This is a genomic window from Micrococcales bacterium, from assembly GCA_016703125.1.
Taxonomy (GTDB): domain Bacteria; phylum Actinomycetota; class Actinomycetes; order S36-B12; family UBA10799; genus JADKAV01.
This window is the reverse complement of sequence record JADJCR010000005.1, coordinates 1-115,343: the sequence shown is the minus strand read 5'-3', so window position 1 is coordinate 115,343 and position 115,343 is coordinate 1. Positions and strand designations below refer to the sequence as shown.

Here is a 115,343-nt window from a genome sequence, read left to right as displayed (position 1 = left end):
CACATGGTCGTGATCCCGTAACGGACCTCCGGGTGGTCGACGAAGTCGCGAGCCAGGTACGTCATGAGCCGGATCCCGCTGGAGGCCAGGGGGTGTCCGACGGCGATCGCGCCACCCATCGGGTTGACCCGCGGGTCGTCGTCGGGGATGCCGTAGTGGTCGAGGAACGCTGAGCACCTGCACGGCGAACGCCTCGTTGACCTCGAACAGCCCGATGTCGTCGATGCTCAGACCGGCCTTGGCCAGCGCCTTCTCGGTGCTGGGGACCGGGCCGTAGCCCATGACCTCCGGCTCGACGCCGGCGAAGGCGTAGGAGACGAGGCGCAACTTCTTGGGCAGGCCCAGTTCGTCGGCCACCTCCTCGGCGGCCAGGATAGCGGCGGTCGCGCCGTCGTTGAGCCCGGCTGCGTTGCCCGCGGTGACGCGGCCGTGCGGGCGGAACGGGGTCTTGAGGCCGGCCAGGGACTCCATCGAGGTGCCGGGGCGGGGGGGCTCGTCGGCGGTGGCCAGGCCCCAGCCGTGTTCGGCCGAGCGGATGGCCATCGGGACCAGGTCGGGCTGGATCTTGCCTTCGGCGTAGGCCTTGGCTGTCTTCTCCTGGGAGGCCACGGCGTAAGCGTCGGCCCGCTCCTTCGTCAGGTGCGGCAACCGGTCGTGCAGGTTCTCCGCGGTCTTACCCATCATCAGGGCATCCGGGTCGACGATCCGCTCGGCCAGGAAGCGGGGGTTGGGGTCGACACCCTCACCCATCGGGTGGCGGCCCATGTGCTCGACGCCGGCAGCCAGCGCGATGTCGTAGGCGCCCACTCCGATACCGGAGGCAACCGACGTGGCGGCGGTCATCGCGCCGGCGCACATGCGGTCCACGGAGTAGCCAGGTACGGACTTGGGCAGGCCGGCCAGCATCGCCGCACTGCGACCGATCGTCAGGCCCTGGTCGCCGATCTGTGTCGTGGCCGCGACCGCGACCTCGTCGATGCGCTCGGGTGGCAGGTCGGGGTTCCGGCGCAGGAGTTCGCGCAGTACACGCACGACCATGTCGTCGGCGCGGGTCTCGGCGTAGAGCCCCTTCGGCCCGGACTTGCCGAACGGGGTGCGTACCCCGTCGACGAGGACAACGTTGCGACCAGCCTGTGCCATATGGACCTCCGGGGGTTGGGGATACCCAGTGTTGTCCCTATGTTACTCACGAGTAGCAAAGGACCGGCAGGTGGCCCTGGCGTGGGGCGGGGCAGGCGGGGGCGGGCACCTGGTGGCCCATCTGCGCCGCCGCGGGGGGCCTCAGAACAAGTCGGCCGTGTTCGCCACCTGCCACGGCCGGGCCCCGAGTTCCGCCATCCGCGAGGCGGGGATCCTCCGGCGGCGCCCAGGCGAGGTCAGGCGACGATGTCCGGTGCGAGCAGCGTCTGCGTCCAGACCTGCAACTTCTCGGCACGCTCGACGAGCTTGGCCCGGACGCTCACCCAGCGCGCCGCAGCCTCCGGATCGCGCTGCTCCCAGGCCCGCAGCGAACGCGCGGGCGGGCCATCCACACGCGCGGCGACCGGTTGCGGGTCGGCCAGGCCCTGCTCCACGGCAGCCAGCCATGTGTCCGCGCGGCGCAGCATGGGCCGGGGGAGGTCCGGCACGGCGGCCACGTCGTCAGCCGTGCGCGGAAGCCGGCGCGCGATCTCCACCAGGACCGGGTCGCGAACCACCCGGTGCCATGCGATGTCGCGGCTGCGGGCGGACTCGTCGCGCAGCATCCACAGTGCCCGCAGTGCCCCCCGCTGCGCATCGGTGCGCAGACGTCCGGCGCCCGTGGTTCGGCGCCACCGGGACTGGGCGTCCGCCTCGGCGCGCACCCGTATCTGATGGGTGAACTCCTGCTGGGCCCAGTCGGTCTTCCCGGCGTCGGACAGGGCCTCCGCGAGTGCATCCTGCAGATCGGGCAGTACGCACACATCCAGGGCGGCGTACTCCAGCCAACTGCGCTTCAACGGACGCTGGGACCAGTCGGCCTGGCCATGACTCTTGCGCATCGTGTACCCGAGTTGTGTCTCCACCAGTCCGGCAAGTCCCACCCGCTCCAGCCCCAGCAGTTGTCCGGCCAGCTCCGTGTCGAACAGGGTGATGGGTTGCAGACCGATCTCCGCGAGGCACTCCAGATCGTTGTGGGCGGCCTGCATGATCCATTCGGTCCCGTCGAGCAGAGCCGACAGCCCCGAGAAGTCCTCGATGCGCAGCGGGTCCAGCAAGAGGACCGGGGCGTGCCGCCGGAAGACCTGGACGAGGTAGGCCTTTTGGGAGTAGCGGTAACTGCCCGCCCGCTCGGCGTCGACACCGACCGGTCCCTCAGCGGCGGCGAGTTCGGCAACGGCTGCATCCAGAGACTGCTGATCGGCGACCACCGACGGCAGTTCGGCCGGCAGTTTCAAGACCTCGCCCACGGGAGTCAACCTACGCGGCGACTGGCGCTGGAACGCGGATTTGGCCACCATCGGGGAGGCGACGTCAGCGGATGTACCCCTTGCGGATGGCGGTGGCCACCATGTGCGCACGGTCACCGGAGCCCAGTTTGCGGGCGATGCGGGCCAAATGGGACTTCACGGTCAGGGCGGAGAGGCCCAACTTCTCCCCGACGATGCGATTGGTCTGCCCGTCGGCGACCAGGCGCAGGACCTCCAACTCGCGCTCGCTCAGCGACAACGACCCGGTGGGCCGAGCCACCTGCCGTGGCGAGGCGGTGGCCATCGGCTGCACGACGACGGTGCGTACCCCGGTGAGGGCCGCGGCGTGGACAGCGCGGGCGTCGGCATGCCCGCTGAGCACCGCGATCTTGTGCCAGCCGCGTGCACGCAGCATGCGCATCAGCGGCAGCACCGGGCCGTCGGGCAGCGGCGTCATGATGACACACATCTCAGGAGGGCTGTGCCGGTCGGCGTACTCGCGCACCTGTGCCGCTGTTCCCAGGGTCCGGGTGTCCGCGCCCAGCGCGGCCCCTTCGATCTGTAGGTCTTGAGCGCGCGCGGAGTCTGTGCAGACGACGATCGTGCTGACGCGGGTGGCTACCGATTCCGTTCGGGAACCGGTGGGGATCGCCACCACATGACTCACGAGTGCCTCCTGCACGGCCTGTGACTCATGCATCGGCGGACAGCGGTCACGCCTTGAGCGCCGTGTGCTTCAGCCGGGGATCTCACCTATTCGAGTGACACCCGGATAGTACGGCGGCAGCCCGGCGCACAGTTCCATCAGAGCGACCCAGGCGGCGAAGTGGTCGGGCAGGTCTGGCAAGCCGGCCGGGGACCAGGAGGCCCGGATCTGGATGGTTGTCTCATGCCCGCGGGCCGAGAGGGCCTCGAAGGAGGTTGACCGGACAGCGGTGACGGTGCCGCCCAGGGCGGCGAACGGGACCTCCGCCGCGACCAGACATTCCTGCAGCCAGGTCCAGCCGACATCGGTGAGCAGCTGGTCCTCCGCCATCTCTGCATCGATGTCGGCCTCGACGTACACCACGACGCGGGTGTCGGACTCCCACGCACCCGGTCGCGCGGGATCGTGCAAGAGAACGAAACGCCCGGATCCCACCTCCGGGTCCGTCCCGATCTCGGCGGTCAGGGCATGGCTGTACGGCGCCAACCGCCCTGGGGCCGGTGCGGCGGCCAGCGTGATGTCGGGCCGCACCGAATCGGCCGGCAGGCACGCCACGGCTTCGTCGAACGCGGCCTGGGGGTCGCTCACCCGCCCACTGTAGGTGTGCCGGACCTTTGGCGGCGTGGCGATCGCTTGCGTGTCATGACGTGTCGACCGTGTTGGCCTTGGTGAGCGGTCTCGCCTGGAGTTCGGTCGATTTCCTGGGCGGTCAGGTCTCCAAGCGGTACCCGGCGTTCTTCGTCGTGGGGGTCTCGCAGGCCGTCGGCCTCCCGGGATCTGGGGTTCATGTCGGCGATCGGTGTGCTGTACGTCAGCGCGAACCTGTTCTGCGGATGGCCACCACCGGCAGCCTGTCGCTGGTGTCGGTGCTCGCGTCGTTGTACCCGGGGGTCACCGTGCCGCTCGCCTGGCGTTTCCTCTCCGAGCGCCTGAAGCCGATCCAGTACGTCGGAGTGGCGCTGGCACTGGGAGGGGTGGCACAGATCGTCGCGTAGGCGTGCCACGATCAGTGTGTGAGTCTTAGCCCGGAACACCCTTGGTGGGCCAGTGACACCGCGAACAGCCGTCTCGTCCGCGCCATGCAGGGCCGCCAGGTGGACCGGCCGCCGGTCTGGTTCATGCGGCAGGCGGGCCGCTCGCTGCCGGAGTACCGGCAGGTGCGCGCAGGCATCCCGATGCTGGACGCCTGCCTGGATCCTGCGCTCGCCGCTGAGATCACGCTGCAACCGGTGCGCCGGCACGCAGTGGATGCCGCGATCTTCTTCAGCGACATCGTGGTGCCGGTGAAGTGTGCGGGCGTCGACGTGGTCATCACGCCCGGCGTGGGACCGGTCGTCGCGCAGCCCTTCACGACCGCTGCCGACACCGATCGACTGCCGTCGCCGACAGCGCAGATGTTCGATGCGGTGGCCGCAGGCGTACGCACGGCGGCTGCCGAACTAGGCGCGACGCCGCTGATCGGGTTCGCCGGTGCCCCGTTCACCGTGGGCTCCTATCTGATCGAGGGTGGTCCCTCACGCGACCTGCCGAGGACCAAGGCCATGATCATCAGCGAGCCCGAACTCTTCGCGGCCATCATGAGCAGGCTGGCGGATCTGGCCGCGGCGTTCCTGCGCGTGCAGATCGAGAACGGTGCCAGCGCGGTTCAGGTGTTCGACTCGTGGGTCGGCGCGCTGCCGGCCCGGTTGTACCGCGAACACGTGCTCCCGCACACCCGCCGCGTCTTCGACCATGTGGCGGACCTCGGGGTGCCGCGGGTGCACTTCGCCGTCGGCGCCAACCACCTGGCCGGCGACATGGCCTCGGCGGGCAATGACGTCCTCGGTGTCGACTTCCGCATCGATCTGGACCAGGTCGACCCGGCCATCCGGTCCACCATGGCGTTGCAGGGCAACCTGGACCCCGCGGTGCTGCTCACCGACGAACCCACGATCACCACTGAGGTGCGTCGTGTCCTGCGGTCCGGCCGGGACCTGCGCGGGCACGTCTTCAACCTCGGGCACGGCGTTCTGCCGGACACCCCAGCCGACAACGTGACGGCCGCGGTGCGGGCGGTCCACGAGTTCGGTGAGCCGTTCGAGGGGGTCTCATGAGCGACGTGCCGCACGTCATCGTCGTCGGTGGCGGGATCAGCGGACTGGCAGCCGCGTGGTTCCTGTCCCAGGGGCCGGACGGCCCGCGCGCCACGGTCACCGTGCTGGAAGCCGCATCGGTTCTCGGAGGCAAGCTGGCCACGGACACCGTCGGGGACGTCACCGTGGATGTGGGTGCCGAAGCCATGCTGGCCATGCGCCCCGAGGCGATCAGCCTGTGCCGGGATCTCGGTCTGGAGACGGTCCCTGCGGCCACCACCTCCGCGGCCATCTACAGCCGGGGGCGGATGCGACCGATCCCGCGCGGACTGCTCACCGGGGTGCCGACGGACCTGCGCAAACTGGCCGCCAGCGGCATCGTGTCGTTGCCGGGGCTGTTGCGGATCCCCCTGGACCACCTCCTGCCGCGAACCGTCCTGCACGGTGACGTCTCAGTGGGTGACTACGTGACCACGAGGCTAGGTTCAGAGGTGACCGCCCGGCTGGTGGAACCCATGCTCGGGGGTGTCTACGCGGGGCGCTCTGACTCGCTGAGCCTGCAGATGACTGTGCCCGCCCTGTACCGGGCCGCCACGCAGCGGCGCTCGGCGATCGGGGCGGCCTCCTCCGTTCTGGCCGACGGGCTCAAGACCACGGGTCCCCGCCGGGGGCCGGTGTTCGTGGGCCTCGCCGGCGGAGTCGGGCGCCTGCCAGAGGAGTTGGCGCGGGCCCTTCGCGAGCGAGGAGTGGACGTGCGGACCAAGACCGTCGTCCAGCAGGTGCGCCACCGCGCGCAGCGCTGGGACGTGGTCGTCGGCGACGGCCGTGGCCGTTACCGCACTCACACCGTCGACGCGGTCATCTTCGCGACACCGGCTACGGTCACCGCTCAACTGCTCGCGGACGTCAACGCCGCGGCCGCCGAGGAACTCGCCGGGGTTGACTATGCGGACGTGGCCGTCGTGAGCCTGGCGTACCGACGCGCGGATGCCGCCCACCTGCGGGGTACGGGCAGCGGCTTCCTCGTCCCGCCGGTGGAGGGCAGAGCGGTCAAGGGCGTCACCTATTCGAGCTCCAAATGGGACTGGGTCGGTGACGCCGGCGACGAGCACGGCTTGTTCCTGCTCCGGGCGTCGCTGGGTCGCGCCGGGGACCCGTTGGTCGAGCAGGCAACGGACGCCGAACTGATCCGGTCAGCCGCCGATGACCTCGCCGACTTGATCGGTGTACCCCGGCGGCCCGTGGCCGAACTGGTCACGCGCTGGCCCGCGGGCCTCCCGCAGTACGCCGTCGGCCACCGCACGCGGATCGCGGATGCCCGGGAGTGGCTGGCGAGCACCCCGGGACTGGCAGTGTGCGGGGCGGCGTACGAGGGTGTGGGGATCGCCGCCTGCATCGGGTCGGCACAGGCTGCCGTGAGCGCGGTGCTGCAGCAGGCGGCCCAGAGGAGACAATGGGCTCATGGTTGAGAGCAAGGCTGCCGCCGCCCGGCGCATCAACGACACCCTCCGGTACATGCAGGTCTCCGTGTTCGCCGCCGACCGTCCATTGGAGGGGTTGCGCGCGGAGATCAGCGATGAGGTGCTGCATGAGATCAGCGCCGTGGAAGGGGATCTGGTCACGCGGGGCTGGTACGACGTGGGCGGATTGCGCGGCGACGCGGATGTCATGGTGTGGTGGCACAGCGACACCAGCGAGACCCTGCAGGACGCTTACCACACCCTGCGCAGCACCACCTTCGGACGCGCGCTGCGACCGGTGTGGTCGGTGCAGGCCTTGCACCGCCCGGCGGAGTTCAACAAGTCCCACGTCCCTGCGTTCATGGCTGACGAGAACGCCCAGGACTACGTGTGCGTCTATCCCTTCGTCCGCAGTTACGAGTGGTACCTGCTGACCGACGAGGAGCGCCGGGAACTCCTGGCCGAGCACGGCCGGATGGCCCGCGGGTACCCCGATGTCCGCGCCAACACGGTGGCCTCGTTCGCGCTGTCGGACTATGAGTGGCTCCTGGCGTTCGAAGCCGCTGAACTGCACCGGATCGTCGACCTCATGCGGCACCTGCGCGGATCGCGGGCACGCTTGCACGTGCGCGAGGAGATCCCGTTCTACACCGGCCGGCGGTGGGAACTACCGGAGTTGGTGGAGCGGCTGCCGTAGGTGCGCCCGGGGGCTGTGCCGACGCCTGCCCGGCCGGGCCGGGGCTTTGGGCCGTGCCTGGGAGAGAAACCGCTACCCGGGAGCGAAACTGCGCGGTTGGATCGCTCCCCGATGTCCGTATCGCTCCCCGGTAGGACTGGCGGGGGCGTGGCGCCGCTACCTGGGAGAGAAACCGCCACCTGGGAGAGAAACCGCTGAATGGGAGGAAACTCGCGGCCCCCGGTAGGACTGGCGGGGGCTTGGCACCGGGAGCGAGACTGCGCGGCCGGATCGCTCCCGGGTACACCGTCACTCGGTGCGGTCGAGCCGCAAGGACACGGAGTTAATGCAGTAACGCAGATCGGTGGGGGTGTTGTACCCCTCGCCGGCGAACACATGCCCGAGGTGTGAACCGCACGCGGCGCACCGGACCTCGGTGCGGGCCATGCCCAGCGACCGGTCCTCGATCTCCACGATCCGGTCGCCGGCCAAGGGAGAGAAGAACGAGGGCCAGCCACAGCCGGAATGGAACTTCTCCGTCGATCGGAACAACTCGGCACCACAGGCGCGGCAGGCGTAGACACCAGTGGTCTCTTCGTCGGTGTACTCGCCGGTGAAGGCCCGTTCCGTGCCCGCCTCCCGGAGCACGTGGTACTCCTGCGGGGTGAGTTCGGCGCGCCACTGCTCCTCGGGCTTGCTCGCTGGGTAGGCGCTGGAATCGTCGGCAGGGCTCGAATGCATGGTCCCAGGTTAAGTGCGTCGAGCGGGAGGCACCAGCCACCAGCGCAGCCGTCGAAGGACACCCCCGCGCTTGAGCGCCTCGGCGACCACCTTGTCGGCCATGGTCCAAGCACGCACCGCGTCGGCCTCGGTGAGTTGCTCAGGTGCGTACATCGCGGCCTCGGTGAGAACGGCCAGATCCCGGACCGCCGGTTCAGCCTGCAGGTCCGCAGCATAGGCCGCCGGTGATGCGGTGTCGTCCAAGGGCTGCCCGAGGCGGCGCCGGCCGGCCCGTGCGTACGACCAGGCGCCTGTCACCTGCTCATCGGGCCCGCCGCGGCGCAAACTGGCCTTGCGGCGGCGGCGGCGCCACGCCACGAGCAGCGGCCAGCTGACCAGCACCAGGACGGCCGCCAGCACTGCCAGGACGCCCGTCAAGGAACGCGCCTGGCTCGACGGCTCCGGATCCGGCTCAGGCGAGGGACTCGGTGTCGGACTCGGCTTCGGTGTCGGGGTCGGGCTCGGCTTGGGGGACTTGCCGGGCTTCGGCGCGGTGACTTTGCGAATCACGGGCACACCGCGGGCCAGGTCACGGGGGCCAGGGGCGAAGGGCACCCAACCGACCCTCGTCAGTTCCACCTCGGGGTAGATGATCACGTCCGTGGAGTCGACCGTGCGCGACTGTCCCTTGCCGCTCGTCGAGAACCCGACCACCAACCGTGTCGGGTAGCCCTGGCTGCGCGCCATGAGCGCGAAGGCCGTGGCGAACTGCGCCTCAGTGCCCTTCTTGCTCGTGATCACCAGGTCCTTCAGGGCCGTCACGTCGAGGGAGTTGTCAATGGAGTTGTCCTGCTCCTGGAAGGGCGGCGAGGACAGGGCAGCGGCCAGCGCCTGCAACTGCCCGTAGGGCGTGCTGGCCGTGGACATGGCACTCTGCGCGAAGTAGCGCAGCTCCAGGGGGAAGTCGGATGGCAACTCCCGCAGGGTCCCGTACTCGGGGCGTTGCACCGCACGCACCGTCTCCAGAGGCGCCAGGGATCGCATCGCCAGGGCCCGATAGCCGATCTGATACGTCTTCTGCGCCCCCTTGTCATCGCCGGCCACGACGGTGCCCTCCGGGTCGGCCCGTGCCACCAGCCCCGTGACTGTCGTGGGCCGGAACGACGCCGGCAGCCACGGACCGGGCAGCAACTCCCCGGTCTCGAATCCGGTGCTGCCGTCGGCGGTGAACCTGGGCCAGGGCCCGTCGTACGGGATACCGTCCGGGCCCACTTGGTCGAATGTCGTCAGACTGCTCCAGGCCACCCCGTCGAACTTGGAGTTGATGGCCCAGTTCACCGAGGACGGGATGTCCGGGCCGGTGACACTGAACACTTCGAACGGGTCCTCGCGGCGCAGCGTCTGCCACTTCGTGGCGAGCGACACGACGTCGTCGCCGTCAAGGTCGGTGTCGGGACGGAAGTTGTCCTTCTGGTGCGGGTCGTATGCCGGCCTCATGGCCCCGATCTGGGTTGCGGGACCGAGAGCCGCGGCCACCACCGCGATCAGGATGGCGCCGATGGAGACGGTCACCACCCGCAATGGCCGGCCGGGACGCTTGCCCGTGTCCACGGCCGCGAACTCCGCCCCGTCCTCGATCTGGTTCTGCTGTTTGGCGGCCGGCATGAGGGCCAGCGCCGCGACCACGGCGGCGATGAACACGGCCGCGAACGGGATCGGTGGCAGCACCGACCCCTGCGACAGCATCAGACCGACCACGAAGATCACGGTCGGAGGCACCAGACTGGAGGCCGGGACGAAGGTTGTGACCAGCAGGCAGGCCACCAGCGTGCCGTAGGCAGTCAACAGCATGGCGGCCGTCACGGTCTCTGCATTCACCGGCGCCGGCACCACCGCGCGGATGATGATCCCGAAGCCCTCCACGAGGCCTCCGAAGAAGCTTGAGACACCGACGTTGCCGGCCTCGTTCTCGATCGTCATCGCGCCCAGAACGACACTGGCGATCACGGTGGTGAGCAGCCCCACGAGGGCGCCGAGCCCGCGCTGCACCCGCTGGCCGCCGGCGGTGCCGAGCGCGTATCCGACGCAGCAAAGAATGATCACCGGGAAGAGCCGGGTGAGCACGGGCATGTACCCGAAGAGGCGGATGAACACCGCGGTGGCACCCAGGCACATGATCCCCACCGCCACGGTCCGTCGAACCACGTCCAGACGGGTCATTGCCGGGCCCCGGGCAGAATCGGCCCGACGAGGTCGTCGCACCGCATGGCGTCTCGGAAGACCAGGCCGCGCCGTGGCCGGCTCAGACCGCCGGACTGACCGACCCGCACGACAGTGCCCTCGCCGACCAGCCCCAGTGCCGCGATCGCGCTGGGGATCAGGCCGGTGTGCGGGCCGGTGATGAGGAAGAACGACGTGGACCTGGTGGCCAGCAGAACCTGCCGCAGGGCAGGCGGTGAGACCTTGAGCACACGGGGATCGCTCAGCGCCAGGGCGTCCAGCAAACGGGTGAGGTCGTCGACGCGCAGGATCTCCACGCCGGTGTCCTCACCTGTGGTGCGCAAGGACACCGGCAGCCCCGCGCGCACGATCACACTGCCGATGGAAGCGGCGGCATCGACGGCCTCTTCGAAGTCTTCGGCCCTGCGGTAGGAGCGGATGTCGTTGTCCAGCAGGACCAGCGCCCGCGGCAGCGGGTTGTCCACGAGTTGTTTGACCATGAGTTTGCCGACCCGCGCGGAACTGCGCCAATGGATCTGGCGCAGTTCGTCGCCGATGACGTATTCGCGCAGCGTATGGAACTGGTTGGAGCCGAGGACGTCCCGGTCGGCGGTGCCACCCTCCTGGCCGATACGGTTCCCGGCCAGGGTCACGTCCACCGGCAGGACCCGTGGATGCACCAGGACCGTCAGCTGCGCCGAGGACGTGGCCCGGCGCACGAACAGACCCCAGGGATCGCGTCGTTCCAGGGTCACCGGACCAAGCAGCAGTTCTCCGCGGCGCAGCGGGACGAACCGATACGACACCGTCACCTCACGCCGTGGCGGGACCGGCGGGATGAGGATCTCGACCGGCTGCCCGGCGATGCTGTCGAGGGCCTCCACCACGCCCGTCGGGGTGACCCGATTGTTCACACTGGTGATCAGGGCCGTGGCTGTTTCGCCGCGGGTGAGCTGGGCCGGTTCGACCGCGCGGCGCAGGTTCCCCCCCGGGCGCCGACCGACCATGAACAACCCCATGCCGATGAGCAGCAGAGGGGCGGCCGCGAGGGCCACCACCGCCGGGTAGCCGAGCAGGAAGCCCAGTCCCGCGAGGACCGGCACACTGATGAGCAGGCCCTTGGTGCGGGCGGACACCTCGCGTACGGAGTCAGGCTCGTCCCCGGCACTGACAACGACCGGCTCCTGGGTGGCCGTCATGACTCAGCCCTGCGGTACCGGCACCCCGCGAGTGGCCTCGCTGAGGATCTGGTCGGCGGTTGCCCCGCCGGCGATCGCCTCGGGGGAGAGCACCAGGCGGTGGGCCAGGACGGGTTGGATGAGCGCACCCACGTCCTCAGGGGTGACGTAGTGCCGGGCGCGCGAGGCGGCGCGCACCCGTGCGGTCGCCAGGAGGGCCAGACCGCCGCGGGGGCTGGATCCGAGCCGCACGCCGGGGGAGTTCCGGGTCGCGGTGATGAGGCCGACGATGTAGGTCAGGACACTGTCGGCGATGTGCACGCCGCCCGCGGCCTTGATCATCCCGGTGACCTCCTCAGTGTTCGACACCGCGCGCAGGTCCTCCAGCCGCCGGCCCTCGTGGGCGTTCTTGAGGATCTGCGTCTCCGCCGCGGGGTTGGGATACCCGACCGAGATGCGCATCATGAAGCGGTCGAGCTGGGCTTCCGGCAAGGGATAGGTGCCGTCCATGTCCACCGGGTTCTGCGTGGCGATCACGAGGAACGGGCGGGGGACCTTGTGGCTGCGGCCATCGACGGTCACCGTGCGCTCAGCCATCACCTCGAGCAGTGCAGACTGCGTCTTCGGCGATGCCCGGTTGATCTCATCGGCAAGCACAATGTTCGCGAAGACCGGTCCGGGGTGGAACTCGAACGAGTCCTTGCTCTGATGGAAGACGGTGACGCCCGTCACATCGGAGGGCAGCAGGTCGGGCGTGAACTGGATCCGGCTGCCACTGAGCCCCAGCGACGCGGACAAGGACCGGGCCAGGGACGTCTTGCCCACGCCTGGGACATCCTCCATGAGCAGGTGCCCCTCAGCCAGCAGGGCGATGAGGGCAAGACGGACCACGTCGTCCTTGCCCTGGATGAAACGCTCCACGTTCCCGACGACGGCGTCGAAGCGCTGGGCGAAGTACTGCGCCTGTTCCGGGGTCATGCGTGGAACTCTAGTCGGTGTGCGGCACGGGCTCCTGGGCAGCGATACAGAGTCTTGTGGGGCGTTCCTGAGCGGCGTAGATTGGTGAGCCTCTCCTAACTGAGGAGGCTCCCATGGCTGGAGCAGAAGTTAAGAAGTTCAGTGAACCCGACGAGATCCTCGAATTCCCCCTCGGCCGCGGTGAAGTGGTCGACATCGGTGGTGGGAAAGTTCTCCGCATCACCCTGCAGCCGGGCTGGCGGTGGTCGGAGCATGTGAAACCGACAACCGGAACCGAATGGTGCGAGGCCCCGCACTTCCAGTACGTGATATCCGGGGTGCTGGGCGCACAGATGTCCGACGGCACCGAGTTCGAAGTGCGCGCCGGCGACGTCAACGTGCTGCCGCCCGGGCATGACGGCTGGGTGATCGGTGACGAGCCGGCCGTCGTGATCGACTGGGGCGGCGCGCACGTGTGGGGGCGGGCCTCGGGCTGAGGCCCGCAGACGGCGCGCGAACCGTACCCGGGAGTGACCCGGACACCCGGGAGTGTTCAAACCGCGCGGTTTCGCTCCCAGGTAGCGGTTTCGCTCCCGCCTTGCGCGGAATGGCTTCACGGCGGCGCTCGAATCGCAGCCGGGAGTGACCCGGACACCCGGGAGTGATAAAACCGCGCGGTTTCGCTCCCAGGTAGCGGTTTCACTCCCGCCTTGCGCGGAAACGCCGATGGCGCACCGGACGGGCTGTGCCCACCTGGTGCGCCACCGGCGCGTCAGTGCCTCAGGACAGTTCGAACCGGTCCAGCATCATGACCTTGTCCCACGCCGCGACGAAGTCGTCGACGAACTTCTGTCCGGCATCGTCCATGGCGTAGACCTCGGCCAGTGAGCGCAGGATCGAGTTGGATCCGAACACCAGGTCGGCCCGGGTCGCGGTCCACTTCACCTCGCCGGTGGTGCGGTCACGGCCCTCGAAGACCTCTTCGGTGTCGTTGGCCGGCTGCCACTTGGTGCCCATGTCCAGCAGGTTCACGAAGAAGTCGTTGGACAACACGCCCTTGCGCTGAGTGAGCACACCGAGGTCCGAACCGTCGTACGTCGCACCCAGCGCTCGCAGGCCACCGAGCAGGACCGTCATCTCCGGTGCGGTGAGGTTCAGCAGGTTGGCCTTGTCCACCAGCAACTGCTCGGCCTTCAGCGTCTGCCCCTTGGACAGGTAGTTGCGGAAGCCGTCGGCAGCCGGCTCGAGCACTGAGAACGACTCGGCGTCGGTCATCTCCGGGGTCGCGTCAGTGCGCCCCGGGGTGAACGGCACCTGGACGTCGAAGCCGGCGTCCTTGGCCGCCTTCTCCACCCCTGCACATCCGGCCAGCACGATGAGGTCGCCCATCGACACGTGCTTGCTGCCCTGGTTGAAGTCACGCTGGATGCCCTCGAGGGTGTTCAGCACCGTCGACAGCTCCGCCGGGTTGTTGACCTCCCAGTCGTTCTGCGGCGCCAGGCGGATGCGCGCACCATTGGCGCCGCCCCGCTTGTCCGTGCCACGGAACGTCGAGGCCGACGCCCACGCGGTGGACACCAATTGGCGGGCCGTCAGCCCCGAGGCCAGCACCATGCCCTTGAGAGCGGAGATGTCGGCGTCGCCGATGAGTTCGCCGGCCACCGGCGGCACCGGGTCCTGCCAGATCAGCGGCTCTGCGGGGACCTCCGGCCCGCGGTAGCGGGAGAGGGGGCCCATGTCGCGGTGAGTCAGCTTGTACCAGGCCTTGGCGAACTCCTCGGCGAACTCCTGCGGGTTCTCCAGGAAGCGGCGCGAGATGGGCTCGTAGATCGGGTCCATCCGCAGGGCGAGGTCCGTCGTGAGCATCACGGGGGTGTGCCGCTTGGTCGGGTCGTGCGGGTCGGGGACGGTGCCAGCGGCCGATGGGTCGGTAGGCACCCACTGCCACGCGCCGGCAGGGCTCTTCTCGAGGTCCCAGTCGTAGTTGAACAGCGTCTCGAAGAAGCTGTTGTCCCAGGCCGTGGGGGTGGGTGTCCACGCTCCTTCCAGGCCGCTGGTGATGGTGTCGTCGGCCTTGCCGGTGCCGTAACTGCTCTGCCAGCCCAGGCCCATCTCCTGCAGTGGGGCGGCCTCCGGCTCGGGGCCGACGAGGTCGGCGTCCCCGGCACCGTGGGTCTTGCCGAACGTGTGGCCACCGGCGATCAGGGCCACGGTCTCGACGTCGTTCATGGCCATCCGGGCGAACGTCTCGCGGATGTCACGGGCGGCGGCCAGGGCACTCGGCTGGCCGTTGGGGCCCTCCGGGTTGACGTAGATCAGACCCATCTGCACCGCGGCGAGCGGGTTGGAGAGATCGCGCTCACCGCTGTAGCGCTCGTCGCCGAGCCAGGTGTCCTCGTTGCCCCAGTTGACCTGGGTGGGCTCCCACACGTCGGCGCGGCCGCCACCGAACCCGTAGGTCTCGAAGCCCATGGATTCCAGTGCCACGTTGCCGGCCAGGACGATCAGGTCCGCCCAGGAGAGCTTCTTGCCGTACTTCTTCTTGACCGGCCACAGCACACGGCGGGCCTTGTCGAGGTTGGCGTTGTCCGGCCAGCTGTTCAGGGGGGCGAAACGCTGCTCGCCGTTGCCGGCGCCGCCGCGGCCATCGCTGATGCGGTAGGTACCCGCGCTGTGCCACGCCATGCGAATGAACAGCGGGCCGTAGTGACCGTAGTCAGCCGGCCACCAGTCCTGCGAGGTCGTCATGACCTCATCGATGTCGCGCTTCACCTGCGCGAGGTCCAGGCTGCTGAACTCGGCGGCGTAGTCGAAATCCTCGCCCATCGGGTCGAGCAGGGGGGAGTTCTGGTTGAGGACCGACAGGTCCAGGGACTCCGGCCACCAGTCCCGGTTCGAGACGGGCCGGTTGTGCACGACCGGGCACTTCCCGGTGCTTGCGACGTCTTCAGTCAACGTGATCCTCCTGAGGTTGTTGTGGCGGTGTGCGGAACGCATTCGGGGCAGACGCCCCAGTAGATGACCTCGGCTTCATCGAGGCGGAAGCCGTGGTCGTCGTCGGGGATGAGGCAGGGCATCGCGCCGACAGCGCAGTCGATGTCGACCAGGCGCTGGCACGAGCGGCAGATGAGGTGGTGGTGGTTGTCGCCGACCCGGGTCTCGTAGCGGGCAGGGGACCCGGCGGGCTGGATGCGGCGAACGATCCCATGGTCGACGAGCACGCTGAGCGCGTCGTACACCGACTGCCGGGAGATGGCGCCGAGTTGCGACTTCGCGACCTGGGTGACCGAGTCGGCAGTGATGTGGGGACTGTCGGATACGGCGTGCAGAACAGCGAGGCGTTGGGCCGTCACCTGAACCCCGTGCTGGCGCAGGAGGTCGGCATCGGGCATGACCCGACTCTAGCCGCAGGTGTGGACTATGTCCAGGATTTGATCGAATCCACACATCTAGTCGTTGTCGGAGACCTCGTCGCCGTCGCCGATCATCCGGTTCGGGTTGGTCACCTGCGAGTCGCCGGGGGGTTCGGCGTCGGTCTTGGAGTCATGGCTGTCCTGGGAGCGTGCGCCATCTGTCATGGCCGGGCCCTTCTGTCGCGGTACATCAATTCCTACCCTTTCCGCGCCACAGCAGACATTACACATGTCCGTCATGCTCAAGGACCCGGCTCGCCCTCCACCCAGACCACAAGTGGGCGCGGCGAGGGCTTCTTCGCCCACTTGTGGCACGATTTCGGCCTCTGAATACCCTCAAATATGGGCATATCGCCGCCACAACTGGGCGAATTCGGCTCAGCATCGGCCATCCGCGCCCACTTCTGGCGGAGCGACTGTTTCACCGGGAAGGTGTAAGGGCACCGGCCAGGAACTGCGCGAGCACAGGTCCGGCCCGGTCGAGGGCCTCCACGCTGAAGTGGTCGGCGTCGTCGATGACCCGCAGGGTGGCGTTGGCCGGCGCCAGAGCATGCAGCCGGTAGGCATCAGCGACGGGGACTGTCGTGTCCTGCGCCCCGTGCAGGAGGAGCACCGGTGCGTGGATCCCCGCGATCGTGGCGACCGGGACGATGCAGCTGCCCGCGCATGAACACCCGTGGATCGGCCATGGAGGCAAGGGCGATCACCGCAGCAGTGTCCGGGTCGTCAGACGCTGTGTACAGGCAAGCCCCGGCGCCGACGGAATGTCCAACCAGCACGACGCCCGGCGGGTCGACCTCCGGCCGGGTCCGCAACCACCGCATACCCGCCCGCACGTCGTCGGCAAAGCTCGGCATCGAGGCGACCGCGACATCGTCGCTGCGGCCGTGCCCGCGGGCGTCCAGCAGGAGCACGTGCAGTCCGAGCCGCAAAAGCGGATCGGCGACTGGGATCATGTCGGCCGCGCTGCCTCCCCACCCGTGGATCACAAGCGCCGCGGGTCCGGTAGCGCCGTCGGCGGACCCCAGCCACCAACCCCGCAGCGTCGAGCCGTCAACCGCAGTGAGGCTCACGTCAGCGGCGCCTGTCGGCACCTCGTGCCGGTTGGGCCGGCGGCGTGGCCGGCCGAAACGGCGCTTCGCCGCGCGATCGGCCACCACCAGGCCCGCTGCGCCGGCAGTGGTGCCGGCGATCAACCATCGGCGCACGGCGCGGCGCTCAGGGCAGGTATCCAGACAGCACCTCGAGTAGTTTGGGCCGCTCCCCGAAAGGCAGCGCGATCAGAGTGTCGACGTCGCTGTCGGCATATGCAGCCAGTTGGTTCTCGAGGGTCGCGGGGGTGGCCGCGATGGCAGCCAGGTCGATCACCTCGGGGGTCAGCGTCATCGCGGCAGCCATCCGGTCGCCGGCGAGGAAGGCCTCCTGGCACGCCGTCGCCACGTCTCCGAAGCCGTAGCGGGTGGCCAGTTCGATGTAGAAGTTCTTGTCCTTGGCGCCCATCGCGCCGAAGTACCAGGTCAGGATCGGGCGCAGCAGGTTCTGCGCCTCCTCCCGGGTGTCGGCCAGGGCGATCGGTACCGTGGGCGCGATCATGACGTCGCCGCGCTGCCGGCCCGCGTCGGCGATACCCGCCAGCAGCGGGCTGTTCAACGCCTCCGCATGCTGAGGGTTGTAAAAGGCCGGTAGCCAGCCGTCAGCCATCTGTCCCGCCTGATGAACTGTCTTCTCTCCCATGACCCCGAGGTAGATCGGGATGTGTTCCTGCACGGGCCGGCCGATCATCTTCAGCGCCTTGCCCAGCCCGAGCCCCTCGTCGCGCACGGGGAGTTGCCAGTGCTTGCCCTGGTAGTCGACACTCTCGTGCGCCAGCGCCATCCGCACGATCTCGATGTACTCCCGGGTACGCCCCAAGGGCGACACGAACGGCACTCCGTACCAGCCCTCGGAGACCTGCGGTCCCGACAGGCCCAGACCGAGCATCGCCCGGCCGCCGGAGAGTTGATCGATGGTCGAGATCGCGGACGCCGTGGTCGTCGGCTGTCGCGCCGGGATCTGCATGATCGCGGCTCCCAGTCTGATCTGTTCGGTCGTGGCTGCCAGCGCCGCGAGCACGGCCGTCGCGTCCTGCCCCCACGTCTCGGCGACCCACGCACTGTGGAAGCCGAGCTGATCGGCCTGCCGGCCCAGCCGCAGTTGCTCGTCGAGGGGGATCCAGGGTGCGTAGGCCAAGTAGACAGCGAGGTCCATGCGAGTGCCTCCAGGGCTTCAGGACGGTTGCAGGCGCTTCACAGTCTGGCACCCGGCCGTGCGAGGGCGTCGCTGCACCGCAGGGTTCTCGTCGATGTCCGCCCACCCGCCGGCACGGCGGGCAATGCCTTGCAGCCCTAGGTATAAGATACCTAACAGTCCTAGGCAAGGGGGTGCGCATGCGCATCGACAAAGACCTCGTCGCGGCGTCAGCTACGCCGCTCGTGCTCGGCATTCTCGACGATGGCGAGTCCTACGGGTACGCGATCCTCAAGCGGGTCCGGGAGTTGTCCCAGGGCGAACTCGACTGGACCGACGGCATGCTCTACCCCCTGCTGCACCGCCTCGAGCGACTCGGCTACGTGGCGTCGTCATGGGAGGTGGGTGACAACGGCCGGAGGCGCCGCCACTACAGCATCACCGAGCCGGGCAAGCACACCCTCGCGGAACGCCGGCGGCAGTGGGAGGTCGTCGACGAGGCGCTGCGCCGACTGCAGCCCGGTGCACCGAGATTGTCGCTGTCATGATGGCCGGGGCCGAGGAGCAGATGGGCCTGTGGCGCCAGTACCTGCAGCGGCATCCGGCTGTGAGTGCCGAGGATGTCGATGAACTCGAGGGCCATCTCCGCGATCAGATGGGCGACCTTGAAGCGGCCGGCCTCAGCGAGGAAGAGGCGTTCCTCATCGCGGTACGGCGGATGGGGTCCGTGGACAGCGTCTCTCAGGAGTTCGCCCAGGAGCACTCCGAGCGGCTCTGGAAACAGTTGATCCTCGCCCCGGCGCCCGATTCAGGGCCGGCGCGACCCACCCTCGCGGTCGCGTTGGGCTTGGCCGTAGCAGCAGCCGCAGCCGCGAAACTGCCGTGGTGGCTCGGCGCCTCCGAGGAGTTCTACCTGCTGAACGCGGCCCTGCTCGTGTTGCCCTTCCTGGCGGCGTACTTCCTGTGGGCACGGCGGGCGCGCCCGTCCGCCGTGGCGGCGGTGGTCGGCATGTTCGGGATAGGTGCCTTCGCAGCCAACGCCTACCCGGTCGTCTCCGGTGGCAGCATGCAGGTCCTGCTGGCCATCCACCTGCCGGTCTTCCTGTGGTTCGCGGTCGGCCTTGCCTACGTCGACGGCCGATGGCGGGAGCCGCAGCGGTGTATGGACTTCGTGCGGTTCACGGGGGAGTGGTTCATCTACTACACGCTCATCGCGCTCGGTGGAGGGGTCCTGTTGGTGCTCGCGTTCGCCGGTTTCAGCGCCATCGGGATCGACTTGGCTGATGTCCTCGGCACCTGGGTCGTACCGTGTGGGGCCGCGGGGGCCGTGATCGTCGCCGCGTGGCTGGTGGAGACCAAGCAGAGCGTTATCGAGAACATCGCGCCCGTGCTCACCGCCGTCTTCACGCCACTGACCACGCTGCTGCTTCTCATCTACTTCGTCGCGCTGCTGGCCAGCGGGGACGTGATCCGCGCAGACCGGGATCTGCTGATCCTTGCCGACGTCATCCTCGTACTGGTGCTCGGACTCGTGCTCTACGCATTCTCGGCCCGGGATCCGGCGCTCCCGCCGGGCTGGTTCGAGCGACTGCAACTAGTGATGATCGTGGTCGCCCTCGTCATCGATGTGCTGATGCTGGTGGCCATGTCCGGGCGGATCGCGGAGTTCGGGGCAAGCCCGAACAAGCTCGCGGCACTGGGGCTCAACGTTCTGCTCCTGATCAACCTCGCAGGGTCGGCATGGCTGGCGTTCGCCTTCCTGCGGCGGCGGAGTGGATTCAGCGCGCTGGAACGGTGGCAAATGGCCTACCTGCCCGCCTTCGCGGTGTGGGCGGGAGTTGTCGCGGTGGCGTTCCCTCTGGTGTTCGGCTGGGACTGAGGCCGCGCCGTTGGAGTGCGGGGGCCGGCCGCGCAGTTACGGCTCCTCGGGTTGGCGCCGCACGAACGATGCCATGACGGGAACCGTGTAGGCCACCATGCCGTGGTCCGGGGAGTAGATCAGGCCCTTGCCGATGAGGCCGGCCCGGGTGGGACCAAGCGAGGTCACCTTGCGTCCGAGTCGGGCCGCGACCTCGCCGGTCAAACTGCCCCGGTCGCCGTCGACGGCCATGGCGCGCAAGTAGGCTCGCTCCGAAGGCGTGGCCCGGTCCCATCTGACGCGGAAGAACCCGGTGTCCAAAGACAATTGACCGCGAGCGATGCCGACCTGCGCATCGGTGCCTGTGAGTGGGCTCGCCATCGCCGCGTTCCAGGTGTCCTGTCCGTACTGCTGCAGGAAGTAGGGGTAGCCCTCCGCTTCGGCCAGGATCAGGCTGATCGCATCGTCGTCCCATTCGACGCCCTCGACCTGAGCGGGATCGACCAGTGCCTCCCTGGCGGCTGCGGGGTCCAAGGCGCCCACTTCGTGGAAATCGAACAGGCGCTCGGCGTAGGACTTCGCCTCCGCCAGCCTGCGGGGCAGACTCGGCAGGCCGGCGAGGGCGAGAACGAGCCGGTCCCCGGCCTGATTGGACGCGTGGACGATTGCGCACAAGGCGATGAGTTCTTCCATCGGCAGGTCCTGCGCCTCGTCGATCAGAACCGCGACGCCGACCCCCTCCTCCACGGCCGCCCCCGCGAGGTCGCGCAGCAACTTTCCCAGGTCCGCCTCGAAGCCCCCCGTGTCGGCGCCGCCACCGGGAGCCGCGTCGAGGTCCAGACCGAAGCTCCACGTACCGGTCGAGTCATAAGAGGCTTTGAAACTCAGCGCTGTCTTGAGGGCCTTGAGAACGCGGCGCGCGACCCCCGGCCTGGCGATGTCGATGAGGCTGTCGTGAAAGGCCTCACCCAGAAGGGACCGCACCGAACGACCCGACTTTGCCTCGACCTGTGCCACCAGCCAGTCCCGGTCACGTGCCACCCGGGCCATCCGCGACAGCAACACGGTCTTGCCGACCCCGCGTAGGCCATAGAGCACGATCGACTGAGCATCGCGTCCCGTCTCGATGCGGCGGAGGGCGACGTCCCATGCCCGGAGTTGACTGTCGCGACCGACCAGGGCGGCCGGTGGGCGCCCAGCGCCTGGTGAGTAGGGGTTGGTGACTGCATCCATGCGGGCAACTCTAGTAGTTTATGCTGCCCTATAGCCAATTGCTATGCGATCCTATAAATCGGTGTATATGGTGTGCCCCGCAGCCGGCAGACCGTCGTCCGGGGGTGTGTATGACTGCCAGAAGGTGTCGTACGTCTGTGCGAAGATGAGCCATCGCGGAATCGAGGTGATGATGGCTTTCTTCGAGGTGTCTAAGCAGGTGCGCAGGCGCCTGGAGATCGCCGCTGAGCTACCCACGGATCACCCGGCGGTGCTTGATGAGGTTGAGGCGTTGCTAGCCGCTGTGCCCGACCCGCAGGTGATGTGCGCGGAGGAGAGGGCCGGGACTCTCACGGCACTGGCCCGGCTGCGCAACCAGATCGATGCGCGCATGACACAGGTGGCCGTCGAGGCGGACCGCCAGGCGGACTCCCGGGTGTTGCACGCGGGCACCACGGGGATGTTGGTCGCGGTGGCGACGGGGCAGAACCCGCAGGCCGGTTCGGTGCTGGTCAGTCGAGGGAGGTCGCTGGGTGACCTGCCGGAGGTGAGCCGGTCGTTCCGTGACGGTCGTTGCTCCGCAGCCCATGTTGCGGCCATCGTCGGGGAGGCTCACCGCATCACCGGATTCGCCCGCTTGGAGGCGGAAGTGGTGGCGATCGCAGAGTGCGTGGACCCGGCGGAATTGCGGCGCCTGCTCAAGTTGCTAGCTGATCAGTCCCGCCCGGAGGGCAAGGATCAGGACCACGCAGAACTGCATGGCAGGCGCAGCGTGTCGCTATCAGAGACTGGGGACGGCATGTTCCGGCTGGACGGGTACCTCGATCCGATCGAGGGTGCGAAGCTGCGGGACGCGCTGGCCCCGCTGATGGCGCGCACGGACCGCGGTGACAAGCGAACACCCAAGCAGCGCCGGGCCGACGCGCTGGCCGACCTGACCTCGGCGGCGTTGGCGAACAGGAGCCCGCTGGGGGTGTCGGAGGTTTCCGTGCTCATCGATTTGGAGGACCTGTCCAGCGGTGAAGGCGCCTGCCTGGACGACGACTCACCGCTCGGCTCGCGGTTGTTCGACTCTGATCACCTGCTCCGGCGATTGTCTCGGTGATCCTTGGTACGCAGCGCAAGGGGGTGTTCGTGCCGTTGGCGCTTGCCCGTGGCAAGCGCGGTGCCAGTGCTGGGCAGTGGAAGGCCTTGATCGCCCGTGATCGCGGGTGTATCCGGTGCGGACGGGCGCCGCGGTTCTGCGAAGCCCACCACGTGCATCACTGGCGTCACGGCGGAAAGTCAGATGTCGGCAATCTGGTTCTGCTGTGCCAGCGTTGTCATCACGACCTGCACTTCGGCGAATACACCATCACGATGGACCGGGGCATTCCCCGGATCACACCCAATACCAGCCGGGCACCTCCCCGCTCGGCGTAGGCAGGGTTGGGCCGCACGCTGATCTGACGACGTCATGACTGCCTGGCCGGACGCGCCCTCGGCAGTCCGGCGCCACGGAGAAAGGACCATGCGGCCACCGCCACTCACTTGCCCTTGAACCTGATCGTGGTGATCGGCCCGCGCCCGGCGGGTCCGACCGGGCTGACCTGGAAGCGGTACTTCGGGGGGCGCCCCCCCCCCCCGGCCGGGGGGGCCCCCCCCCCCCTCCCCCCCCCCCGCCCCGGCCCCCCGGCGGGCCCCCCCCCCCCGGGGCGGCCCCGGCCCCCGGGGGGCGGGGGGGCCCCCCCCCCCCGGGGGGGGGGGGGGGACCCGGGCGGGCCGGCGCGGCGCCCCGGCGGGGGGGCGCCCGCCCCGGCCCGGGGGGGGGGGGGGGCCCCCCGGGCGGGCCCGCGCCCCCCCCCCCCCCCCCGGGGCCGGGCCCCGCCCGCCCGGCGGCGGCGCCCCGGCCCCCCCCCCAACGGGAGGTGTCGGACATCCGACCGCCGGGTGCCAGCGCCCCCACCGGCTACATGATCATCGTAAGTCCGCTGCCCACATTGGCGCCCAACGCCGCAGCCATTCCGCACTTGTTCAGGAGGCCGGCGTCACCCTGATCTTGAGCCACGAGGATTCGATCGCGCCACCGTTCTGGGTGACGATCACGCGGATCTTCTGATTACCGGTGGCACTCAGGACAACCCGCATGGTGCAGTTGCCGTTCGAGGAGACCCCGCGCTTGGCGTTGATCGTGGCCCGCTTCTGATCGAGTTGCGCGACGGCACCCGTCCAGTTGACCTTCGGGTTGAGCTTGCACTTGATGCGGAACATCTGGCCCGCGACGACCGTTCCCGGCGCCGAGACCTTCTTGAAGTCCGGATCGCCGGCCGCGTTCGCGGCTCCGGCGCCGGAGACCAGCGCACCCCCCGCTACTGCCACTGTGGCACCCAGCGCCCACACCTTGTGCATGCTCATTGCCGTTCCAATCCGCGAGGTGGTTACGACTCGCTGCGTCGAGTATGCGGCAGTCGGCTGTGCTGTGAACAGCCCCGAACGGCTGAGGCTGCTGTCCCTTGACTGGGAAACGTGACGGCGTGACATGACAGGCTCTCACCTGATGAAGGCACTTGACTCCTGCGCAGCGGTGACGTCGTAGCGTGACCCAGTCCGCTCGACCCAGTCGGCCCGCGATGCGGGCCGAACAGCGGTGGCCGATGGCGCTCGCCGTCATGATCGTCGGGTTCGCTTTCGAACTCCTCCCGGCGGACTGCCCAATCTGTCCTTCGCATGTCCACTGTTCCTCACCGCATTCCTCATTGTGCTGATCGTCGGCGATCCCGGCCGCATCGACCGTCAGCGACGGTGGCTGCGCATCACGACCGGACTCATGATCGCGACGATCACGCTGGTGACCGCGTTCGAGGCAGTTCGGCTGGTCGTGGGGATCCTGACCCAGGCCTCCTTCGACAGTGCGGGTCAACTGTTGGCCATCGGTGGGATCATCTGGCTCTCGAATGTGGTGGCCTATGCCCTCTGGTACTGGGATCTCGACGGTCGCGGTGTCGCCGCCAGAGCCAGCGGCCTGACTTCGGTCACGCCCGCATTCGGCTTCCCGGAGCACTCCTTGAGCGAGTTCGTGCCACCCGCCTGGTACCCCCGCTTCGTGGACTACCTGACCCTGTCGTTCAACACCGCCCTGGCCTTCAGCCCGACGGACGTGTCTCCGATCCGGCCCCCCCCCCCGGCGCTGGGGCCTTGGTGATCGCCTACGCGGTGAACATCCTTTGACCTGCTGCGCTCGCTGTTGATCGAAGTCTGTGGCCCGGGGTGCTGGACGAACAGACATCCGCCGCCGGCGAGTTCTTGGCACGGTCACGGTCCGGGCCTGCCCCTTGGTCCGAGGGCGACCACCTGGAAACCGTACTTCTGGCCTGAGGCCACTTTGGACTTGAATGTGCGCGTGGGTCTCAACCCCGGACCGCAGTAGGCCACCTTGCGTCGTCGACGACACCACAAGTGGGCGGGACAAGCCGGTCGCTGCCCACTTGTGGTGTCTCACGATTACGCGAAACAGGATCAATACGGACATTTCGAACCTACAAGTGGGCGGGAAGGCCCGTGGTGGGCCCATTGGCGCCCACTTGTGGTGAGACGCCTCACTTGCCCTTCTTCTTGTAGCGGCACTCCAGGCCCCCGCGAACACCGCCGCCGGCCCCGCCCGGAACGGTGGCACGCCGGGCTGAACCGGCCCCCCGTTCGCCGCGTAGGGGTCGGCATCGCCCCACGAGATGGTGGAAGCCGCAGCTCTCGATGCTCACGAACATCAGCCATTCACTCTCGGGGTGAGGGCCAGGAAGCTGCCATGGGACTTGCGGCACTTCGCGGTGGTGAACTCGGCGACGATCTGATCCTCTTGGCCGAAGACCGTGACTTTCGGCGTATTGTCCGGTGCCGCACTAACAGGGCTCGCGATGCCTGTGGCGATCAGCGCGAACAGCGCAGTGGACCGGAGACTTCAGCTGGAACATGGCGGTGCGAGGCCCCGGCCATGGCTTTCGATCAGCGGGGAGGCCGCTTTCCGCTCGTAGGGCTTGCGCTGGAAGGCGGTGCAGCCTCGCCCGCCGGGCTGGCCGACGCAGGTTGGCCGAAGGTGGCACCGAGGTCCCGATCCGCACGGTCAAGAACAGTGCGGCCCGCTTGCCGCCGATGAAGTAGCGCGGGTGGCGTTGTGCACCCCCCCCCCCGTAGAGCCCCGGTTGCGGTCCCGATCTCACTCAATGACGGTCGACCGTGCCCGTGTGGTCAGGCGTCGATCACGATGGGGATGATCACGGGGTTGCGGCGATACTTCTTGTAGGTCCAGCGGCTGACGGTGCGGTACACGAGTTGCTCGAGTTGGTGCTGGTCCCCGATGCCCTCTGCAGCGGCCCTGGCCAGAGCCTTCTCGATCTGGGGCACCACGTCGGCGAATGTGCTCGGGTCGTGCACGAAGCCCCGGGCCAGGAAATCCGGCGGTTCGGCCAGCTCACCGGTGTCGGCGTCCACGAGCAGGACGATGGTGACCACTCCTTCCTCCGCGAGGGTGCGGCGGTCCTTCAGCGAAGCGTCGGTGGCCCCGCCGACGGTCATCCCGTCGACGTAGACATAGCCGGCAGGTACCTTCCCGGAGATCCGGGCCCGTCCGGCGACAAGGTCGACGACGACCCCATCGTCGGCCAGGACCACGTTGGATGCCGCGACTCCGGTGCGGATGGCGATACCGGCGTTCGCGGTCAGGTGACGCCACTCGCCGTGCACGGGCATGACGTTGGCCGGTCGCACGATGTTGTAGCAGTAGGCCAGTTCGCCGGCGCTGGCGTGACCGGACACGTGCACCTTGGCGTTGCCCTTGTGCACCACGTTGGCACCCCATCGGGTGAGGGCGTTGATGACCCGGTAGATCGCGTTCTCGTTGCCAGGGATGAGGGAGCTCGCCAGCAGGACGGTGTCTCCTTCGCCGATCCGGATCTCGTGGTCCCGGTTGGCCATGCGCGACAAGGCAGCCATCGGCTCGCCCTGGGACCCGGTGCAGATCAGCGTGATCTTGTCATCCGGCATGGTCCCCAGCTTCTTGAAGTCCACCACCAGCCCCTTCGGGACCTTCAGATATCCCAGATCACGGGCGATGCCCATGTTGCGCACCATGGAACGGCCGACAAAGGCGACCTTCCGACCGTGGTGGTGAGCGGCATCCAGCACTTGTTGTATGCGGTGGACGTGGCTGGCGAAGCTGGACACGATGATGCGTCGTGGTGCAGTGCGGAACACCTCTTCGATCGCGGGGGCCAGATCGCGCTCGGAGGTGGTGAACCCGGGCACCTCGGCGTTGGTGGAGTCCACCAGGAACAGGTCCACGCCTTCCTGTCCCAGCCGGGCGAAGGCGCGCAGATCGGTGATCCGCCGGTCCAAGGGGAACTGGTCCATCTTGAAGTCACCGGTGTGGAGCACCAGCCCGGCCCCGGTGCGGATCGCCACGGCCAGGCCGTCCGGGATGGAGTGGTTCACGGCGATGAACTCGCAGTCGAAGGAGCCGAAGGATCTGCGGTCGCCCTCGGACACCTCGTTGGTGACCGGGGTGATGCGGTGTTCCTTGAGCTTGGCGGTGATGAAAGCCAGCGTCAGCCGGGAGCCGACCAGCGGGATGTCGGGACGCAGACGCAGCAGGTACGGGACCCCGCCGATATGGTCCTCATGGCCGTGTGTCAGCACGATCGCCTCGACCGCATCCAAACGGTCCTGGATCCACGTGAAATCGGGCAGGATCACATCGATGCCGGGCTGGGTGTCCTCGGGGAACAACACGCCGCAGTCCAGAACCAGCAACCGGCCGGCGTGTTCGAACACGGTCATGTTCCTGCCGATCTCACCCAAACCCCCTAGCGCCACGACGCGCAGTCCGGCGTCGGGCAATGCGGGAGGCGGGCCCAGTTCGGGATGGGGTGACTCATGTGCTGATCCTCTCAGGTGGAGTTGGCCGTCAGCCGACTGTGTCCGCCGGGTCGCGAACCTGCGCAACCAAGGGGTCGGGCACGACCTGGAATCCGGCCAGCCCCGGCTGACACATCGCGCCGGCATACGCACGAGTGGGTGCCAGCCATCTCCGTGTGCCCACTGAGTACCCTTCAGCACAGGCGCGTCAAAGACGACTTCGATCGGATGGTGACACTCGTGCGGCAAGTCGGCTCTCTGCTCTTCTGGGGTTTCGTGGTCCTCAGTTCGGCGGTGCTGTTCCCAGTGGCCGTGATCATCTGGCTGGTCAGCCTCCCGTTCGACAGGCAACTGCGCGCGCTGCACATGTTCACGTGCTTCTGGGCATCGCTGTACTCGTGGCTGAATCCGGCCTGGCGTGTCACCATCCATGGCCGCGAGCATGTGCGTCCGGGTGTGACCTACATGTTCGTGGCCAACCACCTGTCACTACTCGATATCCTCGTGCTTTTCCGCCTGTTCTACGACTTCAAATGGGTGTCCAAGGCCGGGATCTTCCGCGTCCCGGTGATCGGGTGGAACATGCGCATGAACGGCTACATCCCGTTGGTGCGCGGTGATCGCGACAGTGTCAAGGAGATGATGGCCACGTGCGAGCGGACCCTGGAGCAGGGCAGTTCGCTGATGATGTTCCCGGAGGGAACGCGGTCGATGACCGGCGCTCTGCAGCCTTTCAAGACGGGGGCTTTCGAACTGGCCGTGAAGGCGCAGGTGCCGATAGTGCCGATCGTGATTCAGGGGACGCATGACGCTTTGCCCAAGCACGGGTTCGTGTTGCGTGGCAGGCACAACATTTCGGTCACCGTTTTGCCGGCGTTCGTCCCGGACGGCTCGGTCGAGCAGATGACTGCACGCGCGCGCACCCTCATCGCGGAGGTCCTGGACTGAGGCGGAAATCGCGGGTTGAACCAGCAGTGCACCGCACGGACTGTCGGTGGTGTCGGCGGGTTTCGTGTCGTCATCCCAGCCCGTGTGCCTACTTGCGCTTCCCCTTGTACCGACACTTCAGTGCCCCGGCGAAGACGACGCCGTCGGTGCCCGCTTGGTTGAACATCGGCTGGAAGCCCACCCCCATGAGCTTGCCCTTCGGGCTTAATCTGACCTGGCCGAAGCCCGGGACTGTGAAGGGTGGCACGAACAAGGTGCTGAACGCGGACTCGCCGTTCAAGGTCATCGAAACATAGGGATCGGCGTTCTGGCCCCGCACGAGGTCGTAGGTGTGGAAGCCGCTGAAGTCCTCAATGCTCACGAACATCCGGTACCCGTTCACTCTCGGGGTGAGGGCCATGAAACTGCCGTGGGACTTGCGGCACTTCGCGGTGGTGAACCCGGCGACGGGTTCATCGCCCTCACTCATCACGATCACCTTCGGAGTGGTGTCCGGCGCGGCATGAGCGAGGCCAGAGACCGGGGTCGCGATGAGGACGAGCAGTGAGATGGACAGCCCCCCCCGGTTGGCCTTCACGCTCTGAAAGTACGCTCCTGCTGAGGCCCTGCCCATGGCCCTTTCGATCAGCGATTCCAGTGCAAGCCGGCTGGCGTGCTGGTGAGCCCATCACCCGGGCCCACTTGACGATCACCCGCTCACGATCGAAACCGTGCCCTTCCAGCGGATGCTCGAGAATCTCGACGGCGAGTTGCTCCGACAGGTCGTCGAAGGTGGCGTGGATGAGGTCGTGGCGGTTGCCGATGTACTGACGGATCAGGTCGAGATGCACGTTCGCCTGCGATGCGATGTCCCGCAAGGAAACCCCGTCGACGCCGCGTTCCGCGAAGAGAGTGGCAGACGCATCCAGGACCGCTCGGCGCACCTCGTCGGGTCCGACGGGTTTGCCTGCCCTCCGCCGCGGTCCGACCTGCTTGGGAGCTCCTGCTCGTCAGATGTCATCTCGAGGGGACTGCAGCAACCCGGCCCGCGACACGATCGAGTCAGGCGGCGGGGCACCACCGTCCTCAGGAAGGACTTGGGCTTCGTCTGGTGCTGGTCACGCTTGGGCCTTCACCCGTCGCTGCGTCGGAACGGTGCCCAGCGCGACGAGATCCTCGGCTCTCGACCGTTTGTGGCCGGGACCATTGCTCGAATCTGCCCGTGGCAGTATCAGATCTGCTACTCGGACCACGATGCGATGAGAGCAGACTCCGTCCCGGGAAGGACCACCTATGCTTGGCTCTCGTGCACTCAGTGCGGCAGTGACGGTCATCACCGTCCTGATTGTTTCAGTAGGCTGCGCCTCGAGTACTCCGGAGAGTCCGCCATCCGTGAGCGCCGCGTCCACCTCGGAGGCATTCACCCCCGAGGTCGAGGCGCGATTGCAGACGGTTCTCGACGGCATCATCGCGAAGTTCGACGCCCCCGGTGTGCAGGCAGGTGTCTGGACCGACGGTGGACAGTGGATCGGCTCGGCGGGAGTGGCGGAGAAGGGCTCAACCCGGGGGATCACCACAGCCGACCACACGCGCATCGGCAGCATCACGAAGACGATGACGGCCACTGTGATCCTTCAACTCATCGAAGAGGGCAAGGTGTCGTTCGACGATGTCATCGACACGTATGTTCCGGGCATGCCCAATGGCGACACGGTGACGATCAAGAACCTGCTTGAGATGCAGAGCGGGATCCCGACGTACACGACCGGCGAGTCATCGGTGGTCGCGAAGTACTCGGCGGATCCGACGTCGTCGTTCAGCGCACAGGAGCTGGTGGACTCGGTCAAGAAGATGCCGCCGATGTTCGCTCCCGGGACCACGTTCTTCTACTCGAACACCAACTACGTCCTGCTCGGCATGGTCATCGAGAAGGTGACCGGCGCGTCGATCGCCGACAATTTCGGTCAGCGACTTCTGGGCCCGCTCGGCATGAGCCAGACCAGCGTGCCCGGTACGGCCACGGAACTGCCGGAGCCGTATCTGTTCGGAATCAGCGAGCAGGCCGATCCGTTGGGCAAAGTCAAAGACGCGACCAACTGGAACCCGTCCTTCGCGGACACCGCGGGCGAGGTCATCTCCACCCTGGATGACCTACGCATATGGGGGGTAGCGCTGGGCACCGGCGAGGGCATCCTCAGACCGGAGACCCAGGAACTGCGCGTCGCATCGGTGAAACAGACTGTGCCCCCGAATACCCCCGATCGGTCGTACGGGATGGGGATCGTCAACACCGCGGGATGGCTTGGCCACACTGGGGAGATCCCTGGGTACAACACCGTGCTGAACTACCAGCCTGACAGTCGCACGACGATCGCCGTCATGGTCAACAGTGACATCCCCGGCGGAACCGACAAGAATCCAGTGGCGCCGGCGGTTGCGGCGTTCGAGGGGCTGGCCGAGGCTATCGCAGCGCCTTAGGCTTGGTAGCGGAGCCGAACCCCTGGTGCGGTGCCCCTTATCGCCGCTTGCCCTTGTAGTAGGTGGCTTGCACGGCGTACGCGGTGTAGCCGGTGGTGGCCGGTGCCGACAGAGTGACCTTGACGCGCAGCTTCTTGTAGCCATACGTCCGGATCGCGACCTTTCCGCTCTTCTTCTTGATGACCTTGTGCGTCTTACTGCCCTTCGGTGAGCGCTTCGGGGTGGCCTTCACCGATGCCCTGATCGGTTGACCGGCGTTTGTCGCCGCCTTGGCCGGGACGATGACCGTTAGTCCTTGGCGCTTGATCCTGGCGGGCAATGCTGCGGACTGGGCTGACGTCTGCTCACGCAGCACTGTCGTGGTCGGATCGTCACCCGTGCCTCCACCCGGGCCAGGTGTCTCCGGACCCGGTACGACAGGCGCAGGTGCCGTGATCCCAGCGCCGTGCACGGCAACGCTGAGGTCCGGGGTGTTGGCGGCATCGGACACGATCTTCAGGTCCGCGCTCTTCGCGCCCGCTGTTGAGGGAGAGAACGTGAGGTTGACCTGGCAGGTGTCGCCGGCGGGGATCTTCGCTGCCGAGCATGTTTCCGATGTGATCGTGAACGATGTGGAGTCGGTCCCGCCGAGTGTCGCCTCGAACACCTCCAAGTCAGCGCCGCCCGTGTTGCTCACTGTGACCGACTTGGCCGCGGAGGTGGAGCCGATCACCTGGTCGGCGAAGTTCACGACTGTGGGATCGACAGCCACCTCCGGCACTGTGCCTGTGGCACTGATCGGAACGGTGTGGGGACTGCCTTGGGCGTCGGATATGACCTCGATCCCGGCTGACTTGCTGCCTGCGGAGAAGGGCGAGAAGACGTACCACACCTCGCAGTTGCCGGACGGCTGCAGTTCGGAGCCCCAGCACGCGTCGTAGATGATCTGGAACTCGCCAGCGTTAGGTCCGACGATGTCATTGGACTGGATCTTCAACGGCACGGCGCCGGTGTTCGCCACCGTCAGGACTTGCTCCGTCGACTGGGTGCCGACCGGTTGAGTGCCAAACACGAGTGGATTCGGAGTCGCGCTCAGTTGTGGGACGGCGCCGGTGCCGCTGAGGGGGATCCTCATGGAGCGGTAGTAGTAGTTGGGAGATGGCGGCGCGTTTCTGCTTTCCACCACCAGGGTCGCGGACTTGGGCCCTGCGCTGCTGGGAGTGAACCGGACGAAGATGTGGCAGTAGTCGAACTTGCCGAAGGCGTCGCTCGTGCAACCGTTCGCGACGATGGAGAAGTCGCCCGCGTCGGGTCCTTCCCACGAGACCGTTGTGAAGTCGATGGGGAACCCGTAGTCGTTGCTCACGGTGAAGTCGACGGAGGTGGAAGGGACACCCACCTTGTGAGTTCCGAAGTCGTGAGTGGCGGGACTCGCCTTGGTGTACGGCGGGGGGTCTACCGCGAAAGCCGGGTGGTCATCGACAGGGCGCCGACCATAATCGCCACCAAGAGCATGCGCATTCTCACCATGACACGGCCTCTCTCCAGGTATGGATGAGATCCAACTCCGCCCTTCGTGGCCGGTCAATCATTCCTTCGGTTGAACGGGGTCAGTCGGGAGTTGACCTGTCGGTACGGGGTCACCCCAACACCGGGGTGGCGGCGTCCTCACAACGACGCGGACTTCGCAGAGCTTCAGGGCCGGCACCACATCCTGCCCGTGAACGGGCGAACCCTGGGTGCGTGCGCCTAGCATCTCGTCCATTGCCCGACACCTCCCGCAGGAAAGTGAGCTCCCGTGAGACTTGGCAGAACATCTGCGGCCGTGACGGCAATCGCGGGGAATGCGCTCTACGGCCCACTGCCGCGCAATGGGCTCTTCCAGGTCGTCCTCGACGCCGGTGCATCGACGGTCAACGGCGGGTCCAAGAGTCGGTTGCAGTGCACTTGGACCATCGCGACCACTCCGGTGACTACCTACGCCGGTCAGCCCTGCGGCACCCCGCTGGACGCAACGCTCCCGGAAGGCACTCTCCCGCTGCAGTTGGCGGTCACAGACACCAAGACCTCGGTGACGAAGACCGTGTCGAGCAGCATCACGGTGCGCAACACGCTGCTGAGCATCCTCGGGGACTCCTACGCATCAGGGGAGGGCTTCCCGCCCTTCCGCAACCCCGACGGGACGATCGACTGGGACGAGCCTGCTTGTGACAGGTCGCGCTGGAGCGGGTTCGTGCGATCCGCGCTCGTCCTGGAGCAGTCGGATCCCCGATCCAACGTGACAGTGGTGGACGTGGCGTGCTCGGGCGGCGAGATTCTCGAGCAGGAGAACAACCCGACGGTCTCCCCGAACGGCGGACTGCTGTCGCCGCAGAAGAAGATCAAGCAGCCCTCGCAGCAGAGCAACACCGGTCCGGGTGACTACATGCCCCCGCAGATCGACCAGTTGGCCGCGATCGCGGCGGGCCAGACCTACGACGCGGGGCTGCTGTCCATCGGCGGCAACGACGCCGGGTTGTCGCCTGTCATCATCAGTTGTGTCGCTAGCGACGTTCTGCCGGTGGTCATCAACGGGTTCCCGGACAGCGGCATCTCAGGATCCCTCAAGTCCCTGATCCAGGGTTTCCCCAACTGTCAGGATGGGGCGCAGGTTTCGGGCACGCTGGACATCGCCAACCTCCAGGACATCGAGTTCACCTGCGAGCCCAACGGACCCAGCGGTTCGTTCAGCGACTTGGGCGGGCTGCTTACTCTGATCGGCGACATGAACCTCATCACGCCCGGTACGGACGGAGGGTACCGCTGCCTCACCTCGGACCCCTCGGCTCCGACTCCGACGCAGGACAACCCTGAACTCGAGGAGGCGGTCTTCACCAACCTTCAGGTCCTGCAACAGGACTATGCGAAGCTCGCGCCCTGCTTCGGTGCCACCGGGGGCGCTGCGCAGTGCCAGACCCAGAAACTGGTCAACGGGGTGCCGCAGTCCGGCTTCACCGCCTCCGAGCCGGTTCGGTACAGCAAGATCGGGAACCTGACCCAGGCCATGTATCCCGACCTCACGCAGAAGGGCACCCCCGGCAACACCGAGTTCTGCAGCGTGCAGGAGGATCCGACCCAGCCGTGGGGAGGGCAGTTGACGCTGAAGAATCCCGCTGGTCTGCCGGAACCGGACAACATCAACTTCCCGACACTGGAGCAGATGCTGACCAACCCGTTGATGTCACCCCTGAACCAGATCGACAACGCCTGGGCGTACAACGTGCTGTACGAGGGGCAGGCCGGCCACGACGTGATCGCGGTTCCGCAGAACACGTCATTCCCGGGTAACGTGCCGGCGCTGAGTCCGGTGGTAACGGGATTCGGGCCGTTCAACCCGGCCACTGATCCGCCGCTGGCGGCACCGAACACCCGCCTGGACAACCGCATCGAGGTACCCGTGAACGGTCTGGTCGCCCAGATCGAGAACAACGGCGCGACCTACGGCTGGAACACCGCCTTCTCGATGTACCGCTCGAGTCACCCGTACGGGATGTGCTCCGCGAACCGGTGGATCACCAACCTGACCGACTACATCATCGACACGATCGCCGCGAAGGACACCGGCGTCGGTTTCCACCCGAACGAGGTGGGTCAGCAGCAGTACGCGAACATGCTGTCGACGACCCTGTTGAGTCAGGTGCCACCGGTCGTGCGGGCGTTCACCACACTTCAGCCGCTCGGCGCGTCCGTCAGTTCGAAGATCCGAGCCAAGTTGGTCGGCCCGGGCACGATCCAGCCGGGCAAACACATCCGGCTCAAGGTCAAGGTCACGACCAAGGGGCCGAAGACCGGCCGGGTCGGCGTGCGGGCTGTGAACACGAACGCGGTGTTGCGCTACACATCAGTGAGCCTGCCCAAGGACGGCACCCGACAGATCTCCTTGCCGAAGAAGTGGTCCAGGGTGGGCCGTGATGGCAAGGTGAAGGTGACGGTCCAGTTCTTGGGCAACATCTCGGTCAAGCCCTCCAACAAGGACAAGGTGACGCAGTTCGTCGGCAAGCCGCGCAAGTAGTAGGCGACGCGCAGACTGATCAGCGTGGGGCGACGCGCGGAACGAAGGTCATGAACGCACCCAGCGCGTAAGGCTCCCTCTGCGTCACGAGGGAGATCCGCTGGCGTTGGATGGCGTTCGTGCGGTTGGGTGGCGTTCGGGTAGTTGGTTGACGCTCAGCGCCTCCTGAACCTCAACCAACTGCACGAGCCCCAACTGACTGCACGAGCATCAACCAACGCGCTCGTCCGAAGCCCAGGGCAGGTCGATGTCGCCGGTGGAGGCGTTGGAGGCGTTGGTGTGGAACGAGCAGGGCGGCAGCGGCCACAGCACGAGCACGTTCTGGGTGAGTGCGAACGCGACCGCGTAGACCACGCCGAGGCCGGTGAGGAAAAGGATCTCTGTGCCGCCCATGCCGTAGCCGATGTGGTACAGCCCGTACAGCGCTGCGGCTCCACCCACTCCGGCGACGGGGCCGAACTGCGCTTGGAGCCGGTTCTGGACGAAGCCGCGGAAGAACACCGACTGGACGCTCGGCGGATCCGGTCCGGAGCATTCACCACCCATCACGCCGTAAGGTGGCGACGACTGAGAGGAGGCGGCGATGGCCGATCCGGTGGGCGAGATCATCGGGGACTATCGGGGGTTCGCGGCACAGCAGGCGGAGCGGCTGCTCGCCCTCGGAATCGATATCCGCCCCTACGGGCTGAGCCACCTCGCCGTTCGGCTGCCGGAATGGGATCAGTACGTGCACGCAAGGACGCTTCTCGAACGCCACGCTGTTGCCAATCTCGAGAACTTCTGGAACGGCCGTCCGATCTCGCTGATTGTCCCGGCTGAGCCACTCGAGGTCCTCGACGGCAAGATCGTCCCGCTCATCGAACTCATTCCGCCGGTGCACCAGCGCGTCTACAAGATGGGGCTGGAGCATCTGGGCGTGGTGATCGGCGACACCTTCGACCGGTTCGTCGCAGCCCATAAACCCGTCCTGACGGGACAGCAATTCCAGGGTCCGAACAGCACACCCGACCCCGTGTACATCCTGTTCCAGGACTTCACTCACGTGAAGTTTTACCGACTCTCGCTGCGAGCGTCGGTGGAGTCCGATGCAGGGCCGTTCGAAGGCTTCCGACACGTCGATGATTGGGTGCCCCAGAGCCTCGTGACCGCGACCGGCCCGAACCCTCTGCCGCGCTGAGCGGAGCCCGGAGGTTGGCATGTACATCGATCGTCATGCTGTGGCGAAGGAGTGCCACGACCCGGATGAGACCCCTCGCCAGGAAGTCGGCCTTATAGTCGGGCAGTGGCGTTCTGGGTGGGCACCTCAGGCTGGAGTTACGACCACTGGGCGGGCGTTCTGTACCCGGAGGGCCTGCCGCCGGTGCGGCGTCTGGAGACGTACGTAACCCACTTCCGGACAGTCGAGCTCAACGCCTCCTTCTACCGCTGGCCCGCGCCCCGCAGCTTCGCCAGATGGCGCAGGCGGTTGCCCGACGGGTTCCGCATGGCCGTGAAGGCGCCACGTGGGCTCATCCACGGCCGGCGGTTGTATGGACCGGAATCGTGGATCGGCCGGATCGCCGCGGGACTGCACGAGCTTCGGGGCAGGCGCGGGCCGCTGCTCGTGCAACTCCCACCTGATTTGGCCCGCGACGACGTCCGACTGGCCTACTTCCTCGACCGCCTGCCGGACTGGATCGAGGTCGCCGTGGAACTGCGGCATCCCAGCTGGCAGGCCGAGCAGGTCTTCGAACTCCTCGCGTCGCGGGGTGCCTCGTACGTGGTCATGTCGGGCGCCACCCTGCCGTGCGTGCTGAGGGCGACCGCCCCATTCGTATACGTGCGACTCCACGGGCCCGACCATGATCATCTCTACGCGGGCTCGTACTCGCAGGCCGACTTGAGCTGGTGGGCCGACCGCTTCCGGGAGTGGGAGTGGCAGAACCGGACCGACATATATGCGTACTTCAACAACGATGGTGGTCGCAATGCAGTGCGCGACGCGTGGGCGCTTCGCCATCTGCTCGGTGACCAATGACCCTTCAGGCATGGCGTGTTGAACGGCGGCAACCTCGGGACGGCTTCACGTTCACCGTTTGGGTGCCGAGACGTGGCGGTCTTCGAATCCTCTGTCGGAGGCCGGGTCAGTTGGCCGGTCAAGCTTGGCGCGAAGGGCGGCTCGCTGTGGGAAGGTGGCCGCTGCAGGCGACAACTCGTGAGGACATTATGCGCACTCAGCTCTTCCGAGACCTCGGTTCTTGTCGCGCTCCTCGCACGCAGTTCCCACCGTGTTCTGGGCACCAGCCGTCGCGACGGACCCGCCCGACGACATCACCGGAGACGACCTGCCACGAGTCAAGTTGGCGTCGGTACGGCTAATCCCGTTGGATGGCGTTCGGGTAGATGGTTGACGTTCGGGCAGCGAGGAATCGCAACCAGCTGCACGCAGCATGACCGCCGTACCCGCGGCGGACCTACGTTCCGACGTGTTCGGCATGGACTGACGGTTCCACCGTCAGTCCGTCAGTCAGTGCCCGGCTCGGCGGCACCCGTCTCGGTTTGCCAGGCATCTTCGGACTGTCGACGGCTTGACGGTGTGCGTTGCGAGGGGAGAGGGGTGCGCTGTGGGACAAAGTATCCCGGCGAGTTCCCTGGCCTACACTTCGACGACGGTGACGATGCCCGCAAGACCCGAGAAGGCCTCAGGGTTCCGCGTGACCAGGGGAATGCCATGTGCCGCAGCCACACCTGCAATGAGCAGGTCGACCGCCCGCGCTCCTCGGGCCTTGCGGCCCTGAGCGATCACAGCCGCGTAGATCAATCCGTAGGCTCGGGCGGCGGCGGTGTCGAACGCGAGGGGATCGAAGGCCGCCTCCGCGCGTTGAAGCCGGTCCTGGCGGCGTGCTCTCTCCGCCGGATCTGTGGTGGCGTGGGGACCGGCCGCGAGTTCTGCCATGGTGATGGCCGTGACTGCGACCTCCACGGGGAGCATCCCCGGATCGATACGTTCCAGGTCGATGACGACGGATGTGTCCAGGATTCCCCTCGCCAGGCGCTGATTAGGCACGAAGATCCAGCCCGGCGTCTGCGACCGCGTCGAGATCTCGCCTGAGGCGATCACGGTCGATGCTCGGCGCACCGTGGAACACGTCAGCCACAAGCTGGGAACTGACAAAAGGCCGCCGTCGAACCGGACCCAACTCACCGACCGGCTTGCCCGCACGCGTGACGACGAACGTCTCTCCTGCCTCGAGGCGCCGCATGATGTCACCGCTGGAGTTGCGCAGTTCTCGCTGGCTGATCGTTGTGGGCATGGTCTCAGTGTCGCACCTGGTGCTACGGCCGTCCAGCCTCATTTTTTTTGGTGGGTCCGGCGCCGGCCTCTCGCGCCCCTGTCGGGCCCCCGTCCCGGTTCGCGGTGTGCCGGTGGGTCATGAGTTGGGCAGGGGCTCGCACGCTGGTGGACGGGGTAGACGGCGCCGAGCCGAGGTTCCGGCGCGAATCGCAGGGGCCGGTCAGGTGAGTCGGTGAGCGCGGACGATCACGTCGCGCAGGTGTGCGGCGTGGCCGCCGGGAGGCACGGTGCGGGTGTTCTCGTAGCCGGTCTCGATTCGCCAGTGCGGGCCGCGGAAGAGATGCGTGATCGTGTCCAGTGTCGCCGTGGCGCTCTCGGGATGGTCATGTGCACCGCGATCCTCTTCGTGGTGGGTGTGAAGATGACCCACGATCAGCAGCGTGCCACCGGGGGACACCCAGGATGACAGACGCTCGTAGAACGCGAGCTGTCCGATGTCGGCGTGGGCGTAGTTGGTGACCACCAGATCCCAGGTCCGTCCGGGTTCCCACCGGGCCAGATCGGCCTCCACCCACTCGATCTCAGCGTCGATCCCGGCTTCGGCGGCGCGGGCCCGCGCCGCCGCCAGCGCTTTCGTGGAGATGTCGGCGGCGGTTACCTGCCAGCCGTTCTCGGCGAGCCAGAGGGCCTCGGCCCCCATCCCACAGCCGGCGTCGAGTGCGGTGCCGATGGGCAGTCGCATGGTCTCGGCCGGCAGGTAGGGATTGGCGGGGAGGCGCCGGACCGACGCCGCGGCGGGCTCCCAGTGGTCTTCCCAGTAGCGTCTGTCGAACTCAGCCATCACACACAAACCAGTTGGTGGTCGGCGCAGGCAGTCCACGCAGCTGTCTCGCACACCTGGTCGGCGTGTCTGGCTCCCACTGCGCACTCCTTCCGCTTGCCGGTGACATCCGAACCAGGATCACCCGCCATCACTCCAAGTGGCAAACTTTGGAGCTTGCCTGATGGCACCCATGACGCCATGGGCACGACTTCGGAGCTTGCCTGATGACTCAGCGGTCGTAGACCTCCCGGCGATGGGCGATTCGGAGGCCGGACCGGCCGGCTTCGCCTATCGCCAGCGCCCGGATAGTTGGTCACACTTATGACTATGACTAGCTTGCCACTCGCGGAAGTGAAGGCCCATCTGTCGGAATTGATCAGTAGGGTCAGCACTCAGCACGAGCGGGTGATCGTGACCGTGCATGGCCACCCGTCAGCAGTGTTGCTGGCGCCCGATGATCTGCAACGACTGGAGGAGACCATCGCGGCACTGGCCGATCCCGACATGATCGCCCAGCTCGTCTCGTCGGATGCCGATCTCGCCGTTGGCAGGGTGGAGTCGGCGGACGACCTGAAAGAGGCGATGGAGCAGCGCCGGATGCACGGGTGACCGCGCGTCTCTACCGACTCGTCAGCACATCCACGGTGCGCCGGCAGTTTGCTGAAAAGTTGCCGGAATCGATCGCTTTCGCGGCGTTCGAGTTCATCACCGGACCACTGCTGGACAACCCACATCGGGTGGGCAAGCAACTCATGCCGCCCCTGGACGACAGACACAGCGCCCGTCGCGGCACCTACCGCATCCTGTACCGAACTGACGATCAGGACATGACGGTCACCGTGCTGGCAGTCGGTCCACGTTCGGACATCTACTGAACCGACTGATGGTTCCGATCTGCGGTCAGTCAGTCCCGCGCCCGGGTTGGCCCACCCGTTTCGGTCCGCCGGGCATCTTCGGAATGCTCACCCGCTGACGGTGTGCGTCACGAGGGGGAGTGTGGTGCGCTGCGCGACAAGTGTTCCGGTGATTCTCTTGGCCGCGTTTGCCTGCTGTGTAGGTGGTGGTGCGGGTGACGGCGGTGTTGCCGGGCATTCGCGGAGGTGAGCACGGCAGACAGCTTGATGCGCTTGGGCAGTTCGCTCTTCCGGTCTGCATATACGCCGCCGTGGTCCCGGATGGAGACACGCCCTAATCGGCTCTCACGCGCCTCGTGTCGTATGCCCACATCGCGATCTCCACGCGGTTGCGCGCGCCGAGCTTGGTCATCAACGATGCGACGTGGGTCTTGACCGTGCTCAGGGCGACGAAGAGTTCGGTGGCGATCTCGGCGTTGGTCCGGCCCCGTGCCACCAGCGCGAGCACCTCCTCCTCGCGTTCGGTGAGCGGGTCGACGGGCTGAACCGCGACCGCTGGCGCCTGATCGGCGAACGTCGCCAGCAGTCGGCGGGTGACGTTCGGGGCGATCAGCGCGTCACCATCAGCCGCCGCGTGGATGGCCTGCACGAGGAGTTCCGGCCCGGCGTCTTTGAGCAGGAAGCCGCGGGCGCCCGCGCGCAGGGCCCCGAGGACGTACTCGTCGAGGTCGAACGTGGTGATGACGACGACCGCCATCGGATCCGTCACGTCTGGCCCGGCCAGGCGCCGCGTCACCTCGACGCCGTCGAGCCCGGGCATTCGGATGTCGACAAGGAGGACATCGGGACGCAGTTGGGTCGCCATTTCGAGCGCTGCGAGCCCGTCTGCTGCTTCCCCCACGACCTCGAGGTCGGGCTGCGCGCCGAGGATCATCACCAGGCCGGTCCGGACCAAGTCCTGGTCGTCGGCGACGACAACACGGATGCTCATGCCAGCGTCTCCACCGGCAGCACGGCCTCGACCACCCAGCCACCCTCGGGCCCCGGTCCGGCGGAGAACGATCCGCCGAGGAGCTGGGCACGTTCGGCCATACCCAGCAGGCCGAACCCAGGCTCCGGGGTCGGCCCCGGCTCGGTCTGTCCGTCGTCGCTCACACGCAGCCTCACGGCGTCGCCCTCCCGGCGAACGTCGATCCCGACGCGGGTCGCGCCATGGGCGTGCCGTACGGCGTTGGTGAGCGACTCCTGCGCGAGCCGGTAGAGCGCGGCGTCCACGGATGGTGCCAGCCTGGTCAACGAACCGTTCAGCGAGACCTCGACGGCGGGCGCCGTGTCGTCGCGCGCCAGAGCAGGCAGGTCCGCGACACCCCGTTGCGGTGCGTAGGCGACGGCGTCCTCCTCACGTAGCACGCGCACCATGGATCTCATCTCCGCCAGGGTTCGCGACGCTTCAGACTCGATCGCGGCCAGGACCTCGGCAGCCTTCTCGGGCTGGGTGCCGGCGACCACACCACCGGCCTGCGCCTGCACCGCGATGGCCGAGACGTGGTGGGCCACGGTGTCGTGCAACTCGCGCGCCAGCGCTACCCGCTCCTCATTGCGGATCTCGCGCTGTTGGCGCTGCCACAGGTCCGCGCGGTACCGGAAAACAGCCGCGAGGGCGACGATCATCAGCAAGAGGGCGCTCGCGCCGAGGACTTCGGCCCAGCCGGCTGAGGCGGCGGACATCCCCAGCGCGACGACGACGGTCACGAAGGCTGTCCCCAGGACCATCTCCCGTCCAGAGCCCCACCGCACCAGGGAGTAGAGCAGGATCAGGACGGCCATCATGGACAGCAGTCCGAGGTCCCCGGTGTTCGCAGTCAGCTGGAGGACCGAGAGCAGCCCGGCGGCACCCCACCCGATCAGGGCAGCCAGCAGGGGGCGGCTCCGCCGCCAGAGCAGGGCCGGTAGTAGCGCGAGGGCGAGCACCATCACAAGGGGTCGCCAGGCCAGGTCCGGCCGAACGATGCCCTCGAGCACGGCGGCGGCCGCGAACACGCCCACCAGCAGCCAGTCGAGACGACCGATGGGTGGAGCGTCTGTAGGCCGTGGCTCATGCCAGATCGAGCGCCGGACAGTGATCACGGGTCCAGCCTAGGGATCGGCCCGCGTCGGCGTACCCACCCAAAGAACGAGACAGAGACCGTGCCATCGGCCAGGCGCACTCCGGCCTCCGGGCGGATACGCCCGGCGCTGGGCCCAGCGATCGTGGAACTACCGATCCTCACGACAGTAACGGAGCCCATGATGAGAACACGTCAACAAGCCACAACACTGGAAGACCAGCCCATGCCGGTGAGAGCGAAACTCGCCGCAGCGTGGACGAGTTTCATGTTCCTGTACGCCTACGTGGACATTCTCAACTTCTACACGCCCGGCACCATCAGCGACATCCTCGACGGCAGGGTGTTCGAGTTCGCCCTCTCCCAGACCTTCTCGACGTCGGCACTGACCCTGATGGCCGTCCCGATCCTGATGATCGTGCTGTCGACGACGCTGCCTGCCCGGGTGAGCCGCAGCGCGAACCTCATCGTGGCCGCGCTCTACGTCCCCGTTACGGTATTCAACCTGGCGAGCGAAACCTGGATCGTCTTCTACGGTCTCGGCGTCGCACTGGAACTGGTCCTGCTCGCCCTCATCCTGCGGTCCGCCTGGACGTGGCCGCGCACCGCACAGTCGGCGACCATGGCGACCAGCCGGGACCGTGAAACCGTTGGTGCCCAGCGGCACGTGTGAACCCAGGGGAGTCCGTCCAGTTCGGAGCCATCTGCCTCCGTGCTGCGGTGTGGGCCTCCTGGCGGTGGGACACCAACTACCGCTGGGAGGCCCACACCGGCAGCCGTGGCAAGGTCGTCGTCCGCGTCCACACCGACCACCCAAGAGGTCCCGGTGTCGTCCCCACACCACCCGTGTCCGGGAATCCGGGTCAGGCTCTTCGTCGCGTTGGATGGGGTTCGGGTAGTTGGATGATACTCAGGCGGCGACGAACCCCATCCAACTGCACGAACCCCACCTGACGCTCCAATCCGCTCGCGGTCAGTCAGTCCTGCGCCCGGCTCGGCTCACCCGTTGCGGTTCGCCGGGCATCTTCGCCAGTGTTCACCCGGAGACGGTGTGCGTCACGAGGGGGAGTGGGGTGCGCTATGCGACAAAATGTTGCGGCGAATTCGCCTCGCCTACGTGCCTTTGAACCGGATGGTTTGTGACCGGTCCCTGCCCGTCGGCGTCAGCAACCGGCACGACCGTGTCCGGAGTCCTTCCACCCGATAGGCTCGCCGGCATGTCCTCCGCAGAAGAGCTTTCCGAGGCGGCTGACATGGAGCCAGCGCGACGCCCGCCGCTGTCGGAGTTCTGGCCTGCGATCGCGCGCCTTGCCTTCATTTCCGTCTACTCTCTGACGATCATCATCACCGGCTTCGGCCACTGGGGCCCTTCGACGGTGCGGATTCTGAACGGCATAGTGGTAGTCCTGTGGATCTTGCTCCTTATCACGTGGATCCGGCAGGTGAGCGGCGAAACTGGTCGACTCGCGTTCGTCCTGCGTCATCCGGCGCTACCGATGCTGCTGATCGCCCCGCTGTTCCTGATCCTCTTCTGGGATCCGATCTGGTTCATCTTGATCGTCGTAGCCTTCATTCTGGAGTTGCGGCAACTGTCTGCGGGCGACGGCTTCACGTTCTCATTCGTCCTGATCGTGTTCGTGGGCGTGATGTCCGCGCTGACGATGGTGGAGTTGGAGAACAATCAGCAGTCCTCCGGCATCCATGGGCCCGGGGACGCCTTCGTTTGGGCTTTCGGCGGTCTGCTGCACGTCGACACTGGGACGGACTTCGCGCCCACCACGGCCGACGGGAAGTTCTTGGGTGTGGTCGTCAGCGTCTGCGGCATCCTGGCTGCCAGTATGTTCACCGCCAAACTCGTCGCCTGGATTCTCGGTGACGACAAGAACAGCCCCGCCGAAGGCTCTGCTCTGACCGCCGAAGATGCGCGGGCCCTGCGCACCGAGGTGGCTGAACTGCGGGAATCGGTGTCGCGGCTCAACCAGACCATCCAGCAGCGAGCTGGTGAATCTAGCACGAACTGACCGTTGGCCACCCTGACTCTCGAAGTCGCGCCGCGTCGGGACCGAAACGCACGAACTCACTGGTGCAGCCAGACTGCACTCAGAGATCGGGTCACCTTCGTGCCGTCGGGTGGCAGGGAACTCGCGTTCATCAGGTACCGACCCAAGACGACACCTCACAACCGGTGGCACAGGTCTACCGTGAGGATATGACGGATGAGAACAACCAGAAGCAGCAGAGCGGCAAGTCCATGTCAGGGGCCGGAGGCAGTCCCGTGTACGGCTTGGGTGTCATCGGCGCATGGGTTTACTTCTGGACGCATTCGGACACCCCGCGCGATCGCGCGGTCGGTCTGCTCAAGGGCACGGTGTGGCCGGCGTTCCTGGTGTACGGGGCCTTTTCGGCTCTGGCCGGCAAGGCCCCCTCACAATCGATCGGCGATTCCGCGAAGGACTGATGTTCGTACGGAACAGCGATGCGGGACCCGTTGTGAGGACACCGCCGTCGCACTGAGTTCCTGACGATCGCTCTCTGACCGGGAGTCGCTTCGGGCATTGGCCCTCGTGCGGATCAAACCCGGTCGACCGGATAGGGGTAGCCGGTCAGCGTCGATGTCCTCCGCGCCTGATCAGTGCCTGAAACGCCATGCACGAAAACCCTGATTCGGCCCAGTAATCGGTCGTGGCCAGCCGGGGATTGAGCAGCGAGGTCCGGTGGTATACGGCCCACTCCCATTCGTACGCGCCATTCGATCGAATCCCTCAGCAGATGCCGATGATGCTGAAGTTCTCGCGGACGCCGGCGTTCGCCCCATCCTGGACCGCGAGCTGCACTACGGTGCCGCCCGACTGGCTCGAATGGCGCACGATCGACGTACCAGCGGCGGCTGAGGTCGTTGCGGTGATCGCGCAATTGGCCATTGACTGCGGGAACCCGATTCTCGGAAATGCCAACGCTCCCTCTCCCTGCGAGCTCACACCGGGGCTCCCCGCGAGGATTACCGGGTTGGCCGCGTTGTACTGCACCTTCGCGAAAAACACCTTGGTCTGGAGCTGAGCGTTGCCGACGCTGTTCGGCGCGAGGTCGTCCTGGGTGATGGTGGCGTTAGCGATCTTGGCCGAGTTGACGGCATTATCCGCGATCTTCGGCGTGGTCACCGAGTTCGCGGCGATCTTGGCCGTCGTGACGGCCTCGTCGGCGATCTTCGTTGTCGTCACCGCGTTGTCCGCGATCTTCGGATCCGGATACTCCCCGGTCAGGTCGCCGCCGGCGGGGCCGTCGGTGCGGCGGTCTTGGCCGACAGCACGGACAGTCCCGGAGCACGGGCCGTGATGGCTTTGTTCGCCTGGTTGCGGGCGATCGTCTTGACCTTCGACTTGGAGACCGCCGCAGTGGTGGCCGGGGCCGGCTCCCTTGGCTCTGGGTTGAGGCGACGGGTGCCCCCAGGCTAGATCCGCATTCTCGCGGGCGGCTAGCCTTACCCCCCCCCCCCCCCCCCCCCCCCCCCCCGGGGGGCCCGCCCCTCGTTTGGTTGGGGGGGGGGGGGTGGTACGAGGTGATCCGTTTCGGCGTGGTGCCGGGCCTGATCCTCAGAGAACCGACTCACCGACTGACTCTGGAGCTCATCGCGATGACCGCTGTTCCCAGTGACCTGCCCGCGGCGGCCCGGCCCCGTCCCTCCTTCCGGCCCCCCCCCCTTCCCTGCCCCGGCCTCCTTCGGGTCCCCCCGGGCGGTTGCCCCCGGGGGAGGGCGCGCTGTGCGACAAGATATTCCGGCGAATCCGCGATCTTGGTTCCCTGATGCCGGAGCACACTGCTTGAAGACTTAACGGATCGTGGTCGGAGCGATTCCCGGCCTATGCTCACGAGGTTCACGGAACGATCTCGCGTACAGCCGGGGAATTGCACATGGCCGTAGACTTGTACCGCTAAACCAAAGGGAGGCTCACATGGCGACGTTGGATCGGATCACCCGTGATCCTGCGGTCATGGGCGGGCGTCCCTGCATCCGCGGGATGAGGGTGACGGTGGGCATGATCGTGGGACAGATCGGTTCGGGAGTGACAATCGACGGTCTGCTGTCCGACTACCCCTACCTTGAGCGTGAAGACGTTCTTCAGGCACTCCGGTACGCCGCCTGGCTGGCCGAGGAGCGGGAGATCGAGCTCGAAACGGCATGAGGTTCATCGTTGACATGAACCTTTCTCCACGGTGGGTTGATTGGCTGCGCGACGCCGGGTTGGATGCCGAGCATTGGTCGGAAATCGGTGAAGCAACGGATGCCGACGTGGTGATCATGCAGACTGCCAGGCACCGCGACGCTGTCGTTCTGACCAATGACCTGGACTTCGGTTCCATGCTGGCCTCATCGGGCGCCGCCGGCCCGAGCGTCGTCCAGCTTCGCGGTGGTGATCTGCGGCCTGAGGCGTTGGCGCCGATGCTGATCTCAACCGTCGCGCAGATGGCCAGCGAGCTGGAATCAGGAGCCTTGATCACGCTAGAGCCGGGTCGACAGCGGGTGCGGGTACTGCCCTTCATCGGAGAGTAGGCAGGGCTGCGGTCGTGCTCCAGTCCGGACGTGGCTGATGACATCACCCAACCCCAGCACCCTTTCGGCGGCGAGTGCCTCCACGTCTCAAGGGGATTTCTCATTTTGCCAAGAGGACGTTTGACGCGGTGAGAAGACCGACCCGAGGGCGATCTCCAAGGGCATCAGGCGCGAGTGACGCAAGATATTCCGGCGAGCTTGCGCTGTGCGTCAATCCTCCCCACGGTCCAGCCCACCCTTCCCGGCGTTCCCCCTGGTCAGGTCGGTATTCCGGCTCGGTTGCACCCGTTTCGGTTCGCCGGGCATCTTCGGATAGTCCGGGGGATAGGCCATTTCCTCCCCGTCGTACAGCTCCAGAGCCGGTGTCAGGTCGAAGGCCTGCCCCCACCGATCTGCATGAACGTCGCCGACCTCAGCCAGGCGGCCGGGCACGGTGGCGATAGTCCAGTCACCGGGATCGGTCTCTGGCACTTCGTTCCAGGTCAGGGGAGTGGACACCGGGGCCAGGGGCCGCGGCCGGACCGAGAAGGCACTGGCGATCGTGCGGTCCCGGGCGTTCTGGTTGTAGTCGAGGAATATCCGCTCGCCGCGGTTCTCCTTCCACCACTCGACGGTGACCAATTCCGGGGCCCGCCGTGCCATCTCGCGGCCGATCCCGATGGCAGCGTGCCGCACATCGATGAAGTCCCAGCGGGGCTCGATCGGTACGAAGACGTGCAGTCCACGTCCACCGGAGGTCTTCGGCCAGCCCTGCATCCCGAGTTCGTCGAGGATGTCGCGAAGTACTGCGGCCGCGGCCACCGCGTCGTGGAAGTCGGTGCCGGGCTGTGGGTCGAGATCGAGCCGCAGCTCATCGGGGTGGTCCACGTCGGGCGCGGTCACGGCCCAGGGATGGAACACGATCGCGCCGAGGTTCGCGCACCATACGATCACCGCCTGCTCGGTCGGGGTGATTTCGTCGGCGGTGCGGCCCGAGGGGAAAGCGATCTCGTGGCTCTTGATCCAGTCGGGAGCGTGCGTCGGCACGCGCTTCTGGTAGAACGCTTCGCCGGGCCCGACGCGCCGTCCGCGCTGCGCCATCTTCACGTCGGGCTGAACGCCGTCGGGCCAGCGCTCCAAAGCTGTGGGCCGGTCCAGCAGGTAGGGGAGCATGAACGGCGCGACGGTGGCGTAATACGAGACCACGTCGAGTTTCGTATACCCAGGCTCAGGGAAGTAGATCTTGTCCGGGTTGGACACGCGCACCTCGCGGCCAGCCACCTCCAGGAACGTCTCCTTGGCCGCCATCAGCGCACCTCGCCGGCCAGGACCGCCGAAACGTCAAAGCGCACCGGTTGTTCGAGTTGCTCGTACGTGCAACTGCTCGGCTCACGGTCCGGCCGCCAGCGCACGAACGACGCCACGTGCCGGAAGCGATCACCCTGCATGTGGTCGTACTTCACCTCCGCGACCAGCACCGGCTTGAGCGGGTGGAAGCCCATGTCCTTCTTGCCCGTCCACCGCGACTGCATCCCGGGGACCCGCTGGCCGTCGCCGGCCCAGCGCCACGGGTGGTCGTCGTCGGGGCCCACTTCGATCGACGCAAGTTCCTTGGCCAGCGCGATGCGGTTGTCCCGGGTGAAGGATCCGGCCGCGCCGACGTTGTGCAGTACGCCGTCATCGTCGTAGAGCCCGAGCAGCAGCGCCCCCAGCATCTCGGAGCCGTCCGGCGCGGTGTTCTTGTAGGGCCGCCAGCCGGCGACCACCACGTCCGCGGTGCGTATGTGCTTCACCTTGAGCATGGTCCGTTTGCCGGGGGTGTATGGCGCATCGGCGGGTTTGCACACCACCCCGTCCAGGCCGGCACCTTCGAAGAGGTCGAACCACTCGCGGGCCACAGCGGGGTCGTCGGTGATGGGGGTGAGGTGCATCTGCGGTGGCATGGCGAGCGACTCCAGCATCTCCCGGCGCTGCACGAAGGGTTCTTGACTCACGTCCTCGCCGTCGCGTCGCAACAGGTCGAACGCCACGTAGCGCGCGGGGGTCTGCTCGCTGAGTTCCTTGATCTTCCAGCCGCCCGCCTCCGACCGTGGCCGAATCCGGTTGCTCAGCAGGTCGAACTCCAGCCCCGTGTCACCGACGATCACCAGTTCGCCGTCCAGCGTGGTCCCGGGGGACAGGCCTTGCGCCACGGCCACCACCTCCGGGAACAGATAGGAGAAGTCCTCCTCCTTGCGGCTCTGCAGAACCACCGAATCCCCGTCACGGAAGATCAGGCACCGGAAGCCGTCCCACTTCGGCTCGTACAGCAATCCCGGGGTGTCCGGGAGCTGATCGCCGACGGCCTTGGCCAGCATCGGCGCGATCACGGGATGGCCCACAGCGCATACGTTCCCTCGTCGTCCTGGTGGACGTGCCTCGCGACGGCCTCGCGCCACATCCCCGCCGTCACCAGAGAACCGGTGCCGCCGATGTGGTTGGACGTGCTCAGCGCCAATTCGTCGACCAGCCCCTGCTCCAGCAGTGCTGTGAAAAGGTGCGGGCCCCCTTCGCACAGGATCCGCGGGTACTGCTCCTTGACCGCCGCCAGGTCCGTCCCGTCCACCGTGCGCGCACCCTCGATGTCCGGCACGTTGCCGCTGGCCGACACCATGATGAGCACCGGAGGATCGGGGTTGTCGCGTAGGACCTCCCACTCGGGTTTGATGCTGATCTGCTTGTAGTTCTCGATCCGGGCGGTGCCGGCCCCGACGAGCACCGCGTCGCAGCCCGCGCGAAGCATGTGGAAGATGCGGCGGTCCTCCTGGCTGCTGAGCGTGCCGGACTTGCCGTCGGGACCCTGTATGTGCCCGTCCATACTCGTCACGAAGTTGACCCGCATGCTGCGCTGCGGCCACGCGTAGGCTTCCCAGAGGTGCTCATCGTCCATCGCACCATCTGACCACTGCTCGGGGCCCGCCGTCGACCCGGAGCGCCGCGGGGGAATGCCCTCCCCGTCGAACGTCGTGGAGCGTGCCAACCCCGGACCTGCATCCTCCCCGCTCGCCGGCCAGCGCGTAGATTCCTGACGTGGCCAAGAGTCTGTGCGAAATCGTGCCCGACGTGGCCGCGCAGGATCTCGTGGCCGGGCTGGTCCCGCCACCGCACTTCGGGCAGGTGAGCTTCGACTCATACCGTCCGGATCCCTACTACTCCAGTCAGGCGGCAGCGGTCGCCGGCGCCCGCGCCTTCGTGGCCGCGGCCGGCCAGCCCAGGCGCCGCGGATGGCTGCGCCGGGCGGCTCCCGCCGAGGCACGTCCCGGCATCTACTTCGACGGCGGCTTCGGGGTGGGCAAGACCCACCTGCTGGCCTCGATCTGGCACGCCACGGAGGGGTCGAAGGCCTTCGGCACGTTCGTCGAGTACACACATCTCGTTGGGGCTTTGGGTTTTGCAGGAGCGGTCGAGGCACTGTCCAGCCTGTCCCTGGTGTGCATCGACGAGTTCGAACTCGACGATCCCGGCGACACGGTGCTGATGAGTTCGCTGCTCATGGCACTCACCGAGCGCGGTGTCCGACTCGCCGCGACCTCCAACACGCTGCCTGACGCCCTCGGCGAGGGCAGGTTCGCCGCCGACGACTTCCTGCGCGAGATCCAAGGGCTTTCGGCGCACTTCGACGTGATCCGCATCGACGGTGTGGACTACCGGCATCGTGGCGTGCCGACTGCGCCGCCTGCCCGCGCCGAAGACGAGGTGTTCGCACTCGTGTCAGCCACCCCGGGCGCAACTTTCGACCGGTTCGACGCCGTGTGTGAGCACCTCTCCCGCGTGCACCCGTCGAAGTACGCACGCCTTGTGGACGGGATACCGCTGGTCGGCCTCACCGGTGTGCATCAGCTGATCACGCAGGACGTGGCCCTGCGCCTCGTGGTGCTGGTCGACCGCCTCTACGACAACGACGTCCCGGTGGCCGCCGCGGGGGAGTCACTCGGCGCGATCTTCAGCCCGGAGATGCTCAGGGGCGGCTATCGCAAGAAGTACTTCCGCTCGTTGTCACGACTGTCGGCGCTGGCGCAGTTGGTGGGCGACCGCTCACGGATGTGAGGCACGGGTCCGGCCCGTGGTGGCCAGCAGGTCCTCGTGCAGCTCGAACCAGATCGCGTGGCACGAATCGAGGCCCACCTCGTCGATCCACCGCACCTCGCCGTCGCGGGCCAGTGCGATGGCTGACTCCAGACGCTTCGAGTAGCCGTCGAACCTCGCCAAGGACCCGCGCAGCTGGTCGCACGCCGGAACCACCCTGCGCACGAGGGAGCCGAGGTCGGCGATCACACGATCGTCCCACCGGAAATCCGTATGGTCGTTGATCGCCAACGGGTCCGCCTGCGTGGGCCGGACCTGCCACCGGGTGACAGTCTCTTGGAAACGGGAGTTGACCGGCTCGAAGTGGGCGTGGGCGCTCTCGACGACGCCCCGCGCACCCGCGGCATCGAGTTCGTCGCGCAGCATCTGCTCGCCTGCCCGCCGACCGGCATCGGTGAGGCTCCACCCACCTGATCCCGCGAAACGACTGTGTTTTATCCAGCCGACGGCCTCGAAGTCGAGCAGCAGTTCCGAGGTGGTTTCCCGATCCAGGCCGAATCGTGCAGCCACGGCCTCGGACTCTGCCACGCCGAGCAGGCGCACCGCGTGCACGGTGAGCAGTTCGACCGGCGACGGCCGGCTCATTCCTGGTCGGCGAGCCAGGCGGCGCCGACGCGTTGCTCCTTGTTCAGGTACTTGCTGATCCACTCCGCGGCGAACTTCTCGATCCGCCCACCGAGGAACGGCACCGTGCACTTGATCGGACCCTTGGTCTCCACCGCGGTCCCGCCGTTCTGCGGTCGCAGCGTGATGGTGCCCCCGAAGCTCATCGGCTGGCCGTCGAAGTCCAGGGTGAACTGCGCCTCCCGCGAGCCGTCCTCGGCGGCCGGTCCCCACGTCTGGGTCTCATCCAGCGGGATGGTGTCACCCAGGAACCTCTTGACGAAGCCGGGCACCTTGGCCGGCATGACTCGGCGGTTGTGGATGCGGTACTCGTCACCGTCGGATTCGACGCTGGCCGACACGTCCAACGAGCCGCTCTGGGTGCTCTTGTGGACGATGAACTCCTCGTCGGCGAGCATGGCGAACACGGTCTCGGGCGGCGCCTCGTAGAACTGCACCTCGTCGATCTGAGCGGGCATAGACCCGATCCTGCCCTATGCGGCGGTCACTGGCGTGTATCGGCGCAGATCAGCCAGCGACGCCAGCGCGCTCCAGGATCGCGGCCACATCCTGTGCGCCGAGATCGACGACACCGTAGGTGCCCGCGGACTGCCGCAGCCGGGTGGCGATGAAGGCGTCGGACACGGCACTGGGGGCGTGCTGCACCAACAGGGCTGACTGCAGCAGCAGCACCATCCGCTCGGCCAGCCAGCGCGCGCGGGCGGGTGCCCCGGCCGGGTTCTGGGCCAGCGCGTTGAGCACGTCGCGCAACTGCGTGTCGAAAGCCTCGTCGCATCCGGCCGCCGGCGCCAGTGCCTGCAGGTAGGCGTCCAGGCTCTCCGGATTGCGAGCGATCGCGCGCAACAGGTCCAGGGCGTTGACGTTGCCCGAACCCTCCCAGATCGAGTTCACCGGCGCCTCGCGGTACAGCCGCGGCATTCCGGTCTCCTCGACGTAGCCGACGCCCCCGAGGCACTCCATCGCCTCGAACGTCAGCCCCGGCGCCCGCTTGCACACGTAGTACTTCGACATGGGCAAGGCGATGCGGCGCAGCGCGGCCTGCTCACTGGAACCGGCCTGGGAGGCGTCCACGGCGTGGGCGAGGCGCAGGCCCAGCCACGTGGCTGCCTCCACCTCAAGCGCCATGTCCGCCAGGACCTGCCGCATCAGCGGTTGGTCTATCAGGGTCGCTCCGAAGGCCTCCCGATGGCCGGCGTGCCACACCGCTTCGGACAGCGCCTTGCGCATCAGCGCCGTCGAGCCCAGAACCGTGTCCAGCCGGGTGGCCGACACCATCTCCACGATCGTGCGCACCCCGCGGCCCTCGTCGCCGAGACGCTGCGCCCACGTGCCATCGAACTCGATCTCGCTGGAGGCGTTCGACCGGTTGCCGAGTTTGTCCTTCAACCGCTGGATCTCGAAGACGTTGCGCGTGCCATCGGGCAGCACCCTCGGCACGATGAAGCTGGTCAGGCCGCCCGGTGCCTGGGCCAGGACGAGGAACACGTCGCTCATCGGCGCGGAGCAGAACCACTTGTGCCCGGTGAGCACATAGTGATCACCGACTTCGGCGGCGACCGTGGTGTTCGTGCGCACGTCCGAGCCGCCCTGCTTCTCGGTCATGGCCATGCCTGCGATCAACCCTCGCTTGTCCGCTGGCGTGCGCAGCCCGAAGTCGTATTCGCGGCTGGCCAGACCGGACTCCCACACGGCCGCCCGGGCGGGATCGACGCGCAGTGCGGGGATCGAGGCATAGGTCATCGAGATCGGGCACCCGTGACCGGCTTCGGCCTGTGACCAGGTGAGGAAGCCAGCGGCGCGCTTGACATGTGCGGCCTTGTCGTCGGCGCTCCAGGGGGCGGCGTGCAGACCGTGCCGGACGGCCACGGTCATCAGTTCGTGCCACGACGGGTGGAACTCGACCTCGTCGATCCGGTTGCCGTACCGGTCATGGGTCCGCAGCACCGGCGCGTACTCGTTGGCCAGACGGCCCCATTCGCGGGCCTGTTCCGAACCGGCCAGGGCGCCGAGTTCCAGCAGGTCGGGATCACCGGGATCGCCCCCGAAAGCAGCAACCGCCTCGCGCAGGGCGTCGTCGTCGGCGAAGGCGTTGTGGACCAGCATCGGGGGCTGGTTCGTGACAGTGTGCGTGCTCACCCCTCCACCGTAGACCCGCCGGATGCCTCGCCGGATCATGATGCGAATGCACGCGTGAGTGCGGCACACTGCCGGACGTGACCCTGTCCGACGAACAACTGCTCGATGTGCTGGTGCCCTGGTTGCGCAGCCGTCGTTGGTTCGCCGCGAAGGACGCCCGTCTCACCGACCCGCAGGTCCTTTCACGGGTGCCGCTGAGCAGCGGGGAACAGGTGATCCTGGCCGTGACAGCGAACGGCCTGCCGCAGGTGTACCAGGTGCCGGTCCTGTTCGCGGATCGTCGACATGCCGACAGCCTCATCGGCCGGGTCGGCCACGGTTTCGTCCACGACGGGCTGGCCCATGCCGAGGTGGTGCAGGCGCTGTTGGCGGCAGGTGAGCAAACCCCGATCAGCGCCGCCGTCGTGGGCGAGCAGCCGCTGGTGACCCGATGGCTGCGGGCGCCCGATCATCTCGGCACGTACCACCTTCTGTCGGTGGAGCAGAGCAACACCTCGGGGATCTTCGGCGACGAGGTCTTCGTGAAGTTCTTCCGGCTGCTGACCCCCGGACCCAACCCGGACATCGAGGTCCAGGCCGCCCTGTCACACGTGGGATGCCCGAACATCGGCGAGGTGCTCGGGTGGGTGGCCGGCACGTGGCGGGATTTACGGACAGGCGAGGCCGTCACCGGCGACCTCGCCCTCGTGCAGCGGTACTACCCGGGGTCTGTGGACGGTTGGCATCTGGTACATCAGGCGGAGGGATTCGGACCGGAGTCGTACGCGCTGGGTGCGGCCGTCGCGCGGGTCCACCAGGACCTGGTGCAGGCATTCGGAGTGCGCACAGTCGCGGCGTCCGAACTGGCGGCACGGATGGCCGCGCGCCTGGCTTTGGCGGTGCAGACCGTGCCGCAGATGCAGCAGATGGCGGGCCCGTTGCACGAGGTCATCGATCGCGTCGCGGGCCTGGCCGATGTGCGGGTCCAGAGGGTCCACGGCGATCTGCACCTGGGCCAGGTTCTGCACACCGACGATGGGTGGCTGGTGCTCGACTTCGAAGGTGAGCCCGGCGGGCCGGCCGAGTCACGTCGGGTCTTCGACCACCCGTTGCGTGACGTCGCGGCAATGATCAGGTCGTACGCCTACGTCGCGGGGGAGAGCGGCCGCCGGTGGCGACAGGCGCAGGATCAGTTCCTCGCGGGGTACACCGCCGCTGGGGGTGCCGATCCGGCAGCGCACTCCGTCCTCTTCACGGCGTATCTGGTGGACAAGGCCGCCTACGAGGCCGTGTACGAGCAGCGCAACCGACCGGACTGGGTGGGGATCCCGCTGGCGGGACTAGCGGATCTGGCAGGGCTTCAGCGCTGATTCCAGCCGTACTCCGGGTAGGACATCGGGGGCGCGGACACGTCGGTGAGGGCCTGTTCTATCTGCACCGGGATCTCCAGTTCTTCGCTGGCCAGGGCTGTGCGCAGTTGTGCGACCGTACGAGCCCCGACGAGCGCCGCCGTCACGCCCGGGCGGTCGCGGAGCCAGGCCAACGCCACCTCCGAGGGACTGACCCCCAGTCCTTCGGCCGCGGTTGCGGTGGCATCGGCGATGCGACGGGCCGCGTCAGTGAGATACGGCTGGACGAAACTGGCGAAAGCGGGATTGCCGGCGCGGGAGTCCGCGGGGATCCCCGAGCGGTACTTGCCCGTCAGCACCCCGCGACCAAGTGCCGACCAAGCGATCATGCCCATCCCGTGGGCCCGCAGGGCGGGCACGACCTCCCGCTCGACCCCGCGCTGCAGCAGGGAGTACTCCACCTGGGTGGACACCGGGACCACCCGCCCCGGCACGGCACGCTGCCAGGTCGCCACGTGGGCGGTCTGCCAGCCCGCGTAGTTGCTGACGCCGACGTAGCGGACCTTGCCGCTGGTCACGGCATGGTCCACGGCCGCCAGTGTCTCTTCAATGGGGGTCAACGGATCCCACGCGTGCAACTGCCACAAGTCGACGTGGTCGACGCCGAGCCGGCGCAGTGAGCCGTCGAGGCTGTTGAGCAGGTGGCCGCGGGAGGCGTCGAAACGACGCTGCGTCGTTGGCCGGGACACGGCCTTGGTCGCCAGCACGACCGCATCCCGCCTGCCGCTGTCGACCAGGAGCCGACCGAGGATCTTCTCGGACTCACCGTCGGCGTAGACATCGGCGGTGTCCACCAGCGTGCCGCCCTCGCCCAGGAACAGGTCGAGCAACTCCGAGGCCTCGTGCTCGTCGGTGTCCCGTCCCCAGGTCATGGTGCCCAGCGCGATGCGGCTCACCTGCAGGCCGCTGCGGCCGACCGATCGGATCTCCACGTGCAAACCGTAGCCGAGAGGGACGTCGATGCTGCGGGTCTCGCGACGGTCGGGGTGGGATTCGTGTCCGGTGGGTCCGGTTGATCGCCCCATGCCCCATGGGCGCGCGCGGCATTTGTACCGGGGAGAGGTACGGACATCGGGGAGACATTCTGCACGGTTGGATCGCTCCCCGGTGTCCGGATCGCTCCCGGGTAGGGCTGAGCCCCGCGACCGCGGGGAACCACCGCCACCGGGGGCTCCCGGGTTTCCGGATCGCTCCGGGGTAGCGGCCGGGACCCACGCACCCGGCCCCCGTGGGCCCACAGCCACGGCCGCGTTAGGCTCCGGCCATGAAACTTGGAGTGAATCTGGGGTACTGGGGCGCCGGCAACGACGCAGACAACCTGGCACTGGCACGGGAGGCCGATCGCCTCGGGTACGCGGTGGCTTGGGTGGCCGAGGCGTACGGGTCCGACGCGCCGACGGTGCTGGCCTGGGTGGCTGCCCAGACCGAGCAGATCGACATCGGTAGCGCGGTCTTCCAGATCCCCGGGCGCACCCCGGCCAATTGCGCGATGACGGCGGCCACCCTGGACACGCTGTCCGGGGGCCGTTTCCGCCTCGGTCTGGGCGTCTCCGGCCCGCAGGTGTCCGAGGGCTGGCACGGAGTGCGCTTCGACAAGCCCCTGGCCCGCACCCGGGAGTACACCGAGATCGTCGGCAAGGCCTTGCGCCGCGAACGCCTGCAGTACGACGGCGAGTTCTTCACCCTCCCGCTGCCCGACGGGCCCGGCAAGGCACTGACACTGACCGTGCACCCGGTCCGCGAGCACATCCCCACGTACCTCGCCGCGATCGGGCCGAAGAACCTCGAACTCACCGGCGAAATGTTCGACGGCTGGTTGGCCATCTTCTACAGCCCCGAGTACGCCCCGGAACTGCTCAGCCACGTCGAGGCTGGCAGGCAGAAGGTGGGCAAGACCCTCGAGGGCTTCGACGTGGTCCCCACCGTGCCAGTCGTGTTCGGCGACGATCTCGAGGCCTGCGCCATGCCGGTGCGCGCCTACTCGGCGTTGTACATCGGCGGCATGGGAAGCCGGGAGAAGAACTTCTACAACCGCCTGGCCTGCCGCATGGGTTACGAAGAAGCCGCCATCGACATCCAGGACAAATACTTGTCAAAGGACCAGCTCGGGGCGATGGCAGCGGTCCCGCTGGACTTCATCGACAAGACCGCCCTGATCGGTCCGCCGGAACGGGTCCGGGACCGCCTGCAGGCCTACGCGGACGCCGGCGTGACGACACTGACGGTCGCCACGTACGCGGGCAGCCTGGAAGAGCGCCTGCAGACCCTGCGGACAATGGCAGAGGTGGTCGAAGCCGCCGGGCTGGCCTGATGCCCTCGATCAGCTACCTGGAGGCACTGATCCTGGGGATCGTGCAGGGGCTGACGGAATTCCTACCGATTTCCTCGAGCGCGCATCTGCTCATCGTGAGCACGCTGGTCGGGTGGGGCGATCCCGGCGCTGCGTTCACCGCCGTCACCCAGTTAGGCACCGAGACCGCCGTACTCGTGTACTTCCGCAAGGACATCTGGCGGATCATCAGCACGTGGACCCGGTCGTTGACCAACCCGGCACTGCGCAGCAGCATCGATGCCCGGATGGGCTGGTACGTCATTCTGGGAACCATCCCGATCGGCGTCTTCGGGTATGCCTTCAGCGACCAGATCGAGACCGCGGCGCGCAACCTGTACCTCGTGGCCACGGTCCTCATCGTCTTCGGGCTGGTGCTCGGGGCGGCCGATCGCTGGGGCAAACAGGACAAGACGCTCGACGATCTCACCGTGCGCACCGGCATCATCTACGGCTTCGGTCAGGCGCTGGCCCTGATCCCCGGGGTCTCCCGCTCCGGCGCCACGATCAGCACCGGTCGGCTGCTCGGCTTCGACCGACCGTCAGCCACCCGCTACGCCTTCCTGCTCGCCATCCCTGCCGTGCTCGTCTCGGGGGTATATGAGGCGACCAAGATCGGGGGTGACACCGCGGTGGCCTGGGGTCCGACCATCCTGGCCACGGTGGTGGCGTTCGGCGTCGGCTACGCCGTGATCGCCTGGCTCATCCGCTACGTCTCCCACGGCTCGTTCCTGCCGTTCGTGATCTACCGGATCGCGCTGGGCTCGCTGGTGCTGGTGCTTCTCGGCACCGGCGTCATCGCGGCGTGACTCCAGTTAGAGCCAACCGGATCGCCGGAACGCCCGGTACATGCTGAAGCACGCGCCGCCCATCACCGCGAGCACCAGCAGGTAGCCGAAACGCCAGCGCAGTTCGGGCATCGTGTCGAAGTTCATGCCGTAGATCCCGGCGATCATCGTGGGCACGGCGGCGATGGCCACCCAGGCGCTGATCCGGCGCATGTCGGCGTTCTGCTGGAGATCCTGACGCGACGTAGATGCCATCAGCAAGGTCATGAGCAACTGGTCGTTCGTCTCCGCCAGATCGGCGACGCGCAACACATGATCGCCGAGGTCGCGGAAGAAGGGCTGCAATCCCGCGGGGATGTCGAGGACATCGTCGCGGACCAGGGCGTGGGCGATCGGGACGAGCGGCGCGACTGCGCGGCGCATCTCGAGGTTCTCACGCTTGACCCGGTAGATCCCTTCGGCGTCATTGGTGCGCTGCGGTGAGAACACCGACTCCTCCAGCTGTTCGACGTCGCGATTGACCTCGTCGGCCACTGCGATGTAGCCGTCCACGGTGGCGTCCATGATCGCGTGCGCCACGGACAGCGGACCCTGGCTGAGCATCTCGGTGTCGGTCTCCAGCCGGCGCCGGATCGCCGTGAGTTCGCCCAACGGACCGAAGCGCACGGTGATGATGAAGTGCTCCCCGACGAAGATCGAGATCTGGCCGGTCTCCACGTCGGAGGTCTGCTCGTAGTAGCTCAGGAGTTTGAGGATCACCAGCGCGGACCGTTCGCCGAGTTCCACCTTCGGCCGCTGCTGGTGGTTCGCTGCGTCGTCGACCTGCAACTGGTCAAGATCGAAGACCCGCTGCACGAGCGCGAGTTCGGCTCGGGAGGGTTCGAACAGCCCGATCCACACGAATTGCCGGGGCTGGGCGCAGGCCTTGGCGTACAGGTCGGTCAGTTCCGCGGTGAGCATCGTCGCATCGCCGGGGATCTCGCCGTGCAGTCCCCGTTGGTGGTCGGTGTCGGCCAATCGGCCGTCGAGGTACACACCCATGCCACGGATCACAACCGCAGTCTGCCCCAACGCCCCTATCCTGGGCCACGTGACAACCGTTCTGCTCATCCGGCATGGCCGTTCCACCGCCAACGCCCAGGGGGTGCTGGCCGGCCGCAGCGACTCGCCCCTTGACGACACCGGTCGCGATCAGGCACTGGACCTGGCCAACCGGCTCGCCGAGGTTCCACTCGATCTGCTGATCAGCAGCCCGCAGCCACGCGCGCTGCAGACCGCCGAAATGGCCGCTGCCGGCCGGGCTGTGGCAGGCGTCGACGAGGCCTTCGCCGAATGCGTTTACGGGGACTGGAGCGGTGCGGCGCTCAGCCAGCTGGCCACCGAGCCGGCGTGGGAGATCGTGCAATGGCAGCCCAGCGCCGCGGAGTTCCCGGCCGGGGAGACGATGGCGCAGATGGCCCATCGGGCAACCCATCGGGTCCGTCAATTGGTCCGGGAGAACCCCGAGGGTTTCGTGTGGATCGTCACCCATGGCGACATCATCAAGGCTGTGGTGGCCGATGCCCTCGGCGTGCACTTCGACCACTTCCAGCGGATCGTCGTCGACACCGCGTCCGTGAGCGTCATCCACTACACCGCACGCCGGCCGTTCGTGGAGAAACTCAACGACACCGGTGCGATACGCCTTGCGCGTAAACCGCCAGCAGAAGACTCCGACGCGGTCGTCGGTGGCCGCGACACACAGTAGGGTCGGGCCGTGACTCGTCGGATTCTGTCGTTCGCGCACCCGCGGCGGTTCGTCGTCGGCACGGTTGGGCAGCCCGGTGACCGCACGTTCTTCCTACAGGTCGCCGACAGCGCCGCCCCCGTGACCGTGGTGTGCGAGAAGGAACAGGCGTCGGTGCTGGCGGAGAAGGTGATCGAGTTGCTCGACCAGGTCCGCCGGTCGGGCGTCGAAGTGCCCGACGACGCCGATGAGGAACTCGTCGACACCGAACCGCTCGACCAGCCCATCGAACCGGAGTTCCGGGTCGCGTCCATGGGGATCGGCTGGGACCCGACCGACGAATCAGTGATCATCGAGGCGCACGCAGAATCGGACAGCGACGACGTGCCGGACATCGGTGACGACACCGGCGACGGTCCGGACACTCTGCGGATCCGGCTGACCCCGATCGATGCCTTGGCCTTCTCCATCCGTACGGCCCGGGTCGTGGCGGCTGGCCGGCCGCAGTGCCCCTTCTGCCACCTTCCCATCGACCCCGACGGCCACATCTGTCCGCGCGCCAACGGTTACCGCCGCAACCTGGCATGAACCGCGAGGCGCTCCTGCGCGATGCCCCGCTGCACGTGCTGGGCCGGCTTCCGGACTCCTCGAACAACGCTCTGCTGTGCAGCGTCGACGCTCCGGACGGTCCGGTCCGGGTGGTGTACAAGCCGCAGGCGGGGGAGCGGCCGCTGTGGGACTTCCCGTCCGGAACCCTATGCCGCCGGGAGAAAGCCGCGGCGGTGCTTGACGGACTCCTCGGCTGGGGCCTGGTCCCCGTCACAGCATGGCGTGAGCACGGTCCAGCCGGCGCCGGGATCGTGCAGGAGTGGGTCGGGGGGTCGGTCGACCTCGGGGTCTTCCCGCCCAACCAGGTGCCGCCGGGATGGATCTCCGTGGTGGACGCCCAGACCGAGGACGGCCCGGTCGTGGTGGCCCATCGCGATGACACGGCGACGGCGCAGATCATCATCTTCGACGTCGTGAACAACAACGCCGACCGCAAGGGCGGCCACTTGCTGCGCACCGAGCACGGGCTCTACGGCATCGACCACGGCGTAACGTTCCACACCGACCCGAAACTGCGAACAGTCCTGTGGGGATTGGCCGGCGCAGCGATCGCCGACGATCTGCTCGAGCGGCTCGCCTCGGCACTGCCGGACTTCGACGCACTCGAGGAATGGTTGACCCTCGCCGAGGTGCGTCACACGGTCCGGCGCGCCCAGGCACTGCTGGAGGCCCGGACCTTCCCGGCACCCACCGGGGACTGGCCTGCGTTGCCCTGGCCGATCATCTGAGTCATGTCCAGGTCAGCATGGAGTCGGTTCTCCAGGGTGAGAGGACGCCCAGCTCTGTATGCAGGGCCACCTCGGCAAGCAGTTGCCACGGACGGCGTTAGGCTCGAGGCGTGCGTTCCTGGCCTGCTGAGACCGTTCCTGCGCTGCCCCCCTTCGAACTCGATCTGACCGCGTTCGACACCGCCACCGGGGCGGTGCGACCCCTGACGCCTGGGCAGGAGGCGCGCATGTACGTCTGCGGGATCACGCCTTACGACGCCACGCACATCGGGCACGCGGCAACGTACGTCCTGTTCGACATCGTGCACCGCTTCTGGCTGAGCACCGGGCACACCGTGCGCTACGTGCAGAACGTCACCGACATCGACGACCCCCTGCTGGAGCGTGCGGCCCGGGACGGCGTGGACTGGCAGGAGTTGGCGGACTTCGAGATCCAGCGGTTCCGCGACGACATGGTCAGCCTGCGGGTGCTGCCACCCACGGATCTGGTCGGGGCGGTGGAGACGATCGACGACGCCGCCGCTCGGGTGGTGCAACTGCGCGACGCCGGTGCGGCGTACGCCGTGGATGACGACCTCTACTTCGCGGTCTCATCGGCAGCGCGCTTCGGCAGCGTGAGCCACCTCGACGATCCGGACATGATCGAGATCTCCGGGCAGCGCGGCGGCGACCCGGAGCGGGCCGGGAAGGCGAACCCGGTCGATCCGCTGTTGTGGCAGGCCCCCCGGGAGGGCCACCCGTCGTGGGACAGCCCGTTGGGTCCAGGGCGTCCCGGGTGGCACATCGAGTGCGCGACGATCGCACTGGACCTGCTCGGCCCCGGTTTCGACCTGCAGGGCGGCGGCACGGACCTGATCTTCCCGCACCACGAGATGAGCGCTGCGCAAGGTGAAGTGCTTGAAGGGTGGCCGTTCGCCCGCCACTACCTGCACGCGCCGATGGTGTCCTACGAGGGCGAGAAGATGAGCAAGTCCCTGGGCAATCTGGTCTTCGTGTCGCAACTGCGGGAATCGGGTGTGGATCCGATGGCCGTCCGACTGGCCATCCTCTCGCAGTCGTACCGCGCCGACTGGCCCTGGTCGGCGGATCTGCTGACGCAGGCGCAACGCCGCCTGGAAACCTGGCGCGGGCGCCCTGTCGCAGCCCACGGGACCGTCCTCGCGGGCGACCGTGTCCGAATTGGCGCGAGCCCTGGCCGACGACCTCGACACCCCGCAGGCGCTGTCGGTGGTGGACGCGTGGGCGCAGGAACAGCACCTGCGTGGCGGCGACGACCCCGCCGGTCCGGGGTTGATGTCGCGCGCCGTGGACGCATTCCTCGGGGTGGCCTGACACTCCTGGGACCGGGCGGCTAGGATCCGTACGTCCGGGGACGCCCAACCGGGCTGTCACGCTGGTCGGTGGGCGATCAGCCCTTCTTCTCGTCGTGGCCACCGAACTGTTTGCGCATCGCAGACTGGACCTTGTTCGCGAATTCGTCGTTGCCCTGGGAGGCGAACCGGGAGTACAGCGCCGCGGTGAGCACGGGTGCCGGCACCCCTTCGTCGATCGCAGCCATCGACGTCCAGCGGCCCTCGCCCGAGTCGGAGACGCGCCCGCCGAACTCCTCAAGATCCGGGCTGGCATGCAGCGCGATCGCGGTGAGGTCCAGCAGCCAGGACGCGACCACCGAACCGCGCCGCCACACCTCGGCGACCGCCGCCGTGTCGATGTCGAACTGGTAGTACTGCGGATTCTCCATCGGGGCGGTCTCGGCGTCGGCCGTGCGGGTCTGCATCCCGGCGTCGGCGTGGTGCAGGATGTTGAGCCCCTCGGCGTACGCCGCCATCATCCCGTACTCGATGCCGTTGTGGACCATCTTGACGAAGTGGCCGGCACCGTTGGGGCCGCAGTGCAGCCAGCCCTCCTCCTCGGGGGTGTAGTCGCCGCTGCGGCCCGGCGTGCGTTCGATGTCCCCGACCCCCGGGGCGATCGACTGCCAGATGGGGTTGAGCCGATCGACCGCTGCCTCGTCGGCGCCGCCGATCATCAGGCAGTAGCCGCGCTCCAGGCCCCAGACGCCGCCGCTGGTGCCGCAGTCGATGAAGTGGATGCCCTTCTCGGCTTCAGATTCTTGGAGTGCCGGATGTCGTCGTGGTAGTAGGAGTTGCCGCCGTCGATCATCGCGTCGCCGGGCTCGAGGAGTGCAGCGAGGTCGTTGACCACGGCCTCCGGTGATCTTGCCCGCGGGCACCATGATCCACACGTTGCGGGGCCGGTCGATCTTCTGCACGAACTCGGCAAGGTCGGTGGAACCGTCGGCACCCTCGGACATCAAGGCCGACACCGCCTCGGCGGACACGTCGTACGCGACGGCCTGGTGCCCGTCGCGCATGATCCGCCGCACGATGTTGGCCCCCATGCGACCCAGACCAACCATGCCAAGTTGCATCGGGGAATCCGTGGCACGTCTGCACTCCTTCGACGACCGCACCAGGATTTCCGGGCAAACCGTGGCATTGATTGACTGTCGAACGTAGGACACGCCACCCGGCGAGCTTGCACGATGGTGACCCGTTGGAGGAGCACAGTCAGTGAGCAGGACCCGTGACCGCTGGCAGGACCTCGCCGCGCATTCCACGGAACCCTGCGCGAACTGTTCGACACCGAGCCGCCCTCGCGGGGAGTGGTCGTCGAGGGAGCCGGACTCGCCCTGGACTACTCCCAGCAGCGGGGTCACAGCGCAGCGGTGGACCTGCTGGTGGCCTTGCCCGACGCGGGGACCTGCCGGGGCGTCGTGATGCGATGTTCGCCGGCGAGCACATCAACGTGACCGAGGACCGTGCGGTCCTGCACGTCGCCCTGCGCATGCCCCAGGACGCCGTGCTGGAGGTGGACGGCGTGGATGTCGTCGCCGAGGTCCACGCGGTGCTCGACCGCATGAAGGCGTTCAGCGACCGGGTTCAGGTCCGGTGAGTGGGGCGGACACACTGGCAAACCCATCCGCAACGTGGTCAACATCGGGATCGGGGGATCGGACCTCGGGCCGGTGATGGCCTACGAGGCCCTGAAGCACTACTCCCGCCGGGACATGACGTTCCGGTTCGTGTCCAATGTCGACGGCACCGACTTCGTGGAGGCCGTCATCGACCTCGACCCGCAGGAGACCCTGTTCGTCGTCTCGTCCAAGACGTTCACGACGTTGGAGACGATGACGAATGCGCCGCGGCCCGCGACTGGCTGCTGGCGGGGCTGGGTCAGGATGCCGCGGTGGCGAAGCACTTCGTCGCCGTGTCCACGAACGCCGAGGCGGTGACCGCCTTCGGGATCGACACCGCCAACATGTTCGGTTTCTGGGACTGGGTGGGCGGCCGCTACTCGATGGACTCCGCGATCGGGCTGTCCACCATGCTCGCGATCGGTGCAGCCAACTTCGATGACATGCTGGCCGGATTCCATGCCATGGACGAGCACTTCCGCACCGCACCACCCGCGGCCAATCTGCCCCTGCTGATGGGACTGATCAGCGTCTGGAACCGCAACTTCCTGGACTGCCCGACAGTGGCCGTGCTGCCTTATGAGCAGTACCTGTCGCGGTTCCCGGCCTATCTGCAGCAGCTGACCATGGAGTCCAACGGCAAGTCCGTGCGGCTGGATGGCGAGCCGGTGGGCGTGGACACCGGCGCGATCTTCTGGGGCGAGCCGGGCACCAATGGCCAGCACTCGTTCTACCAGTTGATCCACCAGGGGACGAGCGTCATCCCGTGCGACGTGATCTTCTTCCTCGGAGCCGGTGAACCCCTGCCGGCCGCGACCAGCCACGACCTGCTGGTCGCCAGCGTGCTGGCCCAGGCCGCGGTGTTGGCGTTCGGCCGGACGGCCGAGGAGGTGGTGGCCGACGGCGCACCGCACCAGCTGGTGGAGCACAAGGTCATGCCCGGCAACCGCCCCTGCAGCGTGATCATGGCCGACCGCCTCGACCCCGTTCGCTCTGGGCGGCTGGTCGCGCTGTACGAGCACAGCGTGTTCACCCAGGGTGTCGTGTGGGGCATCAACCCGTTCGACCAGTGGGGGGTGGAACTCGGCAAGGTCATGGCCAAGAAGATCGCGCCGCTGCTCAGCGGCGACGGCGCTGACACCGGGCTGGACAGTTCCACGCAAGCCCTCGCCCGCCGCTACCGGGAGCATCAGCGCTGACGCTCGGGGAATCACGGCTCGCGGCGCTTCGCGCGAACCACCGGCACCGGGGTGTCCCAGCGCGCTGCGTAGGCTGGGGGCACCATGCCTGAGGACTTGCTGACAGCCCTGTCGCGACGTGTCGTCATCGCCGACGGGGCGACGGGGACGATGCTGCAGGCCGACGACTTGACGCTGGACGACTTCCAGGGGCACGACGGCTGCAACGAGGTCCTCAACGTCACCCGGCCCGATGTCATCCGCTGGCGTGCATCGCGCGTACTTCGACGTCGGCGTCGATGCCGTCGAGACCAACACCTTCGGCGCCAACTGGGCCAATCTGGCCGAGTACGGCATCGTCGACCGGATCCAGGAACTGGCGCGCCGGGGCGCAGATCGCCGCTGACGCCGCGCGGGAGTGGTCCAGCGCGGACCACCCGCGGTACGTCCTGGGTTCGGTGGGTCCTGGCACGAAACTGCCCACATTGGGCCACGCACCGTTCGCCACACTGCGCGATGCGTACACCCAGCAGGTGCTCGGGATGCTCGAGGGCGGCGTGGACGCCGTCCTGATCGAGACCAGCCAGGACCTGCTGCAGGCCAAAGCCGCGGTACTGGGCAGCCATGCGGCCATGGCCGACCTGCAGCGGCGCATCCCGATCCTGGTCAGCGTCACCGTCGAGACCAACGGCGCGATGCTGCTGGGCTCCGAGATCGGCGCGGCCCTGGCCGCGCTGCAGCCGATGGGCATCGACGTCATCGGGCTCAACTGCGCCACCGGCCCCACCGAGATGGGCGAGCACCTCCGCTACTTGAGCCGGCACGCGGGCATCTACCTGACGTGCATGCCCAACGCCGGGCTGCCCGAACTCACCCCGGACGGGGCTGCGTACCCGCTGACCCCCGGGGAGCTTGCGGACGCCCACGAGACGTTCGTGTCCGAATACGGCCTCAACCTCATCGGCGGCTGCTGCGGGACAACCCCGGAGCACCTGGGCCTGGTGGTCGAGCGGGTGCCGGCGCGGCCGGTGGACCGGCGACCGCGGCCCCGGCCTCGGTCGTTCCTGTACCAGTCGGTGCCCTTCGATCAGGACACCAGCGTTCCTGTCGATCGGCGAGCGCACCAACGCCAACGGGTCCAAGCGGTTCCGCGAGGCGATGCTCGCCCAGCCTGGGACGACTGCGTCGAGATCGCCCGGGCCCAGATCGCCGACGGCGCCCACGTGCTCGACGTGTGTGTGGACTACGTCGGCCGGGACGGGGCGGCCGACATGAGCGAGTTCGCGTCGCGTCTGGCCACCGCCTCGACCCTGCCGATCATGCTCGACTCGACCGAGCCCGAGGTGCTGCGTGCCGGCCTCGAGCACCTCGGGGGGCGAGCGATCGTGAACTCGGTGAACTACGAGGACGGCGATGGGCCCGGATCCCGGTTCCAGCGGATCATGCCGCTGGTCCAGCAGCACGGTGCCGCGGTGGTGGCGCTGACCATCGATGAGGAGGGCCAGGCCCGCACCGGGGAGTGGAAGGTCCGCGTCGCCGCGCGGCTCATCGCGGACCTGGTCGGCAACTGGGGCATGCGGGTCCGGACATCGTCGTCGACACCCTGACCTTCCCCATCGCCACCGGGCAGGACGAGACCCGTCGCGATGCCATCGAGACGCTCGAGGCCATCCGCGAGGTCAAGCGCAAACACCCTCGGGTCCAGACCACGTTGGGCGTCTCCAACGTCTCGTTCGGACTGTCACCGGCGGCACGCCAGGTGCTCAACTCGGTGTTCCTGCATGAGCTGGTCGAGGCGGGCATGACCAGCGCGATCGTGCACGCGTCGAAGATCCTGCCGCTGAACCGCATCCCCGAGGAGCAGCGGCACGCCGCCCTCGACCTGATCTACGACCGGCGCCAGTACGACGACGCCGGGACCTGCGCACGATCCGCTCAGCACTTCCTGGCGGTGTTCGAGGGCGCCACGGCCGGAGCGCCGAGGCCGCGCGGCCGACCTGGCCGCGTTGCCGTTGGACGAACGCCTGCAGCGCCGCATCATCGACGCCGAGGAGAACGGGCTGCAGGCCGACCTGGACGAGGCGTTGGGCCAGACCCGGCCTCGAGATCATCAACGACGTCCTGCTGGCCGGGATGCGCACGGTGGGCGACCTGTTCGGCTCCGGCCAGATGCAGTTGCCGTTCGTGCTGCAGAGCGCCGAGGTGATGAAGGCCGCGGTTGCGCACCTCGAACCCCACATGGAGAAGTCCGACGAGTCGGGCAAAGGCACGATCGTGCTGGCCACGGTCAAGGGCGACGTTCACGACATCGGTAAGAACCTGGTCGATATCATCCTGACCAACAACGGCTACTCCGTGGTCAACATCGGGATCAAGCAACCGATCGCGGCGATCCTGCAGGCCGCCGAGGAGTCCCGCGCAGACGCGATCGGGATGTCCGGCCTGCTCGTGAAGTCCACGGTGATCATGAAGGAGAACCTGGAGGAGATGAACACCCGCGGGGTCTCCGACCGGTGGCCCGTGCTGCTGGGTGGCGCGGCGCTGACGCGGGCATTCGTGGAGCAGGACCTCGCCGATGTGTACGCCGGGGAGGGGCGCTACGCCAAGGACGCCTTCGAGGGCTGGCCCTCATGGACTCCGTGATGGCGGTCAAGCGCGGCGAGCCCGGTGCCGCGCTGCCGGAACGCAGACAGCGCCGGGTACGCACGGTCACCCGGCCCATGGCCGCGGAGGACCCCGACGCCGTTTCCGACGTCGCGCGTGACACCGCCGTGCCCAACCCACCCTTCTGGGGTGACCGGATCGTCAAGGGGATAGCGCTCAAGGACTACGTGGCGTATCTGGACGAGCGTGCGTTGTTCCGCGGTCAATGGGGCCTGAGTCCCGGCAAGTCCGGGCCCGACTACGAGGAACTCGTGGCGACCGAGGGTCATCCCCGCCTGCGCTCGTGGCTGAACCGGGTCACCAGCGAGGGACTGCTGGAGGCCGCCGTGATCTACGGCTACTGGCCCGCGCGAGCGGACGGCAACAGTGTGGTCATCGGCGATCCCGATGACCCGCAACGGGACATCGCGCGCTTCGACTTTCCGCGCCAGAAACGCGGCCGGCACTTGTGCCTGAGCGATTACGTGCGGCCTGACGGCGACGTGGTGGCACTGCAGATCGTCACCATGGGCAGACGCATCGCCCAGGAGACCGCGGTGTTGTTCGAGCAGAACGCCTACCGTGACTACCTCGAGTTGCACGGGCTGTCCGTGCAGCTCACCGAGGCGCTCGCGGAGTACTGGCACGCCCGCGTGCGCACGGAGCTCGGCATCGCCGGCGGGGATGCCGCAGATGTCGCGCAGATCCTCAAGCAGAAGTACCGGGGCGAACGGTTCTCCTTCGGATACCCCGCCTGCCCGGATCTGAGCCAGCAGAAGCCGCTGTGCGAGCTGCTGGGAGCCGAACGGATCGGCGTGACGTTGTCCGAGGAGTTCCAGTTGGACCCCGAGCAGTCAACCTCGGCGATCATCTTCCACCACCCGGAGGCGACGTATTTCAACGCCACCTGACGCGATCCTCTTCGACCTCGACGGCACCTTGCTGGACAGCGAGGTGTTGTGGGAGGCGGCCCAGCAGGACACCATGGCGTACTTCGGCCACGAGTGGACACCGGAGGATCAGACCCACAGCATCGGTGGCCCTCTGGAACGGGTCGTCGATCACATCGCCGCGCGCACCGGCGGCGAGCCCGGGCACATCGCGCGGATCCTCGTGACCGAGATCGAGCACCGGGTCGCCACCCAGCGGGCGCACTGGATGCCGGGGGCGCGGAACTACTGGCCGCGGCCCGCTCGCAGGGCATCCCCACAGCCATCGTGAGCAACTCCTGGCGGGTGTTGCTGGACCTCCTCGTGGTCAACATGGACGTGCAGCCCGATGTGACGGTGAGTTCCACGGAGATCGAAAGGCCCAAGCCCGACCCACAGCCGTACCTGCGGGCATGCGACATGCTGGGCGCCGACCCGCAGGCCACCTGGGTGATCGAGGACAGCCCCACCGGGGCCGCCGGCGGGCTCGCCGCAGGATGCCTGGTCGTGGGCGTCGGGGCCTCGATGGCGGGCCAGGACGATCCCAGATTGTGGCGGGTCGAATCGCTGAGCGACATCACCGTCGGTTCACTCGGTCGCGATGGCCTCCAGGATCCGCAGGCGTGAGCCGCGCCAGGCCGGCCACAGGGCGGCCAGGACGCCACCGACGGCCGCCAGGATGAGGAACAGCGCCAACTGACCGGTGTCGACGGCGAACTGGTCGATCCCCTCGCTGGCGAGGACTCGCTGCAGCATCGCTCCGAACGCCACCCCGACGGCCATGCCGAGCACGGCCCCGAACACAGCGATGATGAACGCCTCGAGCACGATGGTGCGCCGGATGCCGGACGTGGACATGCCGACGGCGCGCAGCAGCCCGATCTCCCGGGTGCGTTCGAACACGCTCAGCGCCAGCGTGTTGACGATGCCCAGCAGGGCGATCAGGACCGCGAGCACGAGCAGGGCGAACAGGAAGTTGATCAACTGCCCGATCTGGTCGCCAATGCTGGCCTTGAACGCCGACTGGTCGAGTACCTGCACGTTCGGGTAGGGCCGTAAGGCGTCGTCGAGCGCGGTCTGGACGTCCTGCGCGTCTGCCGAAGGGGCCTTCACGACGTAGACGACACTGTCCTGATCGGAGGCGCCCAGGGTGCGGGCCGTTCGCAGATCGGTGACGTAGCCTGTGAAGCCGCCCGCCGCCTCGTAGATGGCGGCGACGTCGAGATCGACCGGGCCCACCACAGACAGCACCTGGATGGTGGTGCCCACACCGGCACCGATCTGGGACGCGGTGTCGGTGTCCAGCGCCACATCGCCGGAGCGCAGGTCGTCCAAGGACCCGGCAGTCACTGTCAGCGACAGTGCCTTCTGGATGTCCTGCGGGTCGACTCCGGTCAACAAGGTGTCGCCGGCGCCCGGAGCGCGCATCGGCGCCTGGCGCACGACGGCGACATCCTGCACGCCGGGGGTGGCGCGCACAGCGTCGGCCACGCCGCCGGAGAAGGGCTGGAAGCCGTAGCCGGTCACGACGAAGTCAGCGCCGATGACCTGGTCCACCAGGCCGGCGACCGACTTCTGGGTGCTGGCGGCCAGCACGCTGATGGTTGACATCAAACACACCCCGATCGTCAGCGCTCCGGCAGTGGCTGCTGTGCGTCGGGGGTTGCGACGGGTGTTCCCGCGCGCGAGCCGGCCGACGACTCCGCGGAAGGCGCCACCGATGGCCGCAACCGCCGGCCGCGCGAGTTCGGGGGCCAGCGCAAGCACCCCCAGCAGGATGCCGGCTGCGCCCACGCCGCCCATGAGCGCAGCTTTCGTGGTGCCGTAATCGGTCAGTTGTGGGGCCATCACCGCGAATCCGGCGCCGGCACCGATGAGGAAACCGCCGATCACTGTCCGTCGGCCGAGCCCGCGCACCCGGGGCTGCTCGTCACGCAGCGCCGCCATGGGGGAGATGATGCTCGCCCGGCGAGCCGGGAGGACGGCACTGACCAGCGTGATGAGCAGACCCACCCCGAGGGCGACCACGATGGTGCGCGGTGCGAAGACCAGGGCGCCCGCCGGAAAGGGTGCCCCGGCGGCCTGGAACAGCACCTGCAGCCCGCGGGCCACGGCCCCGCCGACCACGATTCCGGCCAGGCTGGCGATCACGGCCACCATGGTCGCCTCGATCAGGATGGAGCGCAGGATCTGCCCGCGGGAGGCGCCGATGGCACGCAGCAACGCCAGTTCCCGGGTGCGCTGCGCCACCAGCATGGAGAAGGTGTTGTAGATGAGGAACGTGGCGACGAACACGGACACGATGGCGAACACCAGCAGGAAGGTGTTGAGGAAGCCGAGCCCGGTATCGAGCTGGCGGGAGACCTGATCGGCCAGTTGTTGCCCGGTCACCGCCTCGACGCCCGGTGGGAGCAGCGGTGCGATGGCCTGCTGGAGTCCGTCCTGCGACGCGGTGGGGGAGGCGAGGACGGCCAGACTGGTGGCCTGCCCGGGGTCGAGCAGGACTCGCTGCGCGGTGGGCAGATCCCAGTACACGAAACTCACACCGAAGCCGCCGGCGGTCCGCAGCCGGGTCGTGCCGCTGAGCGCGTACTCCCGGCGCTGGCCTGACGGCACCAGCAGGGTCACCGGGTCACCGGGGGAGATGCCGAGTTGTTCCGCGGAACCCTCGTCGAGGGCGACCTGCGCCGGCCCGGCGGGAGGTCGCCCAGCCACGATCTCGTTGGGGTTGATCTGCGGCGGCCCCCACGCCTGACCGATCGCGGTGCCGCCGGTGAATCCACCTTCCTGCGCCCCGAGTGGTCTGCCATCCGCGTCGAGCACGACCACATTGGGGGCCTGGACCTGCGGCACGACCGACTCGACGCCGGGGATCGCAGCGATCTGGTCGACCAGCGCGGTCGGCACCGTGATGTTGCGGCCGGAGCCTTCGAACTCGCGGGAGAAGTCGGCGCTGCCGGGCCGCACGGTGACGTCCGGTTGGTTCTGCTGGATGAGGGTGTCCAGCGAGGCGCGCAACGAATCTGTGAAGACGTACGTCCCGGCGATGAACGCCACCGCCAGCAGGATGGACAGCGCGGTCAGCGCCAGCCTGAGTTTGTGCGCGACGAGGTTGCGCAATGACGCCCGCAGCATCAGCTGACAGGCTCGTCGGCCGGGTTCCCCTCCACGTCGAAGCGCTTCATGCGGTCCAGGACACGCTCGGCGGTGGGATCGCGCATCTCGTCCACAATGCGGCCGTCAGCCAGGAAGACGACCCGCTGGGCGTACGACGCGGCGTTCGGGTCATGGGTGACCATGACGATGGTCTGGCCGAACTCATCGACACTGCGGCGCAGGAATCCGAGGACCTCGGCGCCACTGCGGGAATCGAGGTTGCCCGTCGGCTCGTCGGCGAAGATGATCGCTGGCCGGCTGGCCATCGCCCGCGCACAGGCGACCCGCTGCTGCTGGCCTCCGGACAGCTCACTGGGTTTGTGCGTGAGCCGCGAGCGCAGTCCGATGGTGTCGATGATGACGTCGAGCCACTGCTGGTCGGGCTTCGTGCCGGCGATGTCCCTGGGCAGCGTGATGTTCTCCGCCGCAGTGAGCGTCGGGATCAGGTTGAAACTCTGGAAGACGAAACCGACCTTGTCCCGGCGAAGCTCGGTCAGGGCTTTGTCCTTCAAGCTGGTCAGCTCGGCCTCGCCGATCCGCACATCGCCCGCGGTGACCGAGTCGAGTCCCGCCAGGCAGTGCATGAGCGTCGACTTACCGGAACCCGAGGGGCCCATGATGGCTGTGAACCGGCCCTGCTCGATCTCGATGTCCACGTGGTCGAGGGCGACGACTTGCGCCTCACCCTCTCCGTAGATCTTGGTCAGGCCAGTGGCTGCCGCCGCCATGGTCACACTCACGGAACCACCGTAGTTGACGTCTCCAAGACCGGCAGATCGGGCAGTGGCGGTGCCGTTCCCCCGAACTCCGGGCACAGTTCTTGGAACGAGCACCACCTGCACTTGCCGGAGCGCCGTGGCCGCCAGTCACCGGTATCGGCCGCGCGCGTGATCGCTCGCCACATCGCCTGCAACTTCCGCTCGAAGCGAACCAGGTCATCGGCATCCGGATGGTAGGTGAGCACTTCGCCGTTGCCGAGGTACATCAGTTGCAGCCGCTGCGGGATCTTGCCCGTGGCGCGTTCCACGAGCAGCGCGTAGAAGCGCAACTGGAACATCGCCTGCTGCTCCCATTGCTCGCCCGGGGACCGCCCGGTTTTGTAGTCCAGGACCCGCAGATGGCCGTCCGCCTCGTCCATACGGTCCACGTAGCCGCGCAGGACCACATCGCCGTCCAGTGTGGCTTCGACCAGCTGCTCACGGTGGGTGGGCTCCACCCGGCGGGGGTCCTCCAGCCCGAAGTAGCAGTGAACCAGCGCCGCCGCCTCCGCGACCAGCCGATCACGGGCGGCGTCCGGGACGACCGGGGCTCGTCGGCCGGCCACTGGGCGTCCGCGACCAGTGCGAAGGCCACCTCCGGCTCTGCGGCCAGCAGATCCGACAGGGCGTCCGGCAGCATCTGCACGACCGCATCGGCGTCGCGGGCAGTCGTCGGAAGGTCGAACAGCCGGTCCAGCACCTCGTGCACCAGCGTGCCCCGCAGCGCCGCGGCACCCGGTCGCTCGGGAAGCCGGTCGATGGTGCGGTAGCGGTACAGCAGCGCGCAGGTGAGGAAGTCGGAGGCCCTGCTCGGTGACAGCGCCCCCACCACGGGATGACCCCGGCGCTGACTCACCTCGCGCGGACGGACACCGTCGCGGACGGCGGTGACGGAAGGATCTGAAGGAACCGGCAAGCTCACTTCCTCACAGTACGACCGGGGTACGACGCCGAGCCGGAATGTCCACAGGCGGGCGCGGCGGTCATCCCGGGGACTGCTCCAGCAAGCGGTTGATGTCGACAGCCAGCAACACGCCCAGCGGCCTGCCCGCCTCATCCACCACGAAGACCAGCGACTGACCCGATTCGGCCATCGCCAGGACCAGTTCCCTGGGGTCGTCGCCGAGTACCACGAGCTGCTCGGTCGGGACCTGCGTGGTGAACGGACCGACGCCCACCTCTTCGCGTCGGTGGGCAGGTACCGCATCGGCTGCGGGCGGGGAGAGCACGGCCAGCAATCGGCCCTCGCTGTCGACGGTCACGACCGCGGGCTGGGTTCCGCGATCCCACCGGCCCAGCGCCGCCCCGAGGGTCTCGTCGGCGGCCACGGCCAGTGTGGGGCGGATGAGATGGGGAATCCGTGAGGCGACCCGGTCGAGGGTAGTGCTGCTTCGTGCCACCTGCAGTGCCTGGTAAGCGCCGAAGCCGATGAAGATCGCCAGGACCCCGGTGAGCAGCATCCCCGTCCCACCGCGGCTGATGGCGATCACGGACAGGATGCCCAGCCCTCCGGCGATCAGCAGCCCGGCGTACCCCGCCGCACGCGCACCGGCGCCCTCGGAGCCCGAGAGTCGCCACACGATGGCCTTCACCACGCCACCACCGTCCAGGGGCGCCCCGGGCAGCAGGTTGAGGACCCCCAGCAGCGTGTTGGTCCACGCGAGGGCGTCCAGCAGCAGCGACAGGCTGCCGGTGGTGGCGCCGGCGAGCAGCCAGCACCCGGCCGCGACCAGCAGCGTGGAAGCGGGTCCCACGATCGCGATGACCAGTTCCGGCCACGGCCTGCTCAGCTTGCGCTCGTACACGGTGTAGCCGCCCAGCAGCCAGAGGGTGATGCCGTGCACCGGGTAGCCGAATCCGCGGGCAGCCCAGGCATGGGCGAGCTCGTGCAGGAGCACGCCGGCGTACAGCAGCACCGCGAAGACCACGGCCAGTCCGATGCCGCTGCGTCCGGGTCCGGCGAAGTTGGGGGCCCAGAGGTAGGCGATGAGCAGTACCCCGAGCACCCCGCCGAGCGGCACGGCCACCGGGAAACCGGCAACGCTGAACCGCAATCCGCCTTCGCCCATACGCCCGAGCCTACTGCGGCGATAGCCTGCTCAACTGTGACCCCGAGCCCGCAGGGACCGCCGTTCGCCGTTGGCGATCAGGTCCAACTCACCGATGCCAAAGGCCGAATGCACACGATCACGCTGCAGGACGGCCAACGTTTCCACACGGAGAAGGGCGGCATCGACCACGACGACCTCATCGGAGCCGGCGAGGGGATCGTGGTCACTTCGAGCAAGGGCACACAGTACCTCGCCCTGCGGCCCTTGCTGCACGACTTCGTCATGTCGATGCCGCGGGGGCGACGATCATCTACCCCAAGGACGCGGCGCTCATCGTGGGATTCGCCGATGTGGGTCCCGGCGTACGCGTGCTGGAGGCCGGTGCGGGCTCGGGGGCGCTGACCTGCTGGCTGCTGCGCGCCGTGACATCCACCGGCCACGTCACGTCGGTGGAGAAGCGCGAGGACTTCGCGCAGATCGCACAGCGCAATGTCGCCAAGTTCTTCAACGGCGCGGCCCCCGACAACTGGACGCTGCTCACCGGCACTTTGGAGGATGTCGCACCGCCAGGACCTTTCGACCGTGTCGTGCTCGACATGCTCACCCCCTGGGAGACCCTCGACGTGGTGGAGGCGGGCCTGGTCCCCGGCGGCGTGTTGTGCGTCTACGTGGCCACCACCACGCAACTGTCACGCATCGTCGAGGCGTTGCGCGCCGCGGGCGGCTGGACCGAACCGCGGGCCTCGGAGACCATGCACCGGGGGTGGCACGTGGAGGGCCTGGCCGTGCGACCGGACCACCGCATGGTGGGCCACACCGGCTTCCTGGTCTTCAGCCGACGCCTGGCCCCGGGTGTCATCGCCCCCACGAAACGTTCGCGTCCAGCGAAAGGGGCATACGGGAGCGACTACTCCGGGCCACGTCCGCCCACCGGCGACGACGATGCGAGAGGTGGAAATCCCGCCCAAGATGTATAGGGTCGAAGACGAGGCGGATATCTGCTCCAGGAGGGCCCGATGACCGAGGACGTGCGCGGTGAGGATCTCGAACGACTGCGCTCGGAACTGGCCAAGCAGCGTGCCAACAACGAGCGCATGACGTTCACCCTGCGCGAAGCGCGAGCGCAGATCCTCGCACTGAAGGCCGAGGTGGACCGGCTGGCCGAGCCCCCGAGCGGCTACGGGGTGTACCTGGAGACACTCAACGACGGTTCGGTGAACATCTTCACCGGGGGGCGCAAGATGCGCGTGGTGGCCACACCGAATGTCGACGTCTCGGTGCTCGTCCCCGGCCAAGAGGTCATGCTCAACGAGGCCCTCAACATCGTTGAGATCGCCGGCTTCGAGCGGCGGGGTGACATCGTCATGCTCAAGGAGATCCTGGCCGACGGCAGCCGGGCCCTGGTGATCGCCCACACCGACGAGGAGCAGGTGGTGCACCTCGCGGACCCTCTGCGCCGCCAGCACCTGCGGGCGGGCGACTCCTTGCTGGTCGAGGCGCGGTCCGGTTTCGCCGTTGAGCGGATCCCCAAGGCGGAGGTCGAGGAACTGGTCCTGGAGGAGGTTCCAGACATCGACTACGCCGACATCGGCGGGCTCGGGTCGCAGATCGAGCAGATTCGCGACGCCGTGGAACTGCCTTTCATGCACGCCGACCTCTTCCGCGAGCACGAACTGCGGGCGCCCAAGGGGATCCTGCTGTACGGCCCGCCCGGCTGCGGCAAGACGCTGATCGCCAAGGCGGTGGCCAACTCCCTGGCCAAGAAGGTCTCTGACCGCGAGGGCCTCGAGGCGGGCCGATCGTTCTTCCTGAACATCAAGGGCCCGGAGCTGCTGAACAAGTACGTCGGCGAGACCGAGCGGCACATCCGCCTGGTGTTCCAGCGCGCACGGGAAAAGGCCAGTGAGGGGATGCCGGTGATCGTCTTCTTCGACGAGATGGACTCGCTCTTCCGCACTCGCGGCTCGGGTGTGTCCAGCGATGTCGAGAACACGATCGTGCCCCAATTGCTCTCGGAGATCGACGGTGTCGAAGGGCTCGAGAACGTCATCGTGATCGGTGCCAGCAACCGCGAGGACATGATCGACCCGGCCATCCTGCGCCCCGGCCGGCTCGACGTGAAGATCAAGATCGAGCGCCCCGACGCGGAGGCCGCGGCCGACATCATGACCAAGTACCTCACGGCCAACCTGCCGCTGCACCCCGACGACCTGGCCGAACACGGGGGCAACCCCGAGGTCACCGTGGCGGCGATGATCCAGCGCACCGTGGAGCGCATGTATTCCGAAGCCGCTGAGAACCGCTTCCTGGAGGTCACCTACGCCAACGGCGACAAGGAGGTCCTCTACTTCAAGGACTTCAACTCCGGGGCCATGCTGGAGAACATCGTCTCCAGGGCGAAGAAGAGCGCGATCAAGGACTTCCTCGACACCGGTCAGAAGGGCATCCGCTTGCAGCACCTGCTGTCGGCGTGCGTCGACGAGTTCCGCGAGAACGAGGACCTGCCGAACACCACCAACCCCGACGACTGGGCGCGGATCTCCGGCAAGAAGGGTGAGCGCATCGTCTTCATCCGCACGCTGGTCCAGGGCAAGCAAGGCGATGAACCCGGCCGCACGATCGACAACGTGGCCAACACCGGCCAATACCTGTAACGCGGGGGAGGGGTTCAGCACCAGCGGGGAGAGGAACGGTTGTCCGGGAGCGATACGACCTGGTTCGATCCACCCCGACGCCGGCCGGGCAGGGCGTCAGGTCCATCCGGGAGCGAAACGGGTGTCCGGGAGCGAATCAACTGGGTTCGATCTCTCCCCGGTGAGGCAACCTCTCCCGCCTTCACCCCGACGCCAGCCTGGACGGGCCTCACCTCCAGCCGGGAGCGAAACGGCTATCCGGGAGCGATACAACCGGGTTCGATCCACCCCGACGCCGGCCGGGCAGCGCGTCAACTCCATCCGGGAGCGAAACGGCTATCCGGGAGCGACCCAACCGGGTTCGATCTCTCCCCGATGAGGCAACCTCTCCCGCCTTCACCCCGGCGCCGGCCGGGCAGCGCGTCAGCTCCAGCCGGGAGCGAAACGGGTGTCCGGGAGCGATACAACCGGGTTCGATCCACCCCGACGCCGGCCGGGCAGCGCGTCAGCTCCAGCCGGGAGCGAACCGGCTATCCGGGAGCGATACAACCGGGTTCGATCCACCCCGACGCCAGCCGAGAGCGCGTCAGCGGCTCGACGGGTCGTAGCCGAAGTCCTGGACCCAGTAGCTGATGCCGGTCGAGTACCGCGAGTCCTGCTGGACTGCCAGCCCCAGGCCCATGGTGTCGAAGTCGGCGTCCATCAGGTTGACGCAGTGGCCCGGGCTCTTCAGCCAGCCGTGCAGGGTCTCCTGGGCGGTGGGGAAGCCGCTGGCGATGTTCTCACCGGCAGGGTCGCCGGAGTAGTTCGTGGCCCGGATGCGGTCGGCGAAGGAGCGCCCGTCCAGGGAGTCGTGGTCGAAGTAGTTCTTGTCCGCCATGTCCTGAGCGTGGGCCTGGGCGGCTTTCGCGATCTCGGCGTTGTACACCACCGGCGCCACGGGAGGCATCGTCTTGGATCCGCATTGCTGCTGCTTCGAGCGGGCCTCGTTGACAAGCGCGAACATGGTGGCGAAGTCGCCGTCCGGAACCGGATCGGCCGGGATGCGCTGCTGACCGGTGGAGACGTTATTGGAGGTGACGGGCTGGTATGTCACCGCGACGAGGACCGCTTGGCCGGTCTTGGCACGCACGCGGTAGGTGCGCTGGCTCGGCTTGTAGAGCGTGCCGCCACTGGTCACGGCGAACGCACGCATCGTGTACTTGCCGGCCGGTAGGCGCAGCACGGTCGACGAGCGGACGGTGCGGCGCACGCGCTGGCCACGGACCTTGACGCGGGCCTTCTTCACACCGCTGATGCTGACGCTCACGCTGTTGCCGACGGCATTGACGTGGTGGCTGCCCGCAGACTCCACAGCTTGTGCGCCACTGGTGGCCACCGCTTGCCCCAGGAGGAGGCCGGCGGCACTCAGAGCAACTGCATAAACACGCACACTGTGGGGATCGGAGGCGATGCACCACGAAGTGGAACGTGTTCACCCGATCGGAGTGCAGGTGATGTCACCCGATCGGAGCAGAGTCAGTCCCGCATCGACTGCAGTGCGCTGATGAGGTCCGCCGCGGTGGGGCTGGCGGCCAGAAGTGCGTCGACGTGCGCCTTGGTTCCCCGCAGCGGGTCGAGGGTCGGAACCCTCTGCAACGCCGAGCGCCCCGGCAGGTCGAAGATCACAGAGTCCCAACTCGCCGCGGTCACGTGCTGGGGGTAGCGGCGCAGGCACTCGCCACGGAAGTAGGCACGGGTGGACTCCGGCGGCGCGACCATCGCGTGTGCCACCTGGTCGTCGGTGGTCAGCCGCTGCAGCCGGTCCCGCTTCTCCAACCGCGCCCACAGGCCCCGCTCGGGGTCGACGTCGCTGTACTGCAGGTCGACGAGGTCCAAGCGCGGATCGCCGTAGTCCACGCCGTCCCGACGCCGGTAGCCGTCCAGCAGTGCCCGTTTCGCAACCCAGTCCAGTCGGGTCGCGAGTTCACCCGGGTCACGCAGCAGCGAGTCCAGTGTGGTCTCCCACTCGGCGAGGATCTCCAGGGTGGGGGAGTCGGCCTCGGAACCATAGCGGTCGTCGACGAACTTGCGTGCCTGCTCGACGAACTCGGCCTGCATCTGCACAGCGGTGAGCCGGCGCCCGTCGGCCAGTTCCATCTGGTAGCGCAATTCGGGGTCGTGCGACACCTCGTGCAATTGCCGCACCGGATGGCGCAGAGCGAAGCCGGCGAAGTCCCACTCCTGCTCGATCATGCTCAGCACCAGCGAGGTCATCCCCAGTTTGAGGTACGTGGCGTACTCGCTGAGGTTGGCGTCGCCGACGATGACGTGCAGCCTGCGGTACTGCTCCGGGTCGGCATGCGGTTCGTCACGGGTGTTGATGATGGGCCGCTTCAAGGTGGTCTCGAGACCGACCTCGACCTCGAAGAAGTCGGCTCGCTGCGTGAGCTGGAAGCCCGTGGTGCGGCCGTCCTGGCCGACGCCGACCCGCCCGGCCCCGGTGATCACCTGCCGGCTGACGAAGAAGGGGATCATCGCCGAGACGATGCGTGGAAATGGGGTGAGTCGTGGCATCAGGTAGTTCTCGTGGCAGCCGTACGAGGCGCCTTTGTTGTCGGTGTTGTTCTTGTACAGCCGGATGTGCTGGGCACCCGGCTCCGCGGAGGCCAGCCGCCCCGCCTGCGCCATGATCTGCTGGCCTGCCCGGTCGTACAGCATGGCCTCGAACGGGGTGAGCACCTCCGGGGTCGAGTACTCCGGATGGGCGTGGTCGACGTAGAACCGGGCCCCGTTGGTCAGGATGACGTTGGCCATCCCCACGTCGTCGTCGGTCAGTTGGGACGGGTCGGCCTCGGCTCTGCTCATGTCGAAGCCGCGGGCATCGCGCAGGGGGGTCTCCACGTCGTAGTCCCACCGCGTGCGACTGCGGCGCTGGGAGTGCGTGGATCGGTCGTAGGCGCTGACCACTTGGCTGGACATGAGCATCGCGTTGGCGTGCGGGTGGCCCGGCGAGGACACCCCGTACTCCGTCTCGATACCCATGATCCGCATGACACTCACCCGCTCAGGCTATCCCGGTGGCCGGGCCGACGGCGGATGCCAGATGTCGGGGGCACCGACTAAGGTCGGAGCAAGGAGGTGTGGCGCCCATGGCAGATGGTCAGCAGCACAAACATCGCTCGCAAACCGACAAGCAGAGCGAGGACGTCGTCGGCGAAGAGGTCGAGGCGGCCGCGGCACGCAAAGCGGAGATCGACGCGGATGTGGACTCCATCCTCGATGAGATCGACGACGTGCTCGAGGAGAACGCCGAGGAGTTCGTGGCCAGTTTCGTACAGAAGGGCGGCCAGTGACACAGGCTTCCGGTCTGCCCGCATACTTCCTGCGACCCGGTTCCTCGTTCGTCGAGTTCCTCGGTGAGCACGATCCCGCCTTCTTCGACCGCGTGCGGCCCACTCAGTCCGTCGACGCGCCCCACGGGACGACGATCGTGGCCAGCCAGTTCGACTCCGGCGTGGTGATGGCCGGGGACCGCCGGGCCACCATGGGCAACGTCATCGCCCAGCGCGACATCCAGAAGGTCTATCCCGCTGACGAGTTCTCCGTGGTGGGTATCGCCGGTACCGCCGGGATCGCGGTCGAGATGGTACGGCTGTTCCAGACCGAACTCGAGCACTTCGAGAAGATCGAGGGCACGAGCCTGTCGCTGGAGGGCAAAGCCAACCGGTTGGCGTCGTTCATCCGCGGCAACCTGGGCATGGCGATCCAGGGGCTCGCGGTGGTCCCGCTCTTCGCCGGCTTCGACCTGTCCCGGGACGCCGGCCGGATCTTCTCCTACGACGTCACCGGCGGGCGCTACGAGGAGCACCAGTACCACGCCGTCGGCTCCGGCAGCCCGTTCGCGCGAGGCTCGCTGAAGAAGTTGTATCAGCCGGGCCAGTCGGCCACGGATGCCGTGCGGGTGTGTGTGCAGGCCTTGTACGACGCCGCGGACGACGACTCCGCCACCGGCGGACCCGACCTCACTCGGGGCATCTTCCCGGTCGTCTACACCGTCGACGGCGGCGGTGTGCGCCGCATGCCCGAGGGCGAGATGCAGGCGCTCATCGACGATGTGGTCGCTCAGCGCTACCGGCGGCCGGACGGACCGGTCGCCGACGAGGCGGGGGAGGCCCAAGCATGACCGTCCCGTTCTACGTCTCGCCTGAGCAGATCATCAAGGACAAGGCGGACTACGCGCGCAAAGGTATTGCCCGGGGCCGCTCCGTCGTCGTCGCGCAGTACGACCAGGGCATCCTGTTCGTGGCGGAGAACCCCTCGCGGGCGCTGCACAAGATCAGCGAGATCTATGACCGGATCGCCTTCGCAGCGGTCGGCAAGTACAACGAATTCGAGAATCTGCGGGTGGCCGGTGTGCGGTACGCCGATCTGCGCGGATTCAGTTACGACCGGGCCGACGTCACCAGTCGCGGGCTGGCGAACGCCTACGCCCAGACCCTCGGCACCGTGTTCACCGAGGCCCAGAAGCCCTACGAGGTGGAGATCATCGTCGCCGAGGTGGGTGTCGACGAGGCCAGCGACCAGCTGTACCGACTGACCTTCGACGGGTCCGTCGGCGACGAGCACGGCTTCGTGGCCATGGGCGGAGCCGCAGAGGCGATCTCCAACCAACTGCAGGAGCAGTGGCAGCCGGATCTCACATTGCAGGAGGCCTTGAGGATGGCTGTCGCGGCGCTGGCCGAGCATGGCGGCCAGGGTCCGCGGACCCTGGAGGAGAAACAACTCGAAGTCGCGGTCCTCGGGCGGAACCGGCCGCGGCGGGCCTTCCGGCGACTGGTCGGTCAGGAGCTCGCAGGTTTGTTGAACGGCGGGTAGGTTGGCGCCCATGACACGCAGGATCTTCGGCATCGAGACCGAGTACGGCGTGACATGCACGTTCCAGGGCCAGCGACGGCTGTCCCCCGATGAGGTGGCGCGCTACCTGTTCCGGCGGGTCGTGAGCTGGGTCGCAGTTCGAACGTCTTCCTGCGCAACGGATCCCGGTTGTACCTCGATGTGGGCTCCCACCCCGAGTACGCCACCGCCGAATGCGACGAACTCCAGGAGCTGGTAACGCACGACAAGGCCGGTGAGCGCATCCTGGAAGGCCTGCAGGTGGATGCCGAGCAGCGCCTGGCCGGCGAGGGCATCCTCGGGGACATCTACCTCTTCAAGAACAACACGGATTCAGCCGGCAACTCCTACGGCTGCCACGAGAACTACCTGGTGGGCCGGCAGGGCGAGTTCTTCCGCCTGGCCGAGGTGCTCATCCCCTTCCTGGTGTCCCGGCAGCTCATCTGCGGGGCGGGCAAGGTCCTGCAGACCCCGCGGGGGGCGACGTACACCGTCAGCCAGCGGGCGGAGCACGTGTGGGAATCGGTCAGCAGCGCGACCACCCGCAGCCGGCCGATCATCAACACCCGCGACGAGCCGCATGCCGACGCCGAACGTTTCCGCCGCCTGCACGTCATCGTCGGCGACAGCAACATGAGCGAGCCGACGACCCTGTTGAAGGTCGGCTCCACGGACCTCGTTCTGCGGTTGCTCGAGGCGGGACTGCCCATGCGGGACCTCACCCTGGAGAACCCGATCCGCAGCATCCGCGACATCAGCCAGGACCCGACCGGCCGACGTCTGGTCCGGCTGGCCAACGGCAAGAGCGTCAGCGGCCTGGACATGCAACGTGAGTACCTGCAGCGGGTGTCCACCTTCGCCGCCTCCACGGGTCTGCTCGATGACCCGCACAGCGTGCCGTCCCGGGTGGTCGACCTGTGGTCGCGCACTCTGGACGCGATCGAGTTCGACCGGCTGCAGGACGTCGCCACGGAGATCGACTGGGTCATCAAGCGCACCCTGATCGAGCGCTACATGGCCAAGCACGACCTGAGCCTGACCGACGCCCGGGTGTCGCAACTGGACCTGGCCTATCACGACATCAGCCGCACACGCGGCCTGTTCTACCTGCTGCAGGCCAAGGGCCTGGTGGACAGGGTGTGCAGCGACATCGAGATCTTCGCCGCCAAATCCCTCCCACCCCAGACCACCCGTGCGAAACTGCGGGGCGACTTCATCAAACGTGCCCAGGAGAAGCGCCGGGACTTCACGGTCGACTGGGTCCACCTCAAACTCAACGATCAGGCCCAGCGGACGGTCTTGTGCAAGGACCCCTTCAAGAGCGTTGACGAGCGGGTAGAGCGCCTCATCGCATCGATGTGAGAGGCGCACATTAGGGTGAAACGCATGCGTATCTCCCGTGTCGCCGCCCTCGCGGTGGTCCCCCTGCTGCTGGCAACTGCCTGCAGTTCCGACTCCGGTGCGACGCCGTCGCCCTCGGCTCCGGTGAGTTCGGCGGCCAGCCCCGCCGGTGACGCAGTGAGCACCGACGGCGTGACCGTCACCGGCGCCGCGAACGCCGAGCCCACGATCGCCATTGACACCGCGGCCGCACCTCCCACTGAGCTCGTCGTCAAGGAGATCACTGCTGGCACCGGCAAGGCCGTGGGACCCAACTCCCTGGTGACCGTTCAGTACGTGGGGTCGGCGTGGTCGACCGGCGAGGTCTTCGACGGTTCGTGGGCCACCGGTGAGGTGCAGTTCCCCATCAAGGGGGTCATCCCCGGCTGGCAGAACGGTCTGCAGGGCATCAAGGAGGGCTCGCGGGTGCTGCTGATCATCCCGCCGGACCAGGGCTACGGGGAAGCGCCGCCGCCCGGGTCGGGTATCGGTGTGAACGACACGCTGGTCTTCGTCGTCGACGTCACGAAGGTGGGTTCCTGATGGAAAAGCCCGAGATCGAATTCCAGGACGGCCCGCCGCCGGCGGAGCTGGTCATCACCGACCTCGTGGTGGGCGACGGTCCAGCGGCGCAACCCGGCGGTCAGGTGACCGTGCACTACGTCGGTGTCGACTACGGGACCGGCGAGCAGTTCGACGCCTCGTGGGACCGGGGCGAACCCATCGCCTTCCCGCTGCGCGGGCTGATCCAGGGCTGGCAGGACGGGATTCCCGGCATGCGCGTGGGTGGTCGCCGACAATTGATCATCCCCCCGGACCTGGCGTACGGGACCTCCGGTGGCCACCGGCTGTCAGGTCGCACGCTGATCTTCGTGATCGATCTGCTCGACGCCTGAGAGCCCGCGATAGCCGGGGAGGGACATGCTCGCAGTCCCTCGGCGACCCTTTGCGGATTGTGACCGCGACACGCCGAAACGTCGCCCGAACGGGTGATATTGGCTACGCACGGTAGTTGTGTGCATTTCAACAGGACACCGGGCTCAACATTCAGCAGTCTCCTGCCGAAGCCACAAGCACAAACGGCGATGAGGGAGGCGAGGACGATGACGACGATCAAGGCGACATGCCCGGTGTGCAGTGACGTCGATCTCACCCCCGACGACGTGCGACTCACCGTGGCCGAGGCGGCCGGTTGGGCGACGTACACGTTCCGTTGCGGGTCCTGCCAGGACCTGATCGAGAAGGCGGCGGACCAGGAGGTCGTGGCCCTGCTGTCTAGCGCCGGAGTCATCATCGACAACGTGCCCAGCGAGGTGCTCGAAACACATTACGGCCTGCCGATCACCTACGACGACGTGCTCGACCTGGCCCTGTGGCTGGAGGGCCACGACGTCATCGTGCCCCATCTGCTCGTGCACTGAACGCTGCGGCAAATACCCTGGGCGCGGACAACGTCGTACTCTGTACGCATGTTCTCCAACCTTCGTGGGTCCGAGTGGCTGATCCTGATCCTGGTCGTCGTGCTGCTCTTCGGTGCCCGCCGCCTGCCGGACGCCGCGCGCGGCCTGGGCCGGTCACTGCGCATCTTCAAGGCCGAGACGAAGGGCCTCACCGACTCCTCTGCGGAGGGCACGCCCGACGCCGACCCCGCCAAGGCCGTGGACAGCCCACCGGCAACACCTGAACAGCCCAGTGTGGTCGAGCCGCCCGCGGGCAAGCAGACACCCACCCAACCTTGACCGTGACCGCGCCCGTCCAGCACGCGCGCGCCCAGATGCCCCTGCGGGAGCACCTGCGGGAACTGCGGCGCCGACTGGTGATCAGCCTGCTGGCCATCGCCCTCGGGGCGGTCGTCGGGTGGGTCTACTACGTCCAGATCTTCGATGTCATCTCCCGGCCGATCCAGGACGTGGTCGCGCAGGCCGCAGCGGAGGGCCGCGACGTGCGCCTGGTCGTCGCCGGGGTCACCGACGCCTTCATGCTCCAGGTGAAGGTGGCCGTCATGGCCGGCCTGGTGCTCGCCTCCCCGGTGTGGATCTACCAGTTGTGGGCGTTCGTGACCCCCGGTCTGCACGCCCGCGAACGCCGCTGGGTCTACCTCTTCGTCGTGCTGAGCGTCCCGCTGTTCCTCGGCGGGGTCCTGCTGGCTTATGTCCTCATGCCCAAGGGTCTCGAGGTGCTTCTGGGATTCACCCCGCAGAACGTCGGCAACTACCTGCCTGTGGACCGGTACCTGTCGTTCTTCCTGCGCATGGTCGTCGTGTTCGGCATCGGGTTCCTCACCCCGTTGTTCATCGTCGGCCTGAACATGGTGGGCATCCTCAGCGGCAAGCGGCTGGCTTCCGCCTGGCGCTACATCATCTTCGGCGTGTTCATATTCGCCGCCGTGGCCACCCCGACCGGTGACCCGATCACGATGATGCTGCTGGCCACCCCGGTGATGGTGCTGGTCGGGGCGGCGGTCGTGTTCAGCCTGCTCAACGACCGCCGACGGCGCCGCAACGCAGCGGAGCCGGACTACGAGCAGTGGACCGATGACGAGGTATCACCCATCAGCGAGCCAATGGACGGCGAGGACCCTCCGCGCCGATAGCCTCGGGAGGTGCTGACTGCTGCGATCCTGATCAACCCCACCTCGGGCAAGGGCCGGAGCGCCAAGAACGCGCCACTGGCGCTCGAGCGGCTACGCGAACGCGGTGTCGACGTCACTGCGCTGCAGGGTGTCGACGCCGACGAGAGCCTGCACCTGGCCAGGGAAGCCGTGGCCGGCGGGGTGGACGCGCTGGTCGCATGCGGTGGTGACGGCACCGTTCATCTCGCTCTGCAGGCCGTACACGGCTCACAGAGCGCCCTGGGGATCATCCCGGTGGGGACCGGCGACGATATCGCCCGCGCGCTGAGCATTCCGCGCGGCGACCCACGCACCGCAGCCGACATCATCGCCGATGGCCGGACCCGGGCAGTCGACTACGCCATCGTCGACGCCGCAGACGGTACGCAGCGGGCCTTCCTAGCGGTGCTGAGCGTAGGTTTCGACTCCGAGGTCAACCAGCGCGCGAACGCCATGCGATGGCCCACGGGCCAGTCGCGGTACCTGTTGGCCACTTTCGCCGAGTTGAAGGTGTACAAGCCCGTGAAATTCTCGATAACCGTCGACGGGCAGACCCAGATCGAGGAGGGCATGATGCTCGCCGTGGGCAACGGTCCCAGCTACGGCGGAGGGATGAAGGTTTGTCCGGGTGCGTCCCTGGACGACGGACAATTGGATCTGACGTTCCTGTCGAAGACGAGCAAGGCCACCTTCATCAGGACCTTCCCCAGCGTCTTCAAGGGCACCCATGTCGACCGGCCGTTCGTGCGCACGCTGCGCGGGTCGACGGTTCGGGTGGAGGCTGCCGGACAGACCGCGTACGCCGACGGTGAGTACGTGGGCCCGGCCCCGGTGGACGTGCGGGTTGTGCCCCACGGGCTTCACGTTCTCGCACCGGTCGGCTGATCATCGGCGCGTGCACAACCCGCCGGGCGCGAAGGCGATCGGCGCGTAGTCTGCAGGCATGGCCACACCCGCAGAACGGTTCGCCGCTGCGCGTCGACGGTCCCGGTCCAGTCAGCACCTCGCCGACTTCCGCGATCAATACGACTTCGCCCTCGATGACTTCCAGACACAGGCCTGCCAGGCCCTCGACGCGGGCCGGGACGTGCTGGTGGCCGCACCCACCGGCAGCGGCAAGACGGTGGTGGGGGAGTTCGCCATCCACCTCGCCCGCGCGACCGGGCGCAAGGCCTTCTACACCACCCCCATCAAGGCCCTGTCCAACCAGAAGTACCGCGATCTCGTAGCCCGGTACGGCGGCCAGGACGTCGGGCTGCTGACCGGCGACGTGTCCATCAACGGCCACGCCGGCACCGTGGTGATGACCACCGAGGTGCTGCGGAACATGGTGTACGAGTCCTCGCCGGATCTCGCCGGGCTCGGCTACGTCGTCCTGGACGAGGTGCACTACCTCGCCGACCGCGAGCGGGGGGCGGTCTGGGAGGAGCTCATCATCCAGTTGCCCGAGTCGGTGTCGATCGTGGCGCTGTCCGCGACGGTGAGCAACGTCGAGGAGTTCGGGGCGTGGATGGCAACGGTCCGCGGAGACACCCAGATCGTGCTGGAGGAGCACCGGCCCGTACCACTGTGGCAACAGGTGATGGCCAACAACCGTCTGTACGACCTGTTCATCGACGACGACCAGCGCAAGGTCAACCCGGAGTTGCAGCGACTGTCCGGGGACTTCCGGGTCACGCGCACGTCCCGGGGAAGACCCGATCGGCATGCCAAACGTCCGCGCCCCGCGCGCACCCCATCGCGGGTCGACGTCGTGGACCGGCTCGAAGCAGCGGACTTGCTGCCGGCCATCCACTTCATCTTCTCGCGCGCCGGCACCGAGGACGCGGTACGCCTGCTGACGAACAGCGGCGTGCGCCTGACATCCCCCGACGAGCGGCGGCGGATCGCGCATGTCGTGGAGCAACGCTGCTCGGTGATCCCAGAGGCCGACCTGCTCGCCGTGGGCTTCGGTGACTTCAGCGACGCCCTGCAGCGGGGGATCGCGGCCCACCACGCGGGCATGCTGCCGATCTTCAAGGAGGTCGTGGAGGAGTTGTTCCAGCAGGCGCTGCTCAAGGTGGTGTTCGCCACTGAGACCCTTGCTCTCGGGATCAACATGCCGGCCCGCACCGTCGTGCTGGAACGACTGGTGAAGTGGAACGGTCAGACCCACGCCGACATCACCCCGGGGGAGTACACACAGCTCACCGGCCGGGCCGGCCGCCGCGGGATCGACGTCGAAGGACACGCCGTGGTGTTGTGGAGCCAGTCGGTGCAGCCCAACCACCTCGCCGGCCTGGCGTCGACCCGCACCTACCCGCTGCGTTCCTCGTTCCGGCCCACGTACAACATGGCGGTGAACCTCATACGCAGGGTCGGGCGGCGCATCGCCCGCGAGATCCTCGAGACGTCGTTCGCGCAGTACCAGAGCGATCAGTCGGTCGTCGGGCTCGCAGCCACGATCAAACGCAACGAGCACATCATCGCCGGGTACGAGGAGTCGATGCACTGCCACCTCGGCGACTTCGCGGAGTACGCGACCATCCGCCGGGAACTCAGTGACCTCGAGAAGCACACCTCGCGGGAGTCCGCCCGCCTCACCCGCAGCCATGCGGCGCAGTCACTGGAGCGGCTGGTGCCCGGCGACGTGATCGCCATCCCGACGGGCCGGCGTTCCGGCCTGGCCGTCGTCCTCGATACCGGCGTGGACGAGCAGGGCGAGCCCCGCCCGCAGGTGCTGACGGTGGACCGGCAGGTTCGCCGGCTCAATGTGGCCGACTTCCCTGCGCCGGCCGTCGTCGTGGACCGCTTGCGGATCCCCCGCGACTTCCACCCCCGCAGTGCCAACGCCCGCAAAGCACTGGCCGCCCGCCTGGGGGAACTGACCGGGCGGCACACCAACGTCCGGCCCGCCCGGGTGCGCGACAGTGCCAACGATGTGCAGATCGCCCGGTTGCGGGCCCGGCTGCGCAAGCACCCCTGCCACGGCTGTTCCGACCGGGAACTGCATTCCCGGTGGGCAGAACGGGCCGCGAAACTTCACAAGGAGAACGACGCACTCACCCGGCGGGTCGACGGCCGGACGAACACGATCGCCCGGCAGTTCGACCAGATCTGCTCGGTCCTGGTCGAACTCGGCTACCTCACCGCACAGGGGGAGGAGTTGTCGGTGACCCCTGACGGGACCATGCTGGGCCGGCTCTACACCGACCGTGCGCTGGTGATCGCCCAGTGCCTGCGACTGGGGCTGTGGCGCGACCTCACGCCGCCCGAACTGGTCGCGTGTGTGTCCGCCCTGGTCTTCTCGTCGCGCACCGACGAGGAGACAGTCCCGCGGCTGCCCAACGGCGGTGTGCGCGAGGTGCTGGCCGAGCAGGTGCACCTCTGGGCGGCCATCGAGGCGCTGGAGACGGAGTTCCGCGTACCCACCACGCCCGAGCCGGACATGGGTTTCTGCTGGGCGGCGTTCCAGTGGGCCAACGGCCAGCCGTTGGCGTCGGTGCTCCAGGGCAGCGACCTGCCCGCCGGGGATTTCGTCCGCTGGTGCAAACAGTTGATCGACGCACTGGGCCAGATCGCCGGTGCCGTCGGCGGCGACGATCCGACGCACGTCACAGCTCAGCGGGCCGCGGACCTGCTGCGCCGGGGCGTGGTCGACTACTCCTCGGAGGTCTGATCCCGGATCGCCGACAGGACCCGCGTCACCGATGACCCGATCCCGAACTCCGTGCCAATCGCATCCAGCAACTCCACGTCCGGCACCGGCCGTGCCGTCGGCGCCGGCGGCACGGGCAGGTCGCGCGCCACGCGGACCACCGCGGGCGCCTTGTCCAGGTAGTCCGTGGCGGCCAGCAGTGAGGCACGTGCCCGCGCAGCCATGCCGGACGCTCGATCCGCAGCCGCCGCCCGCACGCCCGTGAGGTCACCGTAGAGCCGCAGCAAGGACGCTGCGGTCTTCTCGCCGATGCCCGTCACCCCCGGCAGCCCGTCGCTGGCGTCGCCGCGCAGAGTGGCCATGTCGGCGTACTGCTCCGGCCGCACCCCGTACTTGACCTCGACGAACTCGGCATCCACGAACTGCAACTTCGCGATCCCGCGGGCGGTGTACAGCACCCGCACCCCGGCATCGTCGTCGATGAGCTGGAAGAGGTCACGGTCACCGGTCACGACGTCGACCGGCACGCCGGCCGTGGACGCATAGGTGCCGATCACGTCATCGGCCTCATGGTCGGGCACGCCCACAGGTGGCAGGCCGAGCCCGACCAGCAGCGCCTCAATCAGCGGGATCTGCTCCTGCAGAGCCCCGGGCATCTCCTCCTCATCCCCACTGGCCACCCGGTGCTGCTTGTAGGACGGGATCAGGTGCACGCGCCAGTCGGGCCGCCAGGCGGCGTCCCAGCACGCCACGAGGGCGGAGGGCCGGTGCTCGCGGACCAGGCGCGCGATCATGTCCAGCAGCCCGGAAGCAGCGTTGGTGGGCGGCGCGGAGGAGCTCTTGCGGGTGTCAGGCACGCCGTAGAACGCGCGGAAGTAGAGAGAGGCGGTATCCAGGAGCATCAGCGGACGTGGCACGGCAGTAGTGTCGCAGGCGTGACCAGCAGTCATCCCGCGGACTTCCCCGCCCGGCTGTCGGCAGCCTGTGCGGCCACCTCCCACGCGGGACTCGATGCCCTGCTGGTGTCTCCAGGACCCGACCTGCGCTACCTCACCGGGTACGACGCGGTGCCCCTGGAGCGCCTCACCTGTCTGGTGCTCACCGCGGACGGCCGCGCGCGCCTGGTGGCGCCCGGGCTCGAGGTGCCCGCCGCGCAGGCGAGCCCCGTGGGAGACCTCGACATCGACGTGGTGGCGTGGGAGGAGACCGCCGATCCGTACGCGCTGACCGCTTCGATGGTGCCGGGGGCCCGCGCCGTGGCAGTGGACGACCACATGTGGGCGGTGAAGGTGCTCGCGTTGCGCGACGCCATCCCGGATGCCCACCTGCGTGCGGCCGGAGCCGTGATTCAGGACCTGCGGATGCGCAAGTCTCCGGCCGAGGTCGATGCCTTGGTCCGGGCAGGTGCCGCGATCGACGCCGTGCACGCCCGAGTGCCCGAGTTTCTGAGCCCGGGTCGCACCGAACGCGAAGTCGGAGCCCACATAGCGGACGCCATCCTGGCCGCCGGGGACGCCCGGGTGGACTTCGTCATCGTCGCCTCCGGACCCAACGGCGCGAGCCCCCACCACGAACTCTCCGACCGGGTCATCGACCGTGGCGACACCGTGGTGGTCGACATCGGCGGGACGATGCCGGACGGTTACTGCAGCGACTCGACGCGGATGTATGCCGTCGGCCCGCCACCGGACGAGGTACGCGCGGAGATCGAGGTCCTAGCAGCCGCGCAGGCCGCTGCCGTGGCCGCAGTGCGGCCGGGGGTGACGTGCGAGCAGATCGACGCCGTCGCCCGCGATCATCTCGCCGCTGCCGGGCTCGCGGAGTTCTTCATCCACCGCACCGGCCACGGGATCGGCCTGGAGACTCACGAGGAGCCCTACATCGTCGCGGGCAACACCCGGGTCCTCGAACCGGGCATGGCCTTCAGCGTGGAACCCGGTGTCTATCGTGCCGGTCTCCACGGCGCTCGCATCGAGGACATCGTCGTGTGCACCACGGACGGGGTCCTGCGCTGCAACAACCGACCGCACGAACTGGTGGTGGTGGAATGAACGAACTGCTGGAACTGACCGATGACATCGCCACACGCGAGCTGGCTCCGCAGGCCGCTGCCCACGAACGTGAGGCGAGGTTCCCGCGGCAGGCCTTCCGCACCCTCGGCCGCGCCGGGCTCCTCGGTCTGCCGTACTCGCAGCGCTGGGGCGGCGCCGAAGTGGGCTACGAGGACTACCTGCAGGTCCTCGAGAAACTGGCGCAGCGGTGGCTGACGGTCGCGCTGGGGGTCAGCGTGCACACCCTGTCCTGTCACGCGCTGGCCACGGCCGGATCCGACGAGCAGCGCGACCGCTGGCTGCCCGACATGCTCGGCGGAGAACGTCTCGGTGCTTACTGCCTGAGTGAGCCGCAGTCCGGCTCCGACGCGGCCGGTCTGACCACCACCGCCACCCGGGACGGCGAGGATTACCTGATCAAGGGGGTCAAGGCCTGGATCACCCACGGGGGTGTGGCTGACTTCTACACGGTGATGACGCGCACGTCACCGGACCGCACAGCAGGGATCACCGCCTTCCTCGTCCCAGCAGACGCGCAGGGGCTCTCAGCGGCGATCCCAGAGCGGAAGATGGGGATGCGGGGCTCCGTGACGGCGCAGGTCCTTCTCGATGACGTCCGGATCGATGCCGGGCGCCGCCTGGGGGAGGAGGGCAGTGGGTTCAAGATCGCCCTCAACGCCCTGGACTCCGGGCGACTGGGCATCGCGGCGTGTGCGGTGGGGCTGGCACAGGCAGCCCTGGATGTGGCGGTGGAGTACGCCGGCCAGCGCGAGCAGTTCGGTGCCCCCATCGCCACGTTCCAGGGGGTGTCGTTCACGCTGGCGGACATGGCCACCGGGATCGCCGCCGGACGGGCCCTGTACCTCGACGCGGCACGTCGCCGCGACGCCGGGCAGCCGTTCTCGACGCAGGCGGCCATGGCCAAGTTGTTCTGCACCGACATGGCCATGTCCGTCACCACGAGTGCCGTCCAGGTGCTGGGTGGGGCCGGCTACGTGGAGGACTACCCGGTCGAGCGCTACATGCGCGAAGCGAAGGTGCTGCAGATCGTCGAAGGCACCAACGAGATCCAGCGGCTGGTCATCGGCCGGGCGCTGACCACCTAGGATTCTGCCGATGAGGACCCTGCTGGTCGACGGGCACATCTACGCCGTCTCCGAACGCTTCGCCACAGCGTTGCTGGTGGAGGACGGGCTGATCGCCTGGATCGGCACCGATGCCGGGGCACACGTGCACATGGGCGAGGTGGACGCTGTCGTGGAACTCAGTGGGGATCTCCTCGCGCCCGGTTTCGTGCACCTCGCGGACGCGGCCCCCCCCAGCAGCGGCGGTTTCACCCATGGGGACTGCGGCACCGTGAGCATCGCGGACCGATGGGATGAGGCGGAATGGGACTCCGCCAGCACCGAAGCCCTGGCGGTCGTGCCGGCGGATCCGTGCCGACTGCGCTCCCGGATCTCCGCCGGTGTGCCGACGGCTTTGGTCCCTGCGCACGACCACACATCAGGGTGGCAGGCCGTGCGTGCCGCCGTCCATGAGGTGGCGCCCGCGGAACGCATCACCGCCCGTGCGGCGTTCTCGGCCCTGACCCGGGGAGCGTGGCGCCTGCTCGGTGAACCCGACCGCGGGGTCCTGGCGGTCGGCAGCGAGGCGTCGTTCGTCCAGTGGGCCATCGACGATCTTGTGGTGGAGACCCCGGATGAACGGATCAGCAACTGGTCGACCGACCCACGTTCGGCCACCCCCGGCCTGCCGCCCTTGGGACCAGGCGACGACGTGCCGATCGTGCGCCGGGTCTGGCACGCCGGGGCGCCTGGGTGAGACTCGTCCTGCTCGCGCGGGGATGCCCAGCACCGAACCTGCGAACGGCGGGCCGCGACGGCGTGTCCTCTCGAGGGGGTCACCGCTGCCGCCGGCGGGTCGGTAGCGTCGCAGGGTGGCCCCCTCCCGCACTCGCACCGCTCGGTATGCGCGCAGGCGCCGGGCGCGGATGGGTCGCGTGGAGCACGATCTCACCGACGCGCAGTGGAGCGCGCTCGCCGAGGCGTGGGGCGGGTGCGCGTATTGCGGGGCCACCGACCGCGTGCTCCAGCGTGACTGCGTCCTGCCGATTTCGCGGGGAGGCCGCTACACGGTGATGAACGTGGTCCCGGCGTGCGGCCCCTGCAACGCCAGCAAATGCAACGACGAGGTGACCGCCTGGCTGCGCCGCAAACGCCTCGACGAGCGGCTGTTCCTCGCCCGGCTGGGTGAGATCCAGGCCTCGCTCAGCGGGGCGCAAGGGTGAGGCGCGTCCTGCTCGCGCTGGGATCCGGCCTGCTGCAGTTCCTGGCGCTCCCTCCGGTCGGCTGGTGGTGGACGGCCCCGATCGGCGTGGCGCTGTTCGTGCTGGCGGTCCGGGATCAGCCCGGAGGACGCGCAGCACTGCTCGGGTTGCTCGGCGGGTGGGCCTTCTTCCTGCCGCTGCTGCACTGGCTCAGCGTGCTGGGACCCGACGCCTGGCTGGCTCTGGCACTGGTGATCGCCGGCTGGTACGCGGGCATGGGGTGGGCGCTGAGCGTCGTGCTGGAGTTGCGATGGTGGCCGATCGCGGTGCCCGCTGTCTGGGTGCTCCAGGAATGGCTGCGCTCGCGCTTCCCTGGGGCGGCCTGGGATGGGGACGACTGGCGTTCGGGCAGCCGGATTCGCCCTTGACCGGCTGGGTCACCCTGGGTGGCGCCCCCCTGCTGTCCTTCATCGTGGCCCTCATCGGAGCCCTTCTGGTGTTGTGCCTGCGTTCCTGGCGCCGGACGCTGGTCGCTGTGTCGCTGACCGCGGTCGCCGCCCTGGTGGGTTCAACGGTCTACCCCACGCCGGGCACGTCCCAGACGCCAGCGAGCAGCCAGCTCGCCGTGGTGCAGGGCGACGTCCCGCAGCCGGGGATCGATTTCTTGGGCCGCCCGCTGGCCGTGCTGTCGAACCACCAACGAGTCACCGTCGAACTCGCTGCAGCCGTCGAAACCGGCACGGAACCGCAGCCCGACGCCGTGATCTGGCCGGAGAACTCCGCCGACATCGACCCGGTGGCCCGGCCCGAGGCAGAGGCACTCGTGGATTCTGCCGCTAGCTCGATCGGCGCCCCGATCCTCGTGGGCACGGTGCAGGAGGTACCGGGACACCCCGACCGAGTGGCCAACGTGGGCCTGGTTTGGGACCCGCAGGAGGGCCCGACGGATGCGTACATCAAGCAGCATCCGGTGCCGTTCGGGGAGTTCCTGCCCCTACGGCCAGTCCTGTCCCGGTTCATCACGCGCTTCGACCGCGTGCCCCGGGACTTCATCGCAGGGCAGGAGCCGGGTGTGCTGCAACTGGGGCCGGCCCGGATCGCCGATGTGATCTGTTTCGAGGTGTCCAGCGACGAGATCGTGCGCACCGGCGTGCGGGCTGGCGGACGGGCCGTCGTGGTGCAGACGAACAACGCCACCTACGCCACCACCGCCCAACCCGAACAACAGTTCGACATCAGCAGGCTGCGCGCTCGCGAGACGGGCAGATATGTCCTCGTGGCGGCCACGACCGGCGTCACGGGCATCATCTCGCCAGCGGGGGAGTGGACCGCACTGCCCCAACTGCAACCGGGGTGGATCAACCAAGAGGTCCCACTGCACGACACCTGGACCCCGGCGGTGCGGTGGGGGGCGTGGGTCGATGGGGGGCTGAGCATCCTCGGTCTGGTGGCGCTGATACTTGGCCTATGGGGGCGTCGCCGGCGCCCAGCGGCTGAAAGGTAGGTTCCCCTCGTGGCGCAGTCGTTCGAGGATCTCGGCAAGATCCTGGTGATCATCCCGACGTACAACGAGATCGAGAACCTGCCCCTGATCGTGCCCCGCCTGCGGGTCAGCGTTCCGGAAGCGCACGTCCTTGTCGCCGACGACAACAGCCCGGACGGTACCGCGGAGGTGGCCGACGAGTTCGCCGCCGCGGACGACCACATCCATGTGATGCACCGGCTCGGCAAGGAGGGGCTCGGTGCGGCCTACCTGGCCGGTTTCGCGTGGGCACTGGAGAACGGCTACGACGTCGTCGTCGAGATGGACGCCGACGGCAGCCACCAGCCCGAGCAGTTGCCGTTGTTGCTCGACGCGCTACGCGACGCCGACCTCGTCCTCGGTTCGCGCTATGTCCCGGGCGGGGCGGTGGTGAACTGGCCGAAGTCGCGCGAGTGGCTGTCCCGCGGTGGCAACTGGTACACACGACGGGCCCTGCGGATGCCGCTGATGGATGCCACCGGGGGGTACCGGGCGTTCCGCGCCTCGACTCTGCGCGCCCTCGACCTCGACGGCGTCGGCAGTGCGGGCTACATCTTCCAGGTCGACCTGGCCCACCGGACGATCGCCAAGGGCCTGCGCGTCAAAGAGGTCCCCATCGAATTCGTCGAGCGCCAGGTCGGCGACTCGAAGATGAACCGCAAGATCGTCTCTGAGGCCCTGTGGCGGGTCACCGTCTGGGGCGCCCGGGAACGGATGGGCAAGGCGCGCCCGAAGGGCTGAGCCCGGACGAAAACGCCGGAGCCGCCGTACGAGACGGCGGCTCCGGGCGGGGAAGTTGGTTCAGGCGCTGCGCAGACCCGACTCGTCGTCGGCCTCCAGCAGTGCCAGGCGCTCTTGGAGCAGTTCCTCGAGCTCCACGATGGAGCGGCGCTCCAGCAGCATGTCCCAGTGGGTACGAACCGGCTTCGTCGCCTTGGGCTCGGGCTTCACAGCGTCGACCAGCAGGGCCAACTGACCACAGTGGCACTCCCACTCGACGGGCACCTCGGCCTCGACGGCGAACGGCATGTTGATCACGTGGCCGGCGGGGCAGTTGTACGTGACGGTCATCCGCGGCGCGAATTCGACGTCCCGGTCGTTCTCCAGGCTCGTCGAACCGAGTCGCGTGCCGCGCAGGGCCTCACTCATGTAACGCCTTCTCTCTCCTCGACCGGTCACCGCACTAGGTCGGTGCTGCCTGACACAACGCCAGCCATGTCCTTTACATTCCCCGCTGGCCCGGAAATCACACCTAACTGGTGATGACGCCGATCCGTGGGGTGTCACTCCCACCATGGCGGTTGGGACCTCGCCGGGGCGCGCCGAGACCCGGCGTTTGACACATCGCTTACATAGTGCAGTGAGGATCACCCGACCGGAGGATGGCGCGATCACCGCCTGTGAGCGGGCGCTGACCGCGCGTGCAGAACCGCCCGCAGGACACTCGGTCGGTCCGTGATGATCCCGTCCACCCCGAGGTCGAGCAGATCGTGCATCGACTGCGGATCGTCGATCGTCCATACGTGCACGGGCCAACCCCGGCGGTGGGACTCAGCGACGAATCCCGGCGTGACGATCGAGAAGCGCGACGTGCGCGGAGGGACCTGCACGCACAGCGGTCCGCGGGGGAGTACCCACCGTGCCGCCACCGAGGAGACCCGCCCCAGCCGACTGCGGCCCAGCAGGGCCGCGATCTCCGGGGGCGCCAGACTCGTGCACACCGCATCCCCGAAAGCCATGCGTACGGCGTGCACCCGCGTCCGCGAGAACGACGCCACGCAGACGCGGTCGAGGTGGTCGCCGCGGGCGAGCAGGTCGCTGACCGGCCGCACCGCGTTGTCCTCCTTGATGTCGATGTTGAAGTGGGTGCCGGGGAAGTGGTCGAGGACCTCCTGCAGCGAGTGCACCCGCTCGGCGTTGCCGATGTGGGCCTTCTTGACTTCCGCGAACGGCAGGTCCCGGATCCGGCCCACCCGCTCGGTGACTCGCTGCAGCGACTCGTCGTGGAAGACCACCGGCACACCATCGGCCGTGGCGCGGATGTCGGTCTCGATGTGGGTGTAACCCAGGCGCACCGCGTTGCGGAAGGCACGCAGCGAGTTCTCCGGCGCCTCGCGCGCACCGCCCCGATGGGCCATGGCCAAGGGCGCCGGCCCGGCCAGGTAGGGATGGGTCACAGGGCCCCGGTGGTGGGCAACAGATGATCCCAGGGCTGCTCGGCCTCGATCTGGCCGGCCAGTTGCAGCAGCAGGGCGTCGTTGCCGAACGCCGCCGCGATCTGCACGCCGACGGGCAAGCCGTCGCGGGTCACATGCATCGGCACGCTGGCCGCGGGTTGACCGGTGAGGTTGTAGATCTGGGTCTGCGGCGTCGCAGCCAGCGAATCGGATGCGAGATCGTCCAGCGTCTTGCGCAGAACCGGACCCGGGCCCACCCGCTGCAGCACAGACAACGCCACCTGCTCGACCTGGCTGGGCGCGAGCTCGCCGATGCGCACGGGGGGAGTCGCGACACTGGCGCTCAAATGCACGTCGAACTCCGGGCCGAAGAGATCCGCGAACTGCCTGCCCTTCTGCAGGCCCCACCCGCGGGCGGCCGACATCTCCGCGGCCGAGAGCGTGCCCCCGACCTGCTTGAGGAACCAGGTGGCCCGCTCGAAGTTCCGGGGGTCGGGCTTGCGGCCGGTCACCTCCTGGGTCCAGGCGATCTCCTTGGCCACATTGGCCGCGACGATCGTCAAGTAGGCCGTCGCGCCTTCCTTGGGGTCGACCGGGAGGTCGTACTCCACCACCTCGTGCCCGAGTCGGGACAGCAGCGCAGCGGCCTTCTCGACCGCCTCGATGGCGTCCGGATGCATCTTGCGGCCGAAGATGCTGCGCGTTGAGAAGCCGATACGCAGTTTCCCCGGCTTGCGGGCGGCGGCCACTTGATACGACTTCGGGCCCTCCGGCGCAGCGTAGGGAACCCCCGGGTCCGAGCCCCGTACGGCGTCCAGCGCCGCCGCGGAGTCGCGCACTGAACGCGACATGAGCAGACGGACCACCAAGCCGTCCCACCCCTCGGCCTCGTCGGGGCCCAGCGGCACCAGTCCGCGGCTGGTCTTGAGCCCGAAGATCCCGCAGTTGGAGGCCGGGATGCGCAGCGATCCGCCACCGTCGCCACCGTGTGCCAGCGGCACGATCCCCGCCGCGACACTGGCCGCTGAGCCACCACTGGACCCGCCGGGCGTGTGGTCGAGGTTCCACGGGTTGCGGGCCGGTCCTCGCAACTCGGGCTCCGAGACGCCCATGATCCCGAACTCCGGGCAGTTGGTCTTGCCGAAGATGTTGAGTCCGGCCATCTGGAAGCGCACGAACAGTTCGCTGCTGCGCTGCGGGATCCAGTCGACCAGCGATCGGCTCGAGTAGGTGCACCGGTGACCGGCCAGATGCCCATCCATGTCCTTGATGAGGAACGGCACACCGCCGAACACGCCCTTCAGATCATCGGCGGCCGCCATTGCCTCGTCGTCCCACGACTCGACGACCGCGTTGATCGCAGGGTTGACGGCGTTGCGGCGGGCGATGGCTGCTTTCAGGACCTCCTGGGCGGTCACCTCGCCGCTCTGGATGAGCTTGGCCAATCCCAGTCCGTCGTGCTGTGCGTATTCCTCATGGCGCATGGCTGTCAGCCTAGCCGCGCCCGTGACAATTGTGGCCGCGTTCACCGCAGGGCCCAGGGGGCCTCGTATGGTTGACCGATAATCGACATTATGACATTTTGTCGGCTGGGGCCACTCTCCCCACCTCAAGGCGTTAGCGAACCGGATACCCGGGAGCGAAACACACCGTCCGCATCTCTCCCCAACAACCGGATCGCTAACGCCCTGTGAAACCGGACGCGCTCAAGCACGCCTCTAACCCGCGGACTCTCCCCACCTCAAGGCGTTAGCGAACCGGATACCCGGGAGCGAAACACACCGTCCGCATCTCTCCCCACCAACCGGATCGCTAACGCCCTGAGAAACCGGCCGCGCTCAGGAGGCCCGGAGGAGCCCCAGCACCATACGCCGGTGTCACCCTCCCCGGGCGACCTCCCGCGCGACCTGCTCCAACCGCTCCCGATACTCCGCCCACCATTGCGCGTCCGCCGGCGGCATCACGGCACTGTCCTTGCGCCAGCCCACCTCGCCGTCGATCATCTCCCGCACGATGTCCGCATGGCCGGCGTGCCGGTGGGTCTCGGCGATCATGTGGACGAGGATCTGCTGCAGCGTGACGTCGCGACGTCCCTCGCGCCACCACGGCACGTGTCCGGAGGCATCCAGATCGAGCGCTTCGATGGTGGCGTCAGAGTGCCGCCACACCCGGTGGTACAGATCGACGATCGACGCCCGCGACTCTTCCGCGGTGGCCCACATATCCGCATTCCACTCCGCATCGTCGGCGAACCATGGGAACTCCTGATCGAACGGCCGTTCGAAGCAGTCCCCGAGGTAGCCCGCCTCGACACTGGCCACATGCTTGACGATGCCGAGCAGGTTCGTGCCGGTGGGAACCAGTGGCCGCCGGGCGTCGTACTCCGACACCCCGTCGAGTTTGTCCAGCAGAACCTGCCGGCCGGTCTGCAGGTACTCGTGGAGCACTGCCTTGTGATCCGCCATCAGGTCTGAACGGACTTCGGGTACCCGGGCAGCCACGACCCGTACCGCAAGGAGTTCCCATCCGGGTCCATGTAGGCGCCCTCCGCCAGGCCGTACTCGGTGTCGGTCGGTTCGATGAACGACCCCACAGCGCCGGAATCGCGCCACTGCGCGTGCAGGGCCGGCGCATCGTCGACGTACAGGTACACCTCGCTGAGGTTGGTCGTCGCGTCCACCTCCGCCACCTGGCACAAGTGGATCTGCAGGCCGTCCCGGAAGAGGAAGCCGTACAGCACCTCCGTGACATGCCTGCCCTCGACCACCTCCGCGCGCTGGTAGGGCTTGGCCCGGAAGCCAAGCAGGGCGTAGTTGTCCAGCGCCGCCAACACGTCGCGCACAGGCAGGACCGGGGCCATGGAGTTGAGCGTCACCATGCCCCAGAGCCTAGCCAGATTCCGGTGCTGTAACCGGGCCACGGACCGCGTTAGACGGGCAGCCTCACCGGGCTGCGCCGTAGTGTGCACACATGCCACTGCAGACACCCCAGGACACCGCAGACGCCCTCGCTGCACGTGTTGACGACCTGATGCCACAGGTGCGTGCCGACCTCGAGGCCCTCGTGGCCATCCCCTCGGTGAACTTCCCCGGATACGACTCCGACGAGGTGATCCGGTGTGCGCACGCGTGCGCCGAATTGCTCCGTCAAGCCGGCGCCGAACCGCAGTTGATCCCCAGTTCCAGCGGAGTGCCCACAGTGCGCGCCGACATCCCCGGACCCGCGGGTGCTCCACTGGTCCTGCTGTATTCCCACTACGACGTGCAACCGGCCGGCGACGACACGAAGTGGCACAGCCAGCCGTTCACCGCGCAGGAACGTGACGGCCGCCTGTACGGCCGCGGTGCAGCCGACGACAAGTCCGGAGTCATCACCCACATCTCCGTGCTGCGAGCCTTCGGCGGCACTCCACCGGTGTCGCTTCGCATCCTTTTCGAAGGTGAGGAGGAGAACGGCGGGGACTTCGAGGAGTGGCCGCAGACCCGACCCGAGGCATTCGCCGACGTGGACGCGGCCGTGATCGGGGACATGGGCAACGTTGAGATCGGCCAGCCGACGTTCACCACCGAGTTACGCGGCATCATCGAAGGCATCGTCACCGTGGACACGTTGGCCGAGCCGCGCCACAGCGGGGTGTTCGGCGGGCCTGCGCCCGATGCCCTGATGGTCCTCATCAAACTCCTCGGCACCCTCCAGGACGATCACGGGAACTGCGCCATCGCCGGCATCGAGGGCTCGGACTGGCAGGGAGCCGACTTCCCGGAGGATGCTTACCGGGAACTCGCCGGCGTCCTGCCCGACGTGCCGCTGATCGGTTCGGGCAGCGTCGCCTCCCGGTTGTATTCGAAGCCGTCGGTGACCGTCGTCGGACTCGACGCGCCGGCCGTGGCGACAGCGCCGAACGCCATCATCCCCAGCGCCCGCGCCAAGATCAGCGTGCGTATACCCGCCGCCCAGGACGCCGAGCAGGCGACCGAACTCCTGCGCCGCCACGTGCAGGATCACGCCCCGTTCGGCGTCGCGGTGTCGTTCGAACCGGGACCGCCGGCCAACGGTTCCGCGGTACCCGTCGGCGGGCGTGGCTATGACGCCTTCTCCGCGGCCATGGAGTTCGCCTACGGCACGCCGTCGACCCAGCAGGGTGTGGGCGGCGCGGTCCCGTTCGTGGCAAACCTGCTGGAGGCGTTCCCGGATCTCGAAGTCCTCGGCGTCGGCGCGCAGGACCCGCTGGCCAGGATCCACGCCCCCAACGAGAGCATCCACCTGAAGGAACTGCGCGATTCGATCGTCGCGGAGGCGGTGTTCCTGGCGGAATACGCCCGTCGCTGACTTCCGGACAGACCCAGGAGTTGGCGAACGGCACAGTGAGCGACTGGCCCGCGGCGGTGGTCTTGAGGGCGCTTCGTGGTCGGCGGCGGAATAGCATCTGGGGGAGAAGCAGATCTAGTCCGGTTGGCAGGTTCATGCAGATCGTCGATGCCTGGATACAACACCCCACCCTGCGGTTCGCCAATGACGAGATGTTCGCCCCCCTGCGACGTTGGATAGGGATCGAGGGTCAACTCGAGGAGCCGATCCCGCCAGAGGTGACGCTGTCGGCAATGGACGCGGCGGGTGTCACGCTCGCACTGACGTCGGCTTGGTACGGGCCCGGCGGCCCGCTGATCGAGAACGACGAGGTCCGCGGGTACGTCGCGCAGTTCCCGGACCGATTGCGGGGGGTCGCAAGTGTGGACCTGCGGGAACCGATGCGGGCTGTGCGCGAGTTGCGTCGGCGGGTGGATGAGGGCTTCGTCGGTCTGCGGGTCTTGCCGTGGCTGTGGGAGTCGCCGCCCACCGACCGCTTGTACTACCCGCTGTACGCCGCCTGCGTCGACCTCGGCATCCCGTTCTGTACCCAGGTCGGTCATACCGGGCCGCTGCGACCCTCCGAGACCGGCCGGCCGATACCGTACATCGACCAAGTGGCCATCGACTTCCCAGAACTGGTCATCGTCTGCGGCCACATCGGATACCCGTGGACGACCGAGATGATCGCCGTCGCCGACAAGCACCCGAACGTGTACATCGACACCAGCGCCTATGCCGCCCATCGGTACCCCGGCGAACTCGTCGCGTACCTGAAGGGCCGCGGACGTCACAAGGTCCTCTTCGGCTCGAACTACCCGATGATGACTCCGGAGCGGGCTCTGGCCCGCCTCGACGAACTCGGTCTCGACGAGGAGCAGCGGACTGCCTTCCTGGGCGGGAATGCGCGGCGGGTGTTCGCCCTATGAACTCGCCGGCGGCTCGTCGTACAACGCCGCAATCGTGTCGGCGTGCGCCTGACTGATCGCCCTGCGCTTCAACTTCATGGTGGGTGTCAGTTCCCCCGCCTCCATCGACAGTTCCTCCGGCAGGATCGCGACCTTCTTGATCTGCTCGAAGCGCGCCAGTTCGGAGTTGACCACGGCCACTTGCTCATCGATGTAGGTGACGAGCGCCGGATCGACCGACAGTGCGGCGAGGTCGCCGGAGAACCCGATCCCGAGGTCGGCCGCGAGCTTCCCGGCGTTGTCCGGGTCCAGGGTCAGCAGGGCCGAGATGTACTTGCGGCCATCACCGACGGTGACCGCCTCGCCCACACCCCGGATCCGCTTCAGCCGCGCCTCGAGCATCTGCGGTGCCACGTACTTGCCGCCGCTGGTCTTGAACAGGTCCTTCTTGCGGTCGGTGATATGCAGGAACCCGTCGTCGTCCAGGACTCCCACATCACCGGTGTGCAGCCAACCCTCTTCGTCGATGAGTTCGGCCGTCAGTTCGGGGCTGTGGAAGTACCCCGGCGTCATGCTCGGTCCTCGGCCCAGGATCTCGCCGTCGTCGGCGATCCGCAGTTCCACGCACGAGATCGGTTTGCCCACCGTTCCCGAGCGGGGCAGTCCATATGGCGCGATGGAGATAACAGCTGTGGATTCCGTGGAGCCGTAGACATCGTGGATGGGCAGGCCCAGCGACGCGAAGAAGTCCTGTGTGTGCGGGTTCATCGGCGCGGACCCGCTCAGACACGCCCAGACCTGGTCCAGGCCCAGCGCGTCCTTGATCTTCGAAATCACCAGTTTGTTGGCCAGCGCCCGCCGGAAGCCGCCGGTCTTCTCACCTGCGGCGATGTCGGCTTGGAAGGCCGCCAACTCGGTGGCCAGAGCCCACTCGGCCAGCTTGGCCTTGATGCCCGTGGCCTCGGCCAGGCGGGCACGCAGGGCGGCTTCGAACTTCTCCCACACCCGGGGAACAGCGAGGAACAGGGTCGGTCGGGCCACCGGCAGGAAGTCCCGTACCTTCAGGACGTCGTCGCACATGAAGACCTCGACGCCCTGCTTCGATTGCAGGCCCAGCGTCATGATGTGCTCGGCGATGTGGCATAGCGGCAGATAGGAGATGGAACGCTCCTGGAGTTCTCGGATCGGCTCGAAACCCGCGATCACCGAGTCCAGCACGGCGTTCCAGCCGCGGTGAGTGACCTGCACGCCCTTGGGCTCCCCGGTGGTGCCGGAGGTGTAGCACAGCATGACCATGTCGTCGGGCTGTGCGGCGTCGATGCGGGCGGACAGTCCGGCGTTGTCGCCCCCCTCGCCCAGCGCCAGGAACTCCTCCCATGACAGCGCCCACTCGGGATCGCGTCCCTGCACGTCGTCCATGAGGACGACCTTCTGGAGGAACTCCAGTTTCGGGCGTTCTGCGACGAACTTCTCGTACTGCTCCTTGGTGTCGGCGACGACGATCTCGGCCTGGCAGTGGTTGGCGACCCATGCGACCTGCTCGGCCGTGTTCGTCACGTAGATCGGCGTCGGCACGGCGCCGGCCGCGAGGATCCCCAGGTCCGCGATCAGCCACTCCGGCCGGTTGTTGGCGATGATCGCGACGGTGTCACCCGGCTGGACGCCCAGAGCGATGAGTGCCCTGCCGACACCCTGCACCGCATCGCGATACTGGGCCCACGTCCAGGTCGTGAGCGCGTCTGGCTCGCCTCCGTGCAGGGCGGGCCGGTCCGGGGCCACCTCGGCCCACTTCTGCAGGTCCTTGACCATCGTTACGGTTTCGCTCACTCTGACTCCCCGGGCTGCCTTGCGTGTCTTACCGAGCATTCCAGGGAGGGCCCCGGCGTGTGGGGGAAAGCCGGAAACCCACCGCAGCATCTCGCGCAGGGCCTTGATGCCGTGCAAGGTCGGCGACCGACGACACCCACCCGTCTCCAGTCACCGCGCGTGACCTGCTGGCGACTCCCCACACCGTGGGGTCAAGTCCGACGTTCTGGGCGGACAACACGAAGCCCCCCACCCCGGTGAAGGTCCAGGGCGCCCTGCTGGCGGTGGTCTCAGTGTCGCTTGGGCACCACCTGGTGCTCAGAAGGGTGGTACGTACTCGTCGCCGTCGCCGACCTGACCCAAGTGGTCGTCGCCCCAACACCACGTCGCCCCGGTTGTGTCGGAGCCGCACGTGTGCTCGCCGCCGCCAGCCAGGACGGTCCACGTGTGTCCCCCGGCCACCAGTACGGGCGCGGACTCGGAAGGTTGGTATTGACCGACGCCGTATTCCTCGCCGTCGCCAAGTCGGCCGGAACCGTCTGCGCCCCAGCACCACGCCGTCCCGCTCCAGTCGATCCCACACGTGTGGTGGACGCCGGCGGTCAAGGTTGCGAACAAGTGCCCCCGCCACCGGCGCCGGCGCGAGTTCGAACCCTTGCCAGTACCCTTCGTCGCCGTCTCCGAGCTGCCCGTCGACGTCGGGACCCCAGCACCACGCCGCCCCCGTCGTGTCGATCCCGCACGTGTGGTTGTGGCCCGCGGTGACGGTGGTGAACGTATGTCCCCCGGCCACCGCCACGGGCACCAGACTGTATTCGAAGGGGTGCACGGCATCGCCATCGCCGAGACTCCCGGAGTAGTCTGCGCCCCAGCACCATGCCTTTCCGGTCGTGTCGACCCCGCACGAGTGCAGATCGCCGGCGGTGACGGTGGTGAACGTGACGGCCGAGGCGACTGCGACCGGAACGTACTTGTTGCCCTGGCCGTCGTCGCCGTCCCCGACCTGGCCGCGATCGTCACGGCCCCAGCACCAGGCCTTGCCCGCCGTGTCGACCCCGCACGTCTGTGTATTTCCGCCGGCCAGGGTCGTGAACGTGTGACCCCCGGCCACCGCCACCGGGCTGTACTCGGACGCCTGATCGTCGTCACCGTCGCCGAGTTTGCCGTCTGCGTCGGAGCCCCAACACCACGCCTTCCCAGCAGGGTCGATCCCGCATGTGTGGGAGAAGGCGGCCGTGAGGGTCGTGAACCTGTGCTTCCCGGCGACCGCCACGGGTCTGTACTCCGTCGCCTGATCGTCCTTGCCGTCCCCGAGGCGCCCCTTATCGTCGTTGCCCCAGCACCACCCTTTGCCGGCCCAGTCGATCCCGCACGAGTGCGTCGCGCCGGCGGTGACCGTGCCGAACCTGGCGTCCGTTGCCACCGCCACGGGTGTGGACTCGTACCCCTGGGAGTAGTCGGGGACGCCCGGCATCACGTAACGCACCAGGACTGCGGCGCCGCGATTGCGGGTCAATGTGACGCGGGCCGGAGTGACCCGAGGGATGATGATGCGCTTGCGGATGGTGATCGTCTTCGCGGAGACCTTGTATCGGCCGGGCGGCAGGGCCTTCACGACAGTACGGCTTCGCGCCCGGACGGTCTTCGTCTTGCCCTTGGCCCGGCCCCGGACTCCGGTGATTGTGATACGGGGCTTACCGCTCAGATACGTGTTCATCGTGACCGTGACCTCGATCCGGCCCGGCTTCACACGGGCCGCGGACACCGACTCCGGCCGTCCCGTCAGTATCATCGGGCCACCCGCCGACCCCGGCCACCCGGGGGCCGGCGAGACGAACAGCCCCGCGGTCAGGCACGAGGCCGACAGCACAACCGCTGCGAACTTGCTCGAACCGTGGGCCATTTGCCACATCCCCTGGGCTCAAGGGTACCGCCCAGCCCACCGACCGGGCGTGCGTATTGCACCACACGGATGTGGAAATGACTCACCAGATCCGGCTCGTAGTTGCACGCATTGTTGGACGCGGACTGTTGAGGAGTGGCCGGAATGTGCCTCTGATCAGGCATTTCACTCGGTGGGCGATACTGGGTTCGAACCAGTGACCTCTTCGGTGTGAACGAAGCGCGCTACCACTGCGCCAATCGCCCGGTGAATGGCATCACTCTACCTCACAGGGGCCACATCCCCCGCACGCCATCCAGGGTGAGACCGTACCGCCACAGGTACGCGCCAGCAGCCGCGGCCATCAGGACGACGGCACCGGCCGACAACGCGCGCACCTGGGTGCGGTACTGCGGGTTCTGGGCCTTTGCCTTCGCGGCCCGCAACTTCTGGCGCACGGGAGCCAGAAGACGCTGGGCCCATACATACTCCGAGGCGAGCACGATCAGACCCAGGGCGATCATCGCCCACCCCGGCCCGGGCAGCACGAGGAGCATGACACCGACGCACATGAGGGTCACACCCACCACGAACACAGTGATCCGCCACGCGGTGTCCAGCAGCCAATGCCGCCGGAACCAGCCCCGGAAGCGCTGGTTCCACGGGGCCGCGGAATGGGTCTGTGTCACGCCTCACAGCCTAATTCGGTTCCGACAAGGAACGAAAGGGCACAACATGGAGGTCATATTCCCTGGAGGCGATGATGCAAACAGGTCCCATTCCGGCCATTGTGACGGCTGACCTCACACTCACCCTGGTGCTGGGGTCCGATGTGGACGTGCCCTTGCCGGCCAGTTTCAACTACTCCGCCCATGAGCCGCTGGCTGTCACCGTCGATTTCGTCGGTGCCGAAGCGAGTGTGCGGTGGGTCTTCGCCCGGGATCTGCTCCAGGGCGGCATGACCCGACCCGTCGGCGAAGGTGACGTGACCTGCTGGCCCGGTACGAGCGACGATGGCCGGGTCGTCTGCATCTCCCTGCGCTCGCCCACGGGCGAGGCGCTGCTGGAAGCCCCTGCCGAAGACGTCATGGCATTCCTGCAGCGCTCCTACGAGGTCGTCCCGGAGGGACGCGAAACCGACCACCTCGACATCGACGACCTCATCGCGGATCTGCTGGGCGAACCCGGGGTCTGATCACGGCGGATCAGGGTCGAGGCGGCTCCGGGCGGCGAACACGGTCGCGATGTGGGCGGTCACGGGTCCAGGCGCTGCCAGGACCCGCTCATCGACCTGATGCACCGGGTGGACGTCCCGCGTGCTCGATGTGAGGAAGATCTCGTCCGCGGACGCGAGTGCTGACATAGGAACGGAGCGTTCACTCACGTCGCACCACAGCACGACCAGATCGCGCGTGATCCCCGCCAGGCAACCGTCCGACAACGGTGGGGTGATCACCTCCCCGTTCACCACGATGAACACGTTGCTACCCGTTCCCTCGCACAGAGCTCCCGCGAGGTTGGCCAGGATCGCCTCGCTGGCTCCTGCCGCCTTGGCGTGCGCGAGACACACGGCGTTCTCGGCGTAGGACGTCGTCTTCAACCCCACCAGCGCCGATCTGTCGTTGCGCCGCCAGCGACTGGTGGCGATCCGGGTCGTTGGCGGCCACGGGGATCCCGGCATGCTCACGGCCGCCAGCGTCGTTCCCTGGTCACCCCGCTGTGACCCCAGCGGTCCCGGGCCCGAGGTGTAAGTGATCCTCAGCACCCCCAGTGGATACGTCTGTATCGCCAGCACATCAGCCACGGCTGCCCGCACCGCATCGGGGTCGAGGGCGGGCAGGCCCAGCCCGGTGGCGGAGTGGTTCAGACGGTGCAGATGGCGGGTCAGGGCGAACGGCACGCCGTCGACGGTCTTCAGCGTCTCGAAGACACCGTCGCCAACGGTGAAACCGTGGTCGAGGACGTTGACTGACGCCTGCGCGACCGGGCCTGTCACGCCGTTGATCCAGCACCACACAGGCCTACCCTGCCACGGACTCCGCGATGCGTATGAGACGCTGCGCCTTCAACACCGTCTCCTGCCACTCCCCCGCCGGGTCGCTCCCCCACGTGATCCCCGCGCCAGTGCCGAACCGCAGGCGGCCGGTGTCCAGCCAGAACGTGCGAATGGCCACGCCCAGTTCGGCGCGCCCGGCGTCCGCATCCACCCACCCGAAGGCTCCGCAGTACCACTGTCGCGGGACGGGCTCGACCTCCTGGATCACCTGCAGTGCGGACACCTTGGGCGCCCCGGACACGCTTCCCGGCGGGAAGGTGGCACCGAAGATCTGCGGCCACGACCCGCTCGGCACGTCGGCAGTCACGGTGCTCTCAAGGTGGAACAGGCCCGGATAGCGCTGCACACGCATCAGGTCCGGTACGGCCACCGAGCCCACCGCCGCCACGCGGCCGAGGTCGTTGCGGACGAGGTCCACGATCATGATGTTCTCCGCGCGGTCCTTGGGCAGGAACCCGTCCGGGTTGCTGGCGGTGCCCTTGATGGGACTCGACGACATCCGGCTCCCGGCACGGCTCAGGAACCGCTCGGGCGAGGCCGACGCGATGTGAACACCGTGCTCCGGCAACTGCAACAACCCGGAAAACGCCCCTCGCATGGCGGCAAGGCTCCCGTGCAGACCCAGCAGGTCCGTCGCGGGGCTGTCAGCCTCGAGCACCCGGCACAGGTTCACCTGGTACACCCAGCCCCGCGCGATCTGCTCCCGCACCACCCCCACCGCGCGCTGGTAGCCCTGCCGGTCCAGCGACGACGACCACGGACCGCGCACGCCGGGCCACGGTGCCGGGGGTGCCGGCTCGGTGGTCCACCGGCCGAAGCGGGCGCACACCACGGCGCCCTCGAACCCCACAGCCACGGCCCAGCGGCCCCCCGTTTCAAGGGCCGCCAGGTCGTACGACACCTCCTCCAGCCCGTGCGCGGCCAGTCCCGGGAAGTACGCGCAGGGATCGATGGTGGGCACGCTTCATCCTGTCCTCTCCCCCGCACCCACTGCCCGCCGACCCGGCGCCAGCCGTTATGCTGTTCCTCGTTGGGTTGAGGCCCGGCGTAATCGCGGACGTAGCGCAGCTGGTAGCGCATCACCTTGCCAAGGTGAGGGTCGCGGGTTCGAATCCCGTCGTCCGCTCGAGAGGCCACGCGGCTTCTGGTGGAGTGGCCGAGAGGCGAGGCAACGGCCTGCAAAGCCGTCTACACGGGTTCGAATCCCGTCTCCACCTCGCACATACCATCAGGGCGATTGGCGCAGTGGTAGCGCGCTTCCTTGACACGGAAGAGGTCACTGGTTCGAACCCAGTATCGCCCACCCAAGTGAAATGCCTGGTCAGAGGCACATTCCGGCAAGATCAAACACGGCCGTGCCAATATGCGTTCGAACTCGAGCCGGATCTGGTGAGTTGGTCGTTCCGTCTCGTTACGCGAAGCTGGGCAAAGTACCCGGGTTCTGAGCCAGCAGGAGAGCACGCCCTCCACCGACCTGCATTTGACCCCAAGACCACCGGATCCACCCCGCGCAGCGCCGGTGCGGTGACCTCCTTGAGGTCGAGCAGTCACGTGCGGCTGCCGAAGGTGCGGCGCAGCACTGGCATCCGCGGAACCCACGACGACGCCTTGGTCCCACTTCCTCAGACCGTGGCTGTGTCCCAGTAGCCTCGCGGTCGTCCACCATCGGGGGCCCACCCGGTCCCCACCTCCGAGCGACTGATGGAAACGGGAAGGGAACGAGTCCGAGGCCGCCGCATGGCCGCGACGGGACTGCCGGAAGTCCAGCGCCCGCCCTACTCCTGGGCCGCCATGGTGACGCTGTTCGCGGGCTTGCAGCCCGGAATGCGGGTGGCACGAGCGTAGTAGAGCATGCCGGATTCGAGGCCCGGGTTGCCCATGTTCCACTGATAGCCATCGTTGTTGGCCTGGGCGATGTCCGAGACGACGCGCGTGTCGTTGCGCGGGTCCTGGGTGGCACCGAGCTGCTCGAACAGGACGACCTTGCGCCCGTCCTTGCAGCTGAGCTTGCGGCTCTTGACGTAGCCGAAGAAGCTCCTCGACTCGGGCTCGATGATGACCTTCGTCGTGGCCGGTTTGGCGGCGGCGTTGGCCGCCGGGGCGAAGCCTGCCAGGGCGGCGATCGTGACAGCGGCGACAGCGATCGAGTTGCGGATCGTGGCCTTGGTGGTCATCTTGCCTTCTGTCGGATTGGTAAGCCTTCCCTACATGCGACATGCTCCGCTCAGGCGGACCCGGCGTCCATGACCAAGGAGACGGAATTTCGCGACACACCACGAAGTCCTCGTTCCCTGGGCTGAGGCCAGCGTGTCGCCGACTACGGGTATGGGCACGGGGACGCGAATGCCCGCTCGCGGCGGGGGCGGTGCTGTCGCAAGCGAAGCGAGCGCAGCCGCCCTCAGGCCGAACGCAGGAAGCGGTCCATCACGCGCACACCGAACTCCAGGGCGTCGACCGGAACGCGTTCGTCGATCCCGTGGAACAGTGCCGTGAAGTCGAGATCAGCAGGCAACTGCAGCGGGGCGAACCCGAAGCACCGGATGCCCAGCCGGGACAGCGCCTTGGCGTCCGTCCCCCCGGACAAGGTGTACGGGACCGGCACGGCGTCGGCGTCCTCAGCCATCAGCGCGGCGACCATCCCCTGCACGAGATCTCCATCGAAAGTCGTCTCGAGGCTGATATCGAGGACCTCCGGCTCATAGGTGACCCCGGGCTCCAGCAGCGCATCGAACTGGGCGAAGAAGTCCGCCTCCAGGCCGGGCAGGAAGCGGGCGTCGACGACCGCCTCGGCCTCCCGGGGATGACGTTGTTCTTGTAGCCGGCGACGAGCATGGTGGGGTTCGCGGTGTGCCGCAGGGTGGCACCGATCATGCGGGCCAACGGACCGAGTTCGGTCAGGGCCGCTTCCGGATCGCGTGGGTCGAAGGTGACCCCGGCAGCCTCACACGCCTGGGCGAGGAATTGCTCCACGGTCGGCGTCAGTTGCAGCGGGAACCGGTGCTCACCGATCCGGGTGATGGTGCGCGCCAGTCTGGTCACGGCGTTGTCGTCGGCAATCATCGATCCGTGGGCCGCTGTGCCCGAGGCCCGCAGGCGCAGCCAGGCCAGCCCCTTCTGCGCAGTCTCGATCATGTAGAGGCGCTTCTTGTTGGCCAGTTCCAGCGAGAATCCCCGACCTCTCCTACCCCTCTGTGACACCATCGAGAAACTCGGGATGGTTGTCCACCACCCAGTGGGCACCATGACGGCCACCCGCCTCCTCGTCCGGCAGGAACAGCAGCACGATGTCCCGTCGGGGCCGAGTCCCCTGCCGCTGCCAGTCCTGGACCACGGTGAGGATCATGGCGTCCATGTCCTTCGGTGTCCACCGCTCCCCGGCCCCACACCATGCCGTCGGATGACCCCTCGAAGGCCGGGACCGACCAGTCAGCAGCGATGGCAGGGACCACGTCGAGGTGCGCGTGAAGCACCAGCGCCGGTGCCGCGGGGTCCTGCCCGGGAACGCGGCAGACCACACCTTGCCGCTGCGCGGAAGTCGTGGTGAAACGGTGGGGATCCAGCCCCGCCCCCTGCAGGAACGCCTCCACGAACTCAGCCGCAGACGCCTCCCCCGGTCCCGAACCGTCGCCGTAGTTGGAGCTGTCGAGTTGAATGAGTTCGGAACAGACCCGGGCTACCGTCGACGTCATGGTGTCACTGTGCCATCGGGCGCACCGGGCTGAACAGCCGAACCGGTGACCTCCGGCTGTTCGTTGCCGTATGGCCGTCGCTGGAAGCGGTGGACGCGCTGGCCGTGCCCTGGAACCCTGTCCGGGGCCTATCCCGAACTGCGCTGGCAGACACCCGACAGGTGGCACATCACGCTCGCCTTCCCTCGGCGACCGCGACGAGCATCGGTGCGTCGAACGGTTCGGGCGGCAACCTGCGGCGGCGGCCGGCGCCCTGCAGCTCGACGGCAGCGGCATGTTCGGGCCGGTGTTGTGGATCGGCGTGTCCGACTCCGGCTGGCTGGCAACGGTGGCCGCACAGGCGCAGCGGGGTATGGGTTCGGATGAGCGACGGTTCCGCGGACACGTGACCGTAGCGCGTTCGCGCACCGCAACTGGCAGGCGGCAACTGGCCCGCGCCGCTGCTGACCTGGCGTCGTTCCGATCCCCACCTGGATCCCCGACGAGGTGACCCTGGTGCGTTCCACAACCGGCCCTAGGCCGTCGTACGAGGTGATCGCGCGCACCCCCCTCACCAGTCACGGTCCCTGAAATGGGCTTGCTAGTCTTGGAACCCCAACCGGTCCGGGTGGCGGAATAGGCAGACGCGCTAGCTTGAGGTGCTAGTGCCCTTAACGGGGCGTGGGGGTTCAAATCCCCCCTCGGACACAAACAATCGGGATCTGACCAGGCATTTCCTGAATGGACTTGGCCCATATCTAACGTGCATCTAACGGGCGGCAGCCAGCGGGCCCCCTTTCGTGTCCCCGGCCGCCCTGATCATGCTGGCCACGGTCTCGGCGGCATCCTCATGCATCGACGGGATGACGTGGGAGTACGTCTGCAATGTGATCGTGATCGAGGCGTGTCCCAGGCGTTCCTGAACCACCTTCGGATACACACCCGATTGCAGCGCCAGAGTCGCCCATGTGTGGCGGGCGTCGTGCAGGCGGATCGGCGGCAGGCCATGCGCTACGGCTTGCTCCTTGAACGTCCTGGAGACGCCTTCGGGGTAGATGGGTGTCCCGTCGACGTTGGCGAACACCAGTCCGTGATCGGAGTATCCGACTCCGACGAGTTCCCGCTCGGCGTCCTGGTCCTCACGGTGCGCCCGCAACCGGGTCAGCGAGTGCCGTGAGCAGGCATCCACCGGCGCTTAGGTCCCGCTCGTCGTCGAGACGAGCCGAGTGGTGGTCGTCCGGTCGGCCGCCGTCCAGTCCCGACGAGGCGCTGCTGTTCCTGGGGGACGGTTGGTCGAGGTGCGAGGGATGGAACACGGCGAGCTAAGCTAAGCGCCCCACTTCGCGGCGGTGTGACGTGCGGGCACGGCGGTCTGCGGCAGGCACCTGCTCGGGTCACCAGGGTCACGACTAGCCATTCCAATACGTAATCGGCGGGCTTAGCCTCGATCCACCGATCAGTTTCGTGGAGTCGGGTGTCTGAGGCTTGATCGGTGCTGATGCCCCGGGTTGTGGCTGGTGGGCGTGGGGGATCTGCCGGTGTTCCCCGGCCTTTCCACGGGGGTACCTTCCATGGTCGATGGGTAGTGGCTTGAGTGCTGGGGTCAGGTGGTCATGACCGCGGTCCAGAGTCGTTGCCAGTGGGCTGCCCAGGTCCAGTCCCGGGGTAGGCGCAGTGTGAGTCTGCGGGCGGAGGAGGCGATCCGGGCGGGCAGGTTGATCAGGCGGGTGCGGATGGTCGCCGTGGTCGCCTTCCTCAGGGTGCCGCCGGCGATCACGCCGAGGGTGCGGGTGAGGTTGAACGCGATCGCGGCGCAGACCAGCCAGGCGGCGTTGGCTGGGAACCGTCCGGAGGGCAGATGAGCCAGGGCGGAGTTCTTCAGGTCGGCGATCACCTGCTCGATGATCGCGTGGCCGCGGTGGGTCGACTCCGCGTCCACCAGCGAGGCGGGGTTGTCGGTGAACAGGGCGTGGAACCGCCAGGCGGGGAACAACGGGTCCTGCAACTTGCGCAGGTTGCGTTCCGGGATCCGGCGCACGATCAGCCGGGCGGTGACGTGCTTGGCCGCCGGCCGGGACGTGAACGCGGTGAACGGGATCTCGGCGATCTCCGCGGCGGAGATCAGTTCGCCGGTGTCGGGGTCGGGGATCGCCCACGGGTACCGATCCGGGTCCACGCGGCATCATCGATGGTGGCGATCGCGGCGCGGACCCGGGTTCAGTGGCATCCCCACGAGAACTGGGCACCGGCCTTGCGACACCGCCTGCAGGATCGCCGTGGAGCAGTAGGCGGAGTCCGCGCGGACCAGAATCTGGCCGGCCGCCTCCGCACCGGCGGGCGGTGGTGATCGCATCCCGGAGCATCCGCACCGCGCCCTGGGATGACGGGGCCGCGCCGCGACGCAGCCGGGTCGCGGCGATCACCGGTGCCGCCTGCGGCGTGGAGATGGTGGCCAGCTGCGCGTTGAGTCCGCGGATCTTGGTGTAGCCGAATTCTGCGCCCTGCTTACCCGGTCCGTAGACCCCTTTGACGGTGTCGTCGATATCGATGACACAGCTGGTCTCGATGCCGGGTAGCAGCGGCGCGGCGGTGGCCAGTGCGGTCAGGGTGCGGGCGGCGACCGCGTCGAGTTGTCGGACATGCCCGAACGTGAAACCGCGCAGGAAACTACCCAGCGTGGACGGGGCCCGCACCCCGGTGAACACCCGTGCCGCCCCGGCGCGGCGCAGCACGTCCAGGTCGTCGATGCTGTCCGCCCCGGCGGCCATCCCCGCCACCAGGGACATCACCTTCGCCCCCGCGTTGGACCCTGCCGTCACATGCTCGTCGGCCAGGTCGGGAAGGCCGACCTTGTCGGCCAGCCGCAGCGCCGGGACCAGACCGGCCGACACGACCAGATTCGGTTCATCGAACGACGCCGAACACCGCGCCGGGGTGTGAGACAGTTGCATCTACGAGATGCCCCTCTCCTTGTGGAATTGGAAGCCTGAAGAACTCCCATTCTCCCCAAGCAGCGGGGCATTTCTACGTCACCGCGCCGACCCACCCAACAAGATCACCGGTGGATTCAGGCTTAGGTGGTGATGCAGCCGCCGTGAGGAGAAGGCCGTGTGGGAGCCTGGGAGTTGCTGATCGCGGATCTGGGAGGATGCGGACCGTTCGGTCCTCCTCCTGCCGGGCGGCGCCAATGCGGCCTGCTCCTTTGACTGGTGATGGCCGATCCGGCGTTGTCGGGCGTGCCCGCGGTGGCCACCACCCTGCCAGGATGGCGGAGCGCCCCCTGACCGGTGACGTGACCGTCCTGACCGGCACGCGCGGCCGGGGAAGCTTGCCGCGGCGCTTCACCG

General features: G+C 67.8%; 102 protein-coding genes, 5 tRNA genes and 10 pseudogenes (1 of these 117 running past the window's edge). 60 read left to right on the top strand and 57 right to left on the bottom strand.

All coding sequences use genetic code 11. The annotated features are described in order from the left end of the window. From IPG68_09740 to IPG68_09725, 4 genes and pseudogenes are all read right to left on the bottom strand, one after another. Positions 1-1,140: pseudogene (locus tag IPG68_09740) on the bottom strand (thiolase family protein) (it extends 64 nt beyond the left edge of the window). Positions 1,141-1,376: 236 nt separating this feature from the next. Further along, positions 1,377-2,429 carry an HRDC domain-containing protein gene (locus IPG68_09735; protein ID MBK6763520.1) on the bottom strand — a complete coding sequence of 351 codons (1,053 nt, stop codon included), beginning with the start codon at positions 2,427-2,429 and terminating at the stop codon, positions 1,377-1,379. Between the two features lie 64 nt (positions 2,430-2,493). Next, on the bottom strand, positions 2,494-2,898 hold the full coding sequence (locus IPG68_09730) for a helix-turn-helix transcriptional regulator (protein ID MBK6763519.1): 405 nt from the start codon (positions 2,896-2,898) through the stop codon (positions 2,494-2,496). A gap of 267 nt (positions 2,899-3,165) precedes the next feature. Next, on the bottom strand, positions 3,166-3,723 hold the full coding sequence (locus IPG68_09725; GenBank protein ID MBK6763518.1) for a DUF3000 family protein: 558 nt from the start codon (positions 3,721-3,723) through the stop codon (positions 3,166-3,168). A gap of 59 nt (positions 3,724-3,782) precedes the next feature. Here IPG68_09725 and IPG68_09720 point away from each other — a divergent pair, with 59 nt between their 5' ends. From IPG68_09720 to IPG68_09705, 4 genes are all read left to right on the top strand, one after another. Beyond that, positions 3,783-4,130: a hypothetical protein gene (locus IPG68_09720; GenBank protein ID MBK6763517.1), complete on the top strand. Its 348-nt coding sequence runs from the start codon at positions 3,783-3,785 to the stop codon at positions 4,128-4,130. Between the two features lie 84 nt (positions 4,131-4,214). Then, positions 4,215-5,228, top strand: coding sequence for a uroporphyrinogen decarboxylase (hemE, locus tag IPG68_09715; GenBank protein ID MBK6763516.1), 1,014 nt, complete (start codon positions 4,215-4,217; stop codon positions 5,226-5,228). After that, positions 5,225-6,676, top strand: a complete 1,452-nt coding sequence (gene hemG / locus IPG68_09710; protein ID MBK6763515.1) for a protoporphyrinogen oxidase — start codon at positions 5,225-5,227, stop codon at positions 6,674-6,676. The genes hemE and hemG overlap by 4 nt, the downstream gene beginning before the upstream one ends. Further along, on the top strand, positions 6,669-7,364 hold the full coding sequence (locus IPG68_09705; protein MBK6763514.1) for a chlorite dismutase family protein: 696 nt from the start codon (positions 6,669-6,671) through the stop codon (positions 7,362-7,364). The genes hemG and IPG68_09705 overlap by 8 nt, the downstream gene beginning before the upstream one ends. 288 nt (positions 7,365-7,652) lie before the next feature. Here IPG68_09705 and msrB read toward each other — a convergent pair whose 3' ends face one another. The 4 genes from msrB to IPG68_09685 are packed head-to-tail and all read right to left on the bottom strand — an operon-like array spanning position 7,653 to position 12,439. Beyond that, complete coding sequence (gene msrB, locus IPG68_09700) at positions 7,653-8,084, bottom strand: peptide-methionine (R)-S-oxide reductase MsrB (GenBank protein MBK6763513.1); 432 nt, start codon at positions 8,082-8,084, stop codon at positions 7,653-7,655. Positions 8,085-8,093: 9 nt separating this feature from the next. Further along, positions 8,094-10,283, bottom strand: a complete 2,190-nt coding sequence (locus IPG68_09695) for a transglutaminase domain-containing protein (GenBank protein MBK6763512.1) — start codon at positions 10,281-10,283, stop codon at positions 8,094-8,096. Continuing rightward, positions 10,280-11,482 carry a DUF58 domain-containing protein gene (locus IPG68_09690; protein MBK6763511.1) on the bottom strand — a complete coding sequence of 401 codons (1,203 nt, stop codon included), beginning with the start codon at positions 11,480-11,482 and terminating at the stop codon, positions 10,280-10,282. Before IPG68_09690 ends, IPG68_09695 begins: the two co-directional genes overlap by 4 nt. 3 nt (positions 11,483-11,485) lie before the next feature. Continuing rightward, positions 11,486-12,439 (bottom strand): MoxR family ATPase, encoded by a 954-nt coding sequence (locus IPG68_09685; GenBank protein MBK6763510.1) that lies wholly within the window; start codon positions 12,437-12,439, stop codon positions 11,486-11,488. Between the two features lie 113 nt (positions 12,440-12,552). On the opposite strand from IPG68_09685, the gene IPG68_09680 reads away from it, so the two are divergent. Continuing rightward, positions 12,553-12,915: a cupin domain-containing protein gene (locus IPG68_09680; GenBank protein ID MBK6763509.1), complete on the top strand. Its 363-nt coding sequence runs from the start codon at positions 12,553-12,555 to the stop codon at positions 12,913-12,915. A gap of 283 nt (positions 12,916-13,198) precedes the next feature. Here IPG68_09680 and katG read toward each other — a convergent pair whose 3' ends face one another. From katG to IPG68_09655, 5 genes are all read right to left on the bottom strand, one after another. Continuing rightward, positions 13,199-15,415, bottom strand: a complete 2,217-nt coding sequence (gene katG, locus IPG68_09675; GenBank protein MBK6763508.1) for a catalase/peroxidase HPI — start codon at positions 15,413-15,415, stop codon at positions 13,199-13,201. After that, the gene (locus IPG68_09670) at positions 15,370-15,810 is read right to left on the bottom strand and encodes a transcriptional repressor (protein MBK6763507.1); all 441 of its coding nucleotides are present in this window, start codon (positions 15,808-15,810) and stop codon (positions 15,370-15,372) included. The genes katG and IPG68_09670 overlap by 46 nt, the downstream gene beginning before the upstream one ends. Before the next feature lie 442 nt (positions 15,811-16,252). After that, positions 16,253-16,444 carry a hypothetical protein gene (locus IPG68_09665; protein MBK6763506.1) on the bottom strand — a complete coding sequence of 64 codons (192 nt, stop codon included), beginning with the start codon at positions 16,442-16,444 and terminating at the stop codon, positions 16,253-16,255. Continuing rightward, the gene (locus tag IPG68_09660; GenBank protein ID MBK6763505.1) at positions 16,398-17,039 is read right to left on the bottom strand and encodes an alpha/beta fold hydrolase; all 642 of its coding nucleotides are present in this window, start codon (positions 17,037-17,039) and stop codon (positions 16,398-16,400) included. The genes IPG68_09665 and IPG68_09660 overlap by 47 nt, the downstream gene beginning before the upstream one ends. A 10-nt stretch (positions 17,040-17,049) precedes the next feature. Further along, on the bottom strand, positions 17,050-18,078 hold the full coding sequence (locus IPG68_09655; protein MBK6763504.1) for an LLM class flavin-dependent oxidoreductase: 1,029 nt from the start codon (positions 18,076-18,078) through the stop codon (positions 17,050-17,052). A gap of 179 nt (positions 18,079-18,257) precedes the next feature. On the opposite strand from IPG68_09655, the gene IPG68_09650 reads away from it, so the two are divergent. Beyond that, complete coding sequence (locus IPG68_09650; GenBank protein MBK6763503.1) at positions 18,258-18,605, top strand: helix-turn-helix transcriptional regulator; 348 nt, start codon at positions 18,258-18,260, stop codon at positions 18,603-18,605. Beyond that, positions 18,602-19,936, top strand: coding sequence for a hypothetical protein (locus IPG68_09645; protein ID MBK6763502.1), 1,335 nt, complete (start codon positions 18,602-18,604; stop codon positions 19,934-19,936). Before IPG68_09650 ends, IPG68_09645 begins: the two co-directional genes overlap by 4 nt. Before the next feature lie 36 nt (positions 19,937-19,972). Here the strand turns inward: IPG68_09645 and IPG68_09640 are convergent, their stop codons facing one another. Beyond that, complete coding sequence (locus IPG68_09640; protein ID MBK6763501.1) at positions 19,973-21,148, bottom strand: ATP-binding protein; 1,176 nt, start codon at positions 21,146-21,148, stop codon at positions 19,973-19,975. Between the two features lie 145 nt (positions 21,149-21,293). On the opposite strand from IPG68_09640, the gene IPG68_09635 reads away from it, so the two are divergent. Both IPG68_09635 and IPG68_09630 read left to right on the top strand, forming a co-directional pair. Beyond that, complete coding sequence (locus tag IPG68_09635; protein MBK6763500.1) at positions 21,294-22,232, top strand: DUF222 domain-containing protein; 939 nt, start codon at positions 21,294-21,296, stop codon at positions 22,230-22,232. Next, positions 22,229-22,549, top strand: coding sequence for an HNH endonuclease (locus tag IPG68_09630; GenBank protein ID MBK6763499.1), 321 nt, complete (start codon positions 22,229-22,231; stop codon positions 22,547-22,549). Before IPG68_09635 ends, IPG68_09630 begins: the two co-directional genes overlap by 4 nt. Before the next feature lie 591 nt (positions 22,550-23,140). Here IPG68_09630 and IPG68_09625 read toward each other — a convergent pair. Further along, a complete protein-coding gene (locus IPG68_09625) occupies positions 23,141-23,521 on the bottom strand; it encodes a hypothetical protein (GenBank protein MBK6763498.1) in 381 nt (126 codons plus the stop codon). A 343-nt stretch (positions 23,522-23,864) separates the two neighbouring features. On the opposite strand from IPG68_09625, the gene IPG68_09620 reads away from it, so the two are divergent. Then, positions 23,865-24,308 (top strand): hypothetical protein, encoded by a 444-nt coding sequence (locus tag IPG68_09620; protein MBK6763497.1) that lies wholly within the window; start codon positions 23,865-23,867, stop codon positions 24,306-24,308. 1,040 nt (positions 24,309-25,348) lie between these two features. On the opposite strand, the gene IPG68_09615 is transcribed toward IPG68_09620, so the two are convergent. After that, entirely contained in the window at positions 25,349-27,160 is a 1,812-nt protein-coding gene (locus IPG68_09615; GenBank protein ID MBK6763496.1) for a ribonuclease J, read from the bottom strand. A gap of 93 nt (positions 27,161-27,253) precedes the next feature. Here IPG68_09615 and IPG68_09610 point away from each other — a divergent pair, with 93 nt between their 5' ends. Then, positions 27,254-27,961, top strand: a complete 708-nt coding sequence (locus tag IPG68_09610) for a 1-acyl-sn-glycerol-3-phosphate acyltransferase (GenBank protein ID MBK6763495.1) — start codon at positions 27,254-27,256, stop codon at positions 27,959-27,961. Positions 27,962-28,049: 88 nt separating this feature from the next. On the opposite strand, the gene IPG68_09605 is transcribed toward IPG68_09610, so the two are convergent. Both IPG68_09605 and IPG68_09600 read right to left on the bottom strand, forming a co-directional pair. After that, on the bottom strand, positions 28,050-28,430 hold the full coding sequence (locus IPG68_09605) for a hypothetical protein (protein ID MBK6763494.1): 381 nt from the start codon (positions 28,428-28,430) through the stop codon (positions 28,050-28,052). Then, complete coding sequence (locus tag IPG68_09600) at positions 28,423-28,884, bottom strand: TetR/AcrR family transcriptional regulator (GenBank protein ID MBK6763493.1); 462 nt, start codon at positions 28,882-28,884, stop codon at positions 28,423-28,425. The genes IPG68_09605 and IPG68_09600 overlap by 8 nt, the downstream gene beginning before the upstream one ends. A gap of 448 nt (positions 28,885-29,332) precedes the next feature. On the opposite strand from IPG68_09600, the gene IPG68_09595 reads away from it, so the two are divergent. Continuing rightward, entirely contained in the window at positions 29,333-30,418 is a 1,086-nt protein-coding gene (locus IPG68_09595) for a beta-lactamase family protein (GenBank protein ID MBK6763492.1), read from the top strand. 37 nt (positions 30,419-30,455) lie between these two features. On the opposite strand, the gene IPG68_09590 is transcribed toward IPG68_09595, so the two are convergent. Continuing rightward, a complete protein-coding gene (locus IPG68_09590; protein MBK6763491.1) occupies positions 30,456-31,985 on the bottom strand; it encodes a choice-of-anchor D domain-containing protein in 1,530 nt (509 codons plus the stop codon). 237 nt (positions 31,986-32,222) lie between these two features. Here IPG68_09590 and IPG68_09585 point away from each other — a divergent pair, with 237 nt between their 5' ends. Next, positions 32,223-34,448 (top strand): hypothetical protein, encoded by a 2,226-nt coding sequence (locus IPG68_09585; GenBank protein ID MBK6763490.1) that lies wholly within the window; start codon positions 32,223-32,225, stop codon positions 34,446-34,448. Positions 34,449-34,658: 210 nt separating this feature from the next. On the opposite strand, the gene IPG68_09580 is transcribed toward IPG68_09585, so the two are convergent. After that, complete coding sequence (locus IPG68_09580; GenBank protein MBK6763489.1) at positions 34,659-34,994, bottom strand: CPBP family intramembrane metalloprotease; 336 nt, start codon at positions 34,992-34,994, stop codon at positions 34,659-34,661. A 37-nt stretch (positions 34,995-35,031) separates the two neighbouring features. Here IPG68_09580 and IPG68_09575 point away from each other — a divergent pair, with 37 nt between their 5' ends. Further along, entirely contained in the window at positions 35,032-35,625 is a 594-nt protein-coding gene (locus tag IPG68_09575; GenBank protein MBK6763488.1) for a VOC family protein, read from the top strand. A 105-nt stretch (positions 35,626-35,730) separates the two neighbouring features. Further along, the gene (locus IPG68_09570) at positions 35,731-36,465 is read left to right on the top strand and encodes a DUF72 domain-containing protein (protein MBK6763487.1); all 735 of its coding nucleotides are present in this window, start codon (positions 35,731-35,733) and stop codon (positions 36,463-36,465) included. Between the two features lie 618 nt (positions 36,466-37,083). Here the strand turns inward: IPG68_09570 and IPG68_09565 are convergent. The 3 genes from IPG68_09565 to IPG68_09555 form a co-directional block, all read right to left on the bottom strand. Then, positions 37,084-37,494 (bottom strand): type II toxin-antitoxin system VapC family toxin, encoded by a 411-nt coding sequence (locus tag IPG68_09565; protein ID MBK6763486.1) that lies wholly within the window; start codon positions 37,492-37,494, stop codon positions 37,084-37,086. Next, positions 37,487-37,741 carry a hypothetical protein gene (locus IPG68_09560; protein ID MBK6763485.1) on the bottom strand — a complete coding sequence of 85 codons (255 nt, stop codon included), beginning with the start codon at positions 37,739-37,741 and terminating at the stop codon, positions 37,487-37,489. The genes IPG68_09565 and IPG68_09560 overlap by 8 nt, the downstream gene beginning before the upstream one ends. Positions 37,742-37,942: 201 nt before the next feature. Further along, positions 37,943-38,563, bottom strand: coding sequence for a methyltransferase domain-containing protein (locus tag IPG68_09555; GenBank protein MBK6763484.1), 621 nt, complete (start codon positions 38,561-38,563; stop codon positions 37,943-37,945). Positions 38,564-38,872: 309 nt separating this feature from the next. Between IPG68_09555 and IPG68_09550 the strand changes: the two genes are divergently transcribed. Both IPG68_09550 and IPG68_09545 read left to right on the top strand, forming a co-directional pair. Then, a complete protein-coding gene (locus IPG68_09550) occupies positions 38,873-39,154 on the top strand; it encodes a type II toxin-antitoxin system Phd/YefM family antitoxin (GenBank protein ID MBK6763483.1) in 282 nt (93 codons plus the stop codon). Next, positions 39,151-39,420 carry a type II toxin-antitoxin system RelE/ParE family toxin gene (locus IPG68_09545; GenBank protein ID MBK6763482.1) on the top strand — a complete coding sequence of 90 codons (270 nt, stop codon included), beginning with the start codon at positions 39,151-39,153 and terminating at the stop codon, positions 39,418-39,420. The genes IPG68_09550 and IPG68_09545 overlap by 4 nt, the downstream gene beginning before the upstream one ends. Before the next feature lie 313 nt (positions 39,421-39,733). Here the strand turns inward: IPG68_09545 and IPG68_09540 are convergent, their stop codons facing one another. Further along, a complete protein-coding gene (locus IPG68_09540) occupies positions 39,734-40,390 on the bottom strand; it encodes a response regulator transcription factor (GenBank protein ID MBK6763481.1) in 657 nt (218 codons plus the stop codon). Continuing rightward, positions 40,387-41,526, bottom strand: a complete 1,140-nt coding sequence (locus IPG68_09535) for a sensor histidine kinase (GenBank protein MBK6763480.1) — start codon at positions 41,524-41,526, stop codon at positions 40,387-40,389. The genes IPG68_09540 and IPG68_09535 overlap by 4 nt, the downstream gene beginning before the upstream one ends. Positions 41,527-41,688: 162 nt before the next feature. Here IPG68_09535 and IPG68_09530 point away from each other — a divergent pair, with 162 nt between their 5' ends. From IPG68_09530 to IPG68_09520, 3 genes are all read left to right on the top strand, one after another. Next, positions 41,689-42,177, top strand: coding sequence for a hypothetical protein (locus tag IPG68_09530; protein ID MBK6763479.1), 489 nt, complete (start codon positions 41,689-41,691; stop codon positions 42,175-42,177). A gap of 544 nt (positions 42,178-42,721) precedes the next feature. Further along, the gene (locus IPG68_09525) at positions 42,722-43,525 is read left to right on the top strand and encodes a hypothetical protein (GenBank protein ID MBK6763478.1); all 804 of its coding nucleotides are present in this window, start codon (positions 42,722-42,724) and stop codon (positions 43,523-43,525) included. A 230-nt stretch (positions 43,526-43,755) separates the two neighbouring features. After that, the gene (locus tag IPG68_09520; protein MBK6763477.1) at positions 43,756-43,962 is read left to right on the top strand and encodes a hypothetical protein; all 207 of its coding nucleotides are present in this window, start codon (positions 43,756-43,758) and stop codon (positions 43,960-43,962) included. Between the two features lie 304 nt (positions 43,963-44,266). Here IPG68_09520 and IPG68_09515 read toward each other — a convergent pair whose 3' ends face one another. Beyond that, a complete protein-coding gene (locus tag IPG68_09515; GenBank protein ID MBK6763476.1) occupies positions 44,267-44,722 on the bottom strand; it encodes a hypothetical protein in 456 nt (151 codons plus the stop codon). A 732-nt stretch (positions 44,723-45,454) separates the two neighbouring features. Between IPG68_09515 and IPG68_09510 the strand changes: the two genes are divergently transcribed. Together IPG68_09510 and IPG68_09505 are read left to right on the top strand one after the other, a co-directional pair. Continuing rightward, positions 45,455-45,685 carry a DUF433 domain-containing protein gene (locus IPG68_09510; protein ID MBK6763475.1) on the top strand — a complete coding sequence of 77 codons (231 nt, stop codon included), beginning with the start codon at positions 45,455-45,457 and terminating at the stop codon, positions 45,683-45,685. Continuing rightward, a complete protein-coding gene (locus tag IPG68_09505) occupies positions 45,682-46,053 on the top strand; it encodes a DUF5615 family PIN-like protein (protein ID MBK6763474.1) in 372 nt (123 codons plus the stop codon). The genes IPG68_09510 and IPG68_09505 overlap by 4 nt, the downstream gene beginning before the upstream one ends. Positions 46,054-46,263: 210 nt before the next feature. On the opposite strand, the gene ligD is transcribed toward IPG68_09505, so the two are convergent. The 3 genes from ligD to IPG68_09490 are packed head-to-tail and all read right to left on the bottom strand — an operon-like array spanning position 46,264 to position 48,961. Next, on the bottom strand, positions 46,264-47,340 hold the full coding sequence (gene ligD / locus IPG68_09500) for a non-homologous end-joining DNA ligase (protein MBK6763473.1): 1,077 nt from the start codon (positions 47,338-47,340) through the stop codon (positions 46,264-46,266). Next, positions 47,340-48,389, bottom strand: coding sequence for an ATP-dependent DNA ligase (locus IPG68_09495; GenBank protein ID MBK6763472.1), 1,050 nt, complete (start codon positions 48,387-48,389; stop codon positions 47,340-47,342). Before IPG68_09495 ends, ligD begins: the two co-directional genes overlap by 1 nt. A gap of 8 nt (positions 48,390-48,397) precedes the next feature. Further along, positions 48,398-48,961 carry a dihydrofolate reductase family protein gene (locus IPG68_09490; protein MBK6763471.1) on the bottom strand — a complete coding sequence of 188 codons (564 nt, stop codon included), beginning with the start codon at positions 48,959-48,961 and terminating at the stop codon, positions 48,398-48,400. Between the two features lie 131 nt (positions 48,962-49,092). Here IPG68_09490 and zapE point away from each other — a divergent pair, with 131 nt between their 5' ends. Beyond that, positions 49,093-50,118 carry a cell division protein ZapE gene (zapE, locus tag IPG68_09485; GenBank protein ID MBK6763470.1) on the top strand — a complete coding sequence of 342 codons (1,026 nt, stop codon included), beginning with the start codon at positions 49,093-49,095 and terminating at the stop codon, positions 50,116-50,118. On the opposite strand, the gene IPG68_09480 is transcribed toward zapE, so the two are convergent. From IPG68_09480 to IPG68_09470, 3 genes are read right to left on the bottom strand one after another with little or no spacing between them, the layout of a single operon-like run. Then, positions 50,107-50,742 (bottom strand): transcriptional regulator, encoded by a 636-nt coding sequence (locus IPG68_09480; GenBank protein ID MBK6763469.1) that lies wholly within the window; start codon positions 50,740-50,742, stop codon positions 50,107-50,109. The genes zapE and IPG68_09480 overlap by 12 nt on opposite strands. Next, on the bottom strand, positions 50,739-51,239 hold the full coding sequence (locus IPG68_09475) for a DUF2505 domain-containing protein (GenBank protein ID MBK6763468.1): 501 nt from the start codon (positions 51,237-51,239) through the stop codon (positions 50,739-50,741). The genes IPG68_09480 and IPG68_09475 overlap by 4 nt, the downstream gene beginning before the upstream one ends. Positions 51,240-51,288: 49 nt before the next feature. Then, complete coding sequence (locus tag IPG68_09470; protein MBK6763467.1) at positions 51,289-52,956, bottom strand: acyl-CoA dehydrogenase family protein; 1,668 nt, start codon at positions 52,954-52,956, stop codon at positions 51,289-51,291. A gap of 38 nt (positions 52,957-52,994) precedes the next feature. On the opposite strand from IPG68_09470, the gene IPG68_09465 reads away from it, so the two are divergent. Then, positions 52,995-54,266, top strand: a complete 1,272-nt coding sequence (locus IPG68_09465; protein ID MBK6763466.1) for a phosphotransferase — start codon at positions 52,995-52,997, stop codon at positions 54,264-54,266. On the opposite strand, the gene IPG68_09460 is transcribed toward IPG68_09465, so the two are convergent. After that, complete coding sequence (locus tag IPG68_09460) at positions 54,257-55,237, bottom strand: aldo/keto reductase (protein ID MBK6763465.1); 981 nt, start codon at positions 55,235-55,237, stop codon at positions 54,257-54,259. The genes IPG68_09465 and IPG68_09460 overlap by 10 nt on opposite strands. 332 nt (positions 55,238-55,569) lie before the next feature. On the opposite strand from IPG68_09460, the gene IPG68_09455 reads away from it, so the two are divergent. Continuing rightward, a complete protein-coding gene (locus IPG68_09455) occupies positions 55,570-56,616 on the top strand; it encodes an LLM class F420-dependent oxidoreductase (protein MBK6763464.1) in 1,047 nt (348 codons plus the stop codon). A gap of 8 nt (positions 56,617-56,624) precedes the next feature. Further along, positions 56,625-57,443 (top strand): undecaprenyl-diphosphate phosphatase, encoded by an 819-nt coding sequence (locus IPG68_09450; protein MBK6763463.1) that lies wholly within the window; start codon positions 56,625-56,627, stop codon positions 57,441-57,443. 6 nt (positions 57,444-57,449) lie between these two features. Here the strand turns inward: IPG68_09450 and corA are convergent, their stop codons facing one another. Beyond that, positions 57,450-58,475, bottom strand: a complete 1,026-nt coding sequence (gene corA / locus IPG68_09445) for a magnesium/cobalt transporter CorA (GenBank protein MBK6763462.1) — start codon at positions 58,473-58,475, stop codon at positions 57,450-57,452. 37 nt (positions 58,476-58,512) lie between these two features. On the opposite strand from corA, the gene IPG68_09440 reads away from it, so the two are divergent. The 4 genes and pseudogenes from IPG68_09440 to IPG68_09425 all read left to right on the top strand — a co-directional run bounded on the left by IPG68_09440 (position 58,513) and on the right by IPG68_09425 (position 61,817). Then, entirely contained in the window at positions 58,513-59,169 is a 657-nt protein-coding gene (locus tag IPG68_09440) for an MSMEG_4193 family putative phosphomutase (GenBank protein ID MBK6763461.1), read from the top strand. Positions 59,170-59,178: 9 nt separating this feature from the next. Continuing rightward, complete coding sequence (locus IPG68_09435) at positions 59,179-59,736, top strand: DUF3090 family protein (GenBank protein ID MBK6763460.1); 558 nt, start codon at positions 59,179-59,181, stop codon at positions 59,734-59,736. Next, positions 59,733-60,485, top strand: a complete 753-nt coding sequence (locus IPG68_09430; GenBank protein MBK6763459.1) for an SCO1664 family protein — start codon at positions 59,733-59,735, stop codon at positions 60,483-60,485. The genes IPG68_09435 and IPG68_09430 overlap by 4 nt, the downstream gene beginning before the upstream one ends. Before the next feature lie 110 nt (positions 60,486-60,595). Further along, positions 60,596-61,817, top strand: a pseudogene (locus IPG68_09425) (cysteine--1-D-myo-inosityl 2-amino-2-deoxy-alpha-D-glucopyranoside ligase). Between the two features lie 76 nt (positions 61,818-61,893). On the opposite strand, the pseudogene gnd reads toward IPG68_09425, so the two are convergent. Next, a pseudogene (gnd, locus tag IPG68_09420) lies at positions 61,894-62,916 on the bottom strand (decarboxylating 6-phosphogluconate dehydrogenase). Positions 62,917-63,111: 195 nt separating this feature from the next. On the opposite strand from gnd, the pseudogene pgi reads away from it, so the two are divergent. From pgi to IPG68_09405, 3 genes and pseudogenes are all read left to right on the top strand, one after another. After that, a pseudogene (gene pgi, locus IPG68_09415) lies at positions 63,112-64,661 on the top strand (glucose-6-phosphate isomerase). An 84-nt stretch (positions 64,662-64,745) separates the two neighbouring features. After that, positions 64,746-68,194: pseudogene (metH, locus tag IPG68_09410) on the top strand (methionine synthase). A gap of 93 nt (positions 68,195-68,287) precedes the next feature. Continuing rightward, on the top strand, positions 68,288-68,839 hold the full coding sequence (locus IPG68_09405; protein MBK6763458.1) for an HAD family hydrolase: 552 nt from the start codon (positions 68,288-68,290) through the stop codon (positions 68,837-68,839). Here IPG68_09405 and IPG68_09400 read toward each other — a convergent pair. From IPG68_09400 to IPG68_09385, 4 genes and pseudogenes are all read right to left on the bottom strand, one after another. Beyond that, a complete protein-coding gene (locus IPG68_09400; GenBank protein ID MBK6763457.1) occupies positions 68,801-71,347 on the bottom strand; it encodes an ABC transporter permease in 2,547 nt (848 codons plus the stop codon). The genes IPG68_09405 and IPG68_09400 overlap by 39 nt on opposite strands. After that, on the bottom strand, positions 71,347-72,096 hold the full coding sequence (locus tag IPG68_09395) for an ABC transporter ATP-binding protein (GenBank protein MBK6763456.1): 750 nt from the start codon (positions 72,094-72,096) through the stop codon (positions 71,347-71,349). The genes IPG68_09400 and IPG68_09395 overlap by 1 nt, the downstream gene beginning before the upstream one ends. Before the next feature lie 8 nt (positions 72,097-72,104). Further along, positions 72,105-73,183: pseudogene (locus IPG68_09390) on the bottom strand (PD-(D/E)XK nuclease family protein). Next, positions 73,110-74,195 carry a site-2 protease family protein gene (locus tag IPG68_09385; protein MBK6763455.1) on the bottom strand — a complete coding sequence of 362 codons (1,086 nt, stop codon included), beginning with the start codon at positions 74,193-74,195 and terminating at the stop codon, positions 73,110-73,112. Before IPG68_09385 ends, IPG68_09390 begins: the two are co-directional and overlap by 74 nt. A gap of 108 nt (positions 74,196-74,303) precedes the next feature. Here IPG68_09385 and IPG68_09380 point away from each other — a divergent pair. Beyond that, positions 74,304-75,154 (top strand): annotated as a pseudogene (locus IPG68_09380) (tRNA (adenine-N1)-methyltransferase). A gap of 39 nt (positions 75,155-75,193) precedes the next feature. Then, positions 75,194-76,831, top strand: a complete 1,638-nt coding sequence (arc, locus tag IPG68_09375) for a proteasome ATPase (protein ID MBK6763454.1) — start codon at positions 75,194-75,196, stop codon at positions 76,829-76,831. A 565-nt stretch (positions 76,832-77,396) separates the two neighbouring features. On the opposite strand, the gene IPG68_09370 is transcribed toward arc, so the two are convergent. Together IPG68_09370 and IPG68_09365 are read right to left on the bottom strand one after the other, a co-directional pair. Beyond that, positions 77,397-77,816, bottom strand: coding sequence for a CAP domain-containing protein (locus tag IPG68_09370; GenBank protein ID MBK6763453.1), 420 nt, complete (start codon positions 77,814-77,816; stop codon positions 77,397-77,399). A gap of 512 nt (positions 77,817-78,328) precedes the next feature. Continuing rightward, positions 78,329-79,852, bottom strand: coding sequence for a proteasome accessory factor PafA2 (locus tag IPG68_09365; GenBank protein ID MBK6763452.1), 1,524 nt, complete (start codon positions 79,850-79,852; stop codon positions 78,329-78,331). 89 nt (positions 79,853-79,941) lie between these two features. On the opposite strand from IPG68_09365, the gene IPG68_09360 reads away from it, so the two are divergent. From IPG68_09360 to IPG68_09310, 11 genes and pseudogenes are all read left to right on the top strand, one after another. Continuing rightward, a complete protein-coding gene (locus IPG68_09360) occupies positions 79,942-80,145 on the top strand; it encodes a ubiquitin-like protein Pup (protein MBK6763451.1) in 204 nt (67 codons plus the stop codon). After that, positions 80,142-80,975: a proteasome subunit beta gene (gene prcB, locus IPG68_09355; protein MBK6763450.1), complete on the top strand. Its 834-nt coding sequence runs from the start codon at positions 80,142-80,144 to the stop codon at positions 80,973-80,975. The genes IPG68_09360 and prcB overlap by 4 nt, the downstream gene beginning before the upstream one ends. After that, complete coding sequence (gene prcA, locus IPG68_09350; GenBank protein ID MBK6763449.1) at positions 80,972-81,667, top strand: proteasome subunit alpha; 696 nt, start codon at positions 80,972-80,974, stop codon at positions 81,665-81,667. The genes prcB and prcA overlap by 4 nt, the downstream gene beginning before the upstream one ends. A gap of 10 nt (positions 81,668-81,677) precedes the next feature. Next, positions 81,678-83,047, top strand: a pseudogene (gene pafA, locus IPG68_09345) (Pup--protein ligase). 24 nt (positions 83,048-83,071) lie between these two features. Further along, positions 83,072-83,608, top strand: coding sequence for an FKBP-type peptidyl-prolyl cis-trans isomerase (locus IPG68_09340; protein ID MBK6763448.1), 537 nt, complete (start codon positions 83,072-83,074; stop codon positions 83,606-83,608). Beyond that, positions 83,605-83,961, top strand: a complete 357-nt coding sequence (locus IPG68_09335; protein MBK6763447.1) for an FKBP-type peptidyl-prolyl cis-trans isomerase — start codon at positions 83,605-83,607, stop codon at positions 83,959-83,961. The genes IPG68_09340 and IPG68_09335 overlap by 4 nt, the downstream gene beginning before the upstream one ends. A 207-nt stretch (positions 83,962-84,168) precedes the next feature. Next, a complete protein-coding gene (locus IPG68_09330; protein MBK6763446.1) occupies positions 84,169-84,486 on the top strand; it encodes a hypothetical protein in 318 nt (105 codons plus the stop codon). 48 nt (positions 84,487-84,534) lie between these two features. Beyond that, a complete protein-coding gene (gene tatA / locus IPG68_09325) occupies positions 84,535-84,804 on the top strand; it encodes a Sec-independent protein translocase subunit TatA (protein MBK6763445.1) in 270 nt (89 codons plus the stop codon). 2 nt (positions 84,805-84,806) lie between these two features. Beyond that, positions 84,807-85,658 (top strand): twin-arginine translocase subunit TatC, encoded by an 852-nt coding sequence (gene tatC, locus IPG68_09320; protein MBK6763444.1) that lies wholly within the window; start codon positions 84,807-84,809, stop codon positions 85,656-85,658. A gap of 9 nt (positions 85,659-85,667) precedes the next feature. Next, a complete protein-coding gene (locus IPG68_09315; protein MBK6763443.1) occupies positions 85,668-86,561 on the top strand; it encodes a diacylglycerol kinase in 894 nt (297 codons plus the stop codon). A gap of 58 nt (positions 86,562-86,619) precedes the next feature. Further along, the gene (locus IPG68_09310) at positions 86,620-89,334 is read left to right on the top strand and encodes a DEAD/DEAH box helicase (protein ID MBK6763442.1); all 2,715 of its coding nucleotides are present in this window, start codon (positions 86,620-86,622) and stop codon (positions 89,332-89,334) included. On the opposite strand, the gene IPG68_09305 is transcribed toward IPG68_09310, so the two are convergent. Further along, positions 89,316-90,215 carry a 5'-3' exonuclease gene (locus IPG68_09305; GenBank protein MBK6763441.1) on the bottom strand — a complete coding sequence of 300 codons (900 nt, stop codon included), beginning with the start codon at positions 90,213-90,215 and terminating at the stop codon, positions 89,316-89,318. The genes IPG68_09310 and IPG68_09305 overlap by 19 nt on opposite strands. A gap of 33 nt (positions 90,216-90,248) precedes the next feature. On the opposite strand from IPG68_09305, the gene IPG68_09300 reads away from it, so the two are divergent. From IPG68_09300 to IPG68_09270, 7 genes are all read left to right on the top strand, one after another. Continuing rightward, positions 90,249-91,364 carry an aminopeptidase P family protein gene (locus IPG68_09300; protein MBK6763440.1) on the top strand — a complete coding sequence of 372 codons (1,116 nt, stop codon included), beginning with the start codon at positions 90,249-90,251 and terminating at the stop codon, positions 91,362-91,364. Further along, positions 91,361-92,470, top strand: coding sequence for an acyl-CoA dehydrogenase family protein (locus tag IPG68_09295; GenBank protein ID MBK6763439.1), 1,110 nt, complete (start codon positions 91,361-91,363; stop codon positions 92,468-92,470). The genes IPG68_09300 and IPG68_09295 overlap by 4 nt, the downstream gene beginning before the upstream one ends. Before the next feature lie 10 nt (positions 92,471-92,480). After that, positions 92,481-93,185 (top strand): amidohydrolase family protein, encoded by a 705-nt coding sequence (locus IPG68_09290; GenBank protein MBK6763438.1) that lies wholly within the window; start codon positions 92,481-92,483, stop codon positions 93,183-93,185. A gap of 169 nt (positions 93,186-93,354) precedes the next feature. Beyond that, a complete protein-coding gene (locus tag IPG68_09285) occupies positions 93,355-93,651 on the top strand; it encodes an HNH endonuclease (GenBank protein MBK6763437.1) in 297 nt (98 codons plus the stop codon). Then, the gene (locus tag IPG68_09280; GenBank protein ID MBK6763436.1) at positions 93,648-94,058 is read left to right on the top strand and encodes a hypothetical protein; all 411 of its coding nucleotides are present in this window, start codon (positions 93,648-93,650) and stop codon (positions 94,056-94,058) included. Before IPG68_09285 ends, IPG68_09280 begins: the two co-directional genes overlap by 4 nt. After that, complete coding sequence (lnt, locus tag IPG68_09275) at positions 93,983-95,134, top strand: apolipoprotein N-acyltransferase (protein MBK6763435.1); 1,152 nt, start codon at positions 93,983-93,985, stop codon at positions 95,132-95,134. The genes IPG68_09280 and lnt overlap by 76 nt, the downstream gene beginning before the upstream one ends. Positions 95,135-95,143: 9 nt before the next feature. After that, positions 95,144-95,893: a polyprenol monophosphomannose synthase gene (locus IPG68_09270; GenBank protein MBK6763434.1), complete on the top strand. Its 750-nt coding sequence runs from the start codon at positions 95,144-95,146 to the stop codon at positions 95,891-95,893. 60 nt (positions 95,894-95,953) lie between these two features. Here IPG68_09270 and IPG68_09265 read toward each other — a convergent pair whose 3' ends face one another. The 5 genes from IPG68_09265 to IPG68_09245 all read right to left on the bottom strand — a co-directional run bounded on the left by IPG68_09265 (position 95,954) and on the right by IPG68_09245 (position 100,207). After that, positions 95,954-96,301, bottom strand: a complete 348-nt coding sequence (locus tag IPG68_09265; GenBank protein MBK6763433.1) for an RNA polymerase-binding protein RbpA — start codon at positions 96,299-96,301, stop codon at positions 95,954-95,956. 242 nt (positions 96,302-96,543) lie between these two features. Beyond that, positions 96,544-97,290 (bottom strand): glycerophosphodiester phosphodiesterase, encoded by a 747-nt coding sequence (locus IPG68_09260; protein MBK6763432.1) that lies wholly within the window; start codon positions 97,288-97,290, stop codon positions 96,544-96,546. 35 nt (positions 97,291-97,325) lie between these two features. Beyond that, a complete protein-coding gene (locus IPG68_09255) occupies positions 97,326-98,813 on the bottom strand; it encodes an amidase (GenBank protein MBK6763431.1) in 1,488 nt (495 codons plus the stop codon). Between the two features lie 393 nt (positions 98,814-99,206). Then, positions 99,207-99,794 carry a DinB family protein gene (locus IPG68_09250; protein MBK6763430.1) on the bottom strand — a complete coding sequence of 196 codons (588 nt, stop codon included), beginning with the start codon at positions 99,792-99,794 and terminating at the stop codon, positions 99,207-99,209. Then, positions 99,794-100,207 carry a VOC family protein gene (locus IPG68_09245; protein ID MBK6763429.1) on the bottom strand — a complete coding sequence of 138 codons (414 nt, stop codon included), beginning with the start codon at positions 100,205-100,207 and terminating at the stop codon, positions 99,794-99,796. Before IPG68_09245 ends, IPG68_09250 begins: the two co-directional genes overlap by 1 nt. 92 nt (positions 100,208-100,299) lie before the next feature. Between IPG68_09245 and IPG68_09240 the strand changes: the two genes are divergently transcribed. Beyond that, complete coding sequence (locus tag IPG68_09240) at positions 100,300-101,658, top strand: M20/M25/M40 family metallo-hydrolase (protein MBK6763428.1); 1,359 nt, start codon at positions 100,300-100,302, stop codon at positions 101,656-101,658. Positions 101,659-101,792: 134 nt separating this feature from the next. Then, positions 101,793-102,605, top strand: coding sequence for an amidohydrolase (locus tag IPG68_09235; GenBank protein MBK6763427.1), 813 nt, complete (start codon positions 101,793-101,795; stop codon positions 102,603-102,605). Here IPG68_09235 and IPG68_09230 read toward each other — a convergent pair. The 4 genes from IPG68_09230 to IPG68_09215 all read right to left on the bottom strand — a co-directional run bounded on the left by IPG68_09230 (position 102,600) and on the right by IPG68_09215 (position 106,961). After that, entirely contained in the window at positions 102,600-104,411 is a 1,812-nt protein-coding gene (locus IPG68_09230) for a long-chain fatty acid--CoA ligase (GenBank protein MBK6763426.1), read from the bottom strand. The two genes, IPG68_09235 and IPG68_09230, sit on opposite strands and share 6 nt — an antisense overlap. A 28-nt stretch (positions 104,412-104,439) precedes the next feature. Next, positions 104,440-106,302, bottom strand: coding sequence for a hypothetical protein (locus tag IPG68_09225; protein MBK6763425.1), 1,863 nt, complete (start codon positions 106,300-106,302; stop codon positions 104,440-104,442). Positions 106,303-106,466: 164 nt separating this feature from the next. Beyond that, positions 106,467-106,538: transfer RNA gene (locus tag IPG68_09220), tRNA-Val, on the bottom strand. Positions 106,539-106,559: 21 nt separating this feature from the next. Then, positions 106,560-106,961 (bottom strand): PGPGW domain-containing protein, encoded by a 402-nt coding sequence (locus IPG68_09215; protein MBK6763424.1) that lies wholly within the window; start codon positions 106,959-106,961, stop codon positions 106,560-106,562. 71 nt (positions 106,962-107,032) lie between these two features. Here IPG68_09215 and IPG68_09210 point away from each other — a divergent pair, with 71 nt between their 5' ends. Beyond that, a complete protein-coding gene (locus IPG68_09210; protein MBK6763423.1) occupies positions 107,033-107,467 on the top strand; it encodes an SsgA family sporulation/cell division regulator in 435 nt (144 codons plus the stop codon). On the opposite strand, the gene IPG68_09205 is transcribed toward IPG68_09210, so the two are convergent. Both IPG68_09205 and IPG68_09200 read right to left on the bottom strand, forming a co-directional pair. Continuing rightward, positions 107,468-108,289: an aminotransferase class IV family protein gene (locus tag IPG68_09205; protein MBK6763422.1), complete on the bottom strand. Its 822-nt coding sequence runs from the start codon at positions 108,287-108,289 to the stop codon at positions 107,468-107,470. A 4-nt stretch (positions 108,290-108,293) separates the two neighbouring features. After that, a complete protein-coding gene (locus tag IPG68_09200) occupies positions 108,294-109,289 on the bottom strand; it encodes an anthranilate synthase component I family protein (protein ID MBK6763421.1) in 996 nt (331 codons plus the stop codon). Positions 109,290-109,381: 92 nt separating this feature from the next. Between IPG68_09200 and IPG68_09195 the strand changes: the two genes are divergently transcribed. The 3 genes from IPG68_09195 (at position 109,382) to IPG68_09185 (ending at position 109,631) form a co-directional block, all read left to right on the top strand. Beyond that, positions 109,382-109,454, top strand: a tRNA-Gly gene (locus IPG68_09195). Between the two features lie 20 nt (positions 109,455-109,474). After that, positions 109,475-109,545: transfer RNA gene (locus IPG68_09190), tRNA-Cys, on the top strand. 14 nt (positions 109,546-109,559) lie between these two features. After that, positions 109,560-109,631: transfer RNA gene (locus IPG68_09185), tRNA-Val, on the top strand. A gap of 472 nt (positions 109,632-110,103) precedes the next feature. On the opposite strand, the gene IPG68_09180 is transcribed toward IPG68_09185, so the two are convergent. Both IPG68_09180 and IPG68_09175 read right to left on the bottom strand, forming a co-directional pair. Further along, positions 110,104-110,502, bottom strand: a complete 399-nt coding sequence (locus IPG68_09180; protein ID MBK6763420.1) for a hypothetical protein — start codon at positions 110,500-110,502, stop codon at positions 110,104-110,106. Between the two features lie 224 nt (positions 110,503-110,726). Next, positions 110,727-112,017: pseudogene (locus IPG68_09175) on the bottom strand (M20/M25/M40 family metallo-hydrolase). Positions 112,018-112,618: 601 nt separating this feature from the next. Between IPG68_09175 and IPG68_09170 the strand changes: the two are divergent. Beyond that, positions 112,619-112,704: transfer RNA gene (locus IPG68_09170), tRNA-Leu, on the top strand. A gap of 61 nt (positions 112,705-112,765) precedes the next feature. On the opposite strand, the gene IPG68_09165 is transcribed toward IPG68_09170, so the two are convergent. Together IPG68_09165 and IPG68_09160 are read right to left on the bottom strand one after the other, a co-directional pair. Next, positions 112,766-113,185: a tyrosine-type recombinase/integrase gene (locus IPG68_09165; GenBank protein ID MBK6763419.1), complete on the bottom strand. Its 420-nt coding sequence runs from the start codon at positions 113,183-113,185 to the stop codon at positions 112,766-112,768. Between the two features lie 414 nt (positions 113,186-113,599). Continuing rightward, positions 113,600-114,947: pseudogene (locus tag IPG68_09160) on the bottom strand (IS1380 family transposase). Between the last annotated feature and the right edge of the window lie 396 nt (positions 114,948-115,343).

Bases quoted from the DNA above. Each gene is read 5' to 3' on its own strand.
- IPG68_09625 (MBK6763498.1), bottom strand. From the start codon at position 23,521: ATGAGCATGCACAAGGTGTGGGCGCTGGGTGCCACAGTGGCAGTAGCG.
- IPG68_09340 (MBK6763448.1), top strand. From the start codon at position 83,072: ATGCGTATCTCCCGTGTCGCCGCCCTCGCGGTGGTCCCCCTGCTGCTG.
- IPG68_09615 (MBK6763496.1), bottom strand. From the start codon at position 27,160: ATGCCGGCGCGATGTGTCAGCCGGGGCTGGCCGGATTCCAGGTCGTGC.
- IPG68_09330 (MBK6763446.1), top strand. From the start codon at position 84,169: ATGACGACGATCAAGGCGACATGCCCGGTGTGCAGTGACGTCGATCTC.
- IPG68_09295 (MBK6763439.1), top strand. From the start codon at position 91,361: ATGAACGAACTGCTGGAACTGACCGATGACATCGCCACACGCGAGCTG.
- IPG68_09480 (MBK6763469.1), bottom strand. From the start codon at position 50,742: ATGAGCCGGCCGTCGCCGGTCGAACTGCTCACCGTGCACGCGGTGCGC.
- IPG68_09225 (MBK6763425.1), bottom strand. From the start codon at position 106,302: ATGTGGCAAATGGCCCACGGTTCGAGCAAGTTCGCAGCGGTTGTGCTG.
- ligD (MBK6763473.1), bottom strand. From the start codon at position 47,340: ATGGCGGCCAAGGAGACGTTCCTGGAGGTGGCTGGCCGCGAGGTGCGC.
- arc (MBK6763454.1), top strand. From the start codon at position 75,194: ATGACCGAGGACGTGCGCGGTGAGGATCTCGAACGACTGCGCTCGGAA.
- IPG68_09510 (MBK6763475.1), top strand. From the start codon at position 45,455: ATGGCGACGTTGGATCGGATCACCCGTGATCCTGCGGTCATGGGCGGG.
- IPG68_09505 (MBK6763474.1), top strand. From the start codon at position 45,682: ATGAGGTTCATCGTTGACATGAACCTTTCTCCACGGTGGGTTGATTGG.
- IPG68_09680 (MBK6763509.1), top strand. From the start codon at position 12,553: ATGGCTGGAGCAGAAGTTAAGAAGTTCAGTGAACCCGACGAGATCCTC.
- IPG68_09605 (MBK6763494.1), bottom strand. From the start codon at position 28,430: ATGAGTGAGGGCGATGAACCCGTCGCCGGGTTCACCACCGCGAAGTGC.
- IPG68_09400 (MBK6763457.1), bottom strand. From the start codon at position 71,347: ATGCTGCGGGCGTCATTGCGCAACCTCGTCGCGCACAAACTCAGGCTG.
- IPG68_09250 (MBK6763430.1), bottom strand. From the start codon at position 99,794: ATGGCGGATCACAAGGCAGTGCTCCACGAGTACCTGCAGACCGGCCGG.
- IPG68_09520 (MBK6763477.1), top strand. From the start codon at position 43,756: ATGTCAGGGGCCGGAGGCAGTCCCGTGTACGGCTTGGGTGTCATCGGC.
- IPG68_09305 (MBK6763441.1), bottom strand. From the start codon at position 90,215: ATGCTCCTGGATACCGCCTCTCTCTACTTCCGCGCGTTCTACGGCGTG.
- IPG68_09550 (MBK6763483.1), top strand. From the start codon at position 38,873: ATGACTAGCTTGCCACTCGCGGAAGTGAAGGCCCATCTGTCGGAATTG.
- hemE (MBK6763516.1), top strand. From the start codon at position 4,215: ATGCAGGGCCGCCAGGTGGACCGGCCGCCGGTCTGGTTCATGCGGCAG.
- IPG68_09475 (MBK6763468.1), bottom strand. From the start codon at position 51,239: ATGCCCGCTCAGATCGACGAGGTGCAGTTCTACGAGGCGCCGCCCGAG.
- IPG68_09650 (MBK6763503.1), top strand. From the start codon at position 18,258: ATGCGCATCGACAAAGACCTCGTCGCGGCGTCAGCTACGCCGCTCGTG.
- IPG68_09575 (MBK6763488.1), top strand. From the start codon at position 35,032: ATGGCCGATCCGGTGGGCGAGATCATCGGGGACTATCGGGGGTTCGCG.
- IPG68_09645 (MBK6763502.1), top strand. From the start codon at position 18,602: ATGATGGCCGGGGCCGAGGAGCAGATGGGCCTGTGGCGCCAGTACCTG.
- katG (MBK6763508.1), bottom strand. From the start codon at position 15,415: ATGCGTTCCGCACACCGCCACAACAACCTCAGGAGGATCACGTTGACT.
- IPG68_09210 (MBK6763423.1), top strand. From the start codon at position 107,033: ATGATGCAAACAGGTCCCATTCCGGCCATTGTGACGGCTGACCTCACA.
- IPG68_09705 (MBK6763514.1), top strand. From the start codon at position 6,669: ATGGTTGAGAGCAAGGCTGCCGCCGCCCGGCGCATCAACGACACCCTC.
- IPG68_09180 (MBK6763420.1), bottom strand. From the start codon at position 110,502: ATGACCACCAAGGCCACGATCCGCAACTCGATCGCTGTCGCCGCTGTC.
- IPG68_09655 (MBK6763504.1), bottom strand. From the start codon at position 18,078: ATGGACCTCGCTGTCTACTTGGCCTACGCACCCTGGATCCCCCTCGAC.
- IPG68_09670 (MBK6763507.1), bottom strand. From the start codon at position 15,810: ATGCCCGATGCCGACCTCCTGCGCCAGCACGGGGTTCAGGTGACGGCC.
- IPG68_09530 (MBK6763479.1), top strand. From the start codon at position 41,689: ATGAGAACACGTCAACAAGCCACAACACTGGAAGACCAGCCCATGCCG.
- IPG68_09455 (MBK6763464.1), top strand. From the start codon at position 55,570: ATGAAACTTGGAGTGAATCTGGGGTACTGGGGCGCCGGCAACGACGCA.
- IPG68_09540 (MBK6763481.1), bottom strand. From the start codon at position 40,390: ATGAGCATCCGTGTTGTCGTCGCCGACGACCAGGACTTGGTCCGGACC.
- IPG68_09580 (MBK6763489.1), bottom strand. From the start codon at position 34,994: ATGGGTGGTGAATGCTCCGGACCGGATCCGCCGAGCGTCCAGTCGGTG.
- lnt (MBK6763435.1), top strand. From the start codon at position 93,983: ATGGCTGCGCTCGCGCTTCCCTGGGGCGGCCTGGGATGGGGACGACTG.
- tatA (MBK6763445.1), top strand. From the start codon at position 84,535: ATGTTCTCCAACCTTCGTGGGTCCGAGTGGCTGATCCTGATCCTGGTC.
- IPG68_09490 (MBK6763471.1), bottom strand. From the start codon at position 48,961: ATGGACGATGAGCACCTCTGGGAAGCCTACGCGTGGCCGCAGCGCAGC.
- IPG68_09555 (MBK6763484.1), bottom strand. From the start codon at position 38,563: ATGGCTGAGTTCGACAGACGCTACTGGGAAGACCACTGGGAGCCCGCC.
- IPG68_09260 (MBK6763432.1), bottom strand. From the start codon at position 97,290: ATGGCCCATCGGGGCGGTGCGCGCGAGGCGCCGGAGAACTCGCTGCGT.
- IPG68_09395 (MBK6763456.1), bottom strand. From the start codon at position 72,096: ATGGCGGCGGCAGCCACTGGCCTGACCAAGATCTACGGAGAGGGTGAG.
- IPG68_09730 (MBK6763519.1), bottom strand. From the start codon at position 2,898: ATGTGTGTCATCATGACGCCGCTGCCCGACGGCCCGGTGCTGCCGCTG.
- hemG (MBK6763515.1), top strand. From the start codon at position 5,225: ATGAGCGACGTGCCGCACGTCATCGTCGTCGGTGGCGGGATCAGCGGA.
- IPG68_09240 (MBK6763428.1), top strand. From the start codon at position 100,300: ATGCCACTGCAGACACCCCAGGACACCGCAGACGCCCTCGCTGCACGT.
- IPG68_09255 (MBK6763431.1), bottom strand. From the start codon at position 98,813: ATGCGCCATGAGGAATACGCACAGCACGACGGACTGGGATTGGCCAAG.
- IPG68_09310 (MBK6763442.1), top strand. From the start codon at position 86,620: ATGGCCACACCCGCAGAACGGTTCGCCGCTGCGCGTCGACGGTCCCGG.
- IPG68_09385 (MBK6763455.1), bottom strand. From the start codon at position 74,195: ATGGGCGAAGGCGGATTGCGGTTCAGCGTTGCCGGTTTCCCGGTGGCC.
- IPG68_09245 (MBK6763429.1), bottom strand. From the start codon at position 100,207: ATGGTGACGCTCAACTCCATGGCCCCGGTCCTGCCTGTGCGCGACGTG.
- IPG68_09495 (MBK6763472.1), bottom strand. From the start codon at position 48,389: ATGCTGGCCAAGGCCGTCGGCGATCAGCTCCCGGACACCCCGGGATTG.
- IPG68_09360 (MBK6763451.1), top strand. From the start codon at position 79,942: ATGGCAGATGGTCAGCAGCACAAACATCGCTCGCAAACCGACAAGCAG.
- msrB (MBK6763513.1), bottom strand. From the start codon at position 8,084: ATGCATTCGAGCCCTGCCGACGATTCCAGCGCCTACCCAGCGAGCAAG.
- IPG68_09695 (MBK6763512.1), bottom strand. From the start codon at position 10,283: ATGACCCGTCTGGACGTGGTTCGACGGACCGTGGCGGTGGGGATCATG.
- IPG68_09370 (MBK6763453.1), bottom strand. From the start codon at position 77,816: ATGTTCGCGCTTGTCAACGAGGCCCGCTCGAAGCAGCAGCAATGCGGA.
- IPG68_09265 (MBK6763433.1), bottom strand. From the start codon at position 96,301: ATGAGTGAGGCCCTGCGCGGCACGCGACTCGGTTCGACGAGCCTGGAG.
- IPG68_09560 (MBK6763485.1), bottom strand. From the start codon at position 37,741: ATGCCCACAACGATCAGCCAGCGAGAACTGCGCAACTCCAGCGGTGAC.
- IPG68_09430 (MBK6763459.1), top strand. From the start codon at position 59,733: ATGAACCGCGAGGCGCTCCTGCGCGATGCCCCGCTGCACGTGCTGGGC.
- IPG68_09685 (MBK6763510.1), bottom strand. From the start codon at position 12,439: ATGACCCCGGAACAGGCGCAGTACTTCGCCCAGCGCTTCGACGCCGTC.
- IPG68_09285 (MBK6763437.1), top strand. From the start codon at position 93,355: ATGGGTCGCGTGGAGCACGATCTCACCGACGCGCAGTGGAGCGCGCTC.
- IPG68_09525 (MBK6763478.1), top strand. From the start codon at position 42,722: ATGTCCTCCGCAGAAGAGCTTTCCGAGGCGGCTGACATGGAGCCAGCG.
- IPG68_09470 (MBK6763467.1), bottom strand. From the start codon at position 52,956: ATGATCCGGCGAGGCATCCGGCGGGTCTACGGTGGAGGGGTGAGCACG.
- IPG68_09690 (MBK6763511.1), bottom strand. From the start codon at position 11,482: ATGACGGCCACCCAGGAGCCGGTCGTTGTCAGTGCCGGGGACGAGCCT.
- IPG68_09640 (MBK6763501.1), bottom strand. From the start codon at position 21,148: ATGGATGCAGTCACCAACCCCTACTCACCAGGCGCTGGGCGCCCACCG.
- prcA (MBK6763449.1), top strand. From the start codon at position 80,972: ATGACCGTCCCGTTCTACGTCTCGCCTGAGCAGATCATCAAGGACAAG.
- IPG68_09290 (MBK6763438.1), top strand. From the start codon at position 92,481: ATGAGGACCCTGCTGGTCGACGGGCACATCTACGCCGTCTCCGAACGC.
- IPG68_09635 (MBK6763500.1), top strand. From the start codon at position 21,294: ATGAGCCATCGCGGAATCGAGGTGATGATGGCTTTCTTCGAGGTGTCT.
- IPG68_09235 (MBK6763427.1), top strand. From the start codon at position 101,793: ATGCAGATCGTCGATGCCTGGATACAACACCCCACCCTGCGGTTCGCC.